Here is a 113,538-nt window from a genome sequence, read left to right as displayed (position 1 = left end):
TCGTCACGTCCTGCGCCTTGTCGTTCGCAAGTCGAAGATTCCTGTCGGTGCCAAGCAGGGCCTCCTTCGTCTTCTGTAGGTGGTCGATCGACTTGTCAATTTCATCGATTGCTGTCTGAAATCGCCTGGAGGCGAGGTCGTAGTTTTTCGCGAATGCGGTCTTGAACGTATCCAGCTGGGTCTCGAAGTTCGTGATATCGATGTTTTGCGCCTTCACGAGCGCCAGTTCCAATTTGTACTTGAGCGAATTCATCGCCGCATTTCGCAGCAGCGTGATGATGGGAATGAAAAATTGCGGCCGAACAATGTACATCTTCGGGTGGCGGTGGGACATATCAATGATCCCAGTGTTATATAACTCACTGTCCGGTTCGAGTAGAGAAACTAGCACCGCATACTCACAGCCCTTCTCGGTGCGATCCTTGTCGAGCTCCTTCAGGAAGTCTTCGTTCTTCTTCTTGGTGGCAGTTTCGTCATTCTCGTTCTTCATCTCGAACATGATCGAGACGATCTCGGTGCCAGCTTCATCGGAGTCGCGAAAGATGTAGTCTCCCTTGCTGCCGCTGCGCGCATCGTTGTCCTTCTCGAAATACGCCCTCGGAAATGCGGTGGCGCGAATTCGATTGAACTCGGTCTCGCAATGTTGCTCAAGGGGTCGCCTCAGAAAACGGAAAATAAAGCACGCTAAGCCGGTTGCAGCGGTCGTAGCGGCCTGAACTTGCCCGCGCCGATCTTGGCGCTGCTGCGCCAGAGGTAATCGCCGGTGAGGTTGATGTGCTCCCAACCGAGCGGCGACAGGTACTGCAACAGCGCGTCATCAACGGCATGGCCGTTGCCACGCAGCGCGTGCGCAGCCCGTTCCAGATAGACCGTGTTCCACAACACGACGGCAGCCGTTACCAGATTGAGGCCGCTAGCCCGGTAGGGGTCTCCTCGTTTTCAGTGCAATAAGTGACGGTACGAAAAGCTAGCACTGGCGCGGAGGTGGTGTTGGTAGATCGTTGATTTCATTGACTTTCCTGTTCACTTTCAAATCTGCGATTCGTGGCGTCAAACCGTGGTCGGTTTCATCCATTGGTGCCAGTTATCGATGCATTTGGCCGCGAAGGCAGGATTTGGTCAGCATAGCGGTCAACCGGGAAGCGAAACACACCCCGCAAGTTGATGCTCTCCAGCCTGGTGGGCGCAATCTTCCCGATCAGTTCCGGTGGAATGACCTGGCGGCGGTTCGACCAGCGATCCAGGACCGCCTGCATCTGTGAGGTATTCCACGCCATCACGATGTTGGCCATCAGGCTCAACGCATCGGCCACAGCCTGCATTTCATCGACACGTTTGGCCTGCGCCGGGCTGATCCGGCCGGTATAAATGGCGCGCTTGAGGGCGTTAACAGCCTCGCCCCGATTGAGCACCCGGCGCAACTCGTTCCTGAAAGCGTCCTTGACAAAGTAGTCAGCCAAAAACGCCGTACGCAGCAACCGCCCCAATTGCACGCCAGCCTCATAGATTGGATCGCCCTGGGCGGCAGAACCGAACCGCGCAAGAGCTGCCACCGCACTGGCATGTCCGCTCATGACCGAGGCTGCCAGGTGCACCAGACTATCCCAATGCTTTTCGATCAAAGCGACGTCGACATTGGCTTCGCACACCGCAGCGATTTCTGCGGGCACTTTGGTGCCGCGTGGCACAAAGAGGTGGCGCTGTTTGAGTTCCTTCAACCGCGGGCAAAGATCAAAACCAAGCAAACGGGCATGTGACATGGCAAAGTCGGTGTAGCCATGGGTATCCACAGCAAGCTGGCTGGTCTCCAGCTTTTCTTGGCGGATGACACCTTCAATGGCCACGCCCGCCTGGCGCTCATTGAGCACAAAGGGCTGCGCATGGAAGATGCCCCACCGGTCTTTTACATGGGAGTAGATTCCAATGGAAGGTGTGTTGCGCCGAGGATCAAGCCGGGCTTGCCACACCCGTTTGGTGGTCTCCATGGTCATCATGTCAGAAGATGCCAAATCGGACCGCCCCCAGGTGGCGGCAATCGGGTGTCGCTGCATGAATTCCAGCACAGCCTGGCAGGCCTGGCTCAGACGCCGTTCGTCCCGCGCCCAGCGCATGGCCTGGCGAATGCTGGTGGCAGACAATTGCGGAATCATGCGCGCGCATTCGACCGCAGTCAGACTGGTGCCGTGGGCCATGATGCCGGCATAGACCATCAGCAGCTCGTCGGTAGAGCGCGGCTCACGTCCGAGCATGATCCAGCTAAAGCGCACCTGGGCGTCAACGGCCAGAATCACTTCCGGCAATTGAACCTCACCGATGCGGTGATCCAAAGCCGCGCGCAGCTTGGTCACTTCTGGGTCTTCGTCCTCTGCGGGCAATGGCGACAAATGGAGTTCATCATCCACGCGCAGTACGCCACTGCGGGCTGCAGCGGCCACCGCATCGACACCGGCAGTTACTCTGGCCAGCAAAGGCTTCAAGAAAGTGGCAGCCTTGCTGGGTAACGATAGACGGGCATAGTGTTTCTTGGACTCTGCCTGCCAACGCTCGTCCGTGAAGAACAAGCGCGCACGACCCCGAAAGCTCAGGCTGTGCTCAATCCAGACCGAGCCATTGCGCACCGCGCGGCGCAGGGCAAACAGGGTGGCCACCTCCAACGCCTGAAACGCCCGTTCCCGGTCTGGGCTGGAGATCGAAACCTGCCAGATCATTCCCAGACTTGGTGCCACCACTTCAACTGGCAGCTTTCTGGATCCTTTGAGATATAAAGCTTGCAGCTTGGCAAGGTACTCGATGGCAGGATGCTCGCCGGTGGCCTGCCAGGGCAGCTTTGCAATGGCGACGAGCAACGACCGCACGGGGCGAATTCCATCAATCAATCCCTCGCGGACCAGGGAGGCCCTGCTCGGTGGTTTGCGTTTCTGGGTTTCGGTGATCAAGGCTTCAAGACGGGCACGCAACTCAGCATCTGGCACCGCACCTTGCGCGCTCAAGGCAACAAGTTCGCCGAGCAGCGTTTTGTACATTGCGGCCCAATTGACGGTAGCGGGGACATCGGCGGCAGCCTGACGCCACAGATCGGCGATCCGGCGCTGCACCATAAGGATCAACTGGTCTGTGGTGGTGAACAGGCAATACCGAAGAAAGCATGCGACCTCCACGGTGCGCGCTGGCTCTTTGATCTTGGCTCCGGCTGAGGGCGGCCTGGAGACAAGTCGGCGCGCGTAGCGGCGCAAGATGAGATCGGGGATGTCTGCCAGGTGCTTATGAACGTCCAGCGTGTAAAGCAGGTCGATGCGCTCCAGTACCTCGCTGATTTGGCGGGTTGAGTGTTTCGCCGGTGCAGCCCATAGCCAACTCTGCTGGGTTTGTCCATCTGGGCGCAGCTCTGAAACTGAGGCTCGCCAGCGATCAAGTGTTGCTGGATCAACGCTGGCGGCGATGGCGGTGCCTGTTTCAACTTCAAGCTGGGCAAGTGCCGCCGCAATCAGTGTCCGAATTGCCCGCTCGTGCACGATCACCAGCTTGTTCTTGTACAGCCATTGACGCGCCCGCACGAGTAGCTGATCGCGGTCGGCGCAGCGCGCCACTTCGTCGCGCAGTTCACGTACCAGTGAGCGGCGCTGGTGCTCGCTCATCCACTGGAATCCAAGGACCGTGCAGGCTACTTGTTGGTGATCGAATAGCGTGCGCCCGCGTTCATACATGGCTCTCAGCGAGGCGACTTCTGGTGCTGCAATGCCAAGCTCGTTGCCAAGGTGGCGCCACAAGGCTACTGGAATTACCCGAAAGGCACCGAGCAAACGCCCACTCATGCGCAGGAAACCAATATGGAGCGCCAGACCAAGCTTGTGGGAATCACCTCGGCGTGCATTGATTGCGTCGCGCTCGGCACCATCGAAGGTGAAAAATGCCTTCATCTCGAAGTCGCTGATATCGCGGGGGAGCCCACGCATCCCCAAAAACGTTGTGTGCCAACCCTGCATCGTGAACCTCAAAAGTGGGAGGCCACCATACCCGTTTACAAAGCGAACAGGAAAGTCAATGAAATCAACGGTCTACCCAGACCACCCCCGCGCCAGTGCTAGCTTTGCGTACCGTCACTTATTGCACTGAAAACGAGGAGACCCCCCGGTAGCGCTGCTGCTCGAAACTGCGGTCGCGGATTTCACCCAGGCGGTTGAAAAACACTGCCCTGGCCAGCGCATTGCGCGCCTCGCCCTTGTTCAGGCCGGCATGCACGCGGCGGCGCAGTTCCACGCTTTGCAGCCAGTCCAGGATGAACAGCGTGCGCTCGATGCGGCCCAGCTCGCGGAGCGCCACGGCCAGGCCGTTCTGGCGTGGGTAGCTGCCGAGCTTTCGGAGCATCAGGGAGGCCGTCACCGTGCCCTGCTTGATCGAGGTGGCCAGCCGCAGGATTTCGTCCCAATGGGCGCGGACGTGCTTGATGTTGAGCGTGCCGCCGATCATGGGTTTCAGCGCGTCATAGGCGGCGTCGCCCTTCGGGATGTAGAGCTTGGTGTCGCCCAGGTCGCGGATGCGCGGCGCGAAGCGGAAGCCCAGGAGGTGCATCAGGGCGAAGACGTGATCGGTGAAGCCCGCCGTGTCGGTGTAATGCTCCTCGATCCGCAAGTCGGACTCGTGGTACAGCAGGCCGTCGAGCACGTAGGTCGAATCGCGCACGCCGACGTTCACGACCTTGGTGTGAAATGGCGCGTACTGGTCAGAAATGTGGGTGTAGAACGTCCGCCCTGGGCTGCTCCCGTATTTCGGGTTGATGTGGCCGGTGCTCTCGGCCTTGCTGCCGGTGCGGAAGTTCTGGCCGTCCGACGATGAGGTGGTGCCGTCGCCCCAGTGCTCGGCGAAGGGATGGCGGAACTGTGCGTTGACCAGATCGGCCAGCGCCGCCCCGTAGGTTTCGTCGCGGATGTGCCAGGCTTGCAGCCAAGCCAGCTTGGCGTAGGTCGTGCCGGGGCAAGACTCCGCCATCTTGGTCAGGCCCAGGTTGATCGCGTCGGCGAGGATCGTGGTCAGCAACAGGTTCTTGTCTTTGGCCGGGTCGCCCGATTTCAGATGCGCGAAATGCCGAGTGAAGCCCGTCCATTCGTCCACCTCCAGCAGCAGTTCGGTGATCTTGACGTGCGGCAGGATCATTGCCGTCTGGTCGATCAGCGCTTGGGCGGTGTCGGGTACCGCCGCGTCGAGCGGCGTGATCTTCAAGCCTGACTCGGTGATGATGGCGTCCGGCAGCTCGTTGGCCGTCGCCATACGGTTGACGGTGGCAAGCTGTGTTTCCAGCAGCGTCAGCCGGTCGTTCAGGTACCGGTTGCAGTCGGTGGCCACGGCCAGCGGCAATTCGCTGGCCTGCTTGAGGCTGGCGAATTTCGCGGGCGGCACCAGGTAGTCCTCGAAGTCCTTGAACTGGCGCGACCCCTGCACCCAGATGTCGCCGGAACGCAACGCGTTCTTCATCTCCGACAGCGCGCACAGTTCGTAGTAGCGCCGGTCGATGCCGGTGTCGGTCATGACCAGCTTCTGCCAGCGCGGCTTGATGAACTCGGTCGGCGCGTCGGCGGGCACCTTGCGGGCGTTGTCGCTGTTCATGCCGCGCAGCACCTCGATGGCGTCGAGCACGTCCTTCGCGGCGGGAGCGGCCCGCAGCTTGAGCACGGCAAGGAATTCCGGCGCGTAGCGGCGCAGCGTGGCGTAGCTTTCGCCGATGCGGTGCAGGAAATCGAAGTCCTCGGGCTGCGCAAGCTTCTGCGCTTCGGTGACGCTCTCGGCGAAGGCATCCCAGGACATGACGGCCTCGATGGCGGCGAACGGATCGCGGCCCGCCTGCTTGGCCTCGATCAGCGCCTGGCCGATGCGGCCGAACAACCGCACCTTGGCGTTGATCGCCTTGCCGGACGCCTGGAATTGCTGCTGATGCTTGTTCTTGGCGGCGTTGAACAGCTTGCCCAGGATGCGGTCGTGCAGGTCGATGATTTCGTCGGTGACGGTGGCCATGCCCTCGATGGCAAGCGCCACCAGGGTGGCATAGCGTCGCTGCGCCTCGAACTTGGCCAGGTCGGCGGGCGTCATCTGGCCACCCTCACGGGCGATCTTGAGCAGGCGGTTCTGGTGCACCGACCGCTCGATGCCAGAAGGCAGGTCGAGCGCCTGCCACGCTTTGAGGCGTTCGATGTGTTCCAGCATGTGCCGCGAATTCGGTTTGACGGGCGATTGGCGCAGCCAGGCCAGCCAGGTCGTTTTGCCGTTGTCCCGACGCTTGAGCAGATCGTCGAGGCGGCGGCGATGCGCGTCCGACAGCGGTTCGGCCAAGGCATCGTAGATGCGCCGGTTGGCGCGGGTGATTGCTTCGGCGCTCGCCCGCTCGACGGCGTTGAGGGCAGGCAGAATGACCGACTGCTGCCGCAGGTGCTCGATCAAGGTGCTGGCCAGCACGATGCCCTTGTCGGTCTGCAAGGCCATCTCGGTCAGCAACTGGACGGCCTGCCGGTAGTGGCCCATGGTAAAGGGCTGGAAGCCGAACACCGTTTGCAGTTCGACCAGGTGCTCGCGCCGGGTCTGCTCCCGCTGCCCGTATTCGTCCCAGCTTTCGACGCTGACCTTGAGCTGGTCGGCGACCAGTTTCAACAAGGGCGGAAACGGCGGCTCATCGACGCCCAGGATGACACCAGGAAAGCGCAGGTAACAGAGCTGCACGGCGAAGCCCAGCCGGTTGGCCGGGCCGCGCCGCTGCCGGATGATGGAGAGGTCGGTTTCGCTGAACGTGTAGTGACGGATCAACTCATCCTTGGTGTCCGGCAACGCCAGCAGGCTTTCGCGCTCGGCGGCGGACAGGATTGAACGACGTGGCATATTTACTGATCCGTTCTCAAGTATTGATACAGGGTTTCGCGACTGATTCCGAATTCACGAGCCAGCTTGGTCTTTTGCTCGCCAGCCTCGACACGTTGGCGCAGTTCGGCAATACGCTCAGACGACAGGGATTTCTTCCTGCCACGGTAGGCCCCGCGCTGCTTGGCGAGCGCGATGCCCTCGCGCTGCCGCTCGCGGATCAAGGCGCGTTCGAACTCGGCGAACGCGCCCATTACCGACAGCATCAGGTTCGCCATCGGCGAGTCCTCGCCGGTGAAGGTCAAATGCTCCTTAAGGAACTCGATGCGTACGCCGCGCTGGGTGAGGCCCTGCACCAGGCGGCGCAGGTCGTCGAGGTTGCGCGCCAGACGATCCATGCTGTGCACCACGACCGTGTCGCCTTCGCGCACGAAGGCGAGCAGCCGTTCCAGTTCGGGCCGCCGTGTGTCCTTGCCCGACGCCTTGTCGGTGAACACTTTATCCACCTGGATCTGTTCGAGCTGCCGTTCTGGGTTCTGGTCGAAGCTGCTGACGCGGACGTAACCGATGCGCTGACCGTGCAAGGTATCCTCCTGAGGGAAATGTGTCAGGAAGAAATCTATGACCCTTGACGGCGCATGTCAATCAATTCGGAAGGCAACTCTATTCTGACGATTTAGCGCCGGATGGTCTGACGCCAAGTTAGGGTATGCCTCAATCTGACGGTAGCGAGTCGCAGGCGTTCGGATCGGCATCGGTTTCGTTCCCTGTCTTGGCACGCGCTTCGAAGCGTTGATAACACTCCAACCCGCAGAAGTGCTCGACGTATTCCGCGCCTTCCGGGGTGAAGGCGGCATCGAGCGGGATTTCCTTGCAGCACACGCAGCAACTGGTGGTGGTCGAGTCTGTCGTTTTCAGAAGACGGCTGCACTGAACGTCAGAAGCCGACTGCACTATAGCAGCGGAGGGGTTGGATCCATCAGGCAACGACGGGCTGCTGCCGGCCATCAGCGGACGCAGGGAGGACTTTCCGCAACCGGCCGTTCGATGCGGCACCGATGGCCTTCGCGCAGGGGTAGTGAATCCGCCAGGATTGACTTGCGCTGCCCTACCTCTCACTAGTGAGGGGCGGCAGCGCATCAAGCGGTGAGCGCACTCCGGCACCGCCAACTTTCAGCACATGCGTGTAAATCATCGTCGTAGAGACGTCGGAATGGCCGAGCAGATCCTGCACGGTTCGAATGTCGTAACCGCTGCGGAGCAAGGCCGTCGCGAACGAGTGGCGGAGGGTGTGCGGTGTGGCGGGCTTCGTGATGCCTGCTTGTTCTACGGCACGTTTGAAGGCGCGCTGAAAGGTCTGGTCATACATGTGATGGCGACGCACGACACCGCTCCGTGGATCGGTCGAATGCGTGTGCTGCGCAAAAACCCAGAACCACGGCCAGGAATGCCCGGCGCGCGGATACTTCCGCTCAAGGGCGTCGGGAAGCGCAACGCCGCTGCGGCCCTCGGCCTGGTCCTTCAGCCACCATGCCCGTGCACGCGACAGCTGCTCGCGCAGGCTGGGTGCCAAGCTCTCGGGTAACATCAAGGCCCGATCCTTGGAGCCCTTGCCCTCCCGCACGATGATCGTGCCGTGATCGAAATCCAGATCCTTGACCCGCAGTTGCAAACCCTCACTGATCCGCATGCCCGTTCCATACAGAAGCTGGGCGAACAAACGATGCTCGCCTTCCAGAAAACCGAGGATGCGAACCACTTCATCCGGGGTCAGCACCACCGGCAAGCGCCGCGACGGCCGAGGTCTTCCGATCTCCTGAAGCCAGGGCAGATCCGTGCACAGCACCTTGCCGTAGAAGAACAGCAAGGCCGCCAATGCCTGACGATGCGTGGAGACCGAAACCTTGCGCTCGTTCGCCAGCCAGGACAGAAATGCCTCGACTTCGCTGCTGCCCAAGGTTGCCGGGTGACGCACACCGTGGAAACGGATGAAGGCACGAACCCAGTGGACATAAGCCTGTTCGGTTCGTAAACTGTAATGCAAGTAGCGTATGCGCTCACGCAACTGGTCCAGAACCTTGACCGAACGCAGCGGTGGTAACGGCGCAGTGGCGGTTTTCATGGCTTGTTATGACTGTTTTTTTGTACAGTCTATGCCTCGGGCATCCAAGCAGCAAGCGCGTTACGCCGTGGGTCGATGTTTGATGTTATGGAGCAGCAACGATGTTACGCAGCAGGGCAGTCGCCCTAAAACAAAGTTAGGCCGCATGGACACAACGCAGGTCACATTGATACACAAAATTCTAGCTGCGGCAGATGAGCGAAATCTGCCGCTCTGGATCGGTGGGGGCTGGGCGATCGATGCACGGCTAGGGCGTGTAACACGCAAGCACGATGATATTGATCTGACGTTTCCCGGCGAGAGGCGCGGCGAGCTCGAGGCAATAGTTGAAATGCTCGGCGGGCGCGTCATGGAGGAGTTGGACTATGGATTCTTAGCGGAGATCGGGGATGAGTTACTTGACTGCGAACCTGCTTGGTGGGCAGACGAAGCGTATGAAATCGCGGAGGCTCCGCAGGGCTCGTGCCCAGAGGCGGCTGAGGGCGTCATCGCCGGGCGGCCAGTCCGTTGTAACAGCTGGGAGGCGATCATCTGGGATTACTTTTACTATGCCGATGAAGTACCACCAGTGGACTGGCCTACAAAGCACATAGAGTCCTACAGGCTCGCATGCACCTCACTCGGGGCGGAAAAGGTTGAGGTCTTGCGTGCCGCTTTCAGGTCGCGATATGCGGCCTAACAATTCGTCCAAGCCGACGCCGCTTCGCGGCGCGGCTTAACTCAGGTGTTAGATGCACTAAGCACATAATTGCTCACAGCCAAACTATCAGGTCAAGTCTGCTTTTATTATTTTTAAGCGTGCATAATAAGCCCTACACAAATTGGGAGATATATCATGAAAGGCTGGCTTTTTCTTGTTATCGCAATAGTTGGCGAAGTAATCGCAACATCCGCATTAAAATCTAGCGAGGGCTTTACTAAGCTTGCCCCTTCCGCCGTTGTCATAATCGGTTATGGCATCGCATTTTATTTTCTTTCTCTGGTTCTGAAATCCATCCCTGTCGGTGTTGCTTATGCAGTCTGGTCGGGACTCGGCGTCGTCATAATTACAGCCATTGCCTGGTTGCTTCATGGGCAAAAGCTTGATGCGTGGGGCTTTGTAGGTATGGGGCTGATAATTGCTGCCTTTTTGCTCGCCCGATCCCCATCGTGGAAGTCGCTGCGGAGGCCGACGCCATGGTGACGGTGTTCGGCATTCTGAATCTCACCGAGGACTCCTTCTTCGATGAGAGCCGGCGGCTAGACCCCGCCGGCGCTGTCACCGCGGCGATCGAAATGCTGCGAGTCGGATCAGACGTCGTGGATGTCGGACCGGCCGCCAGCCATCCGGACGCGAGGCCTGTATCGCCGGCCGATGAGATCAGACGTATTGCGCCGCTCTTAGACGCCCTGTCCGATCAGATGCACCGTGTTTCAATCGACAGCTTCCAACCGGAAACCCAGCGCTATGCGCTCAAGCGCGGCGTGGGCTACCTGAACGATATCCAAGGATTTCCTGACCCTGCGCTCTATCCCGATATTGCTGAGGCGGACTGCAGGCTGGTGGTTATGCACTCAGCGCAGCGGGATGGCATCGCCACCCGCACCGGTCACCTTCGACCCGAAGACGCGCTCGACGAGATTGTGCGGTTCTTCGAGGCGCGGGTTTCCGCCTTGCGACGGAGCGGGGTCGCTGCCGACCGGCTCATCCTCGATCCGGGGATGGGATTTTTCTTGAGCCCCGCACCGGAAACATCGCTGCACGTGCTGTCGAACCTTCAAAAGCTGAAGTCGGCGTTGGGGCTTCCGCTATTGGTCTCGGTGTCGCGGAAATCCTTCTTGGGCGCCACCGTTGGCCTTCCTGTAAAGGATCTGGGTCCAGCGAGCCTTGCGGCGGAACTTCACGCGATCGGCAATGGCGCTGACTACGTCCGCACCCACGCGCCTGGAGATCTGCGAAGCGCAATCACCTTCTCGGAAACCCTCGCGAAATTTCGCAGTCGCGACGCCAGAGACCGAGGGTTAGATCATGCCTAGCATTCACCTTCCGGCCGCCCGCTAGCGGACCCTGGTCAGGTTCCGCGAAGGTGGGCGCAGACATGCTGGGCTCGTCAGGATCAAACTGCACTATGAGGCGGCGGTTCATACCGCGCCAGGGGAGCGAATGGACAGCGAGGAGCCTCCGAACGTTCGGGTCGCCTGCTCGGGTGATATCGACGAGGTTGTGCGGCTGATGCACGACGCTGCGGCGTGGATGTCCGCCAAGGGAACGCCCGCCTGGGACGTCGCGCGGATCGACCGGACATTCGCGGAGACCTTCGTCCTGAGATCCGAGCTCCTAGTCGCGAGTTGCAGCGACGGCATCGTCGGCTGTTGCACCTTGTCGGCCGAGGATCCCGAGTTCTGGCCCGACGCCCTCAAGGGGGAGGCCGCATATCTGCACAAGCTCGCGGTGCGACGGACACATGCGGGCCGGGGTGTCAGCTCCGCGCTGATCGAGGCTTGCCGCCATGCCGCGCGAACGCAGGGGTGCGCCAAGCTGCGGCTCGACTGCCACCCGAACCTGCGTGGCCTATACGAGCGGCTCGGATTCACCCACGTCGACACTTTCAATCCCGGCTGGGATCCAACCTTCATCGCAGAACGCCTAGAACTCGAAATCTAACGTCCGTTCGGGCATCGAGGTCCATGTCGGGGTGGGACGGGCCCGTGGCTTCAAGATCACTTGCAGTCCGACCGCGATGTCTTGGTTGCGCGAGAGGTTGTCGATATCTGTTGATTTGCACCCAAATTTGACCCGGGATTTGCATTGAATTTTGACCCACCCCTTGTTGTCAGAATTATGTCTCGATTTTCAGTTTGCGGGTCTGTTTTTCCTCCTGCTTATTCTGAGTTGAACTGTGTTTGAAGCGGTAACTTTCATTGCCGGTTTCCAGGATGTGGCAGTGGTGGGTTAGTCGGTCCAACAACGCTGTTGTCATCTTTTCATCGCCAAACACTCGGCTCCATTCCGAGAAGCTCAAGTTGGTGGTCAGTATCACGCTGGTTTTTTCGTACAGCTTTGAGAGCAGGTGAAACAGCAGTGCCCCACCGGTTTGGCTAAAAGGCAAATATCCCAGCTCATCCAGAATCACCAAATCGGCATACAACAGACGGTTTGCGATTTGTCCCTGACGCCCAGATGATTTCTCTTGCTCCAGTGCATTGACCAAATCCACGGTGGAGAAGAAACGCACCCGTCGGTTCAAGTGCATCACTGCTTGTGTACCAATGGCTGTGGCCAGGTGAGTCTTGCCTGTGCCTGGCCCACCAATCAGCACCACGTTCTGGGCTTGTTCCATGAAGTCGCACCGGTGCAATTGTTTGACCGTGGCCTCATTAACCAGGCTTTGACTGAAGTCAAAGCCCACCAAGTCCCGATACACGGGGAACTTGGCCACCCGCAATTGATAGTTCACCGAACGTACTTCACGCTCTGCCACTTCAGCTTTAATCAAGCTGTCCAGCATGGGCAAGGCTTGATTAAATGCTGGTGAATTCTGATTGCCCAACTCCTCAATGGCGTGTGCCATGCCAAAGAGTTTCAAGGATTTGAGGATTCTCACATGGCCTTCATGCTGCATCATGGGCTCTCCTTAAACTGTCATAGCGGTTCACGTTGGCCTGTGGTTCCAATGTCAGCCTTAACCCCTTGGGAATTGGAATCGGTTTGGGTGGAGGTTCTTCGGTCAAACGTCCCAACAGATTAAGCACATGCTCCTTCGATGGCTTGCCACACTCCAATGCCAATTCCACAGCACTGAGTACCGCACCTTCATCGTGGTGCAATACAAGGGCCAGAATTTCCACCATGTCACGGTCACCGCCGGGGCGTTGCAGCAAGATGGATTGAAGCTTCTTGAACGCGGGTGGCAATTCAGCAAATGGCGCACCATTGCGCAACGCCCCAGGTTTCTTCTGAAGCACAGACAAGTAATGGTGCCAGTCGTATTGTGTGTGGCCACGCCGAGCGTGGCCACTGCCAAACAATCTTGGATGCTCGGCAATGTGTTGGCCTTCGGCAGCCATCACCAGCTTGTCTGCATAAATCCGAAGGCTGATGGCCCTGTTGGCGTAACTGGCAGGAACGCTGTAGCGATTGCCCTCGTGGTGAACAAGGCAGGTTGAAGTGACTCGCTTGGTTTGCTCCACGAATGCATCAAAGGCATTGGGTAGCGCCATCAACTCGCCTTGTTCATCGGCAAAGGCCTCTTGCACGGTTTGGTCCAATTCGGGGTGGCGCAGCTCAGACCACAGCGCTTTGCAGCGATGCTCAAGCCACACATTCAAATCAGCAAGGCTTTGAAAGTCTGGTGCCCCTTGCCACAGGCGTTGGCGGGAATCCTGCACGTTCTTCTCAATCTGGCCTTTCTCCCAACCCGATGCTGGATTACAGAACTGCGCATCTAACAGGTAGTGGCTGACCATGGCAGTGAACCGCTGATTGACCCTGCGCTCTTTGCCACGCCCCACCGAATCCACAGCGGTCTTCATGTTGTCGTAGATGCCGCGCTTGGGAATGCCACCGAAGATTTGAAAGGCATGCCAGTGGGCATCAAACAGCATTTCATGTTTTTGCTGGTAGTAAGCCCGAAGCACAAAGGCCCGGCTGTGGGCCAACTTAAACTGGGCAATCTGAAGTTTGACCTGTTTGCCCGCTATGCGGGCAAAGTCCTCACTCCAATCGAATTGGAAGGCTTCGCCACAAGCAAAGCGCAAGGGGATGAAACAACCCTTGCCCGAGGTTTGCGCCTTGAACTGTTCGGAATCTTTCCACTGTCGGGCAAAGGCACACACTCGGTCATAAGACCCGGTAAAGCCCAAAGCGACCAAATCCCGGTACATGCTGCGCAGGTTTCTGCGCAGCTTCTTTGTCTTTTTGTGCTCGGTGGAGAGCCACTGCCTTAACTTGGGCTCAAAAGAACTTAACTTGCCAACGCTGTCTCGCGCTGGGTACTGCGGTTCAACCACCTTGCTTTGCAAATACTTGCGAACGGTGTTCCTGGACAGGCCGCTTCGTCGGGCTATTTCCCGAATCGACGCACCATCGCGAAAATGCCAGCGTCGAATTGCGCTCAATATCGCCACGTTTATCACTCCTTGATTTCTCCCGCCATATCCAGACGGGAAACAGTGTCATACGTGGGTCAAATTTCGACGCAAATCTTTACCCTAAGTGGGTCAATTTTAGATGCAACTCAACAGCCACGGCTTTGTGCAATGCCCACACTCTTTTGACCTGACTTTCGCTGCACCTGGCCAGTTTCGCCGTTTCCGCGATGCTATGCCCAGCAGTGCGCAGCGCAATGATCCGATCATGCGCCAGTGTGTCGGCCTTACGGCCGGTGTAGCGGCCGGCCTGCTTGGCCAGCTCCACGCCTTGCCGCTGACGCTCGCGCCGATCCTCGTAGTCATCGCGTGCGATCTGCAACGCCAGCTTCAAAAGCATGTCCTGGACGGATTCCAGAACAACCTTGGCCACGCCCTTCGCCTCGGCGGCCAGCTCCGTCAAATCCACCACACCAGGCACGGCTAGCCTGGCGCCCTTGGCCCGGATCGAGGCCACCAGGCGTTCGGCCTCGGCCAGCGGCAAGCGGCTGATTCGGTCGATCTTCTCCGCAACCACGACTTCACCAGGTTGCAGGTCGGCAATCAGGCGCAGCAGCTCGGCGCGATCGGCGCGTGCGCCGCTGGCTTTCTCGCGGTAGATGCCGGCGACGTAAAAGCCGGCCGCCTTCGTGCTCTCCACGATGGCATCCTGCCGGCTTAGGTCTTGTTCCTCCGTGCTCACGTGTCGTTTTCAGAAGGCGACTGCACCAGTTCACTGGGCTGGCCGCCGTGTGTGCATAGAACTTCTGACCGGGAACGGTCAGAAGTTCTATGCACGAAGCGCCGCGAGAGATCGGAATTGCTCAGAACTCTTGTGCACGGCGCGACAAAGCCGGAACCGCCGAAAATTCCGGCGATCAACCGGCAAGCTGCTTGATGCGCTCGGCCAGGCGGCCGAAAGCCTCGTTCACGTATTCCAGCACCTTGGGTTCTGCGCCCTGCGTGCGCAGCGAGTCTTTGAAGGCTTCCAGGTCGGACAGCCATTGCCGATGCAGGCGGCCCAGCTCGTCGAGCTGAGGCCGGAAGTCTTGGAGACTGCCGCTCGCACGAAACGCCTGGTAGCCACGCTCAAGCGTGGCCGCCGTGGTCAGCAGTTGCGCGCCCATTTGCTTGTGCTGTTCGGAGAACTCGGCCATGCCGTCATAGGGCCGCGAAGCCTTGCGGCGCTCGGCTTCGGATGCCTCTTCCATGATGCGGGCGTAGCGGTAGAACCCTGGGAACTCGCGGGACAGCGCCATGAGCTGCTGATCGGATGTGCCGACCCAAATCCTGTGCAGGTCAGGCCCGTACCCCATCATGCGATTGATGATGGCATGGGCCTCGCTGACACCCTGGGCGGCAAGCTGCTGCATGTGTTGGTCGATCTTCGCGGCCAGTCGGCGGAATTCGTTCATGCTCATGTCCGTCACAAAAGGCGCGTTGATTGCCCTTGCGCCGTGAGAAGTGCCACCGCCTTCTTATCGAAGGAAACGAAGGTTTCCCCGCCAAGCCAGTTGCCTTCGTAGGCAATGACGCCATCGGCAAAGTCTCCGCCCGCGTCGAGCACCAGCAAGCCAGCCTCCACGGCAGGCCGGTTCACTTCCACATTCGCGGCGGCCAGTAGTGCCCGGATCGCGCTGGCCGCGTCGGCTTGCTGGAAGCCGTAGACACGCAGCAGCACCCAAACAAATTCGCATAGGCACGGCAGCGCGACCGCGATCAACTCGGCGTCGGTCAAGACTGCGGCGGCAACGTCCGCTTGTGCGGGATCGTCACGCACAACCGCACGCACAAGGACGTTGGTATCGACTGCGACCTTCATTGCTTACCTGCCCAGCCTTGCGCCGCCGCCTCGTTGATTTCTTCGATGGTGGCAACCTTCTGCGTCTTGCCCGCGAGCAGGCCGACAAAGCTGGCTATCGTCCCTGCGGGCCGTGCCGCCTTGAGCACGCCCCGACCGTCTGGCAACAAGTCCAGCTCGATCTTGTCGCCTGGCCTGATGCCGAGGTGTTGCAGTACGTCCTTCCGAAACGTCACTTGTCCCCGTGCGGTAACGGTCAATGTGGTCATGGTGGTTTGCCCTCGCAATCAAGGTTGATGCTTCACATAGTAATGCAAAAATGCCTTACCGTCAATGTCCGTCAAACGATCATTAGTCGGCCATGCCGGACACTGTCCAGCAAAGTTATTGCACAACGGGTTGTCGGACATTAAGATAGGCGGACGGAATGACGGACAAGAGAGGCGGCAAATGGCACTGATCGGCTATGCGCGGGTATCGACGGCGGAACAGGACACCGCCTTGCAGACGGATGCGCTACGCAAGGCAGGCTGCGAGCGCGTTTTCGAGGACACGGCTTCCGGGGCCAAGGCCGACCGCCCCGGCTTGGCTGATGCGCTGGCCTACCTGCGCGACGGCGACGTGCTGGCCGTCTGGCGGCTGGATCGGCTCGGGCGCTCTATGCCGCACCTAATCGAAACGATAGGCGCGCTGGAAGCGCGAGGCGTCGGCTTCCGTTCTCTGACGGAAGCCATCGACACCACCACGCCAGGCGGGCGGCTCATCTTCCACGTGTTCGGCGCGCTGGGCCAGTTCGAGCGCGACTTGATCCGCGAGCGCACCAAGGCCGGGTTGACTGCCGCCGCCGCTCGTGGGAGGAAGGGCGGGCGAAAGCCGGTTGTCACCGCCGACAAGTTGCAGCGAGCGCGGGAGCACATCGCCAACGGGCTTAATGTCCGAGAGGCCGCTACACGGCTCAAGGTGAGCAAGACGGCCCTGTACACCGCGCTGCAATCCACCAGTGCAGCCGACTCCTGATATTCCGTGCAGTCGTCTTCTGAAAATGACATCACGCGCAGGTAGATGCGTGCGACTTTCATGCGGGCCTCCTGGTCATTTTGGGTATAGGGAAAATGACCATTGTTTCACGCCTAGCCAAAAAGGGAAGGTTCCCGGTTCAAATGTCGTTTTCAGAAGACGGCTGCACTGAACGTCAGAAGCCGACTGCACTATAGCAGCGGAGGGGTTGGATCCATCAGGCAACGACGGGCTGCTGCCGGCCATCAACGGACGCAGGGAGGACTTTCCGCAACCGGCCGTTCGATGCGGCACCGATGGCCTTCGCGCAGGGGTAGTGAATCCGCCAGGATTGACTTGCGCTGCCCTACCTCTCACTAGTGAGGGGCGGCAGCGCATCAAGCGGTGAGCGCACTCCGGCACCGCCAACTTTCAGCACATGCGTGTAAATCATCGTCGTAGAGACGTCGGAATGGCCGAGCAGATCCTGCACGGTTCGAATGTCGTAACCGCTGCGGAGCAAGGCCGTCGCGAACGAGTGGCGGAGGGTGTGCGGTGTGGCGGGCTTCGTGATGCCTGCTTGTTCTACGGCACGTTTGAAGGCGCGCTGAAAGGTCTGGTCATACATGTGATGGCGACGCACGACACCGCTCCGTGGATCGGTCGAATGCGTGTGCTGCGCAAAAACCCAGAACCACGGCCAGGAATGCCCGGCGCGCGGATACTTCCGCTCAAGGGCGTCGGGAAGCGCAACGCCGCTGCGGCCCTCGGCCTGGTCCTTCAGCCACCATGCCCGTGCACGCGACAGCTGCTCGCGCAGGCTGGGTGCCAAGCTCTCGGGTAACATCAAGGCCCGATCCTTGGAGCCCTTGCCCTCCCGCACGATGATCGTGCCGTGATCGAAATCCAGATCCTTGACCCGCAGTTGCAAACCCTCACTGATCCGCATGCCCGTTCCATACAGAAGCTGGGCGAACAAACGATGCTCGCCTTCCAGAAAACCGAGGATGCGAACCACTTCATCCGGGGTCAGCACCACCGGCAAGCGCCGCGACGGCCGAGGTCTTCCGATCTCCTGAAGCCAGGGCAGATCCGTGCACAGCACCTTGCCGTAGAAGAACAGCAAGGCCGCCAATGCCTGACGATGCGTGGAGACCGAAACCTTGCGCTCGTTCGCCAGCCAGGACAGAAATGCCTCGACTTCGCTGCTGCCCAAGGTTGCCGGGTGACGCACACCGTGGAAACGGATGAAGGCACGAACCCAGTGGACATAAGCCTGTTCGGTTCGTAAACTGTAATGCAAGTAGCGTATGCGCTCACGCAACTGGTCCAGAACCTTGACCGAACGCAGCGGTGGTAACGGCGCAGTGGCGGTTTTCATGGCTTGTTATGACTGTTTTTTTGTACAGTCTATGCCTCGGGCATCCAAGCAGCAAGCGCGTTACGCCGTGGGTCGATGTTTGATGTTATGGAGCAGCAACGATGTTACGCAGCAGGGTGACGGTGTTCGGCATTCTGAATCTCACCGAGGACTCCTTCTTCGATGAGAGCCGGCGGCTAGACCCCGCCGGCGCTGTCACCGCGGCGATCGAAATGCTGCGAGTCGGATCAGACGTCGTGGATGTCGGACCGGCCGCCAGCCATCCGGACGCGAGGCCTGTATCGCCGGCCGATGAGATCAGACGTATTGCGCCGCTCTTAGACGCCCTGTCCGATCAGATGCACCGTGTTTCAATCGACAGCTTCCAACCGGAAACCCAGCGCTATGCGCTCAAGCGCGGCGTGGGCTACCTGAACGATATCCAAGGATTTCCTGACCCTGCGCTCTATCCCGATATTGCTGAGGCGGACTGCAGGCTGGTGGTTATGCACTCAGCGCAGCGGGATGGCATCGCCACCCGCACCGGTCACCTTCGACCCGAAGACGCGCTCGACGAGATTGTGCGGTTCTTCGAGGCGCGGGTTTCCGCCTTGCGACGGAGCGGGGTCGCTGCCGACCGGCTCATCCTCGATCCGGGGATGGACCGGCGATTGGTCCATGGCGAAACGGCCGACCTTGCGCCGACCGGCTTCGGGCAACAGGTCCGCGAAGCCATGGACCAGCGCCGCGAGCATCATATCGAACAGCGCGACGCCACGCGCAACAGGGACGGCCGAATCTTCTACCGGCGCAATCTTCTCGCCACCCTGCGCGAGCGGGAAGTTGCGCGCGCCGGTGCGGAGATGGCCGAGGGCAAGGCGCTGCCGTTCCGCGCCGCCAAGGATGGTGAGAGTGTCAGCGGCAAGTTCACCGGGACTGTCCAGCTAACGAGCGGCAAGTTCGCCATCGTGGAAAAGAGCCACGAGTTCACCCTTGTCCCGTGGCGGCCGATCATCGACCGCCAGCTCGGCCGCGAGGTCGCGGGTATCATGCAGGGCGGTTCGGTGTCGTGGCAGTTAGGGCGGCAGCGGGGGTTGGGGCTATAGGAGCCAACGATACCGCATTGCAACGCAACAACTAATTCGATAAGAGCTGCTATTCAATTTCGTAATCGTGGAGCCATCAGCATGGGAAATTCCAAGTCAGCAGACAAGTAAGCCGCAACATCAGAATTGTTGTTGCGGCGCTCTGTAAGACCAATCCCATCTGATTGCTGACGAGCAGACGCTGCCCGGTATCCTTAATCGAGAGGTTGATTCGTCATGACCACCACACGCCCCGCGTGGGCCTATACGCTGCCGGCAGCCTTGCTGCTTATGGCTCCCTTCGACATCCTCGCCTCGCTGGCGATGGATATTTATCTTCCAGTCGTTCCGGCGATGCCGGGCGTCCTGAACACGACTCCATCCATAATCCAACTCACGTTGAGCCTCTACATGGTGATGCTCGGTGTGGGCCAAGTGATCTTTGGGCCACTCTCCGATCGCGTCGGGCGACGGCCGATCCTGCTTGTAGGCGCAACGGCTTTCGTTGCTGCGTCTCTGGGAGCGGCTTGTTCTTCAACTGCATTAGCCTTTGTTGCGTTTCGTCTGGTTCAGGCTGTTGGAGCATCGGCCATGCTGGTGGCCACCTTCGCGACCGTGCGCGACGTATATGCCAATCGTCCCGAAGGTGCCGTCATCTACGGCCTTTTCAGTTCGATGCTGGCGTTCGTGCCTGCGCTCGGCCCTATAGCCGGTGCGCTGATCGGCGAGTTTTGGGGATGGCAGGCGATCTTCATCACACTGGCTGCACTGGCTTCGCTCGCACTCTTAAACGCCAGTTTCAGGTGGCATGAAACCCGACCGTTGGATCAGGCCAGAACGCAACGATCTGTTTTGCCGATCTTCGCGAGTCCGGCCTTTTGGGTTTACACGGTCGGATTTAGTGCCGGCATGGGCACATTCTTCGTTTTCTTCTCGACAGCCCCCCGTGTTCTCATAGGCCAAGCCGGCTATTCCGAGATCGGATTTAGCTTGGCCTTCGCGACTGTCGCGCTGGTCATGGTCACGACAACCCGCTTCGCAAAGTCCTTCGTTGCCAAATGGGGTATCGCGGGATGCGTAGCGCGCGGGATGGCGTTGCTCGTTTCCGGCGCGATCCTGTTGGGGATCGGCCAACTTTTCGGATCGCCGTCATTTTTCAGCTTCATCCTGCCGATGTGGGTTGTCGCGGTCGGCATTGTCTTCACGGTGTCCGTTACCGCCAACGGCGCACTTGCGCAGTTCGACGACATCGCTGGATCAGCGGTTGCGTTCTACTTCTGCATCCAAAGCCTGATAGTCAGTATCGTCGGGACATTGGCGGTGACGCTGTTAAACGGCGATACAGCGTGGCCCGTGATTTGTTACGCCACGGCAATGGCAGTGCTGGTGTCGTTGGGGCTGGCGCTCCTTCGATCCCGTGATGCTGCCACCGAGAAGTCGCCAGTCGTCTAGCCGACGACTGGAAGCAAGCCCGCTCCGATGCGGCGCAATAATCTTCGAAACCTCGTGAATGGCGGTATCCTGTCTGGCAAGATACCGCTCATTTCCCTTGTCCCGTGGCGGCCGGTCATCGACCGCCAGCTCGGCCGTGAGGTCATGGGCATCGTGCAAAGCGGATCGGTGTCGTGGCAGTTGGGGCGGCAAAGGGGCATAAGCCTCTAATCTGTTGTAGATGAACGCAGCCGCTCGAAACCAGCGATGAGGCTGTCGAGTCCGAAGTTGAACGCAGCATCCATGCCGTCTGTTTCCAACTCGTGAAACAGATCGTGCAGGAAGGACGACGGTGCTTGCTCGGACACATCTGGCCTGTCCGGAACTCTCTCATCGGCATCAGATGCCTGCTGCTCGAGAACGGAACCGACCACATAGTGACTGACCGCCCGGAGCGCCCAAACGGCGCGCTTCGGACAAAAGCCCTCCGCGCAGAGAAAGCGTATTTGCGTCTCGGCGGTGCCAAAATTCGGTTCTGTCGGTCGAGTGCCGGCATGGATACGCGCGCCGTCCCGATAAGAGAGCAACGCCGTTCTGAAGCTCAGGGCATTCTCTTTCAGGAACACCCGCCAGTCCTCATTCTCTTCGGGTAGCGAGCGGGTATGGCGTTCCGCCAGCATCGCCTCGGCGAGCGCATCAAGCAGCGCTCGCTTGTTCTGGAAATGCCAGTAAAGCGCAGGCTGCTGAACCTTGAGGCGTTCAGCGAGCTTCCGCGTCGTCAGGCTGTCCATGCCAACCTCGTTCAACAGCTCTAGCGCCGCCGCGATCACGGTGCCCTTGTCCAGTTTGGTCATTCACGTTCCTTCGCCAGTGCTTGACAATTTATCACCGATAAGTTATATTTCCATCTCCTTATCGTTGATAAAGTCGCTCCATTGAGCGGCGCTGGAGTTTCAGGTGCGCAGCTCTGCCATCATTGCCCTGCTGATCGTGGGTCTTGACGCCATGGGTCTCGGCCTCATCATGCCCGTCCTTCCGACGCTTCTGCGTGAGCTTGTGCCAGCAGAGCAGGTCGCTGGACACTATGGTGCCTTGCTGTCGCTCTATGCATTGATGCAGGTCGTCTTCGCGCCCATGCTTGGACAGCTTTCGGATTCTTACGGTCGGCGTCCGGTACTTCTGGCTTCTCTTGCAGGAGCCGCAGTCGATTACACGATTATGGCATCAGCGCCGGTCTTATGGGTGCTCTATATCGGCCGACTCGTGTCCGGCGTCACGGGCGCAACCGGAGCTGTAGCAGCCTCAACCATTGCCGATTCGACGGGGGAAGGTTCTCGCGCACGCTGGTTCGGCTACATGGGGGCCTGTTATGGGGCGGGCATGATTGCCGGGCCAGCACTTGGTGGCATGCTCGGTGGTATCTCTGCTCATGCCCCGTTTATCGCCGCCGCCCTTCTCAACGGGTTCGCGTTCCTGCTTGCCTGCATTTTCCTCAAGGAGACTCATCACAGCCATGGCGGGACCGGAAAGCCGGTTCGCATCAAACCATTCGTTCTGTTACGGCTGGATGATGCATTGCGCGGGCTAGGTGCGCTTTTCGCAGTTTTCTTCATTATTCAACTGATCGGCCAAGTGCCTGCAGCCCTATGGGTCATATATGGCGAGGACCGTTTTCAGTGGAACACCGCGACCGTTGGTTTGTCGCTCGCGGCGTTTGGGGCAACACATGCGATCTTCCAAGCGTTTGTTACCGGCCCGCTTTCAAGCCGGCTTGGAGAGCGGCGCACGCTGCTGTTTGGCATGGCTGCGGATGCGACTGGCTTCGTTCTTCTGGCTTTTGCCACGCAGGGATGGATGGTGTTCCCGATTCTGTTGCTGCTTGCCGCCGGGGGTGTTGGCATGCCGGCCTTGCAGGCAATGCTCTCAAACAATGTCAGCAGTAACAAGCAAGGGGCTTTGCAAGGAACGCTAACGAGCCTCACCAATCTAAGCTCTATCGCAGGACCGCTTGGCTTCACAGCACTCTATTCTGCCACCGCCGGGGCATGGAACGGTTGGGTTTGGATTGTCGGCGCGATCCTCTATTTAATATGTCTGCCAATACTACGCAGACCATTCGCAACTTCATTGTGATTTAGTCATGGCGATTTGGCATGCGTAGACTTAGGAGAAATGACGGATTAAATCTGTTGAGCAATCATCTCCTTTCGGGGCGAGTGCCAATGATGACCTTAGTTCACACTCTCGCTGTCGCCGAATATCTCAACTTCCGTCACGCCGCCAACGCGCTCGGCGTTGCACAGTCCAGCGTCAGCGCCCGCGTGAAGGCACTGGAAGAAGACCTCGGCATCCTCTTGTTCGAGCGTCATGCGCGCGGCGTTCGGCTGACCGAGGCCGGACGCCATTTCGTCGAGCGGATAGCCGTAGGTATTGACCAACTCGACCATGCGGTGAAAACCGCCGGCATGGCGGCAGCCGGAGAAAGCGGCCGGCTTCGTATCGGTATCCATGCCCTGATTCCGCATAGCTTCCTCGCAAAGCTGATCGGCCAATACCGCAAGGATTACCCCGATGTTGAAGTCGAGATCGCCGAAGGCCCGGCCCGTGAAGCGGTGGTGCAGCTTCGCGCCGGCAGGTTGGACGTGGCGTTCGTCGCGGGCACGCCCCAACCACCCGACTGCCATTCCCGTCGCACATGGACCGAACCGCTCTTGGCGGTGCTACCGGAACGGCATCCGCTCGCCAAGCGGTCAGCCGTCACATGGCCCGATTTGGCAGGCGAGACGTTCCTTGCGTATAGGAAGTTCAAACGCCCTTTTCGGGCAGTCTGCTGGGTAGGCGGCGGTCGCGCAAGCCCCGTTTTGGGCACGGATCGGACGTCTGTGAGTGGGATTTCGGCATCGCGGGGCCACGCAGCGGCGTTGTCAGCAGCCATGCTTCGCTGATTCCCGACAGCGGGCCGAGCGCCGCCCTGCGGATCGTGGCCGCATCGGCTCGGATTCCGGTTTCGCCGTCGGCTGTGCAGCCGGCAGATCGTCACGCGGCTTGCACTGGCGGCGCGCGCGCTGCGGGCCTGTAGTGCGCTTCTTCCCGCGCGCCGTGCTTCTCGAAGTGGGCGAGGATGGCGCGGATGGCGGTGGGTTCCTCGATGCTGGCGACGATCCGCACGGTGCCACCGCAGTGGACGCAGGCGGTGACGTCGATGGAAAAGACCCGCTTGAGCCGTTGCGCCCAGCTCATCGCACGGCGCTTCTCCTCGGGGCTGCGCGGCGCGTCGTGGGCGCTGACGTCCACTGGCGCCGCATCGCCCGCAGGCCGCTTGCCGCGCCCCGAGGGCGTCAGCTGCGCACGCAGGTTTGCATTCGGGGCGAATACGCCGTGGAAGCGGGTGAGATGCGCGCGAGGTGGCGGGACCAGCGCCGCCAGCTTGGCGATGAAATCCACCGGATCCCATTCCACATGCGTGGTGCCATTGCGCCACGGGGTCTTGAGCTGGTAACGCACCCTGCCCTGGAGCGCTATCGACAGCCGCTTCTCGCTGATCGCCGGGCGCGTGATGTAGCGGCACAGCTTTTCCAGCTTGTGGCTTTCGTGTGCTTCGGCCGCCACGCCGGCATGCAGTGAGAAGCCGCCGACCTTGCCGGCTTCGCCCTCCAGCGAACCGGCGTCACCGGGCAGCGTTTGCAGCGTGACGACCTTGCAGCCAGCGTCGCGGCCGGTGGCGATGCGGTAGGTGATCGAACTCATCCGCAGCCCATCCATGCTGTCGTCGCCTGCAGCGCTGTCTGCCAGGAAGGCCGATTCGCCCTCCCCTTCGAGCCAGCCTTTGCGCGTCAGGTGCCGACACACCCGGTGCGCGATGGTAGCTGCCAGCTGGGTCAACTGCGCGGTGGTGGGCGCACGGGCGCGGTGCAGGCGCAGTTCGCGCCGCGGCAGCTCGGTGGCTTCCACGTACACGCCGTCGAGCCACAGCATGTGGAAGTGGATGTTCAGGTTCAGCGCGCTGCCGAAACGCTGGATCAGCGTCACCGCGCCGCACTGGGCGCTGGCGCGGTCGATGCCGGCTTGATCGGCCAACCAGCCGGCGATCACGCGCTGCACGATGCCCAGCACCGGGCCAATGGCTTCTGGCTTGCTGGCGAACAGGAAACGCAAGGGGTACGGAAAGCTCAGCACCCATTGCCGCACAGGCCGCGGGCCGAACACCTCCTCGACCAGGTGCCGCGCACTCTCGGCCATGCGTCGCGCGCCGCAACTCGGGCAGAACCCGCGCTTCTTGCAGGAGAAGGCCACCAGCCTCTCTGCACGGCAGTGCTCGCACACCACCCGCAGGAAGCCGTGCTCGAGTACGCCGCAACGCAGGTAGGCATCGAACGCCTCGCGGACATACCCGGGCAGCGAGCGGCCCTCCGCTTCGATCCGTGCAATGAAGTCCGGGTAGTGCGCCTCTACCAACGCGTACAGCAGCGTGCGCTCGGGCGCGTGGCGCGCGTACCGCGAACCGGTGTGGGCGGACGGCAGTGGCGCGCATCCCGCGGCTTGCCGCCGGGATGTGGCGAGGCGCGGCACGCAGCGCTCCGGTGCGGGGACGGCTGCTCAGTGTTGCGCCTGTGTTCGCACGTTCGTATCGGTGCGTTCTGATCTTCGCGTCAGACATTGCCGCGGCGCGGGCACAACAAAAAGCCCGGCATCGCTGCCGGGCTCCGGCCCCGTCCTTGGGGCCTTGATGTCGGGTCGTTGCCGGGATCGGACCGCGCTGGCGCGGTCCGGTTCCCTGACGACCGGGCCAACCGGATCAGAAATCCATGCCGCCCATGCCGCCCATACCGCCAGCACCCGGCATGGCCGGCTCTTCCTTCTTCGGCACTTCGGCCACGACCACTTCGGTCGTGATCGCAAGGCCGGCGACGGAAGCGGCGTGCTGCAGGGCCGAGCGGGTCACCTTGGTCGGGTCCAGGATGCCCATGGCGATCATGTCGCCGAACTCGCCGGTGGCGGCGTTGTAGCCGTAGCTGCCTTCGCCGGCCTTGACGTTGGCCACGATCACGCTCGGTTCTTCACCGGCGTTGGCCACGATGGCGCGCAGCGGGGCTTCCAGCGCACGGCGGGTGATGGCGATGCCCAGGTTCTGGTCTTCGTTGATGCCCTGCCAGGGCAGATCCGTGCACAGCACCTTGCCGTAGAAGAACAGCAAGGCCGCCAATGCCTGACGATGCGTGGAGACCGAAACCTTGCGCTCGTTCGCCAGCCAGGACAGAAATGCCTCGACTTCGCTGCTGCCCAAGGTTGCCGGGTGACGCACACCGTGGAAACGGATGAAGGCACGAACCCAGTGGACATAAGCCTGTTCGGTTCGTAAACTGTAATGCAAGTAGCGTATGCGCTCACGCAACTGGTCCAGAACCTTGACCGAACGCAGCGGTGGTAACGGCGCAGTGGCGGTTTTCATGGCTTGTTATGACTGTTTTTTTGTACAGTCTATGCCTCGGGCATCCAAGCAGCAAGCGCGTTACGCCGTGGGTCGATGTTTGAATTCAATTGCAGCAATTGGATTTCTTTCATCAAGATAATCATAAATTCTTTCACGATCTTGTTCTGCATCTACGGTCCAAAGAATCGACGTAAAATGACAATTAAGTATTTTTAGAAAATGCTTGGAATCAATTCAATTCATCAAGTTTTAAAAAATAATTCCTTTTGTCAGGTCTATCATTTTTTAAATGCTTTAAAAATATTTTAGCAGTTTCCTCCGATGCATCCTCTCTTAGGCAACGTTCAACAAAGGATATATCTACAAACTCATCTGCTAACCCAGCACGGCCAAGATCTAAAAAATAAATTTCATTGAATTTATCTATAAAAATATTACTATCCGTGATATCGCCATGAGAAAAAACCAATCTTTCTTCAACACGAGTCTCATTTAACTCATTCCATAGACTTAGGTAAGTTTTATGGTCTCCCCATAATTCAGCGTCAAAATCATCTTGATCTATATCATCAAGGAGTTGGTTATCAATAAAAAATTTTGACTCTTTTAACCGATGATCAATGTTTGAAATAAATGGACAATCAATAATAGCAATTGAATTTAACAGATTGAGTACCTCCTTATAGATAGCAAGCAATTCTTGGTCTGTTAAAAAAAGCGCTGAAATTGGTTTTGCATTGATCGCTTTAGTGATCATGAATTCAAACTGCTCATCCTGAAAAGTCATGATGAGTTCAGGCACCTTTAACTTCTCAGAGAGCCAACTCAACATTTTCGCTTCACGAGAAACACTGTATGTGGTCGCTGTATATAAAGTGCTAGATCGCTTAAGAAAAAAAGTTTCATTATTTCGATTAAAAGAATAAACATCCGATGGCGACTGACCAATTTTATTTGGCTCTAAAACGCTGTTTCCAATAAATTGTTGAATAATATTGGGCAATTCCATCAAGCTTTCCTTTTATTCAGTATTAAAAACCCCGCAAATGCGAGGCCTAGTAAATAGATGATCTTAATTTGGTTCACTGTAGCAAAAATATGGCTTATTCCCTAGAAGAACTTGCAAAATTATTGTCCCAGCCGACACAGCTGTAGCTCCTCTTAAAAAAGAGGGCGGCGGCAAAAACTGAGTGCAACACCTGACCTTTCCGGTACGGTGCTGCCCCTATGTCTTATTCCGAACTCAGCGTTGAAGAACGCGCCACCATTCAAATCGGCCGTGCCCAAGGGTTCAGCCTGCGCAAGATTGCTTGCTTGATCACCCGATCCCCTTCGACCATCAGCCGGGAGCTGCGCCGCAATCGAGATGTCTGTGGCGGCTACTCGGCCCGCATGGCCCAGCAGCAGATGCAGGCCCGCCGCCAACGCTGTCGACCGAAACGAAAGCTCTTGCCGAGTAGTGAGCGCTTCCAGTTGGTGGCCCATATGCTGCGCGAGCGTTTGTCTCCCGAGCAGATTGCCGGCAAGCTGCGCAGCATGAACATTCCCAGCCTCAGAGAAGCCTACGTCTGTCGCGAGACGATCTATAACGCCATCTACGCCTTGCCGGTCGGCGAGCTGCGTAAAGAGCTGATCATCTGCCTGCGCCAAAGTAAGACGACGCGACGGCCGCGCTCTGGCGGCGTGGATCGACGCGGCCAGATCCCCGAGATGGTCAGCATCCATGTGCGCCCACCGGAGATCGAAGACCGGCTGATGCCAGGGCATTGGGAAGGCGATCTGATCAAGGGCAAGGCCAACGCCTCGTCTGTAGGCACGCTGGTGGAACGTACCAGTGGCTACCTGATGCTGGTAAAGATGAACGACGCGACGGCGACCTCGGCGATGGAAGGCTTCAGTGCAGCGCTCAATGGCATGCCGCTGGCGATGCGCAAGAGCATGACCTACGACCAGGGCCGAGAAATGGCGCGGCATGCTGAAATCACCCAGCAGACCGGGGTGGCAATTTACTTCTGCGACCCGCATAGCCCTTGGCAACGCGGCAGCAACGAAAACATAAATGGCCTGATCCGCCAGTATCTGCCCAAGGGCACGGACTTGTCGGTACACAGCCAAGAAGAACTCGACGCTATTGCACTGCAACTGAACATGCGACCGCGTAAGCGCTTCGACTTCAAGTGCCCCATCGAAGTTATGGGTGAGGTGATGCAGAAGGCCATGACTATGCGGCATGATGCTCCAGCTTCAATTCAATGACCGTGTTGCACTCAGCTCCTGCAACCGCCCTATCTTGCATTGAACCAGCATGTTCTGTGCCTGACTCATCAGTGAGCGAGAATGCAACAAACTGCCCCCCAACCTGTGTTGTGCCATCAATTGCTCCACAAAAGGTTGAAATGGCATCAATTGATGCTAGGCGTGCAAAAGATAAGAGTATTTCCTGCTGATGCGGCTTTAGCTCGCGGGCCAGACCAATAATTGCCCGCCACTCTTCGTCTTTTACGGAGGCCAAATCTTGTGTAGTGAGCATGCTTCTGTAAAACGACAGCGTTTCGTCACATGCGTCTTTTAAGAGAGCTTTACACAGGGTCGATGTTTTCATGGGCTAGGTCTAACGCCTGAGTTGAGGGGCTTTTGCGGAGTAGGCGCAGCCTGCGTAGCAAAAGTCCCGCTCCAACGATTTGTTATGCCGCATCTGCTACTCGGCGACTGAGCGATTTTTGTGTGCTTTGACAACGTTCGCTGTGTGCTGGAGCAAGTCTAGACCGCCCGGTAGACCGTGCCCGGGAATGACGACCTCTGCTTCCGGGTAGTGTTTTTGAATCCGCTCAACGGAGGTGGGCCATTCAGCCAGTTATGCCGCATCTGCTACTCGGCGACTGAGCGATTTTTGTGTGCTTTGACAACGTTCGCTGTGTGCTGGAGCAAGTCTAGACCGCCCGGTAGACCGTGCCCGGGAATGACGACCTCTGCTTCCGGGTAGTGTTTTTGAATCCGCTCAACGGAGGTGGGCCATTCAGCCAGATCGGCATCGGCCACGTTCCCCGCAGACGTGCGTGACAACTCATGAACGGCACAACCACCGTATAGCACGTTCGCTGACGGGACGTATACAACCAGATTGTCGGTCGAATGCGCAGCACCAGGATAGAAGAGCTCTACTGGACCGAAGCGCACTGCGTCCCCGCTCGATGAGAGTCCTTCTAGAGAATGCGTGGGAATCTCGTTCCCCTCTGCCTCGGCTAGCCGGCGTGTCGACGGTGATGCGTACGTTGCCACCCCAGCCGCCCGAAGGACATCAACGCCGCCGACGCGGTCGTCATGAAAGTGCGTGGAGACTGCACGCGTTACGGGAAGTCCAATTTGCTTTTCAATCTCCGCGAGAAGTGCCGCTGTGTTTTTCGCACCCCACGCTGTATCAATCAAAAGCAACTCATCACCATCACGGACAATGAGACCATTGGACGGGTAGACCGCGCCATCAAACGACTGCGTTGCGATATGCGACCAAACACCATCGGCAATCTGGTAAAGTCGGACCTCTCCGACCGGAATTTCGTTGACTGTCGGATACTCACCACTCGGCTCCCCGGAATGGGCTAACGGACTTGCGACAGCCATGACAGACGCGGTCATGTAGACCAATAAACTACTAATAACTTTTAACATCAAGACTCCATAGGGGTGGGTGCGGCATAACTTTGTTTTAGGGCGACTGCCCTGCTGCGTAACATCGTTGCTGCTCCATAACATCAAACATCGACCCACGGCGTAACGCGCTTGCTGCTTGGATGCCCGAGGCATAGACTGTACAAAAAAACAGTCATAACAAGCCATGAAAACCGCCACTGCGCCGTTACCACCGCTGCGTTCGGTCAAGGTTCTGGACCAGTTGCGTGAGCGCATACGCTACTTGCATTACAGTTTACGAACCGAACAGGCTTATGTCCACTGGGTTCGTGCCTTCATCCGTTTCCACGGTGTGCGTCACCCGGCAACCTTGGGCAGCAGCGAAGTCGAGGCATTTCTGTCCTGGCTGGCGAACGAGCGCAAGGTTTCGGTCTCCACGCATCGTCAGGCATTGGCGGCCTTGCTGTTCTTCTACGGCAAGGTGCTGTGCACGGATCTGCCCTGGCAGGGCATCAACGAAGACCAGAACCTGGGCATCGCCATCACCCGCCGTGCGCTGGAAGCCCCGCTGCGCGCCATCGTGGCCAACGCCGGTGAAGAACCGAGCGTGATCGTGGCCAACGTCAAGGCCGGCGAAGGCAGCTACGGCTACAACGCCGCCACCGGCGAGTTCGGCGACATGATCGCCATGGGCATCCTGGACCCGACCAAGGTGACCCGCTCGGCCCTGCAGCACGCCGCTTCCGTCGCCGGCCTTGCGATCACGACCGAAGTGGTCGTGGCCGAAGTGCCGAAGAAGGAAGAGCCGGCCATGCCGGGTGCTGGCGGTATGGGCGGCATGGGCGGCATGGATTTCTGATCCGGTTGGCCCGGTCGTCAGGGAACCGGACCGCGCCAGCGCGGTCCGATCCCGGCAACGACCCGACATCAAGGCCCCAAGGACGGGGCCGGAGCCCGGCAGCGATGCCGGGCTTTTTGTTGTGCCCGCGCCGCGGCAATGTCTGACGCGAAGATCAGAACGCACCGATACGAACGTGCGAACACAGGCGCAACACTGAGCAGCCGTCCCCGCACCGGAGCGCTGCGTGCCGCGCCTCGCCACATCCCGGCGGCAAGCCGCGGGATGCGCGCCACTGCCGTCCGCCCACACCGGTTCGCGGTACGCGCGCCACGCGCCCGAGCGCACGCTGCTGTACGCGTTGGTAGAGGCGCACTACCCGGACTTCATTGCACGGATCGAAGCGGAGGGCCGCTCGCTGCCCGGGTATGTCCGCGAGGCGTTCGATGCCTACCTGCGTTGCGGCGTACTCGAGCACGGCTTCCTGCGGGTGGTGTGCGAGCACTGCCGTGCAGAGAGGCTGGTGGCCTTCTCCTGCAAGAAGCGCGGGTTCTGCCCGAGTTGCGGCGCGCGACGCATGGCCGAGAGTGCGCGGCACCTGGTCGAGGAGGTGTTCGGCCCGCGGCCTGTGCGGCAATGGGTGCTGAGCTTTCCGTACCCCTTGCGTTTCCTGTTCGCCAGCAAGCCAGAAGCCATTGGCCCGGTGCTGGGCATCGTGCAGCGCGTGATCGCCGGCTGGTTGGCCGATCAAGCCGGCATCGACCGCGCCAGCGCCCAGTGCGGCGCGGTGACGCTGATCCAGCGTTTCGGCAGCGCGCTGAACCTGAACATCCACTTCCACATGCTGTGGCTCGACGGCGTGTACGTGGAAGCCACCGAGCTGCCGCGGCGCGAACTGCGCCTGCACCGCGCCCGTGCGCCCACCACCGCGCAGTTGACCCAGCTGGCAGCTACCATCGCGCACCGGGTGTGTCGGCACCTGACGCGCAAAGGCTGGCTCGAAGGGGAGGGCGAATCGGCCTTCCTGGCAGACAGCGCTGCAGGCGACGACAGCATGGATGGGCTGCGGATGAGTTCGATCACCTACCGCATCGCCACCGGCCGCGACGCTGGCTGCAAGGTCGTCACGCTGCAAACGCTGCCCGGTGACGCCGGTTCGCTGGAGGGCGAAGCCGGCAAGGTCGGCGGCTTCTCACTGCATGCCGGCGTGGCGGCCGAAGCACACGAAAGCCACAAGCTGGAAAAGCTGTGCCGCTACATCACGCGCCCGGCGATCAGCGAGAAGCGGCTGTCGATAGCGCTCCAGGGCAGGGTGCGTTACCAGCTCAAGACCCCGTGGCGCAATGGCACCACGCATGTGGAATGGGATCCGGTGGATTTCATCGCCAAGCTGGCGGCGCTGGTCCCGCCACCTCGCGCGCATCTCACCCGCTTCCACGGCGTATTCGCCCCGAATGCAAACCTGCGTGCGCAGCTGACGCCCTCGGGGCGCGGCAAGCGGCCTGCGGGCGATGCGGCGCCAGTGGACGTCAGCGCCCACGACGCGCCGCGCAGCCCCGAGGAGAAGCGCCGTGCGATGAGCTGGGCGCAACGGCTCAAGCGGGTCTTTTCCATCGACGTCACCGCCTGCGTCCACTGCGGTGGCACCGTGCGGATCGTCGCCAGCATCGAGGAACCCACCGCCATCCGCGCCATCCTCGCCCACTTCGAGAAGCACGGCGCGCGGGAAGAAGCGCACTACAGGCCCGCAGCGCGCGCGCCGCCAGTGCAAGCCGCGTGACGATCTGCCGGCTGCACAGCCGACGGCGAAACCGGAATCCGAGCCGATGCGGCCACGATCCGCAGGGCGGCGCTCGGCCCGCTGTCGGGAATCAGCGAAGCATGGCTGCTGACAACGCCGCTGCGTGGCCCCGCGATGCCGAAATCCCACTCACAGACGTCCGATCCGTGCCCAAAACGGGGCTTGCGCGACCGCCGCCTACCCAGCAGACTGCCCGAAAAGGGCGTTTGAACTTCCTATACGCTAGTTGCGAATCAGATCGGCCTGGCTGAGCTCAAGGCCGGTGGAATTCATGCTCTCGAAGATGAGCTGAGGATTGTCCTGAGTGCGATCGAGCGACACCTCGACGATGAGCAATTTGGCCAACCCTTGGCAGATGGCTTTGAGCTCGTCCTGATGCTTGTTTATCAGCGCCTGAAAGAGCGTGTAGTTCTGCTCTATGCGGGTACTGATCTCCGCAGGCATCGGTGCGGATTTGATGATGGCCAACAACGTCTTCTTATCAGTTTCCGACAGAATGAGTTTGTAGTGGCGCTCGCCGTCCTCTTCAGGATTGAGCAGGTAGTAATTGTGCAGCTTTCGCGCGGAGAAACTGTCCAGCAATTCAGGCAGCTGATTGGCTTCAAAGTGCTTGGCCAGTGCTGCAATCAACAAGGTGCACGTGGTAAGACGTTGTTGTCCGTCGATGACCAGCAGTGCTTCCTGGGTGGTGACGGTGGACAGACCACGCTCCACATAAACGATGGAACCGATGAAATGGCCATTAATCTGCTCGTCACGACCCGACCTCAGCAAATCTGACCACAGCTGTTGGCACTGGGCTTCCGTCCAGGAGTAATTGCGCTGATAGATGGGAATGACGAACTGCGGAGATTTCTTCAAGAACTTGAGCAGGTTGGTTTCTGTGGCCTTCACTTCTATTCCTCAGAGATATTGAGCGATCTGCTGACGCTCGGCCAACAGTGCTTTTAATTGGAGATTGATTTCGACTTGGCGTGCCATCTGCTTTTCCTTCGCGCCTTGTGCCCGCAGGCGGCTGATCTCGCCTTCAAGCCGCTCGCAATCGGCCAGCGCCTGCCGACGCGCCGCCGCCTGCTCCGGCGTTGCCGTGGTTCGGTAGTTTCCTGTCCGCCGCGCAGCCTGCAGGGCCTGCACGCAATCCATCCAGCCTTGATAGAGGGCGTGCAACGAGGTCTGGGGCTGGTGTGCAATCGACAGGGATTGCACGAAGGCATGCTCGGCTTCGGAGCGTGCTGCGGCATCGGTCGCCGTGGCATTGGCGGTTGCGTGGGATAGCAAGGCCAACGTAAGGCTGCCGTCGAGCACCACTTTGCTGGCCTCGTTCTGCGCCCAGCGCTTGTGGGCCAGGGACAAGGCCACCGTTTGTCCTTCAACCAACAGCAACAGCACCGGATAAGGCACCGCACGGTGCACCAGTTCAGCCAGCCGCGAGCAACTGGCGGGTTTGACGGTACCCCGCAAGGTCACAACCAGCACTGCGATCTCAAGGTACTCGCGCTGCGCGTCCCGGTAGTCAGGCACGCCGATGGTGTTGGGCTTGAGCGCGGCGAACCACTGGATTTCTTCAATGGCATCGGTGATCAAGCGTTTGTCGGACGCCGTAGGCACACCATTCTCCAACAGCAGTTTCTTGGGGACGCGCTGCTCTACCCGGCAACTGTCGGGCAGGCCCAATGCCTGGATAACGGCGTGCGCGTCGATGACCGTCATGCTGCCTCCCTTTCCGGCAGCACCACCAGGAATGCCACCACCTCAAAATCACCGCTGCCGGCGAATTCGCCTTTCATGGCGTGCGTGCCGCCGGGCGTGAATAGACTGGCCACGGCCCGTTCCTCGTGCTTGCCGGCGACGGATGCCACTGCCGCCGCGAGCAGCTTCTGGGCATGGCGCATGTCTTCGCCCCCTTTGGTGGCCTTGTCGAACCGCGCGCAGGCACTTTCATCAGGTCGTTCGCGCCCCAGCGAAAGGCGCTTGAGGCGGTCCAGGATGCGTTTGGCCTGGGGGTAAGGCAGCAATACGGTTCCGTCATCGCCGACATGCACCAGGTAGTGCGGCGCGAGCGGGTAGTCGGACGATGCGGCGGGCTTTGCTGCCGGGCCGCAGGCTTGCAAGCAGAAGATCACGCCGGGGGGAATATCGGCATCCAGTGTCGTGGTCACCGCATAGGCTCCAAGGGGCTGGGTGTCGAGCTTGCCGGGGTGCGCCTTCAGATATTGCGCCAGATCGATGCGGAAGTCGGTCAGGGTGAGGTCGGTGATCGACACGCCGGTGGACAGGTCTTCCATGTCGATGACGGTGTCCTGCAATTTGAGCAACTGCTTGCGCCGGTATTCCAGATCGTTCATGGCGTTGCCGGATTGTTGCTCGATCAGGTTTTCTTCCCCTGTGGCCGAGACATCGAGCAGCACCATGCGACCGCTGACGCGCTGTTCCAGGTTGATGTATTCCTCCAACTCCATGTTGGGCCAGAAGTTCACGAGCTGGATGCGCTGGTTGGGCGAGCCGATGCGGTCGATGCGTCCGAAGCGCTGGATGATGCGCACCGGGTTCCAGTGGATGTCGTAGTTGATCAGCCAGTCGCAGTCTTGCAGGTTCTGCCCTTCGGAAATGCAGTCGGTGGCGATCAACAAGTCAATCTCGCCTTCAGCGGCCAGTTCGGCCGGGCGCTCCTTGGCGCGCGGCGCAAATGCCGACAGCACATCGCTCATGCCTTTGCGCAGACCGGGCAAGGTGGTCTGTATGCCGGCGCTCCCGGTGACCAGCGCAGCATCGACACCCAACGTGCTTTTGGCCCAGGGAGCGAGCTGCGCATAGAGATAGTGCGCCGTATCGGAAAAAGCAGTGAACACGATGATCTTGCGGTTGCCGGGGTTGATCGGATCGTGGCACTTGCGTTGGATCAAGTCGCGCAGTGCGGTCAGCTTGGCGTCGCGGGCGGCATCGATTTGTTTGGCAGCCGCCAGCAGGGTTGCCAGGCGGTTGCGGTCTTCCAGCAGATCCTGCTTCCAGCGGATCAGATCCACGTCATCCAGCAGCACCTTGACTTTGCGCCCGACCAACAAGGACTCGAACGCGGGGTCGTCGATATCGACGTCGGCAATGTCGATTTCCTCCAGTGCATCGGCATGCGACTCAATGCGGCCCAGCGTGGCCTCCACGTCCTTGAGCTGCCTTTGCAGTGTCAGGGTGAAGGAAGAAACGGCGCTTTCCATGCGTTTGAGCACGTTCACACGCAGGAGATGAATCAGGCTTTCTTCGCGGTCCGCTTGGCGGAAGAAGCTTTCTCCGCCGCGAATCTGCGTGCTGTACTTGGCGTCGTAGGCTTCCTGTTTGTGGGGCAGGACATAGCGCAGCGGCGCATAACTGGCCAAGGTGAGTCGGCGGATTTCCTGATTGATGTCGCGGATGGCGCGGAACTCGCCCGCAAGGTCAACGTCGGCCTTGATGTTGATCGGTGGCAGGCGATCCGGGAAGCGGCCTGTCTCGCTGGTGCCGTAGTATTTCTCCACGTGCCGCCGAGAGCGGGCGATGGTGAGATGGTCCAGCAAGGTGAAGTAGTCGAAACCCAGCATCTCCACCAGCCGGGTCGGTGTTTTTTCAGCTTCGTCCAGCGCCAGCCAGCGGTTGAACTGCGCCTGCGCCTTGCGGGTCGTGGCCTCGATGCTGGCGATGCCGTGCTCCATCAGGGCGGTGTCATCGCCTTCGGTGGCAAAGGCAATCTGGTTGCGCAGGTCGGCCAGGCGGTTGTTGACCGGTGTGGCCGAGAGCATCAGCACGCGGGTCTTGACGCCTTCGCGGATGATCCGCCGCATCAGGCGGTCGTAGCGCGACTCCTTGCCTTTGTGGGTGGCCTTGTTGCGGAAGTTGTGCGATTCGTCGATCACCACCAGGTCGTAGTTGCCCCAATTCACATGCGACAGATCGATATCGCCGGATGTGCCGCCATCGCGTGACAGGTCGGTGTGGTTGAGGACGTCGTAGTTGAAACGGTCGCCTGCAAGGACGTTGCGCTTGTCGTTGGCCTTGTAAAGCGTCCAGTTATCGCGCAGGCGCTTGGGCGCCAGCACCAGCACGCGGTCGTTGCGCAGTTCGTGGTACTTGATGATGGCCAGGGCTTCGAAGGTTTTGCCTAAGCCGACACTGTCGGCAATGATGCAGCCGCCAAAGCGGTTGAGTTTGTCGATCGCGCCCACCACGCCGTCGCGCTGGAACTTGAAGAGCTTCTTCCACACCACGGTATTGCGAATGCCGGTGGCGGACTTGACGATGCGCTCTTCATCCATCTCGTCGCCACTGTCACGAAACAGGTGATGCAACATCAATGTGTAGATGGTGAACGGGTCGCGGTGCTCACCAAGGGCTCGCAGCGCTTCGAGAACGGCATCACGCCCTTTGCTCTTGTCCTCCGAATCGGTGGCAGAAACGCTTTGCAGATTTGCCCACTGGTGATCGAACCATTGGGCAAGCTGCGCGGCCTCGTCAGCAGATTCCGATGCCTGAATCAAGCTCAATGGGTTGCCTGGCGTCAGGCCAAGGCCTGATGTGCTGAAGGCGAACGACCCCAGCACCACTTGTTCAGGCGTTCCATCGAGCCTGCGCATGACTGCTGCACCTTGAGGCACTGATCTTGATGCCCGCCGCAGATCAACCTTCTCACTGATCCACTTCGCGCACTGATTGGCCAACCAGCGTGCCTGCAGACGATTGCGCGCGGCACGGTCACCTTCCGAACCAAGGAGTTCAAGCACCGCATCGTCGGGAGGCACAATCAATTGGACCCGTTCCAGGGTGGACAGAGCCTCTCGGACTTCAGCGAAGGCGTAAAGAGAGAACGAAGGCGTCACGCAACCGAGCTGATTGCCACGCTTGAGATGAGGGCGGATCAAATCGATGACGCGCTGCGAACCGGTGTTGTGGATCAGCTTCATGGTCGTTCCCGTTCAGTCGTCTATCGACGCCTCTGTACTTGGCGATGCATATCCCGGCGCCAGCACAGCATTGCGCACACCGTAGATGGCAAGGTGGTCTTTCAACCAAAGCCGGTACTCGGGGCCGCGCAGGCTATGGTCGGGGGAACAATCGACACTCCATTTGCGCAGGATGTACCCGGCCGTGGCTGCACGCAGCTTCATCCGCAGCACGCCGCCCTGCATGCCGTAGTCCATTTCGGTGATCTCTGGCCGGGGCTGGTCCGGATGGGGAACCAGTTCCAGCTCGACGATCCGTGTCCACTGAATGTCCTGATCGCTCATCTCGTGAGCCGCCACTGGCTGGCCCTTGAGCACGACAGGGCGTCTGATCCGGGTGATGACGAAATCCCGGAAATCCTGGGATTTGCGGTCGAACGCGCGAACGTGCCAGCGCAGACCGTTGTCGATCAGCGCAAACGGAACGATCTCGCGCTCCGTGCGACCGCTTGAGATGGAGTGGTACTCGATGCCGAGCGGGCACTCGTAATGAATGGCCCGAGTGACGCTCGCCAAGATTGCCAGGTCAGGGTGAGTGAGCCGGGACGGGCTCTCGCTGGCCACCCACGCCTTGATGTGCATCGGTTCACCGTCGCCAAACCCCTGGGTCAGCCACGACAACACCCGCTCGGGTGGGAAATCGAAGATCGGCTGGAAGCTCGAACCCAGGACGTAGAACTTGCCTTTGCCGTCGTAGTCGATATTGCCCGGAGCCAAGTCCTTGTACAGCGCCAGATCCCTGGACGCGGCAGCGGACTGGATACCAAAACGCGCGACCAAGTCCTGGCGGCGCATCTCCCCAATGAAGCGCAGACGCAATTCCACGAACGCGAGGCGGTCACGCTGTGGCTGGGTGAGATCGGCAAGCTGTTGGTGGGGCATCCTGACTGGCTCGTTCGGGTTAGCGAATGCTCGTGTAAATTTCTGCAGAAAGTATATGGTCTGTGTGGAAAGACGTCTATAAATCTAAGTTGATTCACTAGTTAGCTGTATTATGATAACCATTTTTGAGGCGCAAATGAGTGATCCGGCGTGGACTGGCAGGCGCTTCAGTCCAGCGCAGCGCGCCAGGAGTGACGTGGACTGGACGTGCATCCAGCAGGTCACTGCGGACGAGAGCTGGTGCGAATAGATCGCTGATACGGAACAGGAGCACGACCCATGGAACTGCGACACCTTCGCTGCTTTGTGGCTCTCGCAGAAGAGCTGCACTTCACACGGGCCGCAGAGCGCCTGCATATCGAACAGCCACCCTTGTCCCGCGCCATCAAAGAGCTTGAGGATGATCTGGGTGTGGTGCTCTTCGAGCGCAACCGCCGAGGCACGGTACTGACCGAGGCGGGAGCAACGTTCCTGCAAGATGTGCGCAGAGTGTTCGCCGTCCTCAAACAGGCTCAGGAGAACGTACAGGCGGTCGCTGCGGGCCTGAGCGGAAGCCTTCGCATTGCCGTATCCGACGGTGCAATCGATCCCAGGCTGTCGGCCCTCCTGGCCCGCTGCCGCGAGGAAGAGCCGGAGATCGAGATTCGCCTGTCCGAAGTGCCGTTGGCCGATCAGTTGCGTGGTTTGCGCTCAGGTGACTTCTCGATCGGGTTTGCGCACACGGCGGAAGTCGGCGACGACATCGTTACCGAGCCACTCTGGCACGATCCGCTGGTGGTAGCCGTGCCCGCCCGGCATCCTTTACTTTCACACAAGGCTGTTCCGCTGCATCAGCTTGCGATCTACCCACTGGTCTTATGTGACCCGCAGGCATGCGAAGGCTACCATCGTGAACTGGCGCGGCTGCTGCGGCCTTTGGAGCGTCCACCCGACGTCGCCGAGCACGTGTCGTCATTGGACATGATGCTCACCCTGGTCGGTGCCGGCTACGGGGTAGGCTTCATCACCGAAACCAGGATCGCGGCGAGCCTGCGCCCCGACGTGGTGATCCGCCCTCTGGCCATGGATTCCGCAGTCATCACGACCTACTTGCTACGGCCCGCCGGCGAGGACTCGCCGGTGTCGGTGGAACGATTCATCGCGCGCCTGCGCGCGCACTCGGACGATTGATCCGCAGCGGCCAGGACTGGCTGCCTGAAGCCTGCCAGTGCGGTATCCGGAGGAGAAGTCTCGTCAATAATGTTCACTGGTGGTAAAATTCCAGGGTACTTACGCTCGTCGCAACCCGTGAGAAAGCAAGCGCCATGAATGTTGGACAAGCCATTCGACTGTGCCGAACGCAACGGGGCGTCTCTCAAAGCACCATTGCGAACCGAGCCAATTGCTCCGTGTCGTACTTGTCGATGCTTGAGAACAATAAGCGCGACCCGACACTTTCGACGGTTACAAGAATTGCCGAGGCATTGCATGTGCCTGTCGGCCTGCTGTTCGTTCTGGCTGCCGACCAAAGCGAACTGGGTGCGATAGACGAGCACGTCGCCGATCAGTTAATGCAGTCTGCGCTGGCATCACTGGGAGCATCGGCCAACATGACAGCGCAGGTGGGAGGCCACTATGGCTAATGCCGAACAACTCAAGGCGTTGGTGAAATCCCATATCGAGCGGGATGACCAGCACTTCTATTCCGTCGCCATGCAGGTCGCGGCTCGTGAAGCCAAGGTGGGGCATGGCAAGCTTGCCGAAGAACTGCGCGACATGATCGACGCGGCGAAAGCCCGTGTCTCATCGCATGGCACCGAGGGCAAACTGGTGCCATTGGCCCGTCCACGCGGTGAACTGGCGAACTTGCTGACGGTGTCCTACCCAAAGAATCGACTGTCGGACATGGTGCTCGATGCGGAGATGGCCGAACAGCTTGGCCGCATCATGAAGGAACAGAAGCACCATTCGCGTATCCGCGAGCATGGCCTGTCGCCGAGACGTAAATTGTTGCTGGTCGGCCCGCCTGGCACCGGCAAAACGATGACGGCCTCTGTGCTGGCCGGTGAACTGGGTATCCCGCTGTTTTCTGTTCGGCTGGATGCCCTGATTACCAAGTTCATGGGAGAGACCGCCGCCAAGCTGCGTCAAATATTCGATGCCATCAATGATGTGCGGGGTGTTTACTTCTTTGATGAGTTCGATGCCATCGGCTCGCAAAGAGGGCTGGCCAATGACGTGGGTGAGATTCGGCGGGTACTGAACAGCTTTCTGCAAATGATTGAAAGCGATCAATCCCATAGCCTGATCGTCGCAGCGACGAACCATGTGGAGATCCTTGACTACGCACTTTTCCGCCGGTTTGATGATGTGATCGAGTATCGGTTTCCAGGTGCGCCGCAAGCCGCCAGGCTGATCCAGTCGCGGCTTGGGAAGTTCGCGCCCAAACCTTTTCCACTCAAGGCGCTTACAAGCAGAGCGGAGGGTTTGAGCTACGCAGAGATTAAACGTGCAGTGGATGAGTCCATCAAGGAAGCGGTGATGCACGACGAGGCGTGTGTGAAGGTGGATATGCTGACACGCGCTCTCGATGAGCGCCGCAAATTAAGCTTCAGAATGAATCACAAGAAGGCCGTACCGAACCATGCCGGATCAGCCACAAGCTAAACGCCCACACTTCATTCTTCGAAATACATCAAAGACCGTCGGGTTTACCGCACATTCTCCGGGCGGTGGCCCAACGCAAAACGTACCGGCCTTGCCTCGGCCGCAACAGAGTGCGTCCCTCCGAGCACAAATCGAGATCTTGAAGCCTGCTGTGGCAGAGGCGGTGCGAGTTCAAGGGGAACTGCAACTGGAAAGTGGCCTTGGCTTGCAAATCCAGTTTTCCAGTCAACCGGATGTTGAGCTGGCGTTCGAGAGCTTGGCGGATGCTCGCAAGAGGATTGAGCTTCTCAGTGTTCGTCACGAGGGCAACCGGACCTTCGCCAATGTCTTTGTCCCTGATGGAAAGCTGGCGCATTTCGAGAAATACATTTCCGACTACCTCGAAGAGAAAAAGGATCGTAACGGCAAGGCGCGAGATCACCGCAAGCTGATCGATGCCATCGAATCCATCCGGGCAGCAGAAATCAGGGCTCTGTGGACTGACGCCCCCGAATTGCTGCCTGACGATCTCGCGACCGCCTTCTGGTGGGAGGTCTGGCTTCCGGTTCGAGGGGCGGGACAGCGGCAAATCGTTGTAGAGGACTTCAAGAAACTTGCTCGATTGGCGGAATGTGTCGTCAGTGACAAGCAGGTCAATTTCCCCGAACGCACGGTGCTGTTGATGTATGGATCGCAGCAGCAGTTCTCGCGGTCGGTGATGACGCTGAACTGTGTGGCTGAACTTCGCTATGCCAAGGAGACTGCTGAGTTCTTCGATGGCATGGGCGTACGCGAGCAGCAGGCGTGGGCGGACGACTTGCTGCGTCGTGCCCGGTTGCAGCCGTCGGACGATACGGCTCCCCGCGTCTGCCTGTTGGATTCCGGAGTGACTCGTGCGCATCCGCTCTTGGCGCCTTTGATGGATGCGAGCGATTTGCATACCGTGGAGCCGGCCTGGGGCGTGGATGATGAGGCTGATCATGGCACCGGCCTGGCGGGCTTGGCTGCCTATGGCGATCTCACGGATGCTCTGGCCTCTGCTGATTCAATCAATGTCCCTCATCGACTGGAGTCGGTGAAGCTGATACCGGCGGAAGGTGCGAATGAAGGTGATGCGCGCCACCACGCTTATCTTTTCACGGAAGGCGTCGCGCGGCCTGAAATCTCTGCGCCGAATCGGTCGCGCGTGTTTGCTTCGGCGGTGACGGCTTCGGACTACCGTGACCGTGGCCGTCCTTCCTCGTGGTCTGCTGCTGTCGATGGCCTTGCTGCGGATACCGATGGGGCTGGTGAAAGTCCGCGCCTGTTCGTGCTGTCCGCCGGCAACACGCGCGACCCCAATGCGTGGGCTGGATATCCCGATAGCCTTTCCACCAATCTCGTGCATGACCCCGGCCAGGCATGGAACGCAATCACGGTGGGTGCTTGTACTGACAAGATCGACACGGAAGGTCATCCTTCCTTGAGCCCCGTCGCCGAAGCCGGCGGCCTCAGCCCCTTCACGACGACAACCAGAACGTGGGATCGGGCATGGCCGTTGAAGCCCGAGGTTGTGCTGGAAGGAGGCAATACGGCCAAGGATGAACTGGGTGCGGTCGGTATGGCCAGCCTGAACTTGCTGACGACCCACAACCAGCCGCTGGATCGCCTGTTCACCACCAGCAACGCCACCAGTGCCGCGTCGGCATTGTGTGCGGGAATGGTGGCTCAGATCATGGCGGCCTATCCGCACCTCCGGCCGGAAACCGTGCGTGCGTTGCTGGTGCATTCTGCGCAATGGAGCGAGGCCATGCGCGGGATGTTCCTGCCCGTGGTGCCGAACAAGGACGATTACGTTCACTTGATTCGCCATTGCGGCTGGGGAGTCCCGGATTTGAACCGGGCACTATGGAGCGCGGGAGACTCGCTGACCTTGCTGGTTGAGGACGTGGTACAGCCTTACGCGAAGGTTTCAGGCAAGGTCGTGACGCGCGACATGAATTTGCATTCCTTGCCTTGGCCGAAGGATGAGTTGGAGGCATTGCAGGACACGCCCGTCGAGATGCGTGTCACGCTCTCCTACTTCATCGAACCCAATCCTTCGGCACGTGGTGTGGCCTCGAAGTATCACTACCCTTCGCATCGCCTGCGATTCGATGTGCAGCGTCCGCTGGATGCATCCACCGAGCATTTTGTCGCACGGGTGAATGCGGCAGCGCAGCGCGAGGATGAGGGTGACCCTGTGAACCCCTCAGATCCCAATTGGCTGTTGGGCGAACGGCAGCGGCATCGTGGTTCGCTGCATCAGGATGTCTGGAAAGGTACGGCGGCTGACTTGGCCAGCCGTGGCTTCATTGCTGTGTATCCTTCGGCTGGGTGGTGGCGGACACGGCCTGCGCTGGAACGTTATGGCCTGCCGGCGCGATATAGCTTGGTGGTATCCATTCAGACCCAGCAGACGGACGTTGATCTTTACGCTGCTATTTCCCAGAAAATCCCTGTGGCTAATGTTGTGGTTGTCGATACGTAAGAGGCATTCCAGTGTTCCGCTGTCGGGCTAAGCACCCGCCCGGCGCCGTTGGCTGCGACAGCTTGCGCTGCCAATATCCGAAAAGACACTTACGACCGCTATGCCGAATCTTGCGGCTCACTGCCCGCGCTGAGGTTCTTTTCAGTCGCGGCCATCAATTCGCTGGCGCTTATCCCGAGTGCGGCAGCGATTTTCAGTATCAAAGGCAGCGTCGGCACATGCTCCCCGCGTTCGATCTTGCCCATGTGCGAACGCGATATTCCCGCCTGATACGCAAAATCGTCTTGAGCGACCCCCTGCGCGACGCGAGCGGCACGCACGGCCCGCCCGAAAGCTAATGCTGGTTCGGATTCATATGTGGGTGTGCCAGGTGGACGACCTGGCTGAATAGTAAGCTTCTGCATCAACAGAAGCGTCAAACAATCCTCTTAAATTAACCACGTTAAACATATAGACGTTAAACTTCTCTCTTTACTATGATGCTGGTTTGCCCTTGACCTGCTTCGTCGCTTCTGTAGGTTCTCCGTGGACAACATCACCAGCCAACCCGCCCACCTCAGGCTTGCGATTGCGCCAGGCGTATCGTCATCTCAGCTCTCGGCGCTGCTCGCGCTGCAACGAGCGGAAGAACCCGAGGTCAGCATCACGTTCTTTGAAGTGGCAGGTGACGAGCTGCTTGATGGGCTTCGTGAAGGCCGCTACGACGTGGGAATGTCGCTTCAAGGAGCGAGCGATCCGGCCCTGGAAACCCAGCCCTTGTGGATTGAGCACATGGCCGTTGCGATACCGCTGAGGCTTCCCTTGCTTGAGCAGGCATCGCTCACCATCGCCGACCTCCAGAACTATCCGATCTTTCGCTGGGAGGCTGAGACCTGTTCTTCGCTGGATCGTCGGCTGCTCGCGCGTCTGCCTGCTGACCCGCAGAACCTTCAGTACGTGACTTCCTTCGAGATGATGGCGCTATGGGTTTCTGCCGGCTACGGTGTCGGGGTATCCGCACAATCGCGTATCAAGCACGCCCCTGGATGGGGAGTCAGCATGCGACCACTGGACGACGGCCCCTACGAAATCGTGGCGCACCTGCATAGGCCCCAGGGGCAAGCGAACCCTGTTTCCGAACGGTTCGAGCGCAGGGCACTGCAGATCGCAAAAGCGCTCCCTTCCTGATCGCAGTGGCTGTCGGTAGCTGCCAGCAGAAGGCGGTGGATTTATGCCTTTCGCCAAGAGGGGTGATGTGGTACATTCAGAGGCCACTTCTGGTTTTAATAACCAGAAAAAATCTTTATTAATCAATGGGTTGGCTGCCTTGGGTGATTCCCTTCACCCGCTCCATCTCGCATTCCCCGCACGACGTTCCATTGACGTCGTCGCTGTCAAAAGGAGCCTCGGCTCCTTTTTTCGTTTCCAACGTGCCTTTGTTGATCTGGCCCATAGCCACCGCCGCGCCAATTGGCTTGAATACACAGCCGTTCGCGGCGCCTGACCGCTACGCTTTCTGAAACATCTCCAAAGGACTGCGCATGTTTCTCTCCCGCTGGCTACCGGGCCTGGCCAACCTGCTGCACTACCGCCGCGAGTGGTTCCATGCTGACCTCCAGGCCGGCCTGTCGGTGGCCGCGATCCAGATCCCCATCGCCATCGCCTATGCGCAGATCGTCGGCCTGCCGCCACAGTACGGCTTGTATGCCTGCGTGCTGCCGATGATGGTCTATGCCCTGGTCGGCAGCTCACGGCAATTGATGGTCGGCCCGGACGCCGCCACCTGCGCCATGATCGGTGGCGCCGTGGCACCGCTGGCCATGGGCGACCCGCAACGCATCGCCGAGCTGTCGGTGATCGTCACCGTGCTGGTGGGCGTGATGCTGATCGCCGCTGGGGTGGCGCGGGCCGGCTTTATCGCCAGCTTCTTCTCGCGGCCGATCCTCATCGGCTACCTCAACGGCATCGGCCTGAGCCTGCTCGCCGGGCAGTTGTCGAAGGTGGTGGGATTCAAGATTGAAGGCGACGGATTCGTCCTCAGCCTGATCAACTTCTTCCAGCGCCTGGGCGAGATCCACTGGCTGACGCTAGCCATTGGCCTGGCCGGCCTGGGCCTGCTGATCTGGCTGCCACGGCGCTATCCGCGGCTGCCGTCGGCGCTGGTGACCGTGGTGGTATTCACCGCCCTTGCCGGGCTGTTCGGCCTGGACCGTTTCGGCGTGGCGATCCTCGGCCCGGTGCCGGCGGGCATTCCCGAGCTGGCCTGGCCACAGAGCTCCCTGGCGGAAACCAAGAGCCTGCTACGCGATGCGCTGGGTATCGCCACCATCAGCTTCTGCAGCGCCATGCTCACCGCCCGCAGCTTCGCCGCCCGCCACGGCTACGCGATCAACGCCAACCATGAGTTCCTCGCGCTGGGCGTGAGCAACCTGGCCGCCGGCATTTCCCAGGGCTTCGCCATCAGCGGCGCCGACTCGCGCACCGCAGTCAACGACATGGTCGGCGGCAAGAGCCAGCTGGTGGGCATTATCGCCGCACTGGTGATCGCCTTGATCCTGCTGTTCTTCACCGCGCCCATGGCCTGGATTCCCCAGGCTGCGCTGGGCGCGGTGCTGCTCATGGCCGGCTGGGGTTTGATCGACGTGAAGTCGCTCAAGACCATCCGCAAGCTCAGCCGCTTCGAATTCTGGCTGTGCCTCCTGACCACGGTCGGCGTACTCGGCCTGGGCGTGTTGCCGGGCATCGTGTTCGCCGTGACCCTGGCCATCCTGCGCCTGCTCTACAGCATCTACCAGCCCACAGACGCCGTGCTGGGCTGGGTGCCGGGCATCGAGGGCCAGGTGGACGTGCGCCAGCACAAGGATGCCCGCACGGTGCCAGGCCTGCTGGTGTACCGCTTCGACGACGCGATCCTGTTTTTCAACGCCGACTACTTCAAGATGCGCCTGCTCGAAGCCGTGCAGAACGTGGACAAAACCCAGGTAGTGCTGTTCGATGCGGAAGCTGTGACCAGCATCGACGTCAGCGGCATCGCCGCCCTGCGCGAGGTGCGTGACACCCTCGCCGCCCAGGGCATCCACTTCGCCATCGCCCGCGCCCGCGGCACCTTCCTGCGCATGCTAGTGCGTTCCGGGATGGCGCGGGAGATGGAGGAAAACCTGCTGTTCGGCTCGGTACGGGCGGGGATTCGGGCGTATCGGGTATGGCGCAACAGGGCTCGCCGGGAGGGTGCTGCGGATTGAGGGAGGGGGACTACCACGCACCGACGCCCCTTGAACGGGGCCTCGGATCGGCTTTACGACAAACAAGCCCGCGCCACAGTCTGTGTCCCCTGCCCATCATGTTGCCGATCAGTAACCCAGCTTGCGCAGCAACTGGCCTTCGTTCTGTGGCATCGGTCGTTTATAGAAACGCATCAGCTCACCGGCACGGTTGGTGAAGATGCCGTCGACGCCGGCTTTCATCGCCTTGTCGAAATCCACCGCCTCGTCGAGGGTGTACACGTGCACCAGCAGCCCCTTGTCGTGGCTGGCTTGGTTCATCCACGGCTGAATCAGGTCGGAGTAGCTCTGCTCGCCGAGGTCGGTGCGGATTGCCGAAGGGCCGGTACCAATGGCGCCACCGGCCTTGGCATAGTCGAGCCAGCGCAGGAACTCGGCACGGTCCTTGGGTTGCTGACGGGCGTAGAAGGCCGACTTGACCTGCTCGCCGGATTCGGCGAAGTCCTGCCCCGATGCCGGCTCGATGCTGCCCTTGGCCACCCACAGCAAGAGGATCTTCGGTACCTGCGGCATGGCCTCGTGCAGCAGCTTGAGGCTGTTGCGATCGAAGGTCTGCAAGATCACCTTACCCGGCTTGTCTAGCCAGCCACGGGCCTCGAGGCGCTTTTTCAGGTCCTGCTCGATACCGGGAAACTGCGCCGGCTCCTTGGTCTCGATATACAGGCCCGGGTGACGCTCGGGGTTGCCTTCGGCGATATCGATCACTTCGTCCAGGGTCAGGATACGCTGGCCCTTGAACGCTTCGCGGGCACGCTCTGGATAGGCCTTGTTGAACCAGCTGCCAGCGTCCAGCGCCTTGAGTTCGGCCAGGGTGAAGGCACTGACCGGGCTCGCTTTGCGCTCGGGGTAACGTGCGGCGACGTCGCTGGTGCGGGCCAGCACATCGTCGTGGACCACCACCAGCACGCCATCGCGGGTGCGTTGCAAATCCATTTCCAGGTAGTCGGCGCCCAATTCGCGGGCCAGCAGGTAGGCAGGAGTGGTGGATTCGGGAGCATCGAACGAGGCGCCACGGTGGGCGATCACGGCCGGATGCGGGATGTCCTGGGCCTTGGCGAGGGCCTTGCCGTCAGTGGCATGGGCCGCGGTGCTCGCCAGCAAGGTGGCCAGGAGAAGGGTCTTGTACATGGGTAATCCTTTGCAGATCGGGGCCGGCCTCTGGAAGACGCCGGCAAGGTCAACGGTGCAGTCCTTGAGGGCGCAAGCCTCGCACACTCTGCATGACATGCTAAAGTCCCCGGCGTTTTCCGCCACACCCAATGGACCGCCCATGCCCGCACTCGACGCCCACTTGCCCACCTGGGCCGACCTCAACCAGCGCCACCCCAGCACCGCCCTGCTGCTGGGCAATGGTGCCAGCCGCGCGCTGTGGAAACCGTTCGGCTACTTCTCGCTGTTCGAGGAAGCCCAGCGGGTGCGGCACAAGGCATTGGGGGTGAGCGACCAGGCACTGTTCAAGGCCTTGGGCAGCGAACTGTTCGAGCCGCTGCTCAGCACCCTGAACACCACGGTGCGGGCCAACGCCGCGCTGGCGATCAACTCCACCGCGCCGCTGAACCGCTACTACTCGATCAAGGAAGCGCTGATCCACGCGGTGCGTGCCGTGCATCTGCCCTGGCCGCGCTTCCCCGGCGCGACGCGCACGGCCATCAACCAGGCACTGCGCCAGTACCGCAACATCTACACCAGCAACTACGACCTGATCCTGCCCTGGGCCGTGGCCGAGGATACGCAAGGTTTCGCCAACCTGTTCGACGAACAGGGTTTCTTCGACGTGCGCCGCAGCCAGGCCGACGGTATCCGCATCCTCCACCTGCACGGCGGCATGCACCTGCTCAAGTTGCCCGACGGCAGTACCCGCCGACGCAGCGCGGAACAGGCCGAACTGCTCGAAGGCTTCGCCGTGAACATTCCCGGCGAAGTACCGCTGTTCGTCAACGAAAGCCGCAGCGAAGACAAGCTGCGCGCCATCCGCAACTCCGACTATCTGTCCTGGAGCCTGGGCCAGCTGGCCCGCGAACACGACGGATTATGCTTGTTCGGCCAGCACCTGGACGCCAGCGACCAGCACCTGCTCGACGCCATCCGCCAGGCGCGGCCCAAGCACCTGGCCATCGCCATCCGGCCACTGAGCGAGGCATCGATCATCAACCAGAAGCAGCACTTCATTGATCGCTTCGGCGATCTTTCGCAGGTTCCGCTGCACTTTTTCGATGCTGCCAGCCACCCCCTGGGCTTGGCTGAACTGGCCATCCCCGTTCCGGCCGCACAGGATCGACGGCGCTGAGCCGCACACTTTGCAAATGTAAATAATTCTCGATAAGATCCGCACCCTTTCCTCTCCGCCAGCCCCGGAAAGCGTGCATGCAGCGCCCCAAACCCGACCCCGTCGCCCACGGTTTCTATGCCGACATCCTGCATTTCCTGCGCAAGCGCATGGACAATGCCAGTGACGCCGCGGACATGACCCAGGATGTCTTCGCCCAATGGCTGGGTTACCGGGATCGGGCCAAGGTGGAGCAGCCGCGCGCGTTCCTGTTCCAGGTGGCGCGCAACCTGCTGAGCGACCATTGGCGCAGGCAGAAAGTGCGCCATGCGGCGCTGGCCGACGACACCCTGCCCGAGCAGCAGGACGCGCCGGCCAACGATCCGCTGGACCACGCCCAACAGCAACAACGGCTGAATCAATTGCGTCAGGTGCTCGCAGAACTCTCGCCGCGACGCCGCGAAGCCCTTATGCTGCACCGTTTCGAAGGCCTGACCCAGGCCCAGATCGCCGAACGCATGAACATTTCCGTCAGCATGGTCGAAAAGCACATCGCCGCCGCCCTGCTGCAATGCAAGCAACGCCTGGACAGTGACAACGGCACGGAGCAGTTCCCATGACCCCCACCGACGAGCTCGACCCGCGCCCGATCGACGCCCAGGCGGCGAGCTGGTTCAGCCGCAACCGCAACCAGCCTTCACGGCAAGACCGCAAGGCGTTCGCTCGGTGGATGCAGACGCCCGAGCACACCCGCGCCTATCGCCAGTTCGAACAGCTGTGGGATGACCTGGCGGCACTCAAGCAAGCCAATCGCCCCGTGCCCTTACCGGTACCCCGGGCGCCACGCTGGCGCCCGGCCCTGGCAACGGCGGCGGCCCTGCTCTGCGCAGTGCTGGCCGGCAACCTGGGCGCGGGCAGCGAAGCCTTCAGCCAACGCATCAGCGCCAGCCAGGCCGTACAGGTGCTGCAACTGCCCGATGGCAGCCAGCTGCATGTCAACGCCCAGACCCGCCTGCACCTGGACTTTAGCGCCGAACAGCGGCTGATCCAGCTAGAACATGGCCAGCTGTATATCGAGGTGGCACCCGACAAAGAGCGACCGCTGTTCGTCGATGCGGGCAGCGGCCGCGTGCGCGTGGTCGGCACTGGTTTCGATGTGCGCCGGGGCGACCGCGAACTGGTGGTGGCGGTCGCCCACGGCCAGGTAGCGTTCGACACTCCCGGCGAACGACAACCGCCGTTGTTGCTAGGTACCCGCCAAGGCGCCACCTACGATCTCGCACGCGGCACCCTGACCCGCCGTGAACTGGGCGAACAAAAAGTGGCCGACTGGCGCGAAGGCCAGGTGAGCTTTCGCAACCGCGAACTGGCCAGCCTGATCGACGAGCTCGGCCTGTATCGCAAGCAGCCGGTGGTGCTGGCCGACCCGACGCTTGGCCGCTACAAGGTGTCCGGCAACCTCGACGTCCACGACCCGGACGCCCTGCTCAATGCCCTGCCCGCCCTGCTGCCGGTCAAGACCACCTTGCTGGCCGACGGCCGCCTGCGTATCGAACGACGCTAAAAAATAATTTGAGAATTTTTATCATTCGCAGGTGAGGTTTTGTCGCAACATCGCGTCTTCCTCCCCGCCTGCCGCGTGATGGCGGGCTTTTTCCGGCCTTTTGCCGTTTGGGGGAAACCATGTTGTCCGCGTTGCGTCCATTGCACTGCCTGCCTGTCCGACCCACATTGCTGGCCCTGTGCCTGGCCATGAGCCTGGCCGCCGAAGCCGCACCGGTACCATTCGACCTGCCGGCGCAACCGCTGGCGCGCTCGCTGAGCCAACTGGCCCAGCAGGCCAAGGTCCAGCTGCTGTTCGACGAGGCCCTGCTCGGCAGTGCCCAGGCGCCAGTGCTCAAGGGCGACTTCGAAGCCGAAGCGGCCATCAGCCGCCTGCTGGTGGGCAGCCGCTTCAACGTGGTGCGCATGGGCAACACCTATGTGGTACGCCTGCGCGAAGACGATCCGGCTGCCGACAACAGCCTGCAACTCGGTGCCGTGAGCATTGTTGGTGATGGCCAGCAGGTCGACGCTGGCAACGTCGGGCGCTCGACCCTCGACCAAGAGCAGATCGACCGCTACCAGCCCAGCAACATTCCCAGCGTGCTGGCGACCCTGCCGGGGGTGAATATGGGGGGCTCGTCCAAGCCCGGCGGCCAGACCATCAACATCTGGGGCTTCGGCGACGCCGAGGACGTGCCGATGACCCTCGACGGTGCGCCCAAGAGCGGCTTCGAGCGCTATCAGCAAGGCACCATCTTCATCGAGCCCGAGCTGATCAAGCACATCGAGGTCGAAAAAGGGCCGCACTCGGTCAAGACCGGCAATGGCGGTTTCGGCGGCAGCGTCAACATGGAAACCAAGGACGCCGGCGACCTGCTTCAGGAAGGTCGCAACAGCGGTGCGATGCTCAAATACGGCTATGGCAGCAACGACCACCAGCAGATCTATAGCTCGGCATTGTTCGGCCGTACCGACGACGGTCGCATCGACGGACTTGTGTATTACACCAAGCGTGACGGCGGCAATTTGAAAATGGCCGACAGCCTGCCCGACCCCACCGGCAAATGGCCAATCAACCCCCAGCGCATCCCCTACAGCGCCCTGGACTTGGACGGCGCCCTGCTCAAGACCAATATCCATTTCACCGACGAGCACAGCCTGGGGTTGTCCTGGGCACAATCAGAAAGCCAGCGCTGGACCACCTTCTCATCGACCGCCTTCAGCACGCCCCCCACTGCGGCGGATATCAAGAAGTACGGCTACGAAGCCGCCCTCAAGCGCTTCCTCGCCAACCGCCGCACCATCGACACCACCTGGTCGGCCACCTACAAGTACCAACCGATCGAGAACCCGTGGGTAGACCTGCAGGTGAAGTACTCCGAATCGGACACCAAGCAGACCGACGAGCGCGACGCCACGGCGTTCTTCCAGCCCGCCACTGGTGGACGCAAGATGGACACCGAGTACAAGGACCGCATGCTCGATGTGAAGAACACCAGCACCTTCCTCACCGGTCCCCTGGAGCATGCGCTTACCGCAGGCGTGCAGCTGCGTCGCCATGACCGTGACACGCAGATGTGGATGCCCGGCAAGACCTACGAAGTACCCAAGTACAACCATGGTCACTACCAGCCGTACTTCATGCCCAGCGGCCAGGTCGACAGCCAGGGCTACTACCTGCAGGACGCCATCACCCTGGGCGACCTGACCATCACCCCATCGTTGCGCTACGACCATGTGACCAATGAGGGCAAGCCCAACCAGGCGCCTTACTACAACAACCCGGTGGCTGGCCACGACTACAGTGACAAGACCTACAGCGGCTGGTCGCCACGTCTGTCGCTGTTCTGGAAGATGACCGAACAGACCGCGCTGTTCGCCGACTACAGCAAGACCTGGCGCGCCCCGGTGCTGGATGAACAGTATGAAGTGCAGGGTGTCGGCAGCCGCACCGCCACCAGTCGCAACCTCGACCCCGAGCGCATCACCGGTGTACGGGTCGGCAGCATCAGTACCTTCACCAATGTGTTCAGCCAAGGCGACAGCGCGCAGATTCGCACCATGGCATTCCACAACAAGGTCACTGACGAGATCTTCAAGGCCACCGGCATCGGCTGCCAAGAGCAACTGGTCAGCGGCGGCACCATTGCCAACACCTGCGGCGACGGGCTGATGGGCAACTACCGCAATATCGGCGACGTGACCTACAAGGGTTTCGAAATCGAGACCTTCTACGACGCCACCTATTGGTTCGGTGCGGTATCGTACGCGTGGATGGAAGGTCGCCACGAGGGCGCGTACACCAACCCCTGGGGGCCGGATGTCTGGGCCAAGGATGTACCGGCACCGAAATGGATCACCACCCTTGGCGTGAAGATCCCGGCCTGGGATGCCCGTGTCGGCTGGACCGCGCAGTTCGTCGGCGCCACCCACCACCTGCCCAGCGACAAGTACTTCGAGGGCCCCGCGAGTGCGCTCGGTGACCGTTACTACGACAACTTCGGCAACGAGAAGTACCAGATCCACGGCCTGTTCGCCAACTGGAAACCGCAGCAACCCTACCTCAAGGGCACCGAGGTCAACCTGACCGTGGACAACCTGTTCAACAAGGCCATCCGGCCGGAGCTGTCAGGTGAAAACGCCTATACCCAGGGACGCAATGCCAAGATCAGCGTGACCCGGTTCTTCTGAGCCTGCTGGCAGGCAATGATGCAACGGAGTGCATCACCTGCCGTTCGCCACCCGCTCCTGGGCCCTGGCGACATTCACCTGCATCGCCACGATGGCCAGCTCATGGACTGCCTGGGCGACGGCATGCGTGCCGCGCACCTGCATCCACGACAGGATGTCGGCGAGGTGCCAAAGCGAGAGCGTGCCGTCATGCACCGGGGCCGGAAAGCTACGGTGATGGGTGAGCATGAGCTTGCGCATGTTCTGCCGGGAAACCCCCACCAGCTCCGCCACATCGGTCAGGCCGACCAGGTCGGGGCTGACCTCGATCAGCCGGGCATCCGGCAACACTTTCCGCACATCCGCCAAAGCGCTGTGCAGTGCCTCCCGCGCCGTGCCGCCCTCGCGGGCGAAGGCAAGGGCCAGACGGCCCGGTTGGCCGCTACCGACCACTGCATCATCGCAACCGGCCTCCCCCAGGCGCTCGATCAGCGCCTCGACGTCCATGTCCTCGGTCAATTGGTATTTGAGGGTGAACTCGTACTCCATCACTTTCGCTCCACTGACTGATTGGCTATCACGCTTGTCGACGTACAGTTGTCCACGATCCGGCATAACTGGCGGGCGAAGGTGCCCGGGTTTCTGGGCGTGCTCCACACGCTGGTGATGCAGAACTCGCCGCAGCGGCATTCGCGGTCGTTGTTAGGGCAATAGACCCGCCCCCAGCAATGGCCTCCTCGCACCGTGACTTTCCAGCCCCGCGCTTCGGCGTGCTTCAGGGACTGCTCGACTTCCTTGTTTGGATGGAAGGGACGGACCATCGTTCGAGCTCCAGTATGGACATGAAAAAAAGGTTGTCAAGTGACAACCAGGCAACGCTGATGGGCGTCATCACAAGCCAGACTAGGTGCCGAGTGGGATGCAAAAGACTCAGAAAGGTCGTTTCGGAAACCACCTAACCGAGATTGGGAAAATGCTGTAGGTTCAGATGAGATCGATCACCCAGCGATCAGGCCATCCGCCTGCAGCAGGGTCTCCAGGCAATGCTCGCGCACCCCATAGAACGCCTTGAGCTCGGCGATTTTCTCCAGCAAACCCGCATTGTCCTGGGGCTGGCGGCGCTTGACCGCAAGGATCATCTTGTTCTTGTTGGTGTGCTCGAGCGAGATGAACTCGAATACCTTGGTCTCGTAGCCGCAAGCTTCCAGGTAAAGGGCGCGCAGGCTGTCGGTGAGCATCTCGGCCTGTTGGCCCAGGTGCAGCCCGTACTGCAGCATCGGTTGCAACAAGCCCGGGCTGTGCAACTGCGGACGGATCTGCTTGTGGCAGCACGGCGAGCACATGATGATCGCGGCGTTGCAGCGAATGCCGGTGTGGATGGCATAGTCGGTGGCGATATCACAGGCATGCAAGGCGATCATCACATCGATGGCCTCAGGCACCACGCTGCGCACATCGCCGCATTCGAACATCAGGCCCGGGTGCTCCAGGCGCGCGGCGGCGGCATTGCACAACTCGACCATGTCCGGGCGTAGCTCGACACCAGTGACCTGCGCCTCACGGGCTAGGGTGTTGCGCAGGTAGTCGTGCATGGCAAAGGTCAGGTAGCCCTTGCCCGAACCGAAGTCGGCGACCTTCAGGCTCTGCTGGGCGTCCACGGGCGCGTCGCTCAAGGCATGGTCGAAGACCTCGATGAACTTGTTGATCTGCTTCCATTTGCGCGACATGGACGGGATCAGCGCGCCCTGCGCGTCGGTTACCCCCAGGTCGCGCAGGAACGGCCGCGACAGCTCCAGATAACGCCTCTTCTGCCGATCATGGCCAGCCGCGCCCGCCTCGCGGGGCGCCTGCTGGGCCAGGTGCCGGCGCAGCATCGGCTTGCCCTTCTTGCTGAACTCCAGGTGCACCTCGCCGGCAGCGGTGAACAGGTGCGCGTTGCGAAAGCTCTCGGGTAGCAGTGCGGCCACCAGCGCCTGCGCCTCGTCCAACCCCAGGTTGCGGGTGATGTCGCGAGTCTGGTGGCGGTAGACCAACGACAGGCAGACCTGGCCCTTGATCTGCACCGGCTTGGCGATGATCCTCTGCAGGGTCTGGTCGGTGCCGACATGGCGGGCCAGCACCAGCTTGCTCAGGCTGCCGTCGCCCAGGGCATCGGCGAGCAGGCTCAGGAACTGGGCGCGCGCGTCCGGCGCGCCAGGGGCGGAGGAAGGGGAAGACATGGGAACGGGTGCCTCGAAATGCGGGGGCGCGATGCGCAATGCCGGGCATTCTACGTCGATAGGCCCCCTGGTGAAACACGGACAACTGGCCAACAGTCAGTCGAGAATCACCAGGCGGTTGGGCAGTTCGTTGCGCGCATGGGTCGCAGGGACATGCTCGCTGAGCAACTCGCCGCAGGCCTCGATGCATTCGACGAAGCCCTGCAAGGTCTGGCCCTGGCTCACCTGATCGGTGAAACGGGCGACGATCGCCTCGCGTGCCTGCTCGGGCAGGTACCGGGCGATGCCCTCGTCGACCAGGATCTCGACATGCCGCTCGGCTTCGCTGACGAAGATCAACACCCCCGTGGCGCCGGCAGTACGCTGCAGGTTGAGCTCGAGAAACTGCTGCCGGGCCAGGCCCGAGGCGCGCCGGCGGCGCAGCATCGACGGCACCACCCAGGTAGCCAGGCGCGGATGGCGCAACACCAGGCACAAGCTGATGAAGGTCAGCATCTGCGCCAGCAACAAGCCATTGACGCCAATGCCGCCCAGCCACAGGTGCAACACACCGGGTACCAGCAAGGCCAGCAAGGCGGCCCAGAGCAATGGCAGATAAGGGAAGTCATCGGCTCGGCGGGCCAGCACCGTGACCAGCTCGGCATCGGTGCGCCGCTCGGCGCGGGCGATCGCTTCGGCGATCTGGCGCTGTTCGTATTCGGTCATGCCATCGTCTCTCGAGCGTTCTTATCATTGTTATCCCGGCAATCGGGTGGGCGGGAGTGTATCTCAACAAGTGCCCCATATAAGGCATAATCCGCGACTGCGTCGGATCATGGATGAATGATCCACAGAACGGCCAGCGGACACGACAACAACAGGCGTACGAAACGTCTCGGCCCACCGCTATCACTCGACAACGGAATTGATGATGAAACTGTCTTTGCTGGGCCTGGCCATGGGCCTTGCCAGTCAGGCGGCCCTTGCCGCCCCTACCGCCCCGCCCCTGCAGGACAAGCAGGCGTTCGTCGACCATCTGGTCAGCCAGATGACCGAGGCCGAGAAGATCGGCCAGCTGCGCCTGATCAGCATCGGCCCGGAAATGCCCCACGCGAAGATCCGCGAGGAAATTGCCGCCGGACGCATCGGCGGCACCTTCAACTCGCGCACTGCCCCCGAGAACCGTCCGATGCAGGACGCGGCCATGCGCAGCCGCCTGAAGATCCCGATGTTCTTCGCCTACGACACTATCCATGGCGAGCGCACCATTTTCCCGATCGGCCTGGGCCTGGCCTCGTCCTGGGACATGGACGCCATCGCCAAGGTCGGCCGCACCTCGGCCATCGAGGCAGCCGCCGACTCGCTGGACATGACCTTCGCACCGATGGTCGACATTGCCCGTGACCCGCGGTGGGGGCGCACCAGCGAAGGCTTTGGCGAGGACACCTACCTGACCTCGAAGATCGGCCAGGTGATGGTCAAATCGTTCCAGGGTTCGAGCCCCGCCAACGCCGACAGCATCATGGCCATCGTCAAGCACTTTGCCCTGTACGGTGCCGTGGAAGGGGGCCGCGACTACAACACGGTCGATATGAGCTTGCCGAAGATGTACAACGACTACCTGCCGCCCTACCGCGCCGCGCTCGATGCCGGTGCCGGCGGGGTGATGGTGGCGCTGAACTCGATCAACGGTGTGCCGGCCACCTCCAACACCTGGCTGATGAATGACCTGCTGCGCAAGGAGTGGGGCTTCAAGGGCGTGACCATCAGCGACCACGGCGCCATCCAGGAACTGATCCGCCATGGCGTGGCCCGTGACGGCCGTGAAGCCGCCAAGCTGGCGATCAAGGCCGGCATCGACATGAGCATGAACGACACCCTCTACGGCGAAGAACTGCCCGGGTTATTGAAGTCAGGCGAGGTCAGCCAGGCCGAACTGGACCAGGCGGTGCGTGAAGTGCTGGGCGCCAAGTACGACATGGGGCTGTTCAAGGACCCCTACGTGCGCATTCCCAAGCCTGAAACCGACCTGAAGGACTACTACGCCGAGGACCGCCTGCACCGGGAAGCCGCACGCGATGTCGCACGCCGTGGCCTGGTGCTGCTGGAAAACCGCGAGCAGACCCTGCCGCTGAAAAAGGCCGGCACCATCGCCGTGGTCGGCCCACTGGCCGATGCGCCGATCGACATGATGGGCAGCTGGGCCGCCGACGGCAAACCGCAGCACTCGGTCACCGTGCGCGAAGGCCTGCGCCGCGCCGTGGAAGGCAAGGCCAAGCTGGTGTACGCCAAGGGCTCGAACGTCACTGGCGACAAGGCGATGTTCGACTACCTGAACTTCCTCAACTTCGACGCCCCGGAAATCGTCGACGACCCGCGCCCGGCCGCGGTGCTGATCGACGAAGCGGTCAAGGCCGCCAGGCAGTCGGACGTGGTCGTGGCTGTGGTCGGCGAGTCCCGTGGCATGTCCCACGAGTCCTCGAGCCGCACCACCCTGGAAATCCCGGCGGTCCAACGGGATTTGATCAAAGCGCTGAAAGCCACCGGCAAACCCCTGGTGCTGGTGTTGATGAATGGCCGCCCGCTGTCGATCGCCTGGGAGCGCGAGCAGGCTGACGCCATCCTCGAGACCTGGTTCAGCGGCACAGAGGGCGGCAACGCCATCGCCGATGTGCTGTTCGGCGACTACAACCCCTCCGGACGCCTGGCCATCACCTTCCCGCGTTCGGTTGGGCAGATCCCGATGTACTACAACCACATGCGCATCGGCCGGCCGTTCACCCCAGGCAAACCCGGCAATTACACCTCGCAATACTTCGAGGAGCCCAACGGTCCGCTGTATCCATTCGGCTATGGCCTGAGCTACACCAGCTACGAGTTGTCGGACCTGACCTTGTCGCAAACCGAGCTGAAACGTGGCGCGACCCTCAAGGCCAAGGTCGTCGTGAAGAACACCGGCAAGCGTGACGGCGAGACTGTGGTGCAGCTGTATATCCAGGACCAGAGCGCGTCGATGAGCCGCCCGGTCAAGGAGCTGAAGAACTTCCAGAAGCTGATGCTCAAAGCCGGCGAGTCGCGAACCTTGACCTTCGACATCAACGAGGAAGACCTGAAGTTCTACAATGGCCAGCTGCAGCGTGTCGCAGAGCCTGGCCAGTTCAATGTGCAGGTTGGCCTGGATTCAGAGGCGGTGCAGCAGCAGAGCTTCGAACTGCTGTAAGCCAGAACAGGCCCCGTCGCGGGGCGAACCGATCCTGCAGGTGACAATGCGGGGGCGGGCTTGCCCAGCGATGAGGCCGACACAGACAACCGCAATCCCGGATCCGCTCCATGCCCTCATCCTTCCGCACCCTGCGCCTGGGTTTGATCATCCTGCTGATCCTGGTCGGCACCAGCCTCAGTGCAGGCTGGGCCATGCACCAGGCCAAGCGCCAGGCAATGGAAACCGACGCCCGTAGAGCGAGCCAGCAACTGGGCCTGTACGCCAACGCCCTGCATACCCTGATCGAGCGTTACCGTGCATTGCCTGCGGTACTGGCGCTGGACCCGGAGCTGATCGCCGCCCTCCGCGGCCCGGTTACCAAACAGGTGCAGGACGCCCTGAACCGCAAGCTCGAACGCATCAATGGCGCCGCCAACTCCTCCACCCTGGAGCTGCTGGACCGCACAGGCCTGGCCATCGCCGCCAGCAACTGGCGCCTGCCGACCACCTATGTAGGTTCCAACTACGGCTTTCGCCCCTACTTCAAACAAACTCGCAGCCAGGGCAGTGGGCGTTTCTACGCCGTCGGCGTGACCAGCGGCGTGCCGGGCTACTTCCTGGCGAGTGCGGTGGACGATGAACAAGGCCGCTTCCTCGGCGCCATGGTGGTCAAGCTGGAGTTCCCCGAGCTCGAACGTGAATGGCGCCAGGGCAGCGACATCCTGCTGGTCAGCGATGCCCGCGGCATCACGTTCATCGCCAACCAGGACGGCTGGCGTTACCGCGAGCTGCAACCGCTATCCGGCGCAGACCGCGCCGAGCTGGCCGAGACCCGCCAGTACGACAAGCAGCCGCTGGTGCCCCTGCAGCACCAGGCGTTGACCCGCTTCACCGACACCAGCCACCTGACTCGCGTGCAAGGCCCGGATGGCACCGCCGAATACCTGTGGGAGCGTCTGCCCCTGGAGGCCGAAGGCTGGACCCTGCACCTGCTGCGCAAACCGCAGGTTGCCGAGGATGGGCGCAACGCGGCCCTAGCTGCCGCCGCGGTCTGGCTGAGCCTGGTGTTTGCCGCGCTGTTCGTCAGCCAGAGGTTGCGTCTGGCCCGCTTGCGCCAACGCAGCCGCGAAGAGCTCAAACGCCAGGTCGAAGAACGTACCCGTGAGCTGCGCACTGCCCAGGAAGGCCTGGTGCAATCGGCCAAGCTGGCGGCGCTGGGGCAGATGTCGGCCGCGCTGGCTCATGAGATCAACCAGCCCCTGACCACACAACGCATGCAACTGGAAACCCTGCGCCTGCTGCTCGACCATGGCCGCCATGACGAAGCCCGCCAGGCCCTGGAGCCGCTCGAGCAGATGCTGACCCGCATGGCCGCGCTCACCGGCCACCTGAAGACCTTCGCCCGCAACAGCCCCGGAGGCCTGCGCGAACGCCTGGACCTGGCCACTGTGGTAGACCAGGCCTTGCACCTGCTGGACACCCGCATCCGCGCTGAAGGCGTCGAAGTGGCGCTGTACCTGGCGCGTCCAGCCTGGGTCCGTGGCGACGCGATCCGCCTGGAGCAAGTGCTGATCAACCTTTTGCGCAACGCCCTCGACGCCATGGCCGACAAGCGATACAAACGTCTGGAGATCCGTATCGAGGCGGACGATGGACAGTGGCGCTTGAGCGTGCTCGACTCAGGTGGTGGCATTCTCGCCACCGACCTTTGCCGCGTCTTCGACCCATTCTTCACCACCAAGCCGGTCGGCGAGGGGCTGGGCCTTGGCCTGGCCATCTCCTACGGTATCGTCGTCGATGCCGGCGGCCACCTGCAGGTCGAGAACCTGGCGGGGGGCGCGCGCTTCAGCCTCACCCTGCCCCGCGACCTGGAGACGGTATGTTGAATTCAGTGATCGTCGTCGATGACGAAGCCAGCATCCGCGCGGCGGTGGAACAATGGCTGAGTCTGTCGGGTTTCAACGTGCAACTGTTCGAGCGTGCCGAGGAGTGCCTGGCGCAACTTCCGGCGCACTTTACCGGCGTGGTCATCAGTGACGTGCGCATGCCCGGCATGTCCGGCCTGCAGTTGCTCGACCGGTTACAGCAGGCCGACCCGGACCTGCCGGTGATCCTGCTCACCGGCCATGGCGATGTCCCCATGGCGGTGGAGGCGATGCGCAACGGTGCCTACGATTTCCTGGAAAAACCCTTCACCCCGCAGCACCTGATGGGCAGCCTGCGCCGGGCCCTGGAAAAACGCCAGCTGGTCCTGGAAAACCGCCGCCTGCATGAGCAGGCCGACCTCAAGGCACAGCTGGAGAACACCTTGCTGGGCATGTCCCAGGGGCTGCAGCAGCTGCGTCGCCAGGTACTCGAGCTGGCCAGCCTGCCGGTCAACGTGCTCATCCGGGGTGAAACCGGCAGTGGCAAGGAGCGCGTGGCCCGCTGCCTGCACGACTTCGGCCCGCGCGCCGACAAACCCTTCGTCGCGCTCAACTGCGCGGCCATTCCAGAAACACTGTTCGAGGCCGAGCTGTTCGGCCATGAGAGCGGCGCGTTCACTGGCGCCCAGGGCAAGCGCATCGGCAAGCTGGAGTACGCCAATGGCGGTACGGTGTTTCTCGACGAGATCGAGAGCATGCCCCTGGCCCAGCAAGCCAAGCTGCTGCGGGTGATCCAGGAGCAGAAGCTCGAGCGCCTGGGGGCCAACCAGAGCATCGCCGTCGACCTGCGCATCATCGCCGCGACCAAACCGGACCTGCTCGAAGAGGCCCGTGCAGGGCGCTTTCGCGAGGACCTGGCGTACCGCCTCAACGTTGCCGAGCTGCGCCTGGCACCGCTGCGCGAGCGCCGTGAAGATATCCCGCTGCTGTTCGAACACTTCGCTCGCACTGCCGCCGAACGCCTGGGCCGCCATTGCCCCGCGGTCAGCGGGGGACGATTGGCGCAGTTGCTGGCCCACGACTGGCCGGGCAATGTGCGTGAGCTGGCCAATGCCGCCGAACGTCATGCCTTGGGGCTGGACTCGCCGAACCTTGAGAGCCTGCCAGGCGGACAGTCGCTGGGCGAACAGATGGAGGCGTTCGAAGCCCAATGCCTGCGTGCGGCGCTGCGCCAGCACAAGGGCGAGATCAAGGGGGTGATGGAGGCGCTGCAACTGCCACGGCGTACGCTGAACGAGAAGATGCAGCGGCATGGCCTGGTACGTGAGGACTTTCTCGGCAACGAGTAGGCGGATTTCCGCTTATCGATTCAGGCCAATGAGCGGAAGTTCGCTCACCGCATGCCGAATCGCCGGGGGCTGCCTGGCAGCCCATCGCTGGCAAGCCAGATCCCACAAAGCACCATGCAAGCCAGATACGCTGGGAGCTGGCTTGCCCGCGACAGGGCACAACACGCCCTCAAATGGACCACCAAGCACCCATTTGGCACACCTCCTGCAAAACCCTTCTCAAGCTGCGCCCCGAGCGCGCTCCACAAAAACAACGAGAAGGTATCCCTGATGGATAACGCCAGCACTCTGCCCACCGGGGCGGCCGTTGCGCCCGCCGCGGAAAAGTCCACCGCCAGCCGCCTCAAATCGATCTTCAGTGGTTCCATCGGCAATATGGTCGAATGGTACGACTGGTACGTCTACGCCGCATTCTCGCTGTACTTCGCCAAGGCTTTCTTCCCCGCCGGCGACACCACCGCCCAACTGCTCAATACCGCCGCAATCTTTGCCGTGGGCTTCCTCATGCGCCCGATCGGTGGCTGGCTGATGGGCCTGTACGCCGACCGCAAGGGCCGCAAGGCGGCGCTGATGGCTTCGGTACTGCTGATGTGCGCAGGCTCGCTGGTCATCGCGCTGACGCCGGGTTACGAGACCATCGGCGTCGCAGCACCGGTCCTGCTGGTCATCGCCCGCCTGATGCAGGGCCTCTCGGTAGGGGGTGAATACGGCACCTCGGCCACCTACCTGAGTGAGATGGCCAGCAAGGAACGCCGCGGCTTCTTCTCCAGCTTCCAGTATGTGACCCTGATCTCCGGCCAGCTCATCGCCTTGGCGGTGCTGATCATCCTGCAGCAGACGCTCACCACCGAGCAGTTGTATGCCTGGGGCTGGCGTGTACCCTTCGTGATCGGCGCGCTGTGCGCGGTGGTTGCCCTGTACCTGCGCCGCGGCATGGAAGAGACCGCCTCCTTCACCAAGAAAGAGAAGTCCAAAGAGAGCCTGATGCGCACCCTGATGCGCCACCCCAAAGAGCTGATGACCGTGGTCGGCCTGACCATGGGCGGCACCCTGGCCTTCTACACCTACACCACCTACATGCAGAAGTACCTGGTCAACACCGTGGGCATGAGCATCAGCGACTCGACCACCATCTCGGCGGCCACGCTGTTCCTTTTCATGTGCCTGCAGCCGATCATCGGCGGGCTGTCCGACAAGATCGGCCGTCGCCCGATCCTGATCGCGTTCGGCGTGCTCGGCACCCTGTTCACCGTGCCGATCCTCAGCACCCTGCACACCGTGCAGACTTGGTGGGGCGCGTTCTTCCTGATCATGGCCGCGCTGATCATCGTCAGCGGCTACACCTCGATCAACGCCGTGGTCAAGGCCGAGCTGTTCCCCACCGAAATCCGCGCCCTGGGCGTCGGCCTGCCGTACGCGCTGACCGTGTCGATCTTCGGCGGCACCGCCGAATACGTGGCCCTGTGGTTCAAGAGCAACGGCATGGAAACCGGCTTCTACTGGTACGTCACCGGCTGCATCGCCTGCTCGCTGCTGGTGTACGCGACCATGAAGGACACCAAGCAGCATTCGCGGATCACCACTGACTGATCAGCTGCACTGCAATGAACAAGGGGCGCTCCGGCTGGTGGAGCGCCCCTTTTTGTTGGGTGTGTCTCGTCCTGAATAGCGGGTTTATTCGGTTCACTGAATGAGCCGAATAGGTGTCACTCAGGGCATCTCCATCGCTCGTTGCGGCTCACGACGCTGGTAGTACGTGGCCGCCAGCACCAGCACCAGCAGCACCCCGCCCAGTACCATCGACGAACCCACGGTACCGAAGTCCAGCCCGCCTTTCTCGTGGGTCTTGGTCAGCACATCGCCCAGGGTCGCACCGAATGGGCGAGTGAGCACGAAGGCGATCCAGAACAGCACCACGCCGGAGATTTTCGTCCAGTAACGGGCAGCCGCCACCACGGCGATTGCCGAGCCGATCAACAGCGCACCGCCGGCGAAGCCCAGGCCCGAATCGTCGGCCAGGTAATCGCCCAGCGCAGTGCCGAGGGTGTTGGAGAACAGGATCGCCACCCAGTAGAACAGCTCGCCGCTGCGGTTCTTGATACGGGTGACATCCAATGGGTTGCCGCTCAGGCGCCACACCGCGAAGGTCAGCAGCAGGATGCCGATCAGCAGCGCCGAACCTGTCGCATAGCCCAGCCCCAGGGTGCGGTCCATGAAGTCGGACATGGTGGTGCCGGCAGTGCTGGTGGAAAGGATCACCAGCCAATAGAGCATCGGGTTGTAGCGGCGCGAGTAGAGCTGGGTGACCAGGGTCAGCAGGAACACGCTGATCAGCAGCAGCGAGCTCATCGCATAACCGATGTTCAGGGTCATCGACAGCAGGTCGCCCGCCGTCTCGCCGAGTGTGGTTGCGCAGATCTTCATGACCCAGAAGGCCAGGGTGATTTGCGGGAGTTTGTTCATCGTTGTGCCGCTCCAGGTTTAAGTGCGGCGATGGTGAAGAGCGCTGTCTGAAAAAACGGTTGGTGTTGCATGAAAAAAGCGTTGGTCGCGTACGGCAAACACTCGTGAGCTGTTAATTCGGCATTAATTCCCACCATTCATGCTTGGCCAACTGAAAAAGCCGCACCACTCGCATGGCCTGACAAGGCCAGGTACTGCTTTTGATGCGGGACAAGCGCGCCCACAACAATCGATTTAATTGATTATTTTACGTTGTTTTTTGCGCTTTTTAATCAATTTAATCGGCGTAGTATTGAACCCATAGAAGCAAATAACCCACTGATCCACCGGAGCAACGACCATGAAAAACAAACTGATCCTCGCCCTGACCCTCTCGGTTCTGACCACTGGCGCTTTCGCCGAAGACGGTTTCGACCGTACCAGCGCCCACACTTTCGCCGCCGCCCAGAGCCAGTCGGCCAGCTACGCAGAAGATGGTTCTGATCGCACGGGTGGTCAGCGCTTCGCCGAAGACGGCTTCGACCGCACCAACGGCCAGCGCTTTGCCGAAGACGGCTTCGACCGCACCAACGGCCAGCGCTTTGCCGAAGACGGCTTCGACCGCACCAACGGCCAGCGCTTCGCCGAAGACGGTTTCGACCGCACCAACGGCCAACGCTTTGCCGAAGACGGATTCGACCGCACCAACGGCAACCGCATCAGCTGATCACTGATGCGAGCAACCAGCCCGGCTTCGGCCGGGCTTGATCATTTTCAGCCAGGCAAAGCCTTGGCACACTAGGCGCCTCGTCCCCCACCAGGAAGGGCCTCACGGCCTTGCGCAGATGTACTACTACGAACCCGCCAAAGGCCACGGCCTACCCCACGACCCGTTCAACGCCATCGTCGGCCCACGGCCCATCGGCTGGATCTCCAGCCACGATCGCGAAGGCCGCCTGAACCTGGCGCCCTACAGCTTCTTCAACGCCTTCAACTACATCCCGCCGATCATCGGTTTCTGCAGCGTCGGGCGCAAAGACAGCCTGAACAACATCGAGCAGACCGGCGAGTTCGTCTGGAACCTGGCTACCCGGCCGCTGGCCGAGCAGATGAACCAGAGCTGTGCCGCGGTGGCGGCAGATATCGACGAGTTCGCGCTCAGTGGCCTGACCCCGGCCATGTCCAACGTGGTCAAGGTGCCGCGCGTGGGCGAGAGCCCGGTGAGCTTCGAATGCAAGGTCAGCCAGATCGTCCAGCTCAAACGCGCCGACCAGGAACTTGTGCCCAGCTGGCTGATCCTGGGAGAGGTAGTGGCGGTGCACATTGCCGAGCACCTGCTCAAGGACGGCATCTACGACACCGCCGCCGCCGAGCCGATTCTGCGTGGCGGTGGCCCGGCCGACTACTTTGCGCTGGGCGAGCTGTTCAAGATGGCCCGTCCACAGGTCTGATCAGAAGACCAGTTCGCCTTCCTCGCCCACGCCCTGCAGGCGTTCGAGTTCAGCACAAGCGGCCGCGTCGGCCGCGATCGCCGACTGGAACACCTGCCCGTCGAGCACTTTGTGAAAGCGCGGCGCACCGCCCATGCCCAGGGCCTTCACGGCGATCGCCGCGTGGTAGCCGCCGCCTTGCACCGGGACCATCGCCGAGACCGCTTCGAAGTGGGGGAATTCTCTACGTGCCATGCTGCACTCCGCCTGAATGATATAGGGGCGGCATTCTACACATCAGGCGAAGGTATGCAGGTCCAGGCTGCTGACCACCTGCGCCTGGACCAGCTCGCCAAACACCTCCAGGGTGGGCGAGGCGAAATAGCCGCTCATCGCCTGCTGGTCGCTCCAGCTGCCGCTGAGCAGCCACAGATCGGCATCGACCTGCGAACGCTGCACACTGAAGCTCAGGCAGCCGGGCGCCCGCAGCGACGGCTCCAGCAGGTCGCGCAGGCGCATGCCGAGTTCCGCCGAACGACCGTTGCTGGCGCGGATGAAAGCCAGGTGAGTGACCGGTTGAGGCTGGGTCATGAACGATCTCCTTGAAGCGCTACGGACGGGAAAACAGGCTGCCAAGATTAGGGCCCCACCCTCGCGCGACGTTAGGCCATTACTGCCGAGCGATTGCCTGATCCTGCCGCGCGACAGGATCAGGCAATCGAACGACAGCATTCGACTAGCGCCCGACATTGCCCATACCTATGCTGGCCCGGTCAGTAGAGGAACCACGTCATGACCACGCTCCCGCCACCCGACTCGACCCTTGAGCTGCAGCGCCAGGAACTGGCCGCGCTGATCCAGCGCCACGCCGGCCAGCCCCATGGCCCCGCGTCGGCCATCGAAGACCTTTACCTCACATGCTATCAAGAGGAAATCCGCGGCATGCCCGCGCTGGCCCAGCCGGCGTTGTGCATTCTTGCCCAAGGCAGCAAGACCCTGATCCTCGGCGACGAACATTACGCCTATGATCCGCTGCACTACATGGTGGTGTCGGTCACCTTGCCGATCAGCGGCGCCCTGCTCAAGGCCAGCCCCGAGCATCCCGCATTGGGCTTGCGCCTGGATATCGACCCGGCGCAACTGAGCCAGCTGATCGCCGAAAGCAGCCCGATGGTGGTGCCCAACCGGCCATCAGGCCTCGGCCTGTACGTGGAGAAAAGCGATCCGCAGCTTCTGGATGCGTTGATCCGCCTGATCAAACTGCTGGACTCGCCACGCGACATTGCCATCCTCGCGCCGATGATCCGCCGGGAAATCTTCTACCGCCTGTTGCGCGGCCCCCAGGGTTACCGGCTGTACGAAATCGCCCTGGCCAACAGCCAGACCCATCGGGTCTGCCAGGCGATTACCTGGCTCAACAACCATTACCACCAGCCATTGCGTATCGAAGACCTCGCCCGGGAAGTGAACCTCAGCGTCTCCACCTTGCATCACCGCTTCAAGTCGGTGACGTCGATGAGCCCCTTGCAATACCAGAAACAACTGCGCCTGCAGGAGGCCCGACGCCTGATGTTCAACGAGGGGTTGGAGGCTGCCGTGGCCGGCTACCGGGTGGGCTACGAGAGTCCATCCCAGTTCAGCCGCGAATACAGCCGGCTGTACGGCGCGCCGCCGATCCGTGACGTGGCAAGGTTGCGCGCCAGCGCCAGTTGAACGACCCGCCGCCCCCATGGTGCTTGCCGGCGAATCGAGGGCATAGCCCTCGTGGCGCAGTCAGCCTTGCACAGCCAACTGCCATTGGCCCTGATCCACCTGGATCAATGTCGGCCCCGCGCGCTCCACCGCTCGGCCCAGCGCCGCCTGTAACTGCGCCACGTCAGCCACCGACTCGGCATCGGCCCCCAGCGCTCGCGCCACGCCGATGAAGTCCGGGGTGTGGATGTCCACACCGACCGGCTCGATCGCCCGGTTGACCATGTATTTCTTGATTTCCTCGTACCCCTGGTTGTTCCACAGCAGCACGATCAGCGGCACCTGCGCCTCGACGGCACTGGCCAGCTCAGGCAGGGTGAACTGCAACCCGCCATCACCGATCAGGCATACCGTGGGCGCGCGTGCGGCACGTGCTTCGGCACTGCCGAGCCAGGCGCCCATGGCCGCCGGCAACGCATAGCCCAGCGTGCCGTAGCCGGTCGAGGCATTGAACCAGCGCCGCGGACGGGTCATGTCCAGGGTCAGGTTGCCGGTGTAGACCGGCTGGGTCGAATCGCCCACCAGCACAGCGTCCGGCAGGGTTTCCAGGATGCTGTTCAGCAAACGGGTCTGGCTCAAGGTCGGCTGGTCCCAGGTGGCGGCATTGTCCTGGCGCAGCCGGGCGGCCCGAGCAGCGCCCCAGTGATCATCACGCGGGGGTTGCGCCTGCATGTGCAGGGCCACCAGCAAGGCCTCGGTCGCCTGTGCGGCATCGGCCACCAGGGCCAGCTCGGGCAGGTAGTTGCGCACTGTCTGGTCCGGATCGATATCGATCCGCAGCAGGCTGCCAGGGATTTCGAAACCGCCCTTGAACGTCACGTCGTAGTCGGTCTCGGCCAGCTCGGTACCGATGGCCAGCACCACATCGGCCTCGGCAACCAACGCACGGGTGGCCGGCAAAGTCTGGGTCGAGCCGATCTGCAGCGGATGGTTGGCCGGCAGCAGCCCCTTGGCATTGATGGTCAGCGCCACCGGCGCCTGCAGGTGCTCGGCCAGCCTGGCCAGCCCGGCGCCGGCTTCCAGGGCACCACCGCCGGCCAGGATCAACGGTCGGCGCGCCCTGGCCAGACGCATGGCCATCTGCTGCACGGTCTGCGGTGCCGCGCCCGCCCGCGCGGTGCGCACCGGGCGGCCCGGGAGCAGGTGATCGGCCGGTTCCACCAGCACATCCAGCGGGATCTCGATATGCACCGGGCGCGGGCGGCCCCCGTCGAACACCGCAAAGGCACGGGCCAATACTTCGGGCAGGTCATCGGCACTCATCAAAGTGTGCGAAAACGCCGCCACGCCCGCCACCAGCCCGGCCTGGTTGGGCAGTTCGTGCAACTTGCCGCGCCCGCCACCCAGCTGGCTACGCGACTGCACGCTGGAAATCACCAGCATCGGGATCGAGTCGGCGTAGGCCTGGCCCATGGCGGTGGTGATGTTGGTCATGCCCGGGCCGGTGATGATGAAGCACACCCCAGGCTTGCCCCGGGTACGCGAGTAACCATCGGCCATGAACCCGGCGCCCTGCTCGTGGCGCGGGGTGATGTGGCGGATCGAGGAGGCAGCCAGGCCGCGGTAGAGTTCCACGGTATGCACGCCGGGAATGCCGAAGACATGATCGACACCATAGCCTTCGAGGAGTTTGACCAGCACTTCACCACAGGTTGCCATCATCGAGTACCCGATTCTTGTTGAGACTGGTGCTCATGGAACCAAGCGCCGACTACCGCCACAATGCAAAAAAACACATACTAGCCATGACCTCATATCATGGCTTGCCACTATGAAACGCCTGCCGCCCCTCCCCGCCCTGCACACCTTCCTGGTGACCGCGCAGCACTGCAACTTCACCCGTGCCGCGCAACAGCTGCATATCACCCAGGGCGCGGTCAGCCGACAAATCGCCGGGCTCGAGGAACACCTGGGCTATGCGTTGTTCCAGCGCCAGGCCCGTGGTCTGGCCCTGACCCGCGAAGGACAGGACTGGCTGCCTCGGGTGCAGCAGGTTTTCGCAATGATTGAGCAAGGCGTGCGTGAGGTCGGTGGCCGCAGCACGACTTTGCAGCTCAAGGCACCGACCTGTGTGATGCGTTGGCTGCTGCCACGCTTGCTGGAGTGGCAGGCACTGCGCCCGGACGTGCCGGTGGAATTGACCACCACGGTGCAACATGGCGTGGATTTTCGCCGCGAGGGCTTCGATGCGGCCGTCGTGTATGGTGCGGTGCCGAACCATGGACTGCAGGTACGCAAGCTGTTCGATGAACAACTGACACCGGTCTGCGCACCATCGCTATCTGGCGCTCCCTTGCAGCTGCAGGACCTGGCGCGGCAGATGCTGCTGCACCCCTCTCGGGACGAGCACGACTGGCGGTTGTGGTTGCAGGCGGCCAATGCCGGCGTCGAACCCCAGGGGCCGAAGCAGCACTTCGAGACGTTGGACATGGCGATGGCCATGGCCTCCCAGGGGACGGGGATCGCCATCGGCGACTATTCGCTGATTGCCGACGACCTGCGCGCCGGGCGTTTGTGCATGCCGTTCGAGCTGAAGGTGACGACCGGGAAGGGTTATTACCTGGTCAGCCCGTCGAAGAGCATGCCCACGGGGTTGATCGAGTTGATGGAGTGGCTGCAGGCGCGTGCCCGCACATGACATCAATCGCGACCCGACCTGCCCCACGGTGCAGACGACTCAGTAGCCGACCGTGAACCGTGCCCGTGAATGCGCCGGCTTTTCCAGCTCGTCGAGCATGGCGATGGCATAGTCGGCAAAGGTGATCCAGCTTTTGCCATCGGCACCGATCAGCAGGTGATCCTTGCCCAGGATGTAGTGCCCGCTGCGCTGACCTTCGACGAACTCCGCCGACGGCGACAGGAATGTCCAGTCCAGGGCCGGCTCCTGGCGCAGCGTATCGAGGAAGCGCACACCGGCATTGGCCTCGGCCTTGTAGGCTTGCGGGAAATCCGGGCTGTCGATCACCCGCTGCCCGGACGGCAGCAGCAGGCTACCGGCCCCGCCCACCACCAGCAGGCGCTTGACCCCGGCACGCTTGACCGGCTCGATGATCGCTTCAGGCTCGATGGTCGAGAAATGCGCCGCGCTCAGCACCGCGTCACAGCCCGTCACGGCCGCCTGCAGGGCGGCACTGCCCTTGGCATCCAGCGCCTTGACCGTCACGCCGTCACGGCCTTGCAGCGCACTAGGATCGCGGGCGATGGCCACCACACTGTGACCCCGACGCAGGGCCTCTTCCAGCAACTGGCTGCCGGCGCGCCCGGTGGCGCCGATGATTGCGATCTTGCTCATGGGAAACACTCCAACAGGTTGAAAAGGGTTACCACTTCATCTCGCCCTTGGCGACCTTGGCACCCAATTCAAGGGAGCTCTCGTCACCCAGGTTCGGGTAGCGCTGCTTCATCGCCGCGATCAGCGCGGCGGCATTGGCAGCCTTGGCGGCCTCGGTATCGAAGTCACGAATGTAGCCGGCGGTGAAGCGCACCGCGTCCAGCGAACGGCTGCCGTCGCCCAGGTAGTGCCCCGGGATCACCGTGCGCGGTGCGAGCTGTTCGATCTTCGCCAGGGTCTTCAGCCAGTCGGCATGGGATTGCGCGGTCTGGGTGTCGGCCATCCACACATGGATACCTTCGGAAACCACCACGCCACCGACCACTGCCTTGATCGAGGGAATCCACACGAAGCTGCGGTCCGGCTGCGGACCGTCCAGGCCGACGACCTGCAGTGCCTGGCCTTCCAGTTCCAGGCGATCACCCTGCAGTACCTGGGGCACCACCAGACGTGCCGGCTTGTCCGCGCCCATTTGCGGGCCCCAGTAGGCCAGCTTGGCGTCCATGGTCTTGCGGATGTGCTCGACCGTGGCGGCCGAGGCGACCACGCGGGCCTTGGGGAACGCCTGGGTGATGGTGTCCAGGCCGAAGTAGTAGTCCGGGTCGCCATGGCTGACGTAGATGGTGGTCAGCTGCTTGCCGCTGGCACGCAGGCGCTCGACCAGCTGTTCGGCCTGGGCCTTGCCGAACTGGGCGTCGACCAGGATGGCGTCGTGGGCACCACTGACGATCACCGAGCTGACCGGGAAGATCGCCGCGTGACCGGGGTTGTAGGCGTCCAGTTTGAGCGGTTCGGCAGCCATGGCCTGGCCGCCGAAGGTAAGGCAGGCCAGCAGCAGGCCGCGAAGGGGCGTGAAGAGAGACATTGCAAGATCCTGTGAGTGGGACGATGGGTGCAAGCTTAGTTGCCCGATCCAATACAAAAAATGCGATGCTTCGACATAGTTTGTTTCTGAAATCGGACAGATCATGGATCGGCTCAACGCCATGCGCGTATTCGTCACCGTCGTCGACCTGGGCAGCCAGTCGGCCGCCGCGGACCATCTGGAACTCTCCAGGCCCGTGGTTTCCCGCTACCTGGCGGAGCTGGAGGACTGGGTCGGGGCACGCCTGATGCAACGCACCACCCGTAAGCTCAGCCTGACGGCCGCAGGCCTCGAGACCCTGCCACGCTGTCGGCAGATGCTGGAGCTGGCCGGCGACCTGCAAAGCGCCGTGCGCCAACCGGACGACGCGCCCCGTGGCGAGCTGCGCATCAGCGTCAGCACCTCGTTCGGCCAGGCCCAGCTGGTGGATGCGCTGGCGGCCTACGTCAAACGCTACCCCGGGGTGAAGGTTGAGCTGCAGATGCTCGACCGCACCGTCAACCTGGTGGACGAGCGCATCGACCTGGCGATCCGCACCAGCAACGATGTCGACCCCAACCTCATTGCCCGGCGCCTGAGCGTGTGCCGCTCGGTGATCTGCGCCAGCCCCGCCTACCTGCGCGAGTACGGTACGCCGGACCGGGTCGAGGCGTTGAGCCAGCACAACTGCCTGACCCACGCCTACTTCGGTCACAGCCTGTGGCACTTCGAGGTGGACGGGCAGAACGTCGCCGTGCCGGTGCAGGGCAACATCAGCGCCAACGAGGCCATGACCCTGCAGAAAGCCGCCCTGGCCAATGCCGGCATCGCCATGCTGCCCACCTACCAGGCGGCCGCCGCGCTGCGCAGTGGCGAGCTGGTGCGATTGCTGCCGCAAGCCAAGCCACGGGAACTGACCCTGAATGCGGTGTACACCTCGCGCAAGCACATGCCGGCGACGTTGCGCAGCATGCTCGACTTTCTCGCGCAGCGGTTTGCCGACGAACCGGAGTGGGACAAAGGATTGAGTTGAGTCAAGACGGTGCAGTTACGCGCATTGGGCCTATGCTTGTAGGTATCACCTGTTGCATCAACAGGAGGTCCGCACCATGAGTATCAAATCCAGGCGTTGCGCCCTCGTCTTCGCCCTGGTCGCGGTGGCCGGGCTGTACGGCTCGGCCTGCTGGCGGGTGGAGCTGCTGCGCAGCCAGCCCAACACGGCCAACAGTTGCGTACATGAGCATTGCGTTCCCCACAGCGCCACGCTGAGCGCCGTCAGGTAGGTCGGATCACTCCTCGACGCTCATGTACTCTTTCGCCCAGCGGATATAGTCCTCGGGCTGGGTGTAGGTGTGCGAAAGCTCGGTGGCACCGAGGCTGTCCGACTTGTGCTGCAGGCCACGCTGCTGGCGCAGGCAATCGTAGGTGGCCTTGATCGCGGCGAAGTAGGCGGCATGGCCGTCGACCACGATACGCACGCCCAGGCGCGCCAGGCGCTCGTCGTCGCGCAGGTTGGGGTTGGCGTAGGTCACCAGCATCAACGGCACGCTCAGGTGCTCGGCGATCTGCTCGAGTTGCTCGAAGTCCTTGACCCCCACCATGCAGATGCCATCGGCGCCGGCCTTCTGGTAGCTCTGGGTGCGCACGATGATTTCCTCGGTGGTCAACACGCCGGCATTGGTGCGGGCAATGATCGCCAGCGCCGAATCGACCCGCGCCTCCAGCGCCGCGCGGATCTTGCCCACGCCCTCCTCCACCGAGATCAGGTCGGTGGACTTGCGACCGAACTGGGCCGGCAGCAGGGTATCCTCGATGGTCAGCGCGGCAACGCCGGCGCGTTCCAGTTCGATCACCGTGCGCATCACGTTGAGCGCATTGCCGTAGCCGTGGTCGGCGTCGGCAAGCACCGGCAACTGGGCGACACGGCCGATGCGGGTAGCCTGCTCGACGAACTCGCTCAGGGTGATCAGGGCGAAATCCGGCGCCGCCAGGACCTGCAGCGAGGCGACCGAACCGCCGAGAATGCCGACCTCAAAACCAAGGTCGGCGGCAATACGGGCTGACATCGGGTCGAAGACCGACGCGGTGTGATAGCACGAACCTGAAGCAAGCAGTTCGCGGAAGGCAAAACGCAGATCGTGGTGGGAAGCCTTGGGCATGATCACTCCGCTTGTAATGAGAAATTGTGAACGGCTGACAACCGACCCCTGTATCGGGTCTACCTGACTGTTCTAACCGTCGCCATCAGGGCGGTCATGCTCGACATGCAGGCAGAGGAATAGAAGGTGTGGACATACAGCAACGCGAAATCCTCTGAAAAATACTTGCACCAAGCTGGTGCAGGCCCCGGATTTCAGCCTCTGCGGCCAAGCCACGATATCACGCGGCCATGCAGCACTGGATGAATGCGCCAATGCCGATCTTGCATAGGGGATGCACGGAGTACATAGGTAGCTATGTAACTCAGCGTACAATGCCCTACCATGAATGAGCCCATCGCGGGGCAGGCCCGCTCCCACGATGCCTCGCGATCACGCCAGCTCTGACCACAAGGTATCCACCGTGACCGCCGCCCTGCCCCCCACCGTTCTACGCAGCGTCCTCACCGCCCTGATGCTGGCGATATTCCTCGGTGCCCTCGACCAGACCATCGTCGCCGTGTCACTGCCGGCGATTTCCGCGCAGTTCAACGATGTCGGCCTGCTCGCCTGGGTCATCTCCGGCTACATGGTCGCCATGACCATCGCCGTGCCGATCTACGGCAAGCTCGGTGACTTGTATGGGCGGCGGCGCATGATTCTCACCGGCACCGCCCTGTTCACCCTGGCCTCGGTGGCCTGCGGCCTGGCTCAGGACATGCCGCAACTAGTGCTGGCCCGGGTGCTTCAGGGTATCGGCGCCGGCGGCATGGTGTCGGTTAGCCAGGCAATCATCGGCGACTTCGTGCCACCTCGTGAACGCGGTCGCTACCAGGGCTACTTCAGCAGCATGTACGCACTGGCCAGCGTCGCCGGGCCGGTGCTGGGCGGATGGCTGACCGAGTACCTGTCCTGGCGCTGGGTGTTCTGGATCAACCTGCCGCTGGGGCTGACCGCGCTGTGGGTGATCCACCGGGCGCTGGACGGGTTGCCGGTCAAGCATCGCCAGGCCCAGGTCGACTACCTCGGCGCGGTGCTGATGATCCTCGGCCTGGGCAGCCTGCTGCTGGGCATCACCCTGGTCGGCCAGGGACATGCCTGGCAGTCGTCCGAAGTCCTGGCGTTGCTGGCCTGCGCGCTGCTGGGGCTGGCGGCGTTCGTAGCCCACGAGCGGCGCTGCCGCGAACCATTGCTGCCTCTGGGCCTGTTCGGCAACCGGGTCGCGGTGCTGTGCTGGTGCGTGATCTTCTTCGCCAGTTTCCAGTCCATTTCGCTGACCATGCTGATGCCCCTGCGCTATCAGGGCATCACCGGCGCCGGCGCCGACAGCGCGGCGCTGCACCTGCTGCCACTGGCAATGGGGTTGCCCATCGGCGCCTTTACAGGTGGGCGCATGACCAGCCACACCGGGCGCTTCAAGCCACAGATCCTCACAGGCGCGCTATTGATGCCAATGACCATCGCAGCCATGGCGCTGACCCCGCCGCAAGCCTGGTTACAGAGCGCGCTGTTCATGCTGCTGACAGGCATTGCCTGCGGCCTGCAATTTCCCACCTCGCTGGTGGGCACGCAAAGCGCGGTGGACAGCCAGGACATCGGCGTGGCGACCAGCACCACCAACCTGTTCCGCTCGCTGGGTGGGGCAATGGGGGTGGCGTGCATGTCCAGCCTGTTACTGGCGTGGTTGCACCAGGGCGGCTTCGAAGTGCTCGGCAACCCGCTGCTGGGCAGCCTCAAGGCGGGCGAGGCGGATCCGCACACCCAGGCGCGCTTGCTGGAAACCTTCCGCGACCTCTTGCTGGTCAGTGCCGGGGCTTCGCTGATCGGCCTGTTGGCCGCGCTGGCCTTGCCGGACAGACAGTTGCGCGGGCGCTGAAAGTCGTGGGAGGGGGCTGGCCCCGCGATAGCGTCCGCCCAGGCGACATCACGGCCTGAAGGTTGTCATCGCCGGGCAAGCTCGCTCCCGCGTTATTAATCCTGCGTTAACCGAAAAGGGATAACACTTCCTCACAATCGTTAACAAAGTGTCATTTGCGCAAGCCAGGGCTCAAGCGCAGCATATCCAGCCCGGTGTCGACCCATTTCTCGACATCGCCCAACAGGTCGAAGCTCTCCGGGAGCAGCAGCCAGCGGCCTATCAGGCCATCCACATAGGCAAACATGGCCACCGCAGCCCGGTCGATCTCGAGCTCGGCAGGCAACTGGCCACGACGCACTGCATTGCCCAAGGCCAGGGCAATGCTTTGATGGCAGTCCAGCACCGCGCCCTGACGCTGCTGGCGAATCTCACACATGTCGTCGGTGAACTCGCACTTGTGATGCAGGATTTCGTTGATACGCCGGGTTCGGGCATCGAGCACCAACTCGTTGAACACTTGCAGCAACAGCTTGCGCATACAGCCGAGCGGGTCGAGTTCATCCTCGCTTTCACTGGCGCGGGCCAGGTGGTCATGGGTCTCGTGCAGGCTGTCGAGCAGCGCCTGCACCAACTCGGCCTTGTTGCTGAAGTGCCAGTAGATCGCCCCGCGAGTGACGCCGGCGAGCTCAGCGATGTCGGCCAGGGTGGTACGCGCTACCCCGCGCTTGTAGAAGGCCTTCTCCGCCGCCTCGATGATCTGGGCGCGAGTTTCCTGGGCTTCTTCTTTGGTTCGACGGACCATGGCAGTACAACCTCATCAGGCCCCGCGCGCTCGATCTGGCGAGCGGGAATCAGGCCGGGGCAGGCTCTTTCAGGGCCGCTCCCGGGTGGATTTGGGCGATCGGCGGTGGTCACTCACGACGCACCGGCGCTATTTACAAACAACCATGAATGTAAGTATATTCCTTAGCAAGCTATTTATCCACCGGATAGCGTTTTTCTGACAAAGCACTTCCACTATATTCTTGAGCTCCCCTGCTCCTGCGACCCGAGGATCCTCATGCAATTCAAGCCAGCCGTAACCGCCCTGGTTTCCGCCGTGGCCCTGGCAACCCTGCTCAGTGGCTGTAAGAAAGAGGAAGCAGCGCCTGCGCCGCAGGCTCCTCAGGTCGGCGTCGTGACCGTACAACCGCAAGCCTTCACCCTGACCTCGGAACTGCCGGGGCGCACCAGCGCCTACCGTGTGGCCGAGGTCCGCCCACAGGTGAACGGCATCATTCTCAAGCGCCTGTTCAAGGAAGGCAGCGACGTCAAGGAAGGGCAGCAGCTCTACCAGATCGACCCGGCCGTCTACGAGGCGAACCTGGCCAACGCCCAGGCCAACCTGCAGGCTACCCGCTCGCTGGCCGAGCGTTACAAGCAACTGATCGACGAGCAGGCCGTCTCCAAGCAGGAATACGATGACGCCAATGCCAAACGATTGCAGGCCGAGGCGTCGCTCAAGAGCGCCCAGATCGACCTGCGCTACACCAAGGCACTGGCCCCGATCAGTGGCCGCGTCGGCCGCTCCTCGGTCACCGAAGGCGCCCTGGTGAACAACGGCCAGACCAACGCCATGGCCACCATCCAGCAGCTCGACCCGATCTACGTCGACGTCACCCAGTCCACCGCCGAGCTGCTCAAGCTGCGCCGTGACCTGGAAAGCGGTCAACTGCAGAAGGCCGGCGACAACGCGGCCCAGGTTCAGCTGGTGCTGGAAGACGGCAGCCTGTTCAAGCAACAGGGCCGCCTGGAGTTCTCCGAAGTCGCGGTTGACGAAACCACCGGCTCCGTCACCCTGCGCGCGATCTTCCCCAACCCCGACCACACCCTGCTGCCCGGCATGTTCGTGCATGCGCGGCTCAAGGCCGGGGTCAACGCCAACGCCATCCTGGCCCCGCAACAGGGCGTGACCCGTGACCTCAAGGGTGCACCGACCGCGCTGGTGGTCAACCAGGAAAACAAGGTCGAACTGCGCCAGCTCAAGGCCAGCCGTACCCTGGGCAGCGACTGGCTGATCGAGGAAGGCCTGAAACCGGGCGACCGACTGATCACCGAAGGGCTGCAGTTCGTGCGACCAGGGGTCGAGGTCAAGGTCAGCGAAGCCACCAACGTCAAGAAGCCGGCCGGCCCTGCTCAGGCCAACACGGCGAACGCAGACGCCAAAGCGGAGTAAACCATGTCGAAGTTCTTTATCGATCGCCCGATCTTCGCCTGGGTGATCGCCCTGGTGATCATGCTGGTCGGCGCCCTGTCGATCCTGAAGCTGCCGATCAACCAGTACCCGAGCATTGCCCCGCCGGCCATCGCCATCTCCGTCACCTACCCGGGCGCCTCGGCGCAGACGGTGCAGGACACCGTGGTGCAGGTTATCGAGCAGCAGCTCAACGGTATCGACAACCTGCGTTATGTGTCGTCGGAAAGTAACTCCGACGGCAGCATGACCATCACCGCGACCTTCGAGCAGGGCACCAACTCGGACACCGCGCAGGTCCAGGTACAGAACAAGCTGAACCTGGCCACCCCGCTGCTGCCGCAGGAAGTGCAGCAGCAAGGTATCCGCGTCACCAAGGCTGTGAAGAACTTCCTGCTGGTGATCGGCCTGGTGTCCGAAGACGGCAGCATGACCAAGGACGACCTGGCCAACTACATCGTCTCCAACATGCAGGACCCGATCTCGCGGACCGCAGGCGTGGGCGACTTCCAGGTGTTCGGTGCGCAGTACGCCATGCGCATCTGGCTGGATCCGGCCAAGCTGAACAAGTTCCAGCTGACCCCGGTTGACGTGCGCACCGCGGTCGCCGCGCAGAACGTGCAGGTGTCCTCCGGCCAGCTTGGCGGCCTGCCGGCACTGCCAGGTACCCAGCTCAACGCCACCATCATCGGCAAGACCCGTCTGCAGACCGCCGAGCAATTCGAGAAGATCCTGCTCAAGGTCAATGCCGACGGCTCCCAGGTACGCCTGGGGGACGTGGCTCAGGTCGGCCTGGGCGGTGAGAACTACGCCATCAGCGCCCAGTTCAACGGCAAGCCGGCCTCGGGCCTGGCGGTCAAGTTGGCGACCGGCGCCAATGCTCTGGATACCGCCAAGGCTCTGCGCAAGACCATCAGCGACCTGGAACCGTTCTTCCCGCCGGGGGTGAAGGCCGTGTTCCCATATGACACCACCCCGGTGGTTACCGAATCGATCAGCGGCGTGATCCACACCCTGATCGAAGCGGTGGTCCTGGTGTTCCTGGTGATGTACCTGTTCCTGCAGAACTTCCGCGCCACCATCATCACCACCATGACCGTGCCGGTGGTGTTGCTCGGGACCTTCGGCATCCTCGCCGCCGCCGGCTTCAGCATCAACACCCTGACCATGTTCGCCATGGTCCTGGCCATCGGCTTGCTGGTGGACGATGCCATCGTCGTGGTGGAGAACGTCGAACGGGTGATGTCCGAGGAAGGGTTACCGCCCAAGGAGGCGACCAAGCGCTCCATGGAACAGATCCAGGGCGCCCTGGTGGGTATCGCCCTGGTACTGTCGGCAGTACTGTTGCCGATGGCCTTCTTCGGCGGCTCCACCGGTGTGATCTACCGCCAATTCTCCATCACCATCGTCTCGGCCATGGGCCTGTCGGTGCTGGTCGCGCTGATCTTCACCCCGGCCTTGTGCGCCACCATGCTCAAGCCGCTGAAGAAGGGCGAGCACCATGTCGCCAAGCGCGGCTTCTTTGGCTGGTTCAACCGCAACTTCGACCGCAGCGTCGTCGGCTATGAGCGTAGCGTCGGCACCATCCTGCGCAACAAGATCCCGTTCCTGCTGGCCTACGCGCTGATCGTGGTCGGCATGATCTGGCTGTTCGCCCGCATCCCGACCGCATTCCTGCCGGAAGAAGACCAAGGCGTGCTGTTCGCCCAGGTGCAGACCCCGGCCGGTTCCAGTGCCGAGCGCACCCAGGTAGTGGTCGACCAGATGCGCGAGTACCTGCTCAAGGACGAAGCCGATACCGTCTCGTCGGTGTTCACAGTGAACGGCTTCAACTTCGCCGGTCGCGGCCAGAGCTCAGGCATGGCGTTCATCATGCTCAAGCCCTGGGGTGAGCGCTCGAAGGAGAACAGCGTGTTCGCCCTTGCCCAGCGCGCGCAGATGCACTTCTTCGGCTTCCGTGACGCGATGGTATTCGCCTTCGCCCCGCCAGCGGTACTCGAACTGGGTAATGCCACCGGCTTCGACGTCTTCCTCCAGGACCGCGCCGGGGTCGGCCACGCTAAGCTGATGGAAGCGCGCAACCAGTTCCTGGCCAAAGCCGCGCAGAGCAAGATCCTCAGCGCCGTGCGTCCTAACGGCCTGAACGACGAGCCGCAGTACCAGCTGACCATCGACGACGAACGCGCCAGTGCCTTGGGCGTGACCATCGCCGACATCAACAACACCCTGTCGATCGCCCTGGGCGGTAGCTACGTCAACGACTTCATCGACCGTGGCCGGGTCAAGAAAGTCTACATCCAAGGTGCGCCCAACGCCCGGATGAGCCCGGAAGACCTGCAGAAGTGGTACGTGCGCAACGGCAAGGGCGAGATGGTGCCCTTCTCGTCATTCGCCAAGGGCGAATGGACCTACGGCTCGCCGAAGCTGTCGCGCTACAACGGCGTGGAAGCGGTCGAGATCCTTGGTACCCCGGCACCAGGCTACAGTACCGGTGAAGCCATGGCCGAAGTCGAGCGTATCGCCGGCGAACTGCCAACCGGCATCGGCTTCTCCTGGACCGGCATGTCCTACGAGGAAAAACTTTCCGGCTCGCAAATGCCGGCACTGTTCGCCCTCTCGGTGCTGTTCGTGTTCCTCTGCCTGGCAGCGCTGTATGAAAGCTGGTCGATCCCGATCGCAGTCGTGCTGGTCGTGCCACTGGGTATCATCGGTGCCCTGCTCGCCACCAGCCTGCGCGGCTTGTCCAACGACGTGTACTTCCTGGTCGGCTTGCTGACCACCATCGGCCTGGCGGCGAAGAACGCCATCCTGATCGTCGAGTTCGCCAAGGAGCTGCACGAACAGGGCCGCAGCCTGTACGACGCGGCCATCGAAGCATGCCGCATGCGTCTGCGCCCGATCATCATGACCTCACTGGCGTTCATCCTCGGCGTGGTACCGTTGACCATCGCCAGTGGCGCCGGCGCGGGTAGCCAGCACGCCATCGGCACCGGTGTGATCGGCGGCATGATCAGTGCAACCATACTGGCCATCTTCTGGGTACCTCTATTCTTCGTCGCAGTGTCGTCGCTGTTCGGCAGCAAAGAGCCGAAAGAACACGCCACCCCTGAAACTCCACGTTATGAGGCTGGGCAATGACCAAGTCTTTGTTGTCCCTGGCGGTAACCGCCTTCATCCTCGGCGGTTGCTCGCTGATCCCCGACTACCAGACGCCAGAGGCGCCGGTGGCCGCGCAGTGGCCTCAAGGCCCAGCGTACTCGCCGACCCAATCGGCCGACGTCGCCGCGGCCGAACAGGGCTGGCGCCAGTTCTTCCACGACCCGGCGCTGCAGCAGTTGATCCAGACGTCGCTGGAAAACAACCGCGACCTGCGGGTCGCGGCGTTGAACATCGACGCCTACCGCGCGCAGTACCGCATCCAGCGCGCCGACCTGCTGCCGGCGGTTTCCGCCAATGGCAGCGGCAGCCGCCAGCGGGTGCCGGCGAACATGTCACAAACTGGCGAGGCGAATATAACCAGCCAGTACTCGGCCACCCTGGGTGTCAGTGCCTATGAGCTGGACCTGTTCGGCCGGGTGCGCAGCCTGACCCAGCAGGCCCTGGAAACCTACCTGTCCAGCGAACAGGCGCGCCGCTCCACGCAGATCAGCCTGGTGGCCAGCGTGGCCAACGCCTATTACACGTGGCAGGCCGACCAGGCGCTGTTGAAACTGACCGAGGAAACGCTCAAGACGTACGAAGAGAGCTACAACCTCACCCGCCGCAGCAATGAGGTGGGCGTGGCCTCGGCCCTGGACCTGAGCCAGGCGCGCACCGCCGTCGAAGGCGCTCGCGTCAAGTTGTCGCAGTACCAGCGCCTGGTCGCCCAGGACCTGAACAGCCTCACCGTGCTGGTAGGTACCGGCGTGCCGGCCAACCTGCCCAAGCCGCTGGAGCTCAATGCCGACCAGCTGGCCGAAGTGCCGGCCGGCCTGCCGTCCGACATCCTGCAGCGCCGCCCCGACATCCAGGAGGCCGAGCATCTGCTCAAGGCCGCCAACGCCAACATCGGCGCAGCGCGGGCAGCGTTCTTCCCGAGCATCAGCCTGACCGCCAACGCCGGTACCCTGAGCCCGGATATGGGCGGGCTGTTCAAGGGTGGTTCGGGCACCTGGCTGTTCCAGCCGCAGATCAACCTGCCGATCTTCAACGCCGGCAGCCTGCGGGCCAGCCTGGACTACTCGAAGATCCAGAAGGACATCAACGTCGCCAAGTACGAAAAGACCATCCAGACCGCCTTCCAGGAAGTCGCCGATGGCCTGGCCGCACGCAAGACGTTCGAAGAGCAACTGCAGGCGCAACGCGACCTGGTCGCGGCCAACCAGGACTACTACCGCCTGGCCGAGCGCCGCTACCGCATCGGTATCGACAGCAACCTGACCTTCCTCGATGCCCAGCGCAACCTGTTCAGCGCCCAGCAGTCGCTGATCGGTGATCGCCTGTCGCAGTTGGTCAGCGAGGTCAACCTGTACAAGGCCCTCGGCGGCGGCTGGTACGAGCAGACCCAGCAGCAGGCTTCGATCCAGACACCGAAAGGCTGACTGGACCGGTAACGGCACCAAGCCCACCCTCGCGGTGGGCTTTTTGTTGCGCGGTCACATTGCGTTCGATAACCGCCCCGTTCCGCTTGCAACGAATTGCCTAGCCCCCACCCTCCCCCGCACCATCGCCCCCGCAACGTTGCACAAGTTCTCTCTAAAGATGCCCATCCCTGCGGCCGTACCCGCAGCGACCCGGCTCGCCCAATAAAAACAAGAGATCCACGACAGATGAGCACTTTGCAACCCGCACGCCAGCTGCTGCCCGGCCTGTTGGCCCTGTCCTGCGCCCTGCCCGGCGTGGCCGCCGAAGGTGGCTTCCTGGAAGACGCCAAGGCCAGCCTCAACCTGCGCAACTTCTACATCAACCGCAACTTCGTCGACCCAGCCAATCCCCAGGGCAAGGCCGAGGAATGGACCCAGAGTTTCATTCTCGACGCCCGCTCCGGCTTCACCCAAGGCACCGTCGGTTTCGGCATCGATGTGCTGGGGCTTTACTCGGTCAAGCTCGATGGCGGCAAGGGCACCGCCGGCACCCACCTGCTGCCGGTGCATGACGACGGCCGCCCGGCGGACGATTTCGGCCGCCTGGGGGTGGCGTTCAAGACGCGCCTGTCGCAGACCGAACTCAAAGTCGGCGAATGGATGCCGGTGCTGCCGATCCTGCGTTCGGACGATGGCCGCTCGCTGCCGCAGACGTTCCGCGGCGGTCAGCTCACCTCGAAGGAGATCGACGGCCTGACCCTGTACGCCGGCCAGTTCCGCGGCAACAGCCCGCGCAACGATGCGAGCATGGAAGACCTGTTCATGCAGGGGCGTGCCGGTATCACCTCTGACCGCTTCAACTTCGCCGGCGGCGAATACAGCTTCAACGACAAACGCACGATGCTCGGCCTGTGGGATGCCCGGCTGAAAGACATCTATCGCCAGCAGTATCTGAACCTGGTGCACAGCCAGCCGTTGGGCGACTGGACCCTGGGCGCCAACCTGGGCTACTTCCTCGGCAAGGAGGATGGCAGCGCCCGCGCCGGCGACCTGGACAACCGCACCACCTCGGCCATGCTCTCGGCGCGCTACCAGGGCCACACCTTCTATATGGGCCTGCAGAAGGTCAGTGGCGACGACGCCTGGATGCGCGTCAACGGCACCAGTGGCGGCACACTGGCCAACGACAGTTACAACGCCAGCTTCGACAATGCCAAGGAGCGCTCCTGGCAACTGCGTCACGACTTCAATTTCGTCACCGTCGGTATCCCCGGCCTGACCTTGATGAACCGCTACATCAAAGGCGACAACGTGCATGCCGGAGGGGTGGACGATGGCAAGGAATGGGCCCGGGAGACCGAGCTGGCCTACGTGGTGCAGGCCGGAACCTTCAAGGACCTGTCGGTGAAGTGGCGTAATTCGACCATGCGCAGGGATTTCAGCAGCAACGCGTTCGATGAGAACCGCTTGATTGTCAGCTACCCGTTCAATCTTCTTTGAAGCCATCGCGGGAAGCCCGCTCCCACGCCGCCCGCACAAAACAGGAGCGGCATGGGAGCGGCGATGCGGCGACCCGACTTGCCTCGCGATTGGACCTGCCGTCCGGCAAATAACCAAATAACATATGCAAATCAAATAACATTCTTTGACGCTATATGTAACAAGCCGCTAAAACCAAGCTCCGATCCCCGCACCAGAGCCCGAGCATGGACCTCCGCCAACTGCGCTATTTCATCGCCCTCACCGAATACCGCAGTTTCGTCCGCGCCGCCGACGCCATGGGCATCACCCAACCCGCCTTCAGCCGCGCAATCCAGAACCTCGAACATACCTTTGGCTGCGCCCTGGTCGATCGCGCCAGCAAGGCATTGCCCCCCACCCCCGAGGGCCATGTGGTGTTGCAACATGCCCGTCGCCTGGTCCAGGGCGCCGCGCAACTGAACAACGACGTCCTGCAGATGACCAAGCTCGATGCCGGAGAGCTGCACTTCGGCAGCGGCCCGGCCCTGGCCGTGCGCCTGGTGCCCCAGGCCCTGCAACATTTCATCAGGACTCATCCCGGTATCCGCACCGACCTGCTGGTGGACAATGCCGAGCGCCTTGGCCAGGCCCTGCGTCGCGAGCAGATCGAGTTTTTCGTCGATGACGTGCGGCCCTTCGAGGCCGATCCCAACTTCCACACCGAGGCACTGTCCCCGCGGCCAGGCCTGTTCTTCTGCCGCCCCGGGCACCCATTGCTGGCCAAGGACAGCCTGTCGACCAACGACCTGTTCGCCTACCCGCTGGCCAGCGCCCTGCTGGCCCCCGGCGTGCGCAAACGCCTGGCCAATCTCAGCGGACGCACCGACTTCACCCCGCACCTGCAGACCGAGCACCTGGCGGTGCTGCGCAGCGTGGTGCTGGCCAGCGACGCCATCGGTACGGCCAGCGAAGAGGCGGTGGTCGAGGACCTGGCCGCCGGCCATCTGGTGCGTCTGCACTGGCGCAACCTGCCGCCAGGTCTGCAAGTACTCAGCGTGCGTTGTGGAGTGATCAGCCGCAGTGGCCAGCGCCTGTCACCGGCGGCGCAGGCAATGATCGACACGCTGGTCAGCCTGGATGCTGCCCCATCGCCCGCAGACGTGACGCATCGACAATCTCCACCTCGCCATAGCCCAGGCGCACCACGCCGGCCTGTTCGAGGCTCCTGAGGATCTGGTTGATGGTCTGGCGCGACAGCGACAGCATCAAGGCCAGCTGTTCCTGGGACACCTGCAGCCGCCATTGGGCGACATCGCGCTCACCGTAGCCCTCGGCCATCTGCAACAGCCGTTGCGCCACCCGCGGCGCGGCGGCCAGCAGGCTCTGCTGCTCGAGGGCGACGAACACCCAGCGCAACTTGTGGCTCATCAGCAGGGCCAGGTCGCGCCAGTACTCTGGCTGGCGGGCCAACCATTCCAGCAACGGCGCCTGGGGAATCCACAGCAGGCGTGTCGGCCCCTCGGCATAGGCGTCATGGGTGCGCGGCTGGCCATCGAACAGGCTGATCTCGCCGAACCAGTGGGGTGACTCGACCAGCGTCAGCAACGCCTCCTTGCCTGCGCTGCTGACCGCCCCGACCCGCATCGCCCCTTCGAGTACCGCATACAAGCCACACGGCGCATCGCCGCGCTGGAACAGTCGCTGCCCCGCTGCCAGCTCACGCGGACGGCCCAGGGCCAGCAGACTATCCTGAACGGTAACGGGCAACTGCCGGAACCATTGGCCATGCAGCAGCTGGGTACGCGGATCGTGCATGGCACCTCGCAAAGCGAACTCTGTCGGCCAGGCGACAGACGACGATGAATGGACAGGGGCAAGCTGTGCTCACCCCTGATGGAGGAACAACAATGAAAAACCTCGTCGAGCACTTGAGTCAATACGCGGCCTACCACCGCGATCCACGCAACATCGCCACCCACTTCATCGGCATTCCGCTGATAGTGCTGGCCGTGACCGTGCTGCTGTCACGCCCGGGCTGGGAGGTGGTGGGCCTCTGGCTGTCGCCAGCGCTGCTGCTGGCGATCTGGTCAGTATGGTTTTACCTGCGCCTGGACCTGCGCTTCGGCCTGGTGATGGGCCTGCTGCTGGGCTTGTGCCTGTGGGCCGGCCACGCGCTGGCCGTGCAGAGTACCGGGCTGTGGTTGAGTGCCGGGCTGGGTGCGTTCGTGGTGGGCTGGATCATCCAGTTCGTCGGACATGCCTACGAAGGGCGCAAGCCGGCATTTGTCGATGACCTCAGCGGGCTTATCATCGGCCCGCTGTTCGTGGTGGCGGAGCTGGCGTTCATGGTTGGGCTGTGCGGCGAGCTGAAAAAGGCCGTGGAGGCCAATGCCGGGCCTGTTGCCGTTCGCCAGAAGAAAGCAGTCGTGTGAAGTGATCGCGGGGCAAGTCGCGGCGGTGCGCCGATGCGACTTGCCCCGCGATGCGTTACTGCCTGGACTCCACCCCAAGTTCATCCCACACCGACTCGGCCAGGTGGAACGTGGCATTGGCCGCCGGGATGCCGCAGTAGATCGCGCTCTGCATGATCACTTCCTTGATCTCCTCCCGCGTCACGCCATTGTTGGCGGCCGCGCGCAGGTGCAGCTTGAGTTCGTCGTTGCGGTTCATGCCGATCAGCATGGCGATGGTGATCAGGCTACGGGTGTGCCGTGGCAGGCCGGGGCGGGTCCAGATATCGCCCCAGGCGTGCCGGGTGATCATCTCCTGGAACTCGCCGTTGAAATCATTGAGCTTTTCCAGGCTGCGGTCCACGTGGGCATCGCCGAGCACCGCGCGACGCACCTGCATGCCGGCTTCGTAACGTTGTTTCTCATCCATGGCAGGTTCCTCAGCGGGCCAGCAGGAAATCGAGCACACGGGCGGTGAAGGCCGCGCCGATCTCGACGTTGGACAGGTGCGCCGCCGGGAACTCGGCATAGGTCGCGTTGACGATGCGGCGGTGCATGAAGCGGCCATGCTCAGGCGTGGTGACCACGTCCGCGGTGCCCGCCACCACCAGCGTCGGCACCTGGATGCGCCCCAGCTGTTCGCGGTAATCGGCATCACGTACCGCCGCGCAGTTGGCGGCATAGCCTTCTGGGCTGGTGTGCGCGAGCATCTGGCAGATGCGCTGGGCCTCGGCCGGCTGCGCCTGGGCGAAGGCCGGGGTGAACCAACGGGCGATGGAGCCATCGCGCAGGTCCGCCATGGCTTGCTGCCCCCCCTTGAGCACCGTGTTGATGCGAGAGTTCCAGACCTCGTCGTTGGCGATCTTCGCCGCGGTGTTGCACAGGGTCAGGCTGTGCAGGCGGTGGCCGGCGTTGATGCCCAGCCACTGGCCGATCAGGCCGCCCATGGACAGGCCGACGAAGTGCGCATGCTCGATGTCCAGCGCATCGAGCAGGGCCAGCACGTCGCCCCCCAGCTGTTCGATGCTGTAGGGGCCTTGAGTGACCAGCGAGCCGCCATGGCCACGGGTGTCGTAGCGCAGCACGCGAAAGTGTTCGCTCCAGGCGGGAATCTGCACATCCCACATGCCCAGGTCGGTGCCCAGGGAGTTGGACAGCACCAGCACCTGCGCATCGGCCGGGCCATCGAGTTGGTAGTTCAGTACGCCATCGGCCAGTTGCAAAAGCGCCACAGCGGTCTCCTATCAGGCAGTGAAACGTTGATGTTCGGCCACGGCGCGCGCCACCCAGACGCGGGCCTGGCCCAGGTAATGGGTGGGGTCGAGCAGGCGGTCGAGCTCGTCGCCGGACAACTCGGCGTTGACCTGCGGCTCATCACCGAGCACTGCACGCAGATGGCGCCCTTCGGCCACGGCGCGCTGGCAGCACTGCTCCAGCAGGTGATGGGCACGGTCGCGGCCCAGGCGTTGGGCGAGGACAATACTGACCGCCTCGGCCAGCACCAGGCCCTGGGTGAGGTCGAGATTGCGGCGCATGCGTTCGGCGTCCACCTCCATGCCTTCGGCGATTAGCTGGGCCTGGCGCAGTGCTCCGGAGACCAGGCAGCAGATCTCCGGCAGGGTTTCCCACTCGGCGTGCCACAGGCCGAGGCTGCGTTCGTGCTCCTGGGGCATCGCGCTGAACAAGGTCGAGAGCAGCCCGGGCACGCGGGTAGCGGCGCCGATCAACACCGCCGCCCCGACCGGATTGCGTTTATGCGGCATGGTCGAGGACCCGCCCTTGCCCGGTGCGGCGGGTTCGAACAACTCGCCTGCCTCGGTCTGCATCAGCAGGCTGACGTCACGGCCGAACTTGCCCAGGCTGCCGGCGACCAGGCCCAGCACCGAGGCGAACTCCACCAGGCGGTCGCGCTGGGTGTGCCATGGCTGTTCAGGCAAGGTCAGCTTCAGTTGCGCGGCCAGGGCCTCGGCCACCGGCAGCGCTTTGCTGCCCAGCGCCGCCAGGCTGCCGGAAGCGCCACCGAACTGCAGTACCAGCAGGCGCGGGCGCAGTTCCTTGAGGCGTTGCCGATGGCGAGTGAGGGCGCCGAGCAAACCGGCCAGCTTCATGCCCAGCGTCACCGGCGTTGCATGCTGCAGCCAGGTCCGCCCCACCAGCGGCGTGTCGGCATGCTGCAATGCCTGATGCGCCAGGGTGTCGGCCAGCTTGCCGAGATCGTTTTCGAGCAATCCCAGGGCATGGCGCAGTTGCAGCACCAGGCCGCTGTCCATCGCATCCTGGCTGGTAGCGCCCAGGTGCACGTAGCGCTCGGCCTCGGGTACGCCACTGGCGACCACCTTGCCCAGGGCCTTGACCAGCGGGATCGCCGAATTGCCGGCCACCGCGATGGCGTCGGCCAGCGCCCGGGCATCATAGCGCTCGGCCTTGCAGGCCGCCTCGATGGCAGTCACCGCCGTGTGCGGCACCAGCCCGGCGGCCGCTTCGGCACGGGCCAGGGCCGCCTCGAAGTCGAGCATGCCCTGCAGCCGGCCCCGGTCGGAGAAAACCTCGCGCATGGCCGGGGCGGTGAAGTAGGCGTCGAACAGTTGGTTGCTCATGCAACGTCCTTAGTGATCATGGTGCAGGTACGCCGCCTGCTTCGGCAGGCGCAGGCTGAACAGGAAAGCCACCGCCATCATGGCGGTCACGTACCAGTAGAAGGTGTTCTCCATCCCCAAGGTTTTCAAGCCCAGTGCCACGTATTCGGCCGAGCCGCCGAACACCGCGTTGGCCACGGCGTAGGCCAGCCCCACGCCCAATGCGCGAACCTGTGGCGGGAACATCTCGGCCTTCACCAGGCCGCTGATGGAGGTGTAGAAGCTGACGATGCACAAGGCCAGGGTCACCAGCACGAAGGCCATGAACGGGCTGGTCACGGTCTTCAGCGCCATCAGCAAGGGGACGGTGAATAGCGTCCCCAGGGCGCCGAACAGCAGCATCGAATTACGCCGACCGATGCGGTCGGAGAGCATGCCGAACAGCGGCTGCAGGATCATGAACAGGAACAGCGCGCCGGTCATGACGAAACTGGCGCTCTTGGCGTTCATGCCGGCGGTGTTGACCAGGTACTTCTGCATGTAGGTGGTGAAGGTATAGAAGATCAGCGAACCACCGGCGGTATAGCCCAGCACCGTGATAAACGCGGCAGCGTGATTGCGGAACAGCCCGCTGATGCTGCCGGCATCCTTGTCCTGGCGGGTCTCGGCGCTGCTGGTCTCCTTCAGCGAACGGCGCAGCATCAGCGAGATCAACGCGGCAATGGCACCGACCACGAACGGGATGCGCCAGCCATAGGCGCGCAGTTCGTCCTCGGTGAGCAGTTGCTGCAGGATCACCACCACCAGCACCGCCAGCAACTGGCCGCCAATCAGGGTGACGTACTGGAACGAGGCAAAGAAACCGCGTTGGCCACGCAGCGCCACTTCGCTCATGTAGGTGGCGGTGGTGCCGTACTCACCGCCCACCGACAGCCCCTGGATCAACCGCGCCAGGAGCAGCAGCGCTGGCGCCCAGGTGCCGATGCTGGCGTAGGTGGGCAGGCAGGCGATGATCAGCGAGCCGCCGCACATCATCAGCACCGAGATCATCAGCGAGTTCTTGCGCCCGTGACGGTCGGCCAGGCGGCCGAAGATCCAGCCGCCGATAGGGCGCATCAGGAAGCCTGCGGCGAACACGCCGGCGGTGTTGAGCAACTGCACCGTGGGGTCGTCGGAGGGGAAGAAGGCCGGGGCGAAGTAGATGGCGCAGAAGGCGTAGACATAGAAGTCGAACCATTCCACCAGGTTGCCCGACGAGGCGCCGACGATGGCGAAGATACGCTTGCTGCGTTCTTCGCCGGTGTAATAGGTTGAGGTCATGGTGCGTTTGCTCCTGGAGGGTCACAGGTAATTCTAGACATACCTGGTTACACACTCGTTCCGCCTTGCCCGTGCGTCATGGCGGGACAAGCCCGCTCCCACGTAGCCTGGCACAGGCATTTTCGTGGGAGCGCCGGGTTCCAAAGGATCAGACCCTTTCAATAGCCAACGCCAACCCCTGCCCAACGCCCACACACATGGTCGCCAACCCCTTGCGCCCGCCGCTCTTCTCCAGCTGATGCAATGCCGTCAGCACCAGACGTGCCCCGCTCATGCCCAGCGGATGCCCCAGGGCGATGGCGCCACCGTTGGGGTTCACCTGTGGAGCGTCGTCCGCCACACCCAGCTCGCGCAACACCGCCAGGCCCTGGCTGGCAAAGGCTTCATTGAGCTCGATGACATCGAAGTCGGCCACGGCAATGCCAAGGCGCTCGGTCAGCTTGCGCACCGCGGGGACCGGGCCGATGCCCATCACCCGTGGCGCCACACCGGCGCTGGCCATGCCCAGCACCCGGGCACGTGGGGTCAGGCCGTGCGTCTTCACCGCCTCGGCCGACGCCAGAATCAGCGCGGCGGCACCGTCGTTGACACCCGAGGCGTTGCCAGCGGTAACGCTCTTGTCCGGGCCGTTGACTGGTTTGAGCTTGGCCAGTGCCTCCAGCGTGGTCTGCGGGCGCAGATGTTCGTCGTGCTCGACCACCGTCTCACCCTTGCGGTGCTGGATACGCACCGGCACGATTTCCTCGGCGAAAAAGCCGGCGGCCTGCGCGGCGGCAGCCTTCTGCTGGCTGCGCAGGGCGAAGGCATCCTGGTCGGCACGCGATACCTGGTAATCATCGGCGACGTTGTCGGCGGTCTCGGGCATCGAGTCCACACCGAACTGGGCATTCATCAACGGATTGACGAAACGCCAGCCGATGGTGGTGTCCTCGAGCTTCATGTTGCGCGAGTAGCCGCTCTCGGCCTTGCCCATCACGAACGGCGCGCGGGACATCGACTCGACGCCACCGGCAATCGCCAGCTCCATTTCGCCGCTGGCGATGGCCCGGAAGGCGCTGCCGACGGCGTCCATGCCCGACGCGCACAGGCGGTTGAGGGTCACGCCCGGGACACTGTGTGGCAAGCCGGCCAGCAACAGCGCCATGCGCGCCACGTTACGGTTGTCCTCGCCAGCCTGGTTGGCACAGCCGAAGAACACTTCGTCGAGCCGGTCCCATTGCACACCCGGGTTACGCTCGATCAATGCCTTGAGCGGCACTGCCGCCAGGTCGTCGGCGCGCACGCCGGCCAGGGCCCCGCCGAAACGGCCGATAGGGGTACGAACAGCGTCGCAGATGAAGACGTCACGCATCAGGCTTCTCCTGCCGTCTGGCCATGGGCGGCGGCGGTACGCGCTTCGAGATCGCGCAAAGCGGACAGCTCTACCTCGCTGGGTGCCGCGGTTTGCTGCACGCCTTCGGCAAAGCGGATCGCCCAGCCAGTGGCTTTGATGATCTGCTCGCGGGTCACGCCTGGGTGGATCGAGGTGACCACGAACTCGTGGGTATCTGCCTCCGGCTCCATGATGCACAGGTCGGTAATGATGCCGACCGGCCCCTCTCCCGGCAGGCCAAGGCGCTGGCGCGAATCGCCGCCTTCGCCATGGCCGACCGAGGTGATGAAGTCGAGCTTGTCGACGAAGGCCCGCGGCGACTGCTTGAGGATGATCAGCACCTGCTTGGCGGAGCCGGCGATCTCCGGTGCGCCGCCTGCACCCGGCAGACGGGTCTTCGGTGCGTGGTAGTCACCGACCACGGTGGTGTTGATGTTGCCGAAGCGGTCGACCTGGGCGGCGCCGAGAAAGCCGACGTCGATGCGCCCGCCTTGCAGCCAGTAGCGGAAGATCTCGCCGGTCGGCACCACGGTGTCGGCGGTCTCGGCCAGCTCGCCGTCTCCGATGGACAGCGGTAGCACGCTGGGCTTGGCACCGATCGGGCCGGACTCGTAGATCAGCACCACGTCGGGCGATGAGGTCAGGCGCGCAAGGTTGGCGGCCTTCGACGGTAGGCCGATGCCGACGAAGCAGACGGCGCCGTTGCGCAGGCGACGGGCGGCGGCGACGGTCATCATTTCGGAAGTGGAGTAGCTCATTGCGCGGCCTCCGCGGTGCTGGCCAGCCTGGCCTGGAATTCGGTGAAATCGGCGGTGCCACGGATATAGGTGTCGATCCAGGCAGTGAACGACTCACGGTTACGGGCAATCGGATCCCAGGCCTGGTAGAAGCGGTTGTCGCGCTCGTAGTAGCCGTGGGCGTAGGACGGGTGGGCGCCGCCGGGCACCAGGCACACCGCGCTGAGGGCCCAGGTCGGCAGCACACAGGCATTCATCGGTGCCTGCAGGTCATCGACGATCTCCTCGACGGTGACAATGCAGCGCTTGGCTGCAAGCGCCGCTTCCTTCTGCACGCCGAGAATGCCCCACAGCAGCACGTTGCCCTTGCGGTCGGCCTTCTGCGCATGGATCACGGTGACGTCCGGGCGCACCGACGGCACGGCGGCGAGCACTTCGCCGGTGAACGGGCAAGTGACAGACTTGATCAGCGGGTTGACCTTCGGCAGGTCGGAGCCGGCGTAGGCGCGCAGCACCGCGAACGGCAGGCCGGAGGCGCCGGCGACATAGGCGTTGGCCAAGTCGGCGTGGCTGTGCTCCTCGATCTCGATGGCGTGGGGCCACTGTTTTTCCACCGCGTCGCGCAGGCGGTGCAGCGAACCGACGCCGGGGTTGCCGCCCCAGGAGAAGATCAATTTGCGCGCGCAGCCGGCGCCAATCAGTTGGTCGTAGATCAGGTCCGGGGTCATGCGCACCAGGGTCAAGTCGCGCTTGCCCTGGCGAATGATCTCGTGGCCGGCGGCGGTCGGGATCAGATGGGTGAAACCTTCGAGGGCGACACTGTCGCCATCCTGGATGAACTGCTTCACGGCCTCGTGAAGCGAGAGGATTGCTGCCATTGGAGACTCCTGGTCAGGTCGAGTCGGGTCAGTGAGCAGCGGACCGATGCATCGCTGCGATGGGCCCAGATTAAGGAGACTGAGGGGGGTATCTCAATCCGATAATCGCACTTTTGTGCGATTATCGAACAATTTGTTACCCTGCTATTTATACGATCCTGCAGGAGCGAGCCTCCCAGACCTCAGGTCGCATCCGCGTGGCTGACCAACCCTTTCACCACGACAGCCACCGCGGCCAATGCCGCTGGCACCAGCAGTGCCGTCAGCACCTGCTCGAAATTCCACCCCAACCCCAGCAGCGTAGCCCCGCTCCAGGCGCCGAGAATCGCGCCGAAGCGACCGATCCCGAGCATCCAGGAAACGCCTGTGGCACGGCCTTGGGTCGGATAGAAGCGCGCCGCCAGCGAGGGCATGGCCGATTGCGCGCCGTTCACGCACATGCCGGCAACCAGCACCAGGGTCGCCAGCAAGGTGATGTTGCCCAGGCTCTGTCCAACGGCGTAGGCGAACACACCTGCGAGCAAATAGAAGATGCCGATCACCTTGTGCGGGTTGAAACGGTCCATGGCCCAACCCACTGCCACCGCGCTCAGCACCCCGCCAAACTGGAACAATGCGCCGATGAAAGCGGCCTGCTCCATGCTTGCGCCGCTGTCGCGCATCAGGGTCGGCAGCCAGCTGGTCAGCAGGTAGACGATCACCAGGCCCATGAAATAGGTCAGCCACAGCAATACGGTGCCCAAGCCATAGGTACCCGAGAAGATCACCGCAAACACGTTGCGCGCCGCCACCGCCTTCTGTTCCGGCACGCGGAAGCTCGATGCCTGGGCTACCTGTTCAGGATTGATCGGCGCCAGGGTCTTGCGCACCTTGTCGGCGCCGCGATTGCGCACCACCAGAAAGCGCGCCGACTCCGGCAACCAGGCCAACAGCACCACGGCCAGCAGCAGCGGCAGCACGCCACCGATCACCAGCAGGCTGTGCCAGCCGTAGGCCGGGATCAGCTTGGCCGAGATGAAACCACCGCCGGCCATACCCAGGTTGAAACCACAGAACATGCTGGTCACCAGCAACGACTTGAGGCGCTCCGGGGTGTATTCCGACAACAAGGTGGTGGCGTTGGGCATGCCAGCCCCCAGGCCCAGACCGGTCAGAAAGCGCAACACCAGCAATTGGTCGACATTGCTCGCGTAGGCAGAGGCCAGACTGAAGCCACCGAACACCAGCACCGCTCCTACCAGCACGCCCTTGCGCCCGAAGCGGTCGGCCAGCGGGCCGGAGCCGAGGGCGCCGAACACCATGCCGATCAGTGCGGCGCTCATCACCGGGCCGAGACTGGCCCGGTCGATGCCCCACTCGTGGGACAGCGCCGGGGCGATGAAGCCCATGGCGGCAGTGTCCAGCCCATCGAGAAAGACGATCAGGAAGCACAGGATCACCACCCGCCACTGATAACGGGACAGCGGCTGGGCGTTGATGAAGGACTGGACGTCGAGGCAGTTGCCGACAGCGGATTGTGGCTTGTTCATTATTTTTATCCGGGAGTTGGGCACAGGCAGGCTACCGCGCAGGGCGGTTGCACTGGAACAGGGAACAGCGGATACGACGGCCGAGGCTCAGCCGGAGTGCAGCAGCACCGTGCGCGGGTGCGACCGCGACAGCGAAGGGACAGTGGTCATGGGGATGCCCTCGGGCCTGTTGTTATTATCCGGTCGGCGCAGCCGACAGGTGCGACAGACATTAATCAGCAGGCGTGGGCGGCGCAATTCGCCGAGAGCGACACTGTGCGTTTATCGAACAGGAAACGGCGTGATGTGTTCAACGCTCCTGCGCACGAGCAAAGTACGGTGTTGCTTGCAATGGCCGCATCACTGGAAAGCCAGCTGAGCCGGGTCGCTACGGGCGCCTGCTTTTCGGCGTTGGGGCGCAATGCGCCCCGGCGGGCTCAGCCAAATAGCTGATGACATAAATCCCTGCTTGCCGCCAGCAAGATCGGCAGGAAACGCTGCTCCAGCTCCCCGCGGCTGACGCGGCCGACATGAGTACTGACATTAAGCGCCGCCAGCACTTGACCGGATGCGTCATAGATCGGCACCGCAATCGAGCGCAACCCTTGTTCCAGCTCCTGGTCCACCACGCACCAACCTTGCTCACGCACCTGCTGGATACAGGCAAATAACGACTCCGGATCATGCAGGGTACGGCTGGTTCGGGCCTTGAGGTCGGCTCGTTCCAGGTATTCGTGCAGGCTGGCATCATCCAATGCCGCCAGCAGGATACGGCCCATCGAAGTGCAGTAGGCCGGCAATCGCCCGCCGACTGAAAGGTCGACCGAGATCAGCCGTTCGACCGTTGCGGAGCGTGCGATATAGAGAATGTCATCGCCCTCCAGCGTGGCCATGTTCGCCGCCTCGTGGAGCTGGTCGCTGATGCGATCCAGATAAGGCTGAGCCGACACCGCCAATGGCGTGGATGACAGGTAGGCATGACCAAGGGTCAACACTTTGGGCAACAGCGAATAGGTACGCCCGTCAGTGGTCGCATAACCCAGCTTCATCAGGGTATGCAGGCAGCGCCGCACCGCGGCCCGCGGGATCTCCGTTCGGTGGCTGATCTGGGCGATGGTCAGGTGGCGCTTGCGCTCCTGGAAGGCCTGGATCACTGCCAGGCCACGGGCTAGGGAGGTCATGAAGTCGGGGTCGCCGGTGAACGCCTGGATACGCTTGGCCGCCGATGCCACGATCGGCGGGGCCAGGGTGGGGCTGCTACTGCGTGCGGACTCGTGGGCTGACTGGCCGCTGGTTTCTTCACTCATGGGCATGCCTCAAAAAAATCGCTACCTCGTGCGATTATCGAACGAACGGCCGATAATCGCAATTGACCGCTGACACTTTTGCTTATACCTTTCCCCTGCCACATGTGGCTTCTTTGGAGAGACTGGTCAGGTACCCACCGTAGAAGTCCCAGGCAACGGCCTCGCCCTTAAGCGAGGCCGTTTTCATTTCTGACAGTGGCCGGCGAACTTTGCTTGCCATCGACTTGAACCTTTTGAATGCCTGCACGACAAAGGGCTTATAGGCTGCACAACAAACTTCAGGTCTATTGTCAGTTGCAGGTAAAGAACGATAGCCTTCAACCGGGCGATTGCTATAATTGCCGGTGTTGATTGCAAGCACCGTTTAACGGATCCAATCGACGCACTTTCGTTGCCTTTAGACTGCCAGTCCCTGCCTTTGCAGTGGCTCGCCGTGTGCTGCACCGCAGCTTGCCAACTCATACATTGCCATTTCGCTGCAATGAATTGTTCGGCTTGCCGACATATCCGCATTCTGCGTGTGTATTTAAAGGCTGACGCCCAACTTCAACCTAATCAGGTATTACTGTGACGAAAGAAGAACTGCGCGCGGAACTCGAGCGCCAGGCTGAACGTTACAAGGATGTTTACGGTGGTGAAGTCACCACCTATGCCGCGCAACCCGATCCGGAACGCAAGCCCTGGCGTAAACGTGCCAGCGTTCTCGACCAGGCGTTCGCCCAGGAAATCGAGAAGATCGAAAAGGAACTGCGCAGCGACGACAACTGAAGCCGATCGATGCCAATGCGCTATCACCCAGGAAGGGTCTGAAGCCAGCCGGATGAGCAAAAACCTGTGATATGAAATGGAATCACACAAATTTCATACAGTCGTTTTAATTGCGCAAGCCCAGTAAAAATCACCTCAAATAGCTGATTTTTCTGAATTTTATCGATTTTTAACGGCGTTTTTTTGCGATTACCCGGCACCTGGCTGCTTGTGCCATGTTGGCATTTGCCTGCCATCGGTCAGCCGCAGGTGCATCGATTGCCATCGTTTTCTGGCATAATCCGCCCCCCCTAAGACCGCCAGACAACCTTCATGATCGATTTATTCAGCGGACTGGATGCCTGGGTTATCGTGAGCCTGACGCTCGCTCTGACCTTCGTGCTCGCCTTCGAGTTCATCAATGGCTTTCATGACACCGCCAACGCGGTAGCCACCGTCATCTATACCAAGGCCATGCCACCGCACCTCGCCGTGTTCTTCTCTGGCGTGTTCAACTTCCTCGGCGTTCTGCTCGGTGGTGTCGGGGTGGCCTATGCCATCGTCCACCTGCTGCCGGTCGAACTGCTGATCAATGTGAACACCGGCCACGGCCTGGCCATGGTTTTCTCGTTACTGGCCGCCGCCATCACCTGGAACCTGGGCACCTGGTACTTCGGCATTCCGGCGTCCAGCTCGCACACCCTGATCGGCTCGATTCTCGGGGTCGGCCTGGCCAACGCCCTGCTCAGCGACATTCCGCTGGGTGACGGCGTCAACTGGCAGAAGGCCATTGATATCGCCATGTCCCTGGTGCTCTCGCCAATGGCCGGCTTTGCTGTCGCCGCCCTGGTGCTGATTGGCCTGAAATGGTGGCGCCCGCTGTCGAAGATGCACAAGACCCCTGACCAGCGCCGCAAGCTTGACGACAAGAAGCACCCGCCGTTCTGGAACCGCCTGGTGCTGGTGATCTCGGCCATGGGTGTGAGCTTCGTGCACGGCTCCAACGATGGCCAGAAAGGCATCGGCCTGATCATGCTGGTACTGATCGGTATCGTCCCGGCCAAGTTCGTCCTCGACCTGAACAGCACCACCTACCAGATCGAGCGCACCCGTGACGCCACCTTGCACCTGAGCCAGTTCTACCAGCGCAACGCCGCCACCCTTGGCGAGTTCCTGGCGCTGGGCAAGGCGCAGGCAAGCGACCTGCCGGAGCAGTTCAGCTGCAATCCACAGCAGACCGAGCCCACCATCGCCGCGCTGCAATCGTCGCTCGCCGGTGTGACCGACTATCGCGCCCTGAGCGCCGAGAAGCGCGTCGAAGTGCGCCGCTACCTGCTGTGCCTGGACGACACGGCGAAGAAGGTCGGCAAGCTGCCTGGCCTGGAGCCTCGTGAAAAGGCTGACCTGGATAAACTGCGCAAGGACCTGACCGCCACCACCGAATACGCCCCGTTCTGGGTGATCGTCGCCGTCGCCCTGGCCCTGGGCCTGGGCACCATGGTCGGCTGGAAACGCGTGGTGCTGACCGTTGGCGAGAAGATCGGCAAGCAGGGCATGACCTATGCCCAGGGCATGTCGGCCCAGATCACCGCGGCCTGCGCCATCGGCATGGCCAACGTATTCAGCCTGCCGGTGTCCACCACCCACGTACTGTCGTCCGGCGTGGCCGGTACCATGGTTGCCAACAAGAGCGGCCTGCAAGGCGGCACCGTGAAAACCATCCTGCTGGCCTGGGTGCTCACCCTGCCGGCGTCGATGGGCCTGGCAGCCGGCCTGTTCTGGCTGGCCACCAAGGCCATTAGCTGAGTGCTGATGCAGTACTGAAAAAGGCGCCCCTTACAGGGCGCCTTTTTCGTGGGAGCGGCGGTGCGCCGATGCGATTTTCTCCGCGTTTAGCCCAATAAGGCTTAACGTTTCTTCCCGCCCAGCAGCGACCCCATCAACCCCCGCACCAACTGGCGCCCCAACTGATTGGCCGCTTGGCGCACCGCCGATTTGATCGCCTGCCCCGCCGCGCTCTGCAGGAACTCGCCGGCCTTGTCGGCAAAGCTGTCTTCCCCGGCCTTGGACTGGGGAACCGGCTCCACCGGCGCGCCCTTGCGCTGCGTGAGCATTTCATAAGCCGACTCACGGTCGATCGGCTTGTCATAATGCCCCGCCAACGGCGACGCCGCGATCAGCGCACTGCGCTCAGCCACGCTCAAGGGTCCGATCCGCGACTGTGGCGGCGCGATCAACACCCGCTGAACCATGGCTGGCGTGCCCTTCTCTTCCAAGGTGCCGACCAGGGCTTCGCCGATACCGAGCTCGGTAAGCACCGCCAAACTGTCGAACGCCGGGTTCGGCCGAAACCCATCAGCCACTGCACGCAATGATTTCTGCTCCTTGGCGGTGAAGGCGCGCAGGCCATGCTGGATGCGCAAGCCCAACTGGGCCAATACCGCATCCGGCAGATCCCCCGGCGACTGAGTGACGAAATACACTCCCACGCCCTTGGAGCGGATCAGCCGCACCACTTGCTCCAGGCGGTCCTGCAACGCTTTGGGCGTGCCGTTGAACAGCAGGTGCGCCTCATCGAAGAATAACGCCAGCACAGGTTTGTCGGCATCGCCGCGCTCCGGTAGTTGCTCGAACAGTTCTGCCAGCAGCCACAGCAGGAACGTCGCATAGACCTTAGGGGCATCATGTACCAAGCGGCTGGCATCGAGCAGGTGGATGCGGCCGCGCCCGTCGCCCTCGGGGCGCAGCAGGTCTTCGAGCTGCAGCGCCGGTTCGCCGAACAATGCCTCGGCCCCTTGTTGCTCCAGGGTCGCCAGCCGGCGCAAGAGAGCCTGCGTGGAAGCACCGGTCATCAACGCGCCGTCCTCCCCCAGCAATTGCGGGTTTTCCTTGAGGTGCGCGAGCAGGGCCTTGAGGTCCTTCAGGTCGAGCAACAGCAAGCCCTCACGGTCGGCTACCTTGAACGCCGCATACAAGGCCGCCTGCTGGCTGTCGGTAAGCTCCAGCAGATTGCCCAGCAGCAGCGGCCCCATTTCACTCAAGGTGGTACGCAGGGGATGCCCTGATTGGCCCGCGACATCCCACAGGGTCACCGGGTAGCCTTGGGGCGTGTGTTTCAGCCAGGGCATCCCGGCAATCCGCTCGGCCACCTTTCCCTGCGGCGCACCCGCCGCCCCGAGACCACACAGGTCGCCCTTCACATCCGCGGCAAAAACCGCCACCCCGGCGTCACTGAACAGCTCGGCGAGATGTTGCAGGGTAACCGTCTTGCCAGTCCCCGTGGCACCGGCCACCAGGCCATGCCGGTTGGCCAGGCGCATGGCTTGGGATATGGGCTGACCATCCGGGCTTGCACCTACAACCATTCGTAAGAAATCTGACATCTTCTTTCATCCCCCACTCAAGTTCTGCCGCGTTACAGCCGATAGTTCAGAGTGACTCTTACCAGAAAGACAGTAACAACCCGAAAAGGACCCACGGGAATTGTTGCACTGTTTTCCAGCCGTGCTTTGTGCGAACGACCCGATAAAAACCTTAGCGGACACGATCACGTTATGAACAAAAGCCTTCGTTTCAGCCACAAGATTCTTCTGGCGGCATCACTGATCGTGATACTCGCCTTCAGCCTGTTCACCCTGTACAACGACTATCTCCAGCGTAATGCCATTCGCGAAGACCTGGAGAACTACCTGGCCGAGATGGGTGAATCGACCTCCACCAACATCCGCAACCTGTTCGAAGGACGCATCAAACTGGTCGACAACGTCGCCCAGAACCTCGCACAGTTCCCACAGAACACCGGCACACTGCTGGGCCAGAACGCCCTCACTTCGAGCTTCCTGACCATCTACCTGGGCCAGCCTGACGGGACATTCACCGTACGCCCGGACACCAAGATGCCCGACGGCTACGACCCGCGCGTGCGGCCCTGGTACAAGGACGGCCTGAACGCCAGCGGCCCGATCCTCACTGAACCCTACATCGACATGGCCACCAACAAGATGGTCATTTCGATCATCAGCACCGCCTCGCGCTCGGTGGGTGTGGTCGGTGGCGACCTAGCCCTCGACGGCCTGGTGGAGATCATCAACTCGCTGAACTTCGGCGGCATGGGCTATGCCTTCTTGGTCAATGACCAAGGCAAGATCCTGGTGCACCCGGACAAGAACCTGGTGATGAAGTCGCTGTCGGACCTGTTCCCACAGAACACACCGCGGCTATCCAGCGAGCTGACCGAAGTGACGCTCAATGGCGAAACCCGGCTGCTGACCTTCACCCCGGTCAAAGGCTTGCCGTCGGCCAACTGGTACATCGGCCTGTCGGTGGACAAGGACAAGGCCTTCTCGATGCTCAGCACCTTCCGCACCTCGGCGGTGATCGCCACAGTGGTTGCGGTAGTGATCATCATCGCCCTGCTCGGCCTGTTGATCCGCGTACTGATGCAGCCGTTGCACACCATGACCCGTGCAATGTCGAACATCGCCGAAGGCGAAGGCGACCTGACCCGCCGCCTGGAAATCCACAATCACGACGAGTTCGGCATCCTCGGCACCGCCTTCAACCGCTTCGTCGAACGCATCCATGGCTCGATCCGTGAGGTGTCATCGGCCACCGAACAGGTCAACGAAGTGGCATTGCGGGTCATCAGCGCCTCGAACTCATCGATGGCCAACTCCGACGAGCAGTCCAACCGCACCAACAGCGTCGCCGCCGCCATCAACCAGCTCGGCGCCGCTGCCCAGGAGATCGCCGGCAATGCCGCCCAGGCCTCGCAGCACGCCAGTTCCGCTCGCCTGCTGGCAGAGGAAGGTCAGCAGGTGGTGCAGCGCAACATCGATGCGATGAACCGTCTCTCGGACCTGATCGTCACCTCCAGTGAGCATATCGAGACGCTGAACAACAAGACCGTGAACATCGGCCAGATCCTCGAGGTGATCACCAGCATTTCCCAGCAGACCAACCTGCTTGCCCTCAACGCCGCCATCGAGGCTGCCCGCGCTGGCGAGGCCGGCCGTGGTTTCGCCGTGGTCGCCGACGAGGTACGCAACCTGGCGCACCGCACCCAGGAGTCGGCGCAACAGGTGCAGACCATGATCGAGGAGCTGCAGGTCGGCGCCCGCGAGTCGGTCGACACCATGGGCCAGAGCCAGCGCCACAGCCAGGACAGCATGGACATCGCCAATCAGGCCGGTGAGCGCCTGGGCAGCGTCACCCAGCGCATCGGCGAGATCGACGGCATGAACCAGTCGGTGGCCACCGCGACCGAAGAACAGACTGCCGTGGTCGATTCGATCAACATGGACATCAACGAGATCAACATGCTCAATCAGGAAGGCGTCGAGAACCTGCAGGCCACCCTGCGCGCCTGTTCGGACCTGGAGCAGCAGGCCGGTCGCCTCAAACATCTGGTCGGCAGCTTCCGCATCTGACCCTTCACCCGCTCCCACCCTGCGTGGGAGCGGGCCCAGCCAAACCCTGATCGAACAAACTATCCTCCAAGAAGGTCAACCCTAAGGCGCGTCATCGCCGGCCCTTTACCGCCTGATGACACACCGAGGACGATCCCGGAGGGATGCTGATCGTGCACATCGCCGACATCACCATGTTCTATGCCCCAGCCAGCGGCGGCGTACGAACCTATCTTGATGCCAAACATCGCCGTCTAGACGCCATGCCTGGCGTTCGCCACAGCCTGTTGATTCCTGGCGCCAGCGCCAGCCAGGTCAACGGCATCTACCATGTTCCAGCGCCGCCCCTGCCATTCGGCAACGGCTACCGTTTCCCGGTGCGTCTGGCCCCCTGGTGCAAGGAACTGCGTCGTCTGCAACCCGACCTGATCGAAGTTGGCGATCCCTACCTCACCGCCTGGGCGGCCCTGGAGGCACGGCGCCAACTTGATGTGCCGGTGATCGGCTTCTATCACTCCGACCTGCCACTACTGGTGAGCAATCGCATGGGCAGTTGGTTCACCCCCAATGTCGAGGCCTACGTCAGCAAACTCTATGGACATTTCGACCGGGTACTGGCGCCCAGCCAAGTGATGGCCGACAAGCTGCGCAGGCTGGGTGTCGAGAATGTCCATGTGCAGCGGCTAGGGGTAGATTTAGTGCAATTTCACCCCGACAAGCACGACCCAGGCCTGCGCCGCGAACTGGGCATCGCTGATAATAGTCGCCTGCTGGTCTTCGCCGGCCGCGGTTCGCGGGAAAAGAACCTGCCGGTGCTTCTGGACTGCATGCAGCTGCTCGGACAGCCTTACCACCTGCTTCTGGTCGGTTCGAACATGCCGGCCGGGGTGCCAGGCAATGTCAGCGTGATCGACCACTTCTGCCCACCCGACGAGGTCGCCCGGCTTCTGGCCAGCGCCGACCTGCTGGTACATGCCGGCGATCAGGAAACCTTCGGCCTGGTGATTCTCGAGGCCATGGCCTGTGGGACACCGGTAGTGGCTGTGCGCGCCGGCGCCTTCGGCGAGATCGTCGGCGAGCAGTGCGGCCGCCTGTGCCTGCCCAACGATGGCAGGGCCATGGCCAATGCCGTACGCGAGATCTTCGACAGCGGCGTGCGCGCGCTTGGCAGCCAGGCGCGTCAACACGTGGAGCGTCATTACAGCTGGGACAACGTTGTCAATGGCCTGCTTCAGCACTATCAGGCAGTGCTCGGCCATTCGCTGCCGGTACGCGCCCATGGCTGAGACCCTATTGGCCAACCGCAGCCTGATGCTGGTGCTACACGATGTGGCGCCGGAAACCTGGCCGGATTACCAACCCTTCGTCCAGGCGATCGACGACATGGGTGGCGTGCCCATGACCTGGCTGGTAGTTCCGGACTTCCACCATCGCAACCCACTCACGCGTTCGCCCGAGTTTTGCCGCCTGCTCGAACGGCGCTTGGCTCGTGGTGACGAACTGGCCCTGCACGGCTACTATCATGCCGACGACGGTCCTCCGCCACGCGGGCCGCGCGAATACGTCGAGCGCCGAATCTACACCCACGAAGGCGAGTTTCACAGCCTGGACCAGGCCAGCGCACTACAGCGCCTGCAAGCCGGGCTGACGCTGTTCGGGCAACAGGGCTGGCCAGTGGCAGGCTTCGTCGCCCCTGCCTGGCTGATGAGCGAAGGCACGCGCGCGGCGCTGCGCCAACTGCCGCTACGCTACACCAGCACGCCAAGGCACCTGTACCGGCTACCCGATTTCACCGCCTTCGCTGCCCCCGGATTGGTATGGAGCGCCCGCAGCGCCTGGCGCCGCGGGCTGTCGAGGGTGGTCAGCGACTGGCAACGCCGACGCTGGCGTGAGGCCGACACCCTGCGACTAGGCCTGCATCCGGTCGACATGCGACACCCCAGCGCGCGCAACTACTGGCTCCAGACCCTGCGGCAACTGCTGGAGCAAGGCCGTGAGCCACTGACCAAGTCGGCCTGGCTGGAGCGCCAGGCCACCCCATGACCCGCCTGGGCTGGCTCGGCCTGGCATTGCTGCTGGCGGTGCTGGTGCCCGCCTTGCTTGGTGGCAGCGAGCTGCTCCCCCGGCTCCAGTCTTTCGCACCCGGGCTGATGATGTTGCTGCTCGGCATGATCCTGCTGTGCTGGGCGATCAATGCCATCCGCCTGCGCCTGCTGCTCGGCGAGCAAGGCGCCCAGGTGGGCCGGATGCGTAGCCTTGGGGTGATCATCGCCACCGAGTTCGCCATCTGCACCACCCCCGGGGGCACCGGCGGCCCGCTTACCCTGATGACGTTGCTGGCACGCGAGCGTATTGCTCCATCACGGAGCGGCGCGGTGTTCGCCATGGACCAGTTGAACGACCTCTTGTTCTTCTTCTGCGCCATGCTGGCGATCGCCGCCTATGCCCTGTTCCATCGTCTTGGCCAGAGCCAGGCACACATGTTGATGGGCAGCGCCTTGCTGCTGTGTATCGCCTTGACCGTGATCGTCCTGCTGGTGCGCTATCGGCACGCGGTGATGCGTGGCAATGGCCGGCTGCTGCGCCGCTTGGGCGTGACATCGCAACGCAGGCTGCGCTGGGCGCGCAAGGTACTGCGCTTTGCCCATGCCCTGGCGGATACCTTGCGCATGCCACGGCGCAGGCTGGCGGCGGTGTTCTTCCTCACTTGCGCGCACTGGTGCCTGCGCTACAGCGTGCTCTATCTGGTGCTGCGGGGGTTGGGCGTCGACCTGGCGTGGATTCCGAGCTTCCTGGTGCAGATGCTGTCGCTCAGTGCAGGGCAGTTCAGCCTGCTGCCGGGCGGCGCGGGCGCGGCGGAGCTGACCTCGGCGGCCTTGCTGTCACCGCTGGTAGGAAGCTCGACGGCAGCCGCGGCGATCCTCATTTGGCGCGCGGTTACCTACTACTTTTACCTGCTGGCCGGGGGGCCGGTATTCCTTTATCTGCTGGCGCGTCCACTGCTGGATCGTCGGCGCCGACAGGCGGATTGAGCCGCCTCCAGAGTTCGGCGGCACCCGCGAACTCGGTGCCGTCATCATCGCTCAACGCTTCGGGATCGAAACGGGCAAGGCAGCCCTCGCCCAAGGTTGGTGGCGCCGAAGCGCCGGCCTTGTCACGTGGATCCGCCATTTGCCGGCCCCGTGTCAGTTGAACACAACAGTCTTGTTGCCGTGCACCAGCACGCGGTCTTCCAGGTGATAACGCAGGCCACGGGCCAGGACCATTTTCTCCACGTCACGCCCGAAGCGGACCATGTCCTCGATGCTGTCGGCATGGCTGACACGCACCACATCCTGCTCAATGATGGGGCCTGCGTCCAGCTCCTCGGTCACGTAGTGGCAGGTCGCGCCGATCAGTTTCACGCCACGCAACGCCGCCTGGTGATAAGGCTTGGCGCCCACGAACGACGGCAGGAAGCTATGGTGGATGTTGATGACTTTTTCCGCATATGCCTGGCACAGCTGCGGCGGCAGGATCTGCATGTAGCGCGCCAGCACCACGGCATCGGCGCCGTATTCCTCGACCAGGCGCGATACCTCGGCGAATGCCGGCTGCTTGTCCTTCGGGTCGACCGGTACATGGTGGAACGGAATGCCATGCCATTCGACCATGCTTCGCAGGTCATCATGGTTGGAGATAACGCAGGGGATCTCGCAGTCAAGCTCGTCGGTATGCCAACGGTGCAGCAGGTCTGCCAGGCAATGTGACTCACGGCTGGCCATGAGCACCACACGTTTCTTCTGTGCCGAATCGGTGATCCGCCAGGTCATCGAAAATTCTTCGGCGATCGGGGCAAATGCCTCGCGGAAGGCCTCTATACCGAAAGGGAGAGATTCGGCACGGATCTCATGACGCATGAAGAACCAACCGCTCTGTTCATCGGAATGGTGGCTGGCTTCATTGATCCAGCCATTGTAAAGGGCCAGGAAATTACTGACTTTTGCCACGATGCCGACACGGTCGGGGCAGGCAATCACCAGTCGATAGGTGCGCATGAGGGAGACTCCAGAACTTCGCAAAGGCGCATATTCTAGCGACCTGGCGAGAAAAACGCAGTAAGCATCTTTACCTGAGCGGCTTGGCCGGGAGGCTTGATCGCGCAGGTCCAATTGCTATTTCCCAAGGGCAAATCGGCATTGGCTCAAGAAAATTGTAAATTTTTCTTAACCTAACGTCAGGGAAGTCGTGCCCTACTATTAATTGAGTCTTGAATTTTAAATTGTTTACTTGAGAGTTTCGTCTGTCTATTATTGCCCTACTGTCTCTCTCCGAACATGCATTAAGGAACACATCATGTCCCTGATCAACGAGTACCGCGCCACCGAAGAAGCTATCAAGGAACTCCAGGCCCGTCTGGCCAATCTGTCGCAGGACGGCAAACTGCAAAAAGAGCTGGAGTTCGAGAAGAAGCTGCGCGAACTGATGGCCGAAAATGGCAAATCGCTACGTGACGTGATCGCGCTGCTCGATCCGGAAAGCAAACTGAGCAAGACGCCACGTGGCGCAGTTAAGACCACCAGCACCAAACGTGCGCGCAAGGTCAAGCAATACAAGAACCCGCACAACGGCGAGGTAATTGAAACCAAGGGTGGCAACCACAAGACCCTGAAAGAGTGGAAAGCCAAGTGGGGCGGCGACGTCGTCGAAAGCTGGGCCACACTGCTGGACTGATAAGCTTGACCCGCGTACTGGCTTGAACATGAAAACGCCGGCATTCGCCGGCGTTTTTGTTTATCTGCACATTTCAAAGCAGATATTGCACTTTCAGTTGTCGGATATGACCCTGCCAGGCTTCCAGTACCTGGCGCCCCGCCTCGCTGGCGTCTGCCAGGCTGGCTTGGCATGCCTGCTCGAAATTGGCCAGGGTGTTCGGCGCACCAAAGGCAGGGTTTGTAAGACGTTGCTGACAGAACTCATGCCACCGTGCACGCTCTTGTTCATCAAGGGTTTCGGAAAAGTTTCGCGCCCGATAGCGGAACAACAATTCCGGCATGCGCGGATCATCGAACATCCACTGCCCCTTGGCCAATTGCGCCGGATCGGTACACCGCACTTGTTCGCTCAGCCGTTTGTCCCGTTCACCGAGGAAACCGTCATACAACTGTTGCTCCGGATCTTCGCTGGAAGCAAAGCCCTCTTCCTGATAGATGATGTCCAGCTTGTCTCGCCAGGTCATCTGCTGATTGGCCAACTGCTCCGCCCGTGCCTGCAACACCGACAATTCAAGCCCCAACCGTTGTTGATCGGCTGGGCGCAGTACCGATAGCGGCGCCAGCACCGGGCAGCGATTGATATGTACCAACTTCAGCGGTACCGGTAGTTCGCCCTGGGCCATGTCTTCATGCCGCGTGTACAAACGCTGACGCAATGCTTGCGCACTCTCCTGGAGCAGAGGCGAATTATCCTGTTGCAAGTCGCAGACTATCAGCGCGTTGCGATTACGCGGGTGCCAGGCCAATGGCAGCACCACACCGATATAATTGCGCTGCGCCGAGAAACGTCCGGATACATGTACCAGGGGCTGCAATAGGCGGATCTGCTCCATGACCTTATGCTTGCTGCGCAACTGGAACAACCAGTCATACAATCTGGGCTGTCGGTCACGAATCAACCGGGCCAGGGCAATGGTCGCCCGCACGTCGGAAAGCGCTTCGTGGGCATGGCCATGATCGATGCCATTGACCTTGCTCAACAGCTCCAGGCGCAAGCTGGTGCGCCCATCCTGCTGTGGCCAGACGATGCCCTCCGGGCGCAGCGCATAGGCCGTACGCACCACATCGATCAAGTCCCAGCGGCTGTTGCCACCCTGCCATTCACGGGCATAGGGGTCGAAGAAGTTGCGGTAGAGGCTATAGCGGGTGACCTCATCATCGAAGCGCAACGTATTGTAGCCGGCGCCACAAGTGCCGGGCCGGGCCAGCTGCTCATGGATCAGCGTCATGAATTCGGCCTCGCACAGCCCCTGGCTGGCCAACTGCTGCGGCGTGATGCCGGTCACCAGGCAGGCCGCTGGGTGCGGCAGGATATCGTCGGAGGGGCGGCAATAGACGCTGATAGGCGCCTCGATCTCGTTGAGGTCGAGGTCGGTGCGAACGCCGGCCACCTGCAGTGGGCGGTCGCAGCGTGGATTGATGCCGGTGGTTTCGTAGTCGTGCCAGAAGATGCTGGAGCTCACGGGGTCGTCCTGTAACAAGGTCGACCAGAGTCTAACGGCACGCGTGAGGGCTGGGCCAGCCTCACGCGGAGGCGTTCATCGGCCGGAAGCTGAAGAAGTCGCGCAGGGAGCGGACGAACTCATCATATTCCTGAGGGGCCTGCAGCAGCATGAAGCCGGCATCAAAATGTCCGGGCGTTTCGTCTTCACGACACCACAGGCAACTGGCAGTGAGGTTGATGAACTGCAGGCCACCGCCGGCCAGGGGAACCCGCAATTGCAGCTCGAAGTCCGGCCCCACCAGCACCGGCAACTGGCTGATCAACATCAGGCCGTCTTCCGAGGCATTGCCCAGATAGCCGATTTGCTGGTCGGTGCAGCGGTTGAAGACCTTGAGCACGCAAGGCAGCTGGTGACGTTGTATGTGTCGCTCGATAAACATGATCGCAGTGAAGTCCTGTACCTGGAGCCAGGAAGACAAGGTACTGGCGATGATCGTTACAACTCTCCAACAGATTAGCCCAGTCCGACGGACGGACTACATGAAATCATCGACACCTTGGGATTAACGCCAAGGTGTAGTGTTCACCGGACTGGCCACCGCCGCTTCGCTGCCGCGCAGGTGGCCGAGCTTCTCCAGTGTCTGCAGGCGTGCCTGGGCGCGGTAGGCGTATTCATTGCGCGGGTACTGCTGGATCAGGTACTGGTAGGTCTGCGCCGCGTCGACGTAGAGCTTCTGGCGCTCAAGGCACTGGCCACGCAGCAGCGACACTTCCGGGTGAATGAACGGCCGGGCACGGCTGGTACGGTCGACCTGCGACAGCTCGAGCATGACCTTCGCGCAATCGCCACGGTCATAGGCGCGATAGGCATTGTTGAGGTGGTGGTCCATGGACCAGCGAGTGCAGCCGACGACACTGGCCGCCATGGTCAAAACGATCAGGGTGCGCATGGAAATTCTCCTTTGATGGGCACTGTATCGGCCTTTCACGACAAATCTTCACCGGCTTTTGCAAGCATATCGCGACCGGTCAAACGCCATACTCGCAACCGTGCAGGTAGTGCAACGGAACAATGACTACAACGCAATTGAGGAGTAGCCTTTCGCTGCGCTTCACTATAGGAGTCTGTGCATGACCATCCGCCGTACCAAAATCGTCGCCACCCTTGGCCCCGCCAGCAATTCGCCGGAAGTGATCGAACAGCTGATCCTCGCCGGCCTGGACGTGGCACGCCTGAACTTCTCCCACGGCACCCCGGACGAGCACAAGGCCCGCGCCCGCCTGATCCGTGACATCGCCGCCAAGAACGGCCGCCATGTCGCGCTGCTGGGCGACCTGCAGGGTCCGAAGATCCGCATCGCCAAATTCGCCAACAAGCGCATCGAACTGAAAGTCGGTGACAAGTTCACCTTCTCCACCGCTCACCCGCTGACCGAAGGCAACCAGGATATCGTCGGCATCGACTACCCCGACCTGGTCAAGGACTGCGGCGTCGGTGACGAGCTGCTGCTCGACGACGGCCGCGTGGTCATGCGCGTCGAAACGGCCACCGCAGATGCCCTGCACTGCGTGGTGATCATCGGCGGCCCGCTGTCGGACCACAAAGGCATCAACCGCAAAGGTGGCGGCCTGACCGCACCGGCCCTGACCGAGAAGGACAAGGCCGACATCAAGCTGGCCGCGGAAATGGACCTGGACTACCTGGCCGTGTCGTTCCCGCGCGACGCCAGCGACATGGAATACGCCCGCAAGCTGCGTGACGAAGCCGGCGGCAGCGCCTGGCTGGTGGCCAAGATCGAACGCGCCGAAGCAGTGGCCGACGACGAGACCCTTGACCAACTGATTCTCGCCTCCGACGCGGTCATGGTGGCCCGAGGCGACCTGGGCGTGGAAATCGGCGATGCCGAGCTGATCGCGATCCAGAAGAAGATCATCCAGCACGCCCGCCGCAATAACAAGGCGGTGATCGTGGCGACCCAGATGATGGAGTCGATGATCCAGAACCCGATGCCGACCCGCGCCGAAGTGTCCGACGTGGCCAACGCCGTGCTCGACAACACCGACGCGGTGATGCTTTCGGCCGAGAGCGCGGCCGGCAGCTACCCGATCGAGGCAGTCCAGGCCATGGCCCGTATCTGCTCGGGCGCCGAGAAGCACCCGACCAGCCAGAAGTCCAGCCACCGCCTGCACACCACCTTCGAACGCTGCGACGAGAGCATCGCCCTGGCGGCCATGTATACCGCCAACCACTTCCCCGGCGTCAAGGCGATCATCGCCCTCACCGAAAGTGGCTATACCCCGCTGATCATGTCGCGCCTGCGTTCGCACGTGCCGATCTTCGCCCTGTCGCCGCACCGCGCCACCCAGGCCCGTGCCAACATGTTCCGCGGCGTCTACCCGATCGCCTTCGACCCGGCGTCGCTGCCGGCCGACAAGGTCAGCCAGGCGGCCGTCGACGAGCTGCTCAAGCGCGGCCTGGTGGAGCAAGGCGACTGGGTCATCCTGACCAAGGGTGACAGCTACCACACCATCGGTGGCACCAACGGCATGAAGATCCTGCATGTCGGTGATCCGCTGGTCGGCTGATCTGGCGTTAAAACGCTATCGCGGGGCAAGCCCGCTCCCACGCATCAGGTATCACCTGCGTGGGAGTAGGCTTGCCCCGCGATTTTTCAATGCCTAGGCATGCTCGGTGAACACATCCGCCAACACCTGATTCCGCGGTATCCCGGCAATGAACAGGCGCCGGGCGAACCGTTCGACACTTGTCGGCGCCCCGCACAGCAATGCCATGGTCTGGCGCGACGGCAGGCGCAAACCGGCCAGCGCCTCATCCAACTGCTCGACCAGCACCAACTCCACCTTCACCCCGTCCACCGCCTGCAATGCCTCCGCCAAGTAGTGCCCGGCTGGCGTGCGCGCCACATGCAGCAGCCGAATTTCGCCCTGATGCCCCTGACGCAGGGCCTCGCGCAGGATACCCCACAAGGGCGCCAGCCCGGTGCCCGCCGCCAGCAGCCACAAAGGCCGCGCCTGCCAGTCAGGGTCGTAGTGCAGTGCACCGCCGCGCAGCTCACCCAGCCTCAGCGCATCGCCTACGTGCAACTGCCGGGCCCTGTCGCAAAACGCGCCGGGGCGGCTGCAATCCAGGTGAAACTCCAGCGCCTCATTCTCTGCCGGCAGGCTCGCCAGCGAGTAGGGGCGGGCCACATCGCCGCACCACAGCACCAGATGCTGGCCAGCCTGGTAGCGTAGCGTCCGGCCTGGGCGCAGACGCAGGCGCAGCACGTCGCCGAACCAATCCAGTGCAACCACCGTGGCTGGCAGGCCATCCTGCAGCGGATCGAACAGCGCCACCCGCAAGTCGCTGGCCACCGAGCACTGGCAGGCCAGGCGCCAGCCCTCGTCGCGCTGGGCCGCACTCAGGGCCTCGGGCCTGGCATCCTCGGGCTGGCCATCGAGGCAACGTACCAGGCAGGCGTGGCAGCTGCCGGCGCGGCAGCTGTAGGGCACATCCAGGCCTGCCTCGTTGAGGGCATCCAGTAGATTGCTGCCGCTTGGCACTGCCCATTGGCGCTCGCCCACGCAAAGTTCGGGCATGGTCAGGTTTCTCATTCGATTCAAGGTTTTCCAGGGGCGCTTTGCGCCCCATTGCCGGCGAAACGCTCCCGATACAACAGCATCGCATGTCATCAGCAAAAAGGATGCCCCTTCCCTGCCGACCTTGGTCCAGACCACGTGCAGGTGTTTCCGCAGGCGGGGCACGGTATACTGCCGCGCCTTTTTTGTGCCGGCCCGACCAGCCGGCGCCTTGCCAGGCGTTCCTGACATACAGGTGTGCACTGTCGGAATGCCTTTTCGAATGTTCCCGTCTTTAAGAGGAGCGCGCTGCATGACCGTGATCAAGCAAGACGACCTGATTCAGAGCGTCGCCGACGCCCTGCAATTCATTTCGTACTACCACCCCGTCGACTTCATCCAGGCGATGCACGAGGCCTACCTGCGTGAAGAGTCGCCTGCCGCGCGTGACTCGATCGCCCAGATCCTGATCAACTCGCGCATGTGCGCCACCGGCCACCGCCCAATCTGCCAGGACACCGGCATCGTCACCGTATTCGTGCGCGTCGGCATGGACGTGCGCTGGGACGGCGCCACCCTGAGCGTCGACGACATGATCAACGAAGGTGTGCGCCGCGCCTATAACCTGCCCGAGAACGTCCTGCGCGCCTCGATCCTGGCCGACCCGGCCGGTGCCCGCAAGAACACCAAGGACAACACGCCGGCAGTGATCCACTACTCCATCGTCCCGGGCGACAAGGTCGAGGTCGATGTCGCAGCCAAGGGCGGCGGCTCGGAGAACAAGTCGAAGATGGCCATGCTCAACCCTTCCGACTCGATCGTCGACTGGGTGCTCAAGACCGTGCCGACCATGGGCGCTGGCTGGTGCCCGCCCGGCATGCTCGGCATCGGCATCGGCGGCACCGCCGAGAAGGCCGCGGTGATGGCCAAGGAAGTGTTGATGGAATCCATCGACATCCATGAGCTGAAAGCCCGTGGCCCGCAAAATCGCATCGAAGAGATCCGTCTGGAGCTGTTCGACAAGGTCAACCAGTTGGGTATCGGCGCCCAAGGTCTCGGCGGCCTGACCACCGTGCTCGACGTCAAGATCATGGACTACCCAACCCACGCCGCCTCCTTGCCGGTGTGCATGATCCCCAACTGCGCCGCGACCCGTCACGCCCACTTCGTGCTCGACGGCTCCGGCCCTGCCGAGCTGGAAGCGCCGTCGCTGGACGCTTACCCGGAAATCGTCTGGGAAGCCGGCCCAAGTGCTCGCCGCGTGAACCTCGACGAGATCACTCCGGAAGAGGTTGCCAGCTGGCAGCCCGGCGAGACCATCCTGCTCAACGGCAAGATGCTCACCGGCCGCGACGCCGCGCACAAGCGCATGGTCGAGATGCTCAACCGTGGCGAAGAGCTGCCTGTGGACCTCAAAGGCCGCTTCATCTACTACGTCGGCCCGGTCGACCCGGTCGGTGACGAAGTAGTCGGCCCGGCAGGCCCGACCACCGCCACGCGGATGGACAAGTTCACCCGCCAGATCCTCGAACAGACCGGCCTGCTGGGCATGATCGGCAAGTCCGAACGTGGCCCGACCGCCATCGAGGCGATCAAGGACAACAAGGCCGTGTACCTGATGGCCGTCG

General features: G+C 62.1%; 101 protein-coding genes and 9 pseudogenes (2 of these 110 cut by a window edge). 52 read left to right on the top strand and 58 right to left on the bottom strand.

The window, feature by feature from the left end; all coding sequences use genetic code 11:
* The 7 genes and pseudogenes from LU688_RS05605 to intI1 (LU688_RS05575) form a co-directional block, all read right to left on the bottom strand.
* A protein-coding gene (locus LU688_RS05605) for a DUF2130 domain-containing protein (RefSeq protein ID WP_023465076.1) crosses the window boundary here: on the bottom strand, window positions 1–784 show its 5' portion. Its footprint begins 83 nt before the window's first position; 784 of the gene's 867 nt are visible here — the first part of the coding sequence; it begins with the start codon at window positions 782–784; its stop codon lies off the left edge, out of view.
* Window positions 685–924: pseudogene (locus tag LU688_RS05600) on the bottom strand (Tn3 family transposase); the annotation flags it as partial. The gene LU688_RS05605 and the pseudogene LU688_RS05600, both read right to left, overlap by 100 nt.
* Window positions 925–1,067: 143 nt before the next feature.
* The gene (locus tag LU688_RS05595) at window positions 1,068–3,983 is read right to left on the bottom strand and encodes a Tn3-like element IS1071 family transposase (RefSeq protein WP_003158660.1); all 2,916 of its coding nucleotides are present in this window, start codon (window positions 3,981–3,983) and stop codon (window positions 1,068–1,070) included.
* Between the two features lie 145 nt (window positions 3,984–4,128).
* Window positions 4,129–6,861 (bottom strand): annotated as a pseudogene (locus LU688_RS05590) (Tn3 family transposase); the annotation flags it as partial.
* A gap of 2 nt (window positions 6,862–6,863) precedes the next feature.
* Window positions 6,864–7,424, bottom strand: a complete 561-nt coding sequence (locus tag LU688_RS05585; protein WP_003124096.1) for a recombinase family protein — start codon at window positions 7,422–7,424, stop codon at window positions 6,864–6,866.
* Between the two features lie 130 nt (window positions 7,425–7,554).
* Complete coding sequence (locus LU688_RS05580; RefSeq protein WP_072266023.1) at window positions 7,555–7,848, bottom strand: DUF3330 domain-containing protein; 294 nt, start codon at window positions 7,846–7,848, stop codon at window positions 7,555–7,557.
* 100 nt (window positions 7,849–7,948) lie between these two features.
* Window positions 7,949–8,962, bottom strand: coding sequence for a class 1 integron integrase IntI1 (intI1, locus tag LU688_RS05575; protein ID WP_000845048.1), 1,014 nt, complete (start codon window positions 8,960–8,962; stop codon window positions 7,949–7,951).
* 145 nt (window positions 8,963–9,107) lie between these two features.
* On the opposite strand from intI1 (LU688_RS05575), the gene aadB reads away from it, so the two are divergent.
* The 4 genes from aadB (at window position 9,108) to LU688_RS05555 (ending at window position 11,606) form a co-directional block, all read left to right on the top strand.
* Window positions 9,108–9,641, top strand: a complete 534-nt coding sequence (gene aadB / locus LU688_RS05570) for an aminoglycoside nucleotidyltransferase ANT(2'')-Ia (protein ID WP_000381802.1) — start codon at window positions 9,108–9,110, stop codon at window positions 9,639–9,641.
* A gap of 156 nt (window positions 9,642–9,797) precedes the next feature.
* Window positions 9,798–10,145, top strand: a complete 348-nt coding sequence (locus tag LU688_RS05565) for a quaternary ammonium compound efflux SMR transporter QacE delta 1 (RefSeq protein ID WP_000679427.1) — start codon at window positions 9,798–9,800, stop codon at window positions 10,143–10,145.
* Window positions 10,139–10,978: a sulfonamide-resistant dihydropteroate synthase Sul1 gene (gene sul1 / locus LU688_RS05560; RefSeq protein ID WP_000259031.1), complete on the top strand. Its 840-nt coding sequence runs from the start codon at window positions 10,139–10,141 to the stop codon at window positions 10,976–10,978. The genes LU688_RS05565 and sul1 overlap by 7 nt, the downstream gene beginning before the upstream one ends.
* Window positions 10,979–11,105: 127 nt before the next feature.
* Window positions 11,106–11,606 (top strand): GNAT family N-acetyltransferase, encoded by a 501-nt coding sequence (locus LU688_RS05555; RefSeq protein ID WP_000376623.1) that lies wholly within the window; start codon window positions 11,106–11,108, stop codon window positions 11,604–11,606.
* A 175-nt stretch (window positions 11,607–11,781) separates the two neighbouring features.
* Here LU688_RS05555 and istB read toward each other — a convergent pair whose 3' ends face one another.
* From istB to LU688_RS05525, 6 genes are all read right to left on the bottom strand, one after another.
* On the bottom strand, window positions 11,782–12,567 hold the full coding sequence (istB, locus tag LU688_RS05550) for an IS21-like element IS1326 family helper ATPase IstB (protein WP_000983249.1): 786 nt from the start codon (window positions 12,565–12,567) through the stop codon (window positions 11,782–11,784).
* Window positions 12,554–14,077, bottom strand: coding sequence for an IS21-like element IS1326 family transposase (gene istA, locus LU688_RS05545; protein WP_003159175.1), 1,524 nt, complete (start codon window positions 14,075–14,077; stop codon window positions 12,554–12,556). The genes istB and istA overlap by 14 nt, the downstream gene beginning before the upstream one ends.
* A gap of 70 nt (window positions 14,078–14,147) precedes the next feature.
* Window positions 14,148–14,771: a recombinase family protein gene (locus LU688_RS05540; protein WP_003159176.1), complete on the bottom strand. Its 624-nt coding sequence runs from the start codon at window positions 14,769–14,771 to the stop codon at window positions 14,148–14,150.
* A gap of 175 nt (window positions 14,772–14,946) precedes the next feature.
* Complete coding sequence (locus LU688_RS05535) at window positions 14,947–15,483, bottom strand: hypothetical protein (protein ID WP_003159187.1); 537 nt, start codon at window positions 15,481–15,483, stop codon at window positions 14,947–14,949.
* An 11-nt stretch (window positions 15,484–15,494) separates the two neighbouring features.
* Window positions 15,495–15,890 (bottom strand): type II toxin-antitoxin system VapC family toxin, encoded by a 396-nt coding sequence (locus LU688_RS05530; RefSeq protein WP_003159186.1) that lies wholly within the window; start codon window positions 15,888–15,890, stop codon window positions 15,495–15,497.
* The gene (locus tag LU688_RS05525) at window positions 15,887–16,138 is read right to left on the bottom strand and encodes an AbrB/MazE/SpoVT family DNA-binding domain-containing protein (protein ID WP_003108276.1); all 252 of its coding nucleotides are present in this window, start codon (window positions 16,136–16,138) and stop codon (window positions 15,887–15,889) included. Before LU688_RS05525 ends, LU688_RS05530 begins: the two co-directional genes overlap by 4 nt.
* 181 nt (window positions 16,139–16,319) lie before the next feature.
* Here LU688_RS05525 and LU688_RS05520 point away from each other — a divergent pair, with 181 nt between their 5' ends.
* Window positions 16,320–16,886, top strand: a complete 567-nt coding sequence (locus LU688_RS05520) for a recombinase family protein (protein WP_003159185.1) — start codon at window positions 16,320–16,322, stop codon at window positions 16,884–16,886.
* 346 nt (window positions 16,887–17,232) lie between these two features.
* Here LU688_RS05520 and intI1 (LU688_RS05515) read toward each other — a convergent pair whose 3' ends face one another.
* The gene (gene intI1, locus LU688_RS05515) at window positions 17,233–18,246 is read right to left on the bottom strand and encodes a class 1 integron integrase IntI1 (protein WP_000845048.1); all 1,014 of its coding nucleotides are present in this window, start codon (window positions 18,244–18,246) and stop codon (window positions 17,233–17,235) included.
* Window positions 18,247–18,347: 101 nt separating this feature from the next.
* Here intI1 (LU688_RS05515) and folP point away from each other — a divergent pair, with 101 nt between their 5' ends.
* The 3 genes and pseudogenes from folP to LU688_RS05500 all read left to right on the top strand — a co-directional run.
* Window positions 18,348–19,331 (top strand): dihydropteroate synthase, encoded by a 984-nt coding sequence (folP, locus tag LU688_RS05510; protein ID WP_023835631.1) that lies wholly within the window; start codon window positions 18,348–18,350, stop codon window positions 19,329–19,331.
* A 216-nt stretch (window positions 19,332–19,547) separates the two neighbouring features.
* A complete protein-coding gene (locus LU688_RS05505; protein ID WP_000214125.1) occupies window positions 19,548–20,762 on the top strand; it encodes a chloramphenicol/florfenicol efflux MFS transporter FloR2 in 1,215 nt (404 codons plus the stop codon).
* A 93-nt stretch (window positions 20,763–20,855) separates the two neighbouring features.
* A pseudogene (locus LU688_RS05500) lies at window positions 20,856–20,972 on the top strand (DUF3363 domain-containing protein); the annotation flags it as partial.
* Here the strand turns inward: LU688_RS05500 and tetR(G) are convergent.
* Window positions 20,969–21,595, bottom strand: coding sequence for a tetracycline resistance transcriptional repressor TetR(G) (gene tetR(G), locus LU688_RS05495; protein WP_000163574.1), 627 nt, complete (start codon window positions 21,593–21,595; stop codon window positions 20,969–20,971). The pseudogene LU688_RS05500 and the gene tetR(G) sit on opposite strands and share 4 nt — an antisense overlap.
* A gap of 103 nt (window positions 21,596–21,698) precedes the next feature.
* Here tetR(G) and tet(G) point away from each other — a divergent pair, with 103 nt between their 5' ends.
* Both tet(G) and LU688_RS05485 read left to right on the top strand, forming a co-directional pair.
* A complete protein-coding gene (gene tet(G) / locus LU688_RS05490) occupies window positions 21,699–22,874 on the top strand; it encodes a tetracycline efflux MFS transporter Tet(G) (RefSeq protein ID WP_001257840.1) in 1,176 nt (391 codons plus the stop codon).
* 20 nt (window positions 22,875–22,894) lie between these two features.
* Entirely contained in the window at window positions 22,895–23,686 is a 792-nt protein-coding gene (locus LU688_RS05485) for a LysR family transcriptional regulator (RefSeq protein WP_001253717.1), read from the top strand.
* A gap of 91 nt (window positions 23,687–23,777) precedes the next feature.
* On the opposite strand, the gene LU688_RS05480 is transcribed toward LU688_RS05485, so the two are convergent.
* From LU688_RS05480 to LU688_RS05465, 4 genes and pseudogenes are all read right to left on the bottom strand, one after another.
* Complete coding sequence (locus LU688_RS05480) at window positions 23,778–25,310, bottom strand: IS91-like element ISCR3 family transposase (RefSeq protein WP_001747814.1); 1,533 nt, start codon at window positions 25,308–25,310, stop codon at window positions 23,778–23,780.
* A 226-nt stretch (window positions 25,311–25,536) separates the two neighbouring features.
* A pseudogene (locus LU688_RS05475) lies at window positions 25,537–25,890 on the bottom strand (TCP-1/cpn60 chaperonin family protein); the annotation flags it as partial.
* Window positions 25,891–26,190, bottom strand: a pseudogene (gene intI1, locus LU688_RS05470) (class 1 integron integrase IntI1); the annotation flags it as partial.
* 211 nt (window positions 26,191–26,401) lie between these two features.
* Window positions 26,402–27,181 carry an APH(3')-VI family aminoglycoside O-phosphotransferase gene (locus tag LU688_RS05465; RefSeq protein WP_058199817.1) on the bottom strand — a complete coding sequence of 260 codons (780 nt, stop codon included), beginning with the start codon at window positions 27,179–27,181 and terminating at the stop codon, window positions 26,402–26,404.
* Between the two features lie 218 nt (window positions 27,182–27,399).
* Here LU688_RS05465 and LU688_RS05460 point away from each other — a divergent pair, with 218 nt between their 5' ends.
* A complete protein-coding gene (locus tag LU688_RS05460) occupies window positions 27,400–28,428 on the top strand; it encodes an IS30-like element ISPa59 family transposase (RefSeq protein WP_058159172.1) in 1,029 nt (342 codons plus the stop codon).
* Here LU688_RS05460 and LU688_RS05455 read toward each other — a convergent pair.
* The 3 genes and pseudogenes from LU688_RS05455 to LU688_RS05450 all read right to left on the bottom strand — a co-directional run bounded on the left by LU688_RS05455 (window position 28,394) and on the right by LU688_RS05450 (window position 29,841).
* On the bottom strand, window positions 28,394–28,774 hold the full coding sequence (locus LU688_RS05455; RefSeq protein ID WP_152993012.1) for a hypothetical protein: 381 nt from the start codon (window positions 28,772–28,774) through the stop codon (window positions 28,394–28,396). The genes LU688_RS05460 and LU688_RS05455 overlap by 35 nt on opposite strands.
* A gap of 96 nt (window positions 28,775–28,870) precedes the next feature.
* A pseudogene (locus LU688_RS27890) lies at window positions 28,871–29,026 on the bottom strand (VIM family subclass B1 metallo-beta-lactamase); the annotation flags it as partial.
* 14 nt (window positions 29,027–29,040) lie between these two features.
* The gene (locus tag LU688_RS05450) at window positions 29,041–29,841 is read right to left on the bottom strand and encodes a subclass B1 metallo-beta-lactamase VIM-4 (RefSeq protein WP_032492008.1); all 801 of its coding nucleotides are present in this window, start codon (window positions 29,839–29,841) and stop codon (window positions 29,041–29,043) included.
* A gap of 166 nt (window positions 29,842–30,007) precedes the next feature.
* Here LU688_RS05450 and intI1 (LU688_RS05445) point away from each other — a divergent pair.
* The 3 genes and pseudogenes from intI1 (LU688_RS05445) to LU688_RS05435 all read left to right on the top strand — a co-directional run.
* A pseudogene (intI1, locus tag LU688_RS05445) lies at window positions 30,008–30,307 on the top strand (class 1 integron integrase IntI1); the annotation flags it as partial.
* Window positions 30,308–30,661: pseudogene (locus LU688_RS05440) on the top strand (TCP-1/cpn60 chaperonin family protein); the annotation flags it as partial.
* A gap of 226 nt (window positions 30,662–30,887) precedes the next feature.
* A complete protein-coding gene (locus LU688_RS05435) occupies window positions 30,888–32,420 on the top strand; it encodes an IS91-like element ISCR3 family transposase (protein ID WP_001747814.1) in 1,533 nt (510 codons plus the stop codon).
* A gap of 243 nt (window positions 32,421–32,663) precedes the next feature.
* Here LU688_RS05435 and LU688_RS05430 read toward each other — a convergent pair whose 3' ends face one another.
* Genes LU688_RS05430 through LU688_RS05415 form a run of 4 tightly spaced genes read right to left on the bottom strand, consistent with a single transcriptional unit; the run spans window position 32,664 to window position 38,290 of the window.
* Window positions 32,664–33,335 carry a DUF262 domain-containing protein gene (locus tag LU688_RS05430; RefSeq protein WP_232888271.1) on the bottom strand — a complete coding sequence of 224 codons (672 nt, stop codon included), beginning with the start codon at window positions 33,333–33,335 and terminating at the stop codon, window positions 32,664–32,666.
* Window positions 33,336–33,344: 9 nt separating this feature from the next.
* Complete coding sequence (locus LU688_RS05425; protein WP_003158911.1) at window positions 33,345–34,151, bottom strand: DUF4391 domain-containing protein; 807 nt, start codon at window positions 34,149–34,151, stop codon at window positions 33,345–33,347.
* A complete protein-coding gene (locus LU688_RS05420) occupies window positions 34,148–37,369 on the bottom strand; it encodes a helicase-related protein (protein ID WP_003160812.1) in 3,222 nt (1,073 codons plus the stop codon). Before LU688_RS05420 ends, LU688_RS05425 begins: the two co-directional genes overlap by 4 nt.
* Before the next feature lie 12 nt (window positions 37,370–37,381).
* On the bottom strand, window positions 37,382–38,290 hold the full coding sequence (locus tag LU688_RS05415) for a WYL domain-containing transcriptional regulator (RefSeq protein WP_003158909.1): 909 nt from the start codon (window positions 38,288–38,290) through the stop codon (window positions 37,382–37,384).
* Window positions 38,291–38,569: 279 nt separating this feature from the next.
* Between LU688_RS05415 and LU688_RS05410 the strand changes: the two genes are divergently transcribed.
* The 4 genes from LU688_RS05410 to LU688_RS05395 all read left to right on the top strand — a co-directional run bounded on the left by LU688_RS05410 (window position 38,570) and on the right by LU688_RS05395 (window position 43,424).
* Window positions 38,570–39,460 carry a LysR family transcriptional regulator gene (locus tag LU688_RS05410; protein ID WP_003158908.1) on the top strand — a complete coding sequence of 297 codons (891 nt, stop codon included), beginning with the start codon at window positions 38,570–38,572 and terminating at the stop codon, window positions 39,458–39,460.
* A 134-nt stretch (window positions 39,461–39,594) separates the two neighbouring features.
* Complete coding sequence (locus LU688_RS05405; RefSeq protein WP_023464296.1) at window positions 39,595–39,912, top strand: helix-turn-helix domain-containing protein; 318 nt, start codon at window positions 39,595–39,597, stop codon at window positions 39,910–39,912.
* Complete coding sequence (locus tag LU688_RS05400) at window positions 39,905–40,936, top strand: AAA family ATPase (RefSeq protein ID WP_003158906.1); 1,032 nt, start codon at window positions 39,905–39,907, stop codon at window positions 40,934–40,936. Before LU688_RS05405 ends, LU688_RS05400 begins: the two co-directional genes overlap by 8 nt.
* The gene (locus LU688_RS05395) at window positions 40,914–43,424 is read left to right on the top strand and encodes a S8 family peptidase (protein ID WP_003160813.1); all 2,511 of its coding nucleotides are present in this window, start codon (window positions 40,914–40,916) and stop codon (window positions 43,422–43,424) included. The genes LU688_RS05400 and LU688_RS05395 overlap by 23 nt, the downstream gene beginning before the upstream one ends.
* Window positions 43,425–43,522: 98 nt before the next feature.
* Here the strand turns inward: LU688_RS05395 and LU688_RS05390 are convergent, their stop codons facing one another.
* Entirely contained in the window at window positions 43,523–43,843 is a 321-nt protein-coding gene (locus LU688_RS05390) for a helix-turn-helix domain-containing protein (RefSeq protein ID WP_023464294.1), read from the bottom strand.
* A 106-nt stretch (window positions 43,844–43,949) separates the two neighbouring features.
* Here LU688_RS05390 and LU688_RS05385 point away from each other — a divergent pair, with 106 nt between their 5' ends.
* From LU688_RS05385 to LU688_RS05375, 3 genes are read left to right on the top strand one after another with little or no spacing between them, the layout of a single operon-like run.
* Window positions 43,950–44,591, top strand: coding sequence for a substrate-binding domain-containing protein (locus tag LU688_RS05385; RefSeq protein ID WP_003158902.1), 642 nt, complete (start codon window positions 43,950–43,952; stop codon window positions 44,589–44,591).
* A gap of 43 nt (window positions 44,592–44,634) precedes the next feature.
* A complete protein-coding gene (locus tag LU688_RS05380; RefSeq protein WP_232888270.1) occupies window positions 44,635–44,907 on the top strand; it encodes a hypothetical protein in 273 nt (90 codons plus the stop codon).
* 37 nt (window positions 44,908–44,944) lie between these two features.
* Complete coding sequence (locus tag LU688_RS05375) at window positions 44,945–46,645, top strand: SulP family inorganic anion transporter (protein ID WP_094010153.1); 1,701 nt, start codon at window positions 44,945–44,947, stop codon at window positions 46,643–46,645.
* 108 nt (window positions 46,646–46,753) lie between these two features.
* Here the strand turns inward: LU688_RS05375 and LU688_RS05370 are convergent, their stop codons facing one another.
* Complete coding sequence (locus tag LU688_RS05370; protein ID WP_023631643.1) at window positions 46,754–47,812, bottom strand: glycerophosphodiester phosphodiesterase family protein; 1,059 nt, start codon at window positions 47,810–47,812, stop codon at window positions 46,754–46,756.
* 142 nt (window positions 47,813–47,954) lie between these two features.
* Here LU688_RS05370 and LU688_RS05365 point away from each other — a divergent pair, with 142 nt between their 5' ends.
* The 4 genes from LU688_RS05365 (at window position 47,955) to LU688_RS05350 (ending at window position 53,186) form a co-directional block, all read left to right on the top strand.
* Window positions 47,955–48,971: a DUF4917 family protein gene (locus tag LU688_RS05365; protein WP_094010155.1), complete on the top strand. Its 1,017-nt coding sequence runs from the start codon at window positions 47,955–47,957 to the stop codon at window positions 48,969–48,971.
* A 77-nt stretch (window positions 48,972–49,048) separates the two neighbouring features.
* Window positions 49,049–49,570, top strand: a complete 522-nt coding sequence (locus LU688_RS05360) for an RNA polymerase sigma factor (RefSeq protein ID WP_023631645.1) — start codon at window positions 49,049–49,051, stop codon at window positions 49,568–49,570.
* Complete coding sequence (locus LU688_RS05355) at window positions 49,567–50,514, top strand: FecR family protein (RefSeq protein WP_094010156.1); 948 nt, start codon at window positions 49,567–49,569, stop codon at window positions 50,512–50,514. The genes LU688_RS05360 and LU688_RS05355 overlap by 4 nt, the downstream gene beginning before the upstream one ends.
* A gap of 119 nt (window positions 50,515–50,633) precedes the next feature.
* Entirely contained in the window at window positions 50,634–53,186 is a 2,553-nt protein-coding gene (locus LU688_RS05350) for a TonB-dependent receptor (protein ID WP_104444447.1), read from the top strand.
* A gap of 33 nt (window positions 53,187–53,219) precedes the next feature.
* On the opposite strand, the gene LU688_RS05345 is transcribed toward LU688_RS05350, so the two are convergent.
* The 4 genes from LU688_RS05345 to LU688_RS05330 all read right to left on the bottom strand — a co-directional run bounded on the left by LU688_RS05345 (window position 53,220) and on the right by LU688_RS05330 (window position 56,089).
* On the bottom strand, window positions 53,220–53,714 hold the full coding sequence (locus LU688_RS05345; RefSeq protein WP_094010158.1) for a helix-turn-helix transcriptional regulator: 495 nt from the start codon (window positions 53,712–53,714) through the stop codon (window positions 53,220–53,222).
* The gene (locus LU688_RS05340) at window positions 53,714–53,986 is read right to left on the bottom strand and encodes a hypothetical protein (protein WP_232888269.1); all 273 of its coding nucleotides are present in this window, start codon (window positions 53,984–53,986) and stop codon (window positions 53,714–53,716) included. Before LU688_RS05340 ends, LU688_RS05345 begins: the two co-directional genes overlap by 1 nt.
* A gap of 177 nt (window positions 53,987–54,163) precedes the next feature.
* On the bottom strand, window positions 54,164–55,384 hold the full coding sequence (locus LU688_RS05335) for a class I SAM-dependent methyltransferase (RefSeq protein WP_104444448.1): 1,221 nt from the start codon (window positions 55,382–55,384) through the stop codon (window positions 54,164–54,166).
* Between the two features lie 96 nt (window positions 55,385–55,480).
* Window positions 55,481–56,089 (bottom strand): TPM domain-containing protein, encoded by a 609-nt coding sequence (locus LU688_RS05330; protein WP_023632611.1) that lies wholly within the window; start codon window positions 56,087–56,089, stop codon window positions 55,481–55,483.
* Between the two features lie 202 nt (window positions 56,090–56,291).
* Here LU688_RS05330 and bglX point away from each other — a divergent pair, with 202 nt between their 5' ends.
* The 4 genes from bglX (at window position 56,292) to LU688_RS05310 (ending at window position 63,369) form a co-directional block, all read left to right on the top strand.
* Window positions 56,292–58,583 carry a beta-glucosidase BglX gene (bglX, locus tag LU688_RS05325; RefSeq protein ID WP_023632610.1) on the top strand — a complete coding sequence of 764 codons (2,292 nt, stop codon included), beginning with the start codon at window positions 56,292–56,294 and terminating at the stop codon, window positions 58,581–58,583.
* 110 nt (window positions 58,584–58,693) lie between these two features.
* Window positions 58,694–60,451, top strand: a complete 1,758-nt coding sequence (locus LU688_RS05320) for an ATP-binding protein (RefSeq protein ID WP_038705529.1) — start codon at window positions 58,694–58,696, stop codon at window positions 60,449–60,451.
* Window positions 60,445–61,779 (top strand): sigma-54-dependent transcriptional regulator, encoded by a 1,335-nt coding sequence (locus LU688_RS05315; protein ID WP_094010160.1) that lies wholly within the window; start codon window positions 60,445–60,447, stop codon window positions 61,777–61,779. The genes LU688_RS05320 and LU688_RS05315 overlap by 7 nt, the downstream gene beginning before the upstream one ends.
* A gap of 270 nt (window positions 61,780–62,049) precedes the next feature.
* Window positions 62,050–63,369 (top strand): MFS transporter, encoded by a 1,320-nt coding sequence (locus tag LU688_RS05310; RefSeq protein ID WP_023630177.1) that lies wholly within the window; start codon window positions 62,050–62,052, stop codon window positions 63,367–63,369.
* Between the two features lie 120 nt (window positions 63,370–63,489).
* On the opposite strand, the gene LU688_RS05305 is transcribed toward LU688_RS05310, so the two are convergent.
* A complete protein-coding gene (locus LU688_RS05305; protein ID WP_023630178.1) occupies window positions 63,490–64,242 on the bottom strand; it encodes a COG4705 family protein in 753 nt (250 codons plus the stop codon).
* Between the two features lie 340 nt (window positions 64,243–64,582).
* Here LU688_RS05305 and LU688_RS05300 point away from each other — a divergent pair, with 340 nt between their 5' ends.
* Window positions 64,583–64,948 carry a heme utilization protein gene (locus LU688_RS05300; RefSeq protein ID WP_094010161.1) on the top strand — a complete coding sequence of 122 codons (366 nt, stop codon included), beginning with the start codon at window positions 64,583–64,585 and terminating at the stop codon, window positions 64,946–64,948.
* Window positions 64,949–65,066: 118 nt separating this feature from the next.
* Window positions 65,067–65,672: a flavin reductase family protein gene (locus tag LU688_RS05295; protein ID WP_023630179.1), complete on the top strand. Its 606-nt coding sequence runs from the start codon at window positions 65,067–65,069 to the stop codon at window positions 65,670–65,672.
* On the opposite strand, the gene LU688_RS05290 is transcribed toward LU688_RS05295, so the two are convergent.
* Both LU688_RS05290 and LU688_RS05285 read right to left on the bottom strand, forming a co-directional pair.
* Complete coding sequence (locus tag LU688_RS05290) at window positions 65,673–65,906, bottom strand: hypothetical protein (RefSeq protein ID WP_094010162.1); 234 nt, start codon at window positions 65,904–65,906, stop codon at window positions 65,673–65,675.
* A 42-nt stretch (window positions 65,907–65,948) separates the two neighbouring features.
* Window positions 65,949–66,242 (bottom strand): putative quinol monooxygenase, encoded by a 294-nt coding sequence (locus LU688_RS05285; protein ID WP_023630181.1) that lies wholly within the window; start codon window positions 66,240–66,242, stop codon window positions 65,949–65,951.
* A gap of 201 nt (window positions 66,243–66,443) precedes the next feature.
* On the opposite strand from LU688_RS05285, the gene LU688_RS05280 reads away from it, so the two are divergent.
* Window positions 66,444–67,364: an AraC family transcriptional regulator gene (locus tag LU688_RS05280; protein WP_023630182.1), complete on the top strand. Its 921-nt coding sequence runs from the start codon at window positions 66,444–66,446 to the stop codon at window positions 67,362–67,364.
* 60 nt (window positions 67,365–67,424) lie between these two features.
* On the opposite strand, the gene LU688_RS05275 is transcribed toward LU688_RS05280, so the two are convergent.
* Complete coding sequence (locus LU688_RS05275) at window positions 67,425–69,062, bottom strand: 5-guanidino-2-oxopentanoate decarboxylase (protein WP_104445306.1); 1,638 nt, start codon at window positions 69,060–69,062, stop codon at window positions 67,425–67,427.
* A gap of 112 nt (window positions 69,063–69,174) precedes the next feature.
* Here LU688_RS05275 and LU688_RS05270 point away from each other — a divergent pair, with 112 nt between their 5' ends.
* Window positions 69,175–70,041 carry a LysR substrate-binding domain-containing protein gene (locus tag LU688_RS05270; RefSeq protein ID WP_104444449.1) on the top strand — a complete coding sequence of 289 codons (867 nt, stop codon included), beginning with the start codon at window positions 69,175–69,177 and terminating at the stop codon, window positions 70,039–70,041.
* A 39-nt stretch (window positions 70,042–70,080) separates the two neighbouring features.
* Here the strand turns inward: LU688_RS05270 and LU688_RS05265 are convergent, their stop codons facing one another.
* Window positions 70,081–70,695, bottom strand: a complete 615-nt coding sequence (locus tag LU688_RS05265) for an NAD(P)-dependent oxidoreductase (protein ID WP_038705528.1) — start codon at window positions 70,693–70,695, stop codon at window positions 70,081–70,083.
* Between the two features lie 28 nt (window positions 70,696–70,723).
* Window positions 70,724–71,599, bottom strand: coding sequence for an MBL fold metallo-hydrolase (locus tag LU688_RS05260; protein WP_104444450.1), 876 nt, complete (start codon window positions 71,597–71,599; stop codon window positions 70,724–70,726).
* A gap of 103 nt (window positions 71,600–71,702) precedes the next feature.
* Here LU688_RS05260 and LU688_RS05255 point away from each other — a divergent pair, with 103 nt between their 5' ends.
* Together LU688_RS05255 and LU688_RS05250 are read left to right on the top strand one after the other, a co-directional pair.
* Complete coding sequence (locus LU688_RS05255) at window positions 71,703–72,611, top strand: LysR family transcriptional regulator (protein WP_023630225.1); 909 nt, start codon at window positions 71,703–71,705, stop codon at window positions 72,609–72,611.
* 76 nt (window positions 72,612–72,687) lie between these two features.
* A complete protein-coding gene (locus tag LU688_RS05250) occupies window positions 72,688–72,861 on the top strand; it encodes a hypothetical protein (RefSeq protein ID WP_023630224.1) in 174 nt (57 codons plus the stop codon).
* A 6-nt stretch (window positions 72,862–72,867) separates the two neighbouring features.
* On the opposite strand, the gene LU688_RS05245 is transcribed toward LU688_RS05250, so the two are convergent.
* A complete protein-coding gene (locus LU688_RS05245; RefSeq protein WP_023630223.1) occupies window positions 72,868–73,737 on the bottom strand; it encodes an isocitrate lyase/PEP mutase family protein in 870 nt (289 codons plus the stop codon).
* 403 nt (window positions 73,738–74,140) lie between these two features.
* Here LU688_RS05245 and LU688_RS05240 point away from each other — a divergent pair, with 403 nt between their 5' ends.
* On the top strand, window positions 74,141–75,592 hold the full coding sequence (locus LU688_RS05240) for an MDR family MFS transporter (protein WP_104445307.1): 1,452 nt from the start codon (window positions 74,141–74,143) through the stop codon (window positions 75,590–75,592).
* Between the two features lie 151 nt (window positions 75,593–75,743).
* Here the strand turns inward: LU688_RS05240 and ttgR are convergent, their stop codons facing one another.
* Window positions 75,744–76,376, bottom strand: coding sequence for an efflux transport transcriptional regulator TtgR (gene ttgR / locus LU688_RS05235; protein ID WP_023630222.1), 633 nt, complete (start codon window positions 76,374–76,376; stop codon window positions 75,744–75,746).
* Window positions 76,377–76,634: 258 nt separating this feature from the next.
* Between ttgR and ttgA the strand changes: the two genes are divergently transcribed.
* The 5 genes from ttgA to LU688_RS05210 all read left to right on the top strand — a co-directional run bounded on the left by ttgA (window position 76,635) and on the right by LU688_RS05210 (window position 85,059).
* A complete protein-coding gene (gene ttgA, locus LU688_RS05230; RefSeq protein WP_232888268.1) occupies window positions 76,635–77,789 on the top strand; it encodes a toluene efflux RND transporter periplasmic adaptor subunit TtgA in 1,155 nt (384 codons plus the stop codon).
* A 3-nt stretch (window positions 77,790–77,792) separates the two neighbouring features.
* On the top strand, window positions 77,793–80,945 hold the full coding sequence (gene ttgB, locus LU688_RS05225) for a multidrug efflux RND transporter permease subunit TtgB (RefSeq protein WP_023630221.1): 3,153 nt from the start codon (window positions 77,793–77,795) through the stop codon (window positions 80,943–80,945).
* Window positions 80,942–82,387 (top strand): AdeC/AdeK/OprM family multidrug efflux complex outer membrane factor, encoded by a 1,446-nt coding sequence (locus LU688_RS05220; protein ID WP_038705526.1) that lies wholly within the window; start codon window positions 80,942–80,944, stop codon window positions 82,385–82,387. The genes ttgB and LU688_RS05220 overlap by 4 nt, the downstream gene beginning before the upstream one ends.
* A gap of 228 nt (window positions 82,388–82,615) precedes the next feature.
* Window positions 82,616–83,869, top strand: a complete 1,254-nt coding sequence (locus tag LU688_RS05215) for an OprD family porin (protein WP_094010164.1) — start codon at window positions 82,616–82,618, stop codon at window positions 83,867–83,869.
* Window positions 83,870–84,075: 206 nt separating this feature from the next.
* The gene (locus LU688_RS05210) at window positions 84,076–85,059 is read left to right on the top strand and encodes a LysR family transcriptional regulator (protein ID WP_094010165.1); all 984 of its coding nucleotides are present in this window, start codon (window positions 84,076–84,078) and stop codon (window positions 85,057–85,059) included.
* Here LU688_RS05210 and LU688_RS05205 read toward each other — a convergent pair.
* Window positions 84,959–85,645: a Crp/Fnr family transcriptional regulator gene (locus LU688_RS05205; RefSeq protein WP_023631937.1), complete on the bottom strand. Its 687-nt coding sequence runs from the start codon at window positions 85,643–85,645 to the stop codon at window positions 84,959–84,961. The genes LU688_RS05210 and LU688_RS05205 overlap by 101 nt on opposite strands.
* Window positions 85,646–85,737: 92 nt before the next feature.
* Here LU688_RS05205 and LU688_RS05200 point away from each other — a divergent pair, with 92 nt between their 5' ends.
* Window positions 85,738–86,262, top strand: coding sequence for an Mpo1 family 2-hydroxy fatty acid dioxygenase (locus LU688_RS05200; protein WP_094010166.1), 525 nt, complete (start codon window positions 85,738–85,740; stop codon window positions 86,260–86,262).
* A 55-nt stretch (window positions 86,263–86,317) separates the two neighbouring features.
* Here the strand turns inward: LU688_RS05200 and pcaC are convergent, their stop codons facing one another.
* The 9 genes from pcaC to pcaR form a co-directional block, all read right to left on the bottom strand.
* Entirely contained in the window at window positions 86,318–86,710 is a 393-nt protein-coding gene (gene pcaC / locus LU688_RS05195) for a 4-carboxymuconolactone decarboxylase (protein ID WP_046856920.1), read from the bottom strand.
* Between the two features lie 10 nt (window positions 86,711–86,720).
* Window positions 86,721–87,512, bottom strand: coding sequence for a 3-oxoadipate enol-lactonase (gene pcaD / locus LU688_RS05190; protein ID WP_094010167.1), 792 nt, complete (start codon window positions 87,510–87,512; stop codon window positions 86,721–86,723).
* A 12-nt stretch (window positions 87,513–87,524) separates the two neighbouring features.
* Entirely contained in the window at window positions 87,525–88,877 is a 1,353-nt protein-coding gene (locus tag LU688_RS05185) for a 3-carboxy-cis,cis-muconate cycloisomerase (RefSeq protein WP_094010168.1), read from the bottom strand.
* Between the two features lie 9 nt (window positions 88,878–88,886).
* Window positions 88,887–90,176 (bottom strand): MFS family transporter, encoded by a 1,290-nt coding sequence (locus LU688_RS05180; protein WP_023632037.1) that lies wholly within the window; start codon window positions 90,174–90,176, stop codon window positions 88,887–88,889.
* A 148-nt stretch (window positions 90,177–90,324) separates the two neighbouring features.
* Window positions 90,325–91,530, bottom strand: coding sequence for a 3-oxoadipyl-CoA thiolase (pcaF, locus tag LU688_RS05175; RefSeq protein WP_177182878.1), 1,206 nt, complete (start codon window positions 91,528–91,530; stop codon window positions 90,325–90,327).
* On the bottom strand, window positions 91,527–92,306 hold the full coding sequence (locus LU688_RS05170; protein ID WP_023632036.1) for a CoA-transferase subunit beta: 780 nt from the start codon (window positions 92,304–92,306) through the stop codon (window positions 91,527–91,529). Before LU688_RS05170 ends, pcaF begins: the two co-directional genes overlap by 4 nt.
* Window positions 92,303–93,163, bottom strand: a complete 861-nt coding sequence (locus tag LU688_RS05165; protein ID WP_094010170.1) for a CoA transferase subunit A — start codon at window positions 93,161–93,163, stop codon at window positions 92,303–92,305. The genes LU688_RS05170 and LU688_RS05165 overlap by 4 nt, the downstream gene beginning before the upstream one ends.
* Before the next feature lie 182 nt (window positions 93,164–93,345).
* Window positions 93,346–94,692 carry a 4-hydroxybenzoate transporter PcaK gene (gene pcaK / locus LU688_RS05160; protein WP_038705520.1) on the bottom strand — a complete coding sequence of 449 codons (1,347 nt, stop codon included), beginning with the start codon at window positions 94,690–94,692 and terminating at the stop codon, window positions 93,346–93,348.
* Between the two features lie 416 nt (window positions 94,693–95,108).
* Window positions 95,109–95,978, bottom strand: coding sequence for a pca regulon transcriptional regulator PcaR (pcaR, locus tag LU688_RS05155; protein WP_094010171.1), 870 nt, complete (start codon window positions 95,976–95,978; stop codon window positions 95,109–95,111).
* Window positions 95,979–96,545: 567 nt separating this feature from the next.
* On the opposite strand from pcaR, the gene LU688_RS05150 reads away from it, so the two are divergent.
* Window positions 96,546–96,746: a hypothetical protein gene (locus tag LU688_RS05150; RefSeq protein WP_023629966.1), complete on the top strand. Its 201-nt coding sequence runs from the start codon at window positions 96,546–96,548 to the stop codon at window positions 96,744–96,746.
* Between the two features lie 23 nt (window positions 96,747–96,769).
* Here the strand turns inward: LU688_RS05150 and LU688_RS05145 are convergent, their stop codons facing one another.
* Window positions 96,770–96,982, bottom strand: coding sequence for a hypothetical protein (locus LU688_RS05145; protein ID WP_143067513.1), 213 nt, complete (start codon window positions 96,980–96,982; stop codon window positions 96,770–96,772).
* 76 nt (window positions 96,983–97,058) lie between these two features.
* On the opposite strand from LU688_RS05145, the gene LU688_RS05140 reads away from it, so the two are divergent.
* Window positions 97,059–98,531: an inorganic phosphate transporter gene (locus LU688_RS05140; RefSeq protein WP_023629967.1), complete on the top strand. Its 1,473-nt coding sequence runs from the start codon at window positions 97,059–97,061 to the stop codon at window positions 98,529–98,531.
* Between the two features lie 101 nt (window positions 98,532–98,632).
* Here LU688_RS05140 and LU688_RS05135 read toward each other — a convergent pair whose 3' ends face one another.
* Window positions 98,633–100,108: a helicase HerA-like domain-containing protein gene (locus tag LU688_RS05135; RefSeq protein WP_232888267.1), complete on the bottom strand. Its 1,476-nt coding sequence runs from the start codon at window positions 100,106–100,108 to the stop codon at window positions 98,633–98,635.
* 171 nt (window positions 100,109–100,279) lie between these two features.
* On the opposite strand from LU688_RS05135, the pseudogene LU688_RS27885 reads away from it, so the two are divergent.
* The 5 genes and pseudogenes from LU688_RS27885 to gpgF all read left to right on the top strand — a co-directional run.
* Window positions 100,280–101,296, top strand: a pseudogene (locus LU688_RS27885) (HAMP domain-containing protein); the annotation flags it as partial.
* A gap of 93 nt (window positions 101,297–101,389) precedes the next feature.
* A complete protein-coding gene (locus LU688_RS27880; RefSeq protein ID WP_371041571.1) occupies window positions 101,390–102,154 on the top strand; it encodes a methyl-accepting chemotaxis protein in 765 nt (254 codons plus the stop codon).
* A 143-nt stretch (window positions 102,155–102,297) separates the two neighbouring features.
* Window positions 102,298–103,419: an N-acetylglucosaminyl phosphatidylglycerol synthase gene (gpgS, locus tag LU688_RS05125; RefSeq protein WP_094010174.1), complete on the top strand. Its 1,122-nt coding sequence runs from the start codon at window positions 102,298–102,300 to the stop codon at window positions 103,417–103,419.
* Window positions 103,412–104,176 (top strand): N-acetylglucosaminyl phosphatidylglycerol deacetylase, encoded by a 765-nt coding sequence (gene gpgD, locus LU688_RS05120; protein WP_038705517.1) that lies wholly within the window; start codon window positions 103,412–103,414, stop codon window positions 104,174–104,176. Before gpgS ends, gpgD begins: the two co-directional genes overlap by 8 nt.
* Window positions 104,173–105,165 carry a glucosaminyl phosphatidylglycerol flippase gene (gpgF, locus tag LU688_RS05115; RefSeq protein ID WP_094010175.1) on the top strand — a complete coding sequence of 331 codons (993 nt, stop codon included), beginning with the start codon at window positions 104,173–104,175 and terminating at the stop codon, window positions 105,163–105,165. Before gpgD ends, gpgF begins: the two co-directional genes overlap by 4 nt.
* Here the strand turns inward: gpgF and LU688_RS05110 are convergent.
* Together LU688_RS05110 and purU are read right to left on the bottom strand one after the other, a co-directional pair.
* Window positions 105,071–105,304 carry a glycoside hydrolase family protein gene (locus LU688_RS05110; protein ID WP_081941206.1) on the bottom strand — a complete coding sequence of 78 codons (234 nt, stop codon included), beginning with the start codon at window positions 105,302–105,304 and terminating at the stop codon, window positions 105,071–105,073. The genes gpgF and LU688_RS05110 overlap by 95 nt on opposite strands.
* Window positions 105,305–105,318: 14 nt before the next feature.
* Window positions 105,319–106,170 carry a formyltetrahydrofolate deformylase gene (gene purU / locus LU688_RS05105; protein WP_094010176.1) on the bottom strand — a complete coding sequence of 284 codons (852 nt, stop codon included), beginning with the start codon at window positions 106,168–106,170 and terminating at the stop codon, window positions 105,319–105,321.
* 298 nt (window positions 106,171–106,468) lie between these two features.
* Here purU and mvaT point away from each other — a divergent pair, with 298 nt between their 5' ends.
* Entirely contained in the window at window positions 106,469–106,846 is a 378-nt protein-coding gene (gene mvaT, locus LU688_RS05100; RefSeq protein WP_094010177.1) for a histone-like nucleoid-structuring protein MvaT, read from the top strand.
* Window positions 106,847–106,919: 73 nt separating this feature from the next.
* Here the strand turns inward: mvaT and sbcB are convergent, their stop codons facing one another.
* From sbcB to LU688_RS05085, 3 genes are all read right to left on the bottom strand, one after another.
* Complete coding sequence (gene sbcB / locus LU688_RS05095) at window positions 106,920–108,350, bottom strand: exodeoxyribonuclease I (RefSeq protein ID WP_094010178.1); 1,431 nt, start codon at window positions 108,348–108,350, stop codon at window positions 106,920–106,922.
* A 61-nt stretch (window positions 108,351–108,411) separates the two neighbouring features.
* Window positions 108,412–108,771 (bottom strand): PilZ domain-containing protein, encoded by a 360-nt coding sequence (locus LU688_RS05090; RefSeq protein ID WP_023631126.1) that lies wholly within the window; start codon window positions 108,769–108,771, stop codon window positions 108,412–108,414.
* Window positions 108,772–108,894: 123 nt separating this feature from the next.
* On the bottom strand, window positions 108,895–109,281 hold the full coding sequence (locus tag LU688_RS05085; RefSeq protein ID WP_023631127.1) for a tetratricopeptide repeat protein: 387 nt from the start codon (window positions 109,279–109,281) through the stop codon (window positions 108,895–108,897).
* A 181-nt stretch (window positions 109,282–109,462) separates the two neighbouring features.
* On the opposite strand from LU688_RS05085, the gene pyk reads away from it, so the two are divergent.
* Window positions 109,463–110,917 (top strand): pyruvate kinase, encoded by a 1,455-nt coding sequence (gene pyk / locus LU688_RS05080; protein WP_023631128.1) that lies wholly within the window; start codon window positions 109,463–109,465, stop codon window positions 110,915–110,917.
* Window positions 110,918–111,010: 93 nt separating this feature from the next.
* Here the strand turns inward: pyk and LU688_RS05075 are convergent, their stop codons facing one another.
* Entirely contained in the window at window positions 111,011–111,931 is a 921-nt protein-coding gene (locus tag LU688_RS05075) for an iron-sulfur-binding ferredoxin reductase (protein WP_232888266.1), read from the bottom strand.
* Window positions 111,932–112,223: 292 nt separating this feature from the next.
* Between LU688_RS05075 and LU688_RS05070 the strand changes: the two genes are divergently transcribed.
* Window positions 112,224–113,538, top strand: partial view of a fumarate hydratase gene (locus LU688_RS05070; protein WP_023629003.1) — the 5' portion only. The gene runs 209 nt beyond the window's last position; 1,315 of the gene's 1,524 nt are visible here — the first part of the coding sequence; the start codon lies at window positions 112,224–112,226; the stop codon falls past the right edge of the window.

It is taken from the genome of Pseudomonas soli, assembly GCF_021283165.2.
Taxonomy (GTDB): Bacteria; Pseudomonadota; Gammaproteobacteria; order Pseudomonadales; family Pseudomonadaceae; genus Aquipseudomonas; species Aquipseudomonas soli.
The sequence above is the reverse complement of the archived record's forward strand: the minus strand, read 5'-3'. Positions and strand labels throughout refer to the sequence as shown.

Excerpts from the sequence above, each read along its gene's own strand:
- LU688_RS05595 (WP_003158660.1), bottom strand. The coding sequence starts at position 3,983 with ATGCAGGGTTGGCACACAACGTTTTTGGGGATGCGTGGGCTCCCCCGC.
- LU688_RS05580 (WP_072266023.1), bottom strand. The coding sequence starts at position 7,848 with ATGGCCGGCAGCAGCCCGTCGTTGCCTGATGGATCCAACCCCTCCGCT.
- intI1 (WP_000845048.1), bottom strand. The coding sequence starts at position 8,962 with ATGAAAACCGCCACTGCGCCGTTACCACCGCTGCGTTCGGTCAAGGTT.
- aadB (WP_000381802.1), top strand. The coding sequence starts at position 9,108 with ATGGACACAACGCAGGTCACATTGATACACAAAATTCTAGCTGCGGCA.
- LU688_RS05565 (WP_000679427.1), top strand. The coding sequence starts at position 9,798 with ATGAAAGGCTGGCTTTTTCTTGTTATCGCAATAGTTGGCGAAGTAATC.
- sul1 (WP_000259031.1), top strand. The coding sequence starts at position 10,139 with ATGGTGACGGTGTTCGGCATTCTGAATCTCACCGAGGACTCCTTCTTC.
- LU688_RS05555 (WP_000376623.1), top strand. The coding sequence starts at position 11,106 with ATGGACAGCGAGGAGCCTCCGAACGTTCGGGTCGCCTGCTCGGGTGAT.
- istB (WP_000983249.1), bottom strand. The coding sequence starts at position 12,567 with ATGATGCAGCATGAAGGCCATGTGAGAATCCTCAAATCCTTGAAACTC.
- LU688_RS05535 (WP_003159187.1), bottom strand. The coding sequence starts at position 15,483 with ATGAACGAATTCCGCCGACTGGCCGCGAAGATCGACCAACACATGCAG.
- LU688_RS05530 (WP_003159186.1), bottom strand. The coding sequence starts at position 15,890 with ATGAAGGTCGCAGTCGATACCAACGTCCTTGTGCGTGCGGTTGTGCGT.
- LU688_RS05525 (WP_003108276.1), bottom strand. The coding sequence starts at position 16,138 with ATGACCACATTGACCGTTACCGCACGGGGACAAGTGACGTTTCGGAAG.
- LU688_RS05520 (WP_003159185.1), top strand. The coding sequence starts at position 16,320 with ATGGCACTGATCGGCTATGCGCGGGTATCGACGGCGGAACAGGACACC.
- intI1 (WP_000845048.1), bottom strand. The coding sequence starts at position 18,246 with ATGAAAACCGCCACTGCGCCGTTACCACCGCTGCGTTCGGTCAAGGTT.
- folP (WP_023835631.1), top strand. The coding sequence starts at position 18,348 with ATGTTACGCAGCAGGGTGACGGTGTTCGGCATTCTGAATCTCACCGAG.
- LU688_RS05505 (WP_000214125.1), top strand. The coding sequence starts at position 19,548 with ATGACCACCACACGCCCCGCGTGGGCCTATACGCTGCCGGCAGCCTTG.
- LU688_RS05485 (WP_001253717.1), top strand. The coding sequence starts at position 22,895 with ATGCGTAGACTTAGGAGAAATGACGGATTAAATCTGTTGAGCAATCAT.
- LU688_RS05465 (WP_058199817.1), bottom strand. The coding sequence starts at position 27,181 with ATGGAATTGCCCAATATTATTCAACAATTTATTGGAAACAGCGTTTTA.
- LU688_RS05460 (WP_058159172.1), top strand. The coding sequence starts at position 27,400 with ATGTCTTATTCCGAACTCAGCGTTGAAGAACGCGCCACCATTCAAATC.
- LU688_RS05455 (WP_152993012.1), bottom strand. The coding sequence starts at position 28,774 with ATGAAAACATCGACCCTGTGTAAAGCTCTCTTAAAAGACGCATGTGAC.
- LU688_RS05450 (WP_032492008.1), bottom strand. The coding sequence starts at position 29,841 with ATGTTAAAAGTTATTAGTAGTTTATTGGTCTACATGACCGCGTCTGTC.
- LU688_RS05425 (WP_003158911.1), bottom strand. The coding sequence starts at position 34,151 with ATGACGGTCATCGACGCGCACGCCGTTATCCAGGCATTGGGCCTGCCC.
- LU688_RS05420 (WP_003160812.1), bottom strand. The coding sequence starts at position 37,369 with ATGAAGCTGATCCACAACACCGGTTCGCAGCGCGTCATCGATTTGATC.
- LU688_RS05415 (WP_003158909.1), bottom strand. The coding sequence starts at position 38,290 with ATGCCCCACCAACAGCTTGCCGATCTCACCCAGCCACAGCGTGACCGC.
- LU688_RS05410 (WP_003158908.1), top strand. The coding sequence starts at position 38,570 with ATGGAACTGCGACACCTTCGCTGCTTTGTGGCTCTCGCAGAAGAGCTG.
- LU688_RS05405 (WP_023464296.1), top strand. The coding sequence starts at position 39,595 with ATGAATGTTGGACAAGCCATTCGACTGTGCCGAACGCAACGGGGCGTC.
- LU688_RS05400 (WP_003158906.1), top strand. The coding sequence starts at position 39,905 with ATGGCTAATGCCGAACAACTCAAGGCGTTGGTGAAATCCCATATCGAG.
- LU688_RS05395 (WP_003160813.1), top strand. The coding sequence starts at position 40,914 with ATGCCGGATCAGCCACAAGCTAAACGCCCACACTTCATTCTTCGAAAT.
- LU688_RS05380 (WP_232888270.1), top strand. The coding sequence starts at position 44,635 with ATGCCTTTCGCCAAGAGGGGTGATGTGGTACATTCAGAGGCCACTTCT.
- LU688_RS05375 (WP_094010153.1), top strand. The coding sequence starts at position 44,945 with ATGTTTCTCTCCCGCTGGCTACCGGGCCTGGCCAACCTGCTGCACTAC.
- LU688_RS05370 (WP_023631643.1), bottom strand. The coding sequence starts at position 47,812 with ATGTACAAGACCCTTCTCCTGGCCACCTTGCTGGCGAGCACCGCGGCC.
- LU688_RS05365 (WP_094010155.1), top strand. The coding sequence starts at position 47,955 with ATGCCCGCACTCGACGCCCACTTGCCCACCTGGGCCGACCTCAACCAG.
- LU688_RS05360 (WP_023631645.1), top strand. The coding sequence starts at position 49,049 with ATGCAGCGCCCCAAACCCGACCCCGTCGCCCACGGTTTCTATGCCGAC.
- LU688_RS05355 (WP_094010156.1), top strand. The coding sequence starts at position 49,567 with ATGACCCCCACCGACGAGCTCGACCCGCGCCCGATCGACGCCCAGGCG.
- LU688_RS05350 (WP_104444447.1), top strand. The coding sequence starts at position 50,634 with ATGTTGTCCGCGTTGCGTCCATTGCACTGCCTGCCTGTCCGACCCACA.
- LU688_RS05345 (WP_094010158.1), bottom strand. The coding sequence starts at position 53,714 with ATGGAGTACGAGTTCACCCTCAAATACCAATTGACCGAGGACATGGAC.
- LU688_RS05340 (WP_232888269.1), bottom strand. The coding sequence starts at position 53,986 with ATGGTCCGTCCCTTCCATCCAAACAAGGAAGTCGAGCAGTCCCTGAAG.
- LU688_RS05335 (WP_104444448.1), bottom strand. The coding sequence starts at position 55,384 with ATGTCTTCCCCTTCCTCCGCCCCTGGCGCGCCGGACGCGCGCGCCCAG.
- LU688_RS05330 (WP_023632611.1), bottom strand. The coding sequence starts at position 56,089 with ATGACCGAATACGAACAGCGCCAGATCGCCGAAGCGATCGCCCGCGCC.
- bglX (WP_023632610.1), top strand. The coding sequence starts at position 56,292 with ATGATGAAACTGTCTTTGCTGGGCCTGGCCATGGGCCTTGCCAGTCAG.
- LU688_RS05320 (WP_038705529.1), top strand. The coding sequence starts at position 58,694 with ATGCCCTCATCCTTCCGCACCCTGCGCCTGGGTTTGATCATCCTGCTG.
- LU688_RS05315 (WP_094010160.1), top strand. The coding sequence starts at position 60,445 with ATGTTGAATTCAGTGATCGTCGTCGATGACGAAGCCAGCATCCGCGCG.
- LU688_RS05310 (WP_023630177.1), top strand. The coding sequence starts at position 62,050 with ATGGATAACGCCAGCACTCTGCCCACCGGGGCGGCCGTTGCGCCCGCC.
- LU688_RS05305 (WP_023630178.1), bottom strand. The coding sequence starts at position 64,242 with ATGAACAAACTCCCGCAAATCACCCTGGCCTTCTGGGTCATGAAGATC.
- LU688_RS05300 (WP_094010161.1), top strand. The coding sequence starts at position 64,583 with ATGAAAAACAAACTGATCCTCGCCCTGACCCTCTCGGTTCTGACCACT.
- LU688_RS05295 (WP_023630179.1), top strand. The coding sequence starts at position 65,067 with ATGTACTACTACGAACCCGCCAAAGGCCACGGCCTACCCCACGACCCG.
- LU688_RS05290 (WP_094010162.1), bottom strand. The coding sequence starts at position 65,906 with ATGGCACGTAGAGAATTCCCCCACTTCGAAGCGGTCTCGGCGATGGTC.
- LU688_RS05285 (WP_023630181.1), bottom strand. The coding sequence starts at position 66,242 with ATGACCCAGCCTCAACCGGTCACTCACCTGGCTTTCATCCGCGCCAGC.
- LU688_RS05280 (WP_023630182.1), top strand. The coding sequence starts at position 66,444 with ATGACCACGCTCCCGCCACCCGACTCGACCCTTGAGCTGCAGCGCCAG.
- LU688_RS05275 (WP_104445306.1), bottom strand. The coding sequence starts at position 69,062 with ATGGCAACCTGTGGTGAAGTGCTGGTCAAACTCCTCGAAGGCTATGGT.
- LU688_RS05270 (WP_104444449.1), top strand. The coding sequence starts at position 69,175 with ATGAAACGCCTGCCGCCCCTCCCCGCCCTGCACACCTTCCTGGTGACC.
- LU688_RS05265 (WP_038705528.1), bottom strand. The coding sequence starts at position 70,695 with ATGAGCAAGATCGCAATCATCGGCGCCACCGGGCGCGCCGGCAGCCAG.
- LU688_RS05260 (WP_104444450.1), bottom strand. The coding sequence starts at position 71,599 with ATGTCTCTCTTCACGCCCCTTCGCGGCCTGCTGCTGGCCTGCCTTACC.
- LU688_RS05255 (WP_023630225.1), top strand. The coding sequence starts at position 71,703 with ATGGATCGGCTCAACGCCATGCGCGTATTCGTCACCGTCGTCGACCTG.
- LU688_RS05250 (WP_023630224.1), top strand. The coding sequence starts at position 72,688 with ATGAGTATCAAATCCAGGCGTTGCGCCCTCGTCTTCGCCCTGGTCGCG.
- LU688_RS05245 (WP_023630223.1), bottom strand. The coding sequence starts at position 73,737 with ATGCCCAAGGCTTCCCACCACGATCTGCGTTTTGCCTTCCGCGAACTG.
- ttgR (WP_023630222.1), bottom strand. The coding sequence starts at position 76,376 with ATGGTCCGTCGAACCAAAGAAGAAGCCCAGGAAACTCGCGCCCAGATC.
- ttgA (WP_232888268.1), top strand. The coding sequence starts at position 76,635 with ATGCAATTCAAGCCAGCCGTAACCGCCCTGGTTTCCGCCGTGGCCCTG.
- ttgB (WP_023630221.1), top strand. The coding sequence starts at position 77,793 with ATGTCGAAGTTCTTTATCGATCGCCCGATCTTCGCCTGGGTGATCGCC.
- LU688_RS05220 (WP_038705526.1), top strand. The coding sequence starts at position 80,942 with ATGACCAAGTCTTTGTTGTCCCTGGCGGTAACCGCCTTCATCCTCGGC.
- LU688_RS05215 (WP_094010164.1), top strand. The coding sequence starts at position 82,616 with ATGAGCACTTTGCAACCCGCACGCCAGCTGCTGCCCGGCCTGTTGGCC.
- LU688_RS05210 (WP_094010165.1), top strand. The coding sequence starts at position 84,076 with ATGGACCTCCGCCAACTGCGCTATTTCATCGCCCTCACCGAATACCGC.
- LU688_RS05205 (WP_023631937.1), bottom strand. The coding sequence starts at position 85,645 with ATGCACGATCCGCGTACCCAGCTGCTGCATGGCCAATGGTTCCGGCAG.
- LU688_RS05200 (WP_094010166.1), top strand. The coding sequence starts at position 85,738 with ATGAAAAACCTCGTCGAGCACTTGAGTCAATACGCGGCCTACCACCGC.
- pcaC (WP_046856920.1), bottom strand. The coding sequence starts at position 86,710 with ATGGATGAGAAACAACGTTACGAAGCCGGCATGCAGGTGCGTCGCGCG.
- LU688_RS05185 (WP_094010168.1), bottom strand. The coding sequence starts at position 88,877 with ATGAGCAACCAACTGTTCGACGCCTACTTCACCGCCCCGGCCATGCGC.
- LU688_RS05180 (WP_023632037.1), bottom strand. The coding sequence starts at position 90,176 with ATGACCTCAACCTATTACACCGGCGAAGAACGCAGCAAGCGTATCTTC.
- LU688_RS05170 (WP_023632036.1), bottom strand. The coding sequence starts at position 92,306 with ATGAGCTACTCCACTTCCGAAATGATGACCGTCGCCGCCGCCCGTCGC.
- LU688_RS05165 (WP_094010170.1), bottom strand. The coding sequence starts at position 93,163 with ATGGCAGCAATCCTCTCGCTTCACGAGGCCGTGAAGCAGTTCATCCAG.
- pcaK (WP_038705520.1), bottom strand. The coding sequence starts at position 94,692 with ATGAACAAGCCACAATCCGCTGTCGGCAACTGCCTCGACGTCCAGTCC.
- pcaR (WP_094010171.1), bottom strand. The coding sequence starts at position 95,978 with ATGAGTGAAGAAACCAGCGGCCAGTCAGCCCACGAGTCCGCACGCAGT.
- LU688_RS05145 (WP_143067513.1), bottom strand. The coding sequence starts at position 96,982 with ATGGCAGGCAAATGCCAACATGGCACAAGCAGCCAGGTGCCGGGTAAT.
- LU688_RS05140 (WP_023629967.1), top strand. The coding sequence starts at position 97,059 with ATGATCGATTTATTCAGCGGACTGGATGCCTGGGTTATCGTGAGCCTG.
- LU688_RS05135 (WP_232888267.1), bottom strand. The coding sequence starts at position 100,108 with ATGTCAGATTTCTTACGAATGGTTGTAGGTGCAAGCCCGGATGGTCAG.
- LU688_RS27880 (WP_371041571.1), top strand. The coding sequence starts at position 101,390 with ATGGCCAACTCCGACGAGCAGTCCAACCGCACCAACAGCGTCGCCGCC.
- gpgS (WP_094010174.1), top strand. The coding sequence starts at position 102,298 with ATGCTGATCGTGCACATCGCCGACATCACCATGTTCTATGCCCCAGCC.
- gpgD (WP_038705517.1), top strand. The coding sequence starts at position 103,412 with ATGGCTGAGACCCTATTGGCCAACCGCAGCCTGATGCTGGTGCTACAC.
- gpgF (WP_094010175.1), top strand. The coding sequence starts at position 104,173 with ATGACCCGCCTGGGCTGGCTCGGCCTGGCATTGCTGCTGGCGGTGCTG.
- LU688_RS05110 (WP_081941206.1), bottom strand. The coding sequence starts at position 105,304 with ATGGCGGATCCACGTGACAAGGCCGGCGCTTCGGCGCCACCAACCTTG.
- purU (WP_094010176.1), bottom strand. The coding sequence starts at position 106,170 with ATGCGCACCTATCGACTGGTGATTGCCTGCCCCGACCGTGTCGGCATC.
- mvaT (WP_094010177.1), top strand. The coding sequence starts at position 106,469 with ATGTCCCTGATCAACGAGTACCGCGCCACCGAAGAAGCTATCAAGGAA.
- LU688_RS05090 (WP_023631126.1), bottom strand. The coding sequence starts at position 108,771 with ATGTTTATCGAGCGACACATACAACGTCACCAGCTGCCTTGCGTGCTC.
- LU688_RS05085 (WP_023631127.1), bottom strand. The coding sequence starts at position 109,281 with ATGCGCACCCTGATCGTTTTGACCATGGCGGCCAGTGTCGTCGGCTGC.
- pyk (WP_023631128.1), top strand. The coding sequence starts at position 109,463 with ATGACCATCCGCCGTACCAAAATCGTCGCCACCCTTGGCCCCGCCAGC.
- LU688_RS05075 (WP_232888266.1), bottom strand. The coding sequence starts at position 111,931 with ATGCCCGAACTTTGCGTGGGCGAGCGCCAATGGGCAGTGCCAAGCGGC.